This window comes from Klebsiella sp. K5-204, from assembly GCF_030128585.1.
GTDB classification, from domain to species: Bacteria; Pseudomonadota; Gammaproteobacteria; order Enterobacterales; family Enterobacteriaceae; genus Klebsiella; species Klebsiella quasipneumoniae.
Window position 1 is genome coordinate 56,494 of the sequence record NZ_JAKUZS010000006.1, and the last position, 114,026, is coordinate 170,519.

101 protein-coding genes, 6 tRNA genes, 1 other RNA gene and 2 pseudogenes (2 of these 110 only partly in view) are annotated in these 114,026 nt (G+C 58.5%); 62 read left to right on the top strand and 48 right to left on the bottom strand.

The window, feature by feature from the left end; genetic code table 11:
* The 5 genes from hscA to sseB form a co-directional block, all read left to right on the top strand.
* A protein-coding gene (gene hscA, locus MKR05_RS16360) for a Fe-S protein assembly chaperone HscA (RefSeq protein WP_023290643.1) crosses the window boundary here: on the top strand, positions 1-545 show its 3' end. Its footprint begins 1,306 nt before the window's first position; the window shows 545 of its 1,851 coding nt (coding positions 1,307-1,851); its start codon lies off the left edge, out of view; the stop codon is at positions 543-545.
* Between the two features lies 1 nt (position 546).
* Complete coding sequence (gene fdx, locus MKR05_RS16365) at positions 547-882, top strand: ISC system 2Fe-2S type ferredoxin (protein ID WP_004201872.1); 336 nt, start codon at positions 547-549, stop codon at positions 880-882.
* Between the two features lies 1 nt (position 883).
* Entirely contained in the window at positions 884-1,084 is a 201-nt protein-coding gene (gene iscX, locus MKR05_RS16370) for a Fe-S cluster assembly protein IscX (protein ID WP_002913954.1), read from the top strand.
* Between the two features lie 107 nt (positions 1,085-1,191).
* Positions 1,192-2,478, top strand: a complete 1,287-nt coding sequence (pepB, locus tag MKR05_RS16375) for an aminopeptidase PepB (protein ID WP_023290642.1) — start codon at positions 1,192-1,194, stop codon at positions 2,476-2,478.
* Positions 2,479-2,574: 96 nt separating this feature from the next.
* Positions 2,575-3,351, top strand: a complete 777-nt coding sequence (gene sseB / locus MKR05_RS16380) for an enhanced serine sensitivity protein SseB (protein WP_284118364.1) — start codon at positions 2,575-2,577, stop codon at positions 3,349-3,351.
* Between the two features lie 66 nt (positions 3,352-3,417).
* On the opposite strand, the gene MKR05_RS16385 is transcribed toward sseB, so the two are convergent.
* The 3 genes from MKR05_RS16385 to sseA all read right to left on the bottom strand — a co-directional run bounded on the left by MKR05_RS16385 (position 3,418) and on the right by sseA (position 5,599).
* Positions 3,418-3,825 (bottom strand): hypothetical protein, encoded by a 408-nt coding sequence (locus MKR05_RS16385; RefSeq protein WP_284118366.1) that lies wholly within the window; start codon positions 3,823-3,825, stop codon positions 3,418-3,420.
* 101 nt (positions 3,826-3,926) lie between these two features.
* On the bottom strand, positions 3,927-4,577 hold the full coding sequence (locus tag MKR05_RS16390; protein ID WP_023290639.1) for a DUF5066 family protein: 651 nt from the start codon (positions 4,575-4,577) through the stop codon (positions 3,927-3,929).
* 164 nt (positions 4,578-4,741) lie between these two features.
* Positions 4,742-5,599 carry a 3-mercaptopyruvate sulfurtransferase gene (gene sseA / locus MKR05_RS16395; RefSeq protein WP_023290638.1) on the bottom strand — a complete coding sequence of 286 codons (858 nt, stop codon included), beginning with the start codon at positions 5,597-5,599 and terminating at the stop codon, positions 4,742-4,744.
* 206 nt (positions 5,600-5,805) lie between these two features.
* On the opposite strand from sseA, the gene MKR05_RS16400 reads away from it, so the two are divergent.
* From MKR05_RS16400 to MKR05_RS16455, 12 genes are all read left to right on the top strand, one after another.
* Entirely contained in the window at positions 5,806-10,755 is a 4,950-nt protein-coding gene (locus tag MKR05_RS16400) for an alpha-2-macroglobulin (protein ID WP_284118368.1), read from the top strand.
* Entirely contained in the window at positions 10,756-13,080 is a 2,325-nt protein-coding gene (gene pbpC, locus MKR05_RS16405; RefSeq protein WP_177335891.1) for a peptidoglycan glycosyltransferase PbpC, read from the top strand. It begins immediately after the preceding gene.
* Positions 13,081-13,240: 160 nt separating this feature from the next.
* A complete protein-coding gene (gene ndk, locus MKR05_RS16410) occupies positions 13,241-13,672 on the top strand; it encodes a nucleoside-diphosphate kinase (protein ID WP_004144312.1) in 432 nt (143 codons plus the stop codon).
* A 289-nt stretch (positions 13,673-13,961) separates the two neighbouring features.
* Complete coding sequence (locus MKR05_RS16415) at positions 13,962-15,128, top strand: bifunctional tRNA (adenosine(37)-C2)-methyltransferase TrmG/ribosomal RNA large subunit methyltransferase RlmN (protein WP_002913894.1); 1,167 nt, start codon at positions 13,962-13,964, stop codon at positions 15,126-15,128.
* Between the two features lie 276 nt (positions 15,129-15,404).
* The gene (rodZ, locus tag MKR05_RS16420) at positions 15,405-16,394 is read left to right on the top strand and encodes a cytoskeleton protein RodZ (RefSeq protein ID WP_049013894.1); all 990 of its coding nucleotides are present in this window, start codon (positions 15,405-15,407) and stop codon (positions 16,392-16,394) included.
* A 26-nt stretch (positions 16,395-16,420) separates the two neighbouring features.
* On the top strand, positions 16,421-17,542 hold the full coding sequence (gene ispG / locus MKR05_RS16425; protein ID WP_048336296.1) for a flavodoxin-dependent (E)-4-hydroxy-3-methylbut-2-enyl-diphosphate synthase: 1,122 nt from the start codon (positions 16,421-16,423) through the stop codon (positions 17,540-17,542).
* Between the two features lie 91 nt (positions 17,543-17,633).
* Complete coding sequence (hisS, locus tag MKR05_RS16430) at positions 17,634-18,908, top strand: histidine--tRNA ligase (protein ID WP_012540880.1); 1,275 nt, start codon at positions 17,634-17,636, stop codon at positions 18,906-18,908.
* A gap of 34 nt (positions 18,909-18,942) precedes the next feature.
* On the top strand, positions 18,943-19,563 hold the full coding sequence (locus tag MKR05_RS16435) for a YfgM family protein (protein ID WP_023290633.1): 621 nt from the start codon (positions 18,943-18,945) through the stop codon (positions 19,561-19,563).
* A 10-nt stretch (positions 19,564-19,573) separates the two neighbouring features.
* Positions 19,574-20,752: an outer membrane protein assembly factor BamB gene (gene bamB / locus MKR05_RS16440; protein WP_023290632.1), complete on the top strand. Its 1,179-nt coding sequence runs from the start codon at positions 19,574-19,576 to the stop codon at positions 20,750-20,752.
* 113 nt (positions 20,753-20,865) lie between these two features.
* A complete protein-coding gene (gene der / locus MKR05_RS16445) occupies positions 20,866-22,344 on the top strand; it encodes a ribosome biogenesis GTPase Der (protein ID WP_004144309.1) in 1,479 nt (492 codons plus the stop codon).
* 118 nt (positions 22,345-22,462) lie between these two features.
* Positions 22,463-23,542, top strand: a complete 1,080-nt coding sequence (locus tag MKR05_RS16450; RefSeq protein ID WP_112201306.1) for a Gfo/Idh/MocA family oxidoreductase — start codon at positions 22,463-22,465, stop codon at positions 23,540-23,542.
* 49 nt (positions 23,543-23,591) lie between these two features.
* Positions 23,592-23,810 (top strand): zinc ribbon domain-containing protein, encoded by a 219-nt coding sequence (locus MKR05_RS16455; RefSeq protein ID WP_004201901.1) that lies wholly within the window; start codon positions 23,592-23,594, stop codon positions 23,808-23,810.
* Here the strand turns inward: MKR05_RS16455 and xseA are convergent.
* The gene (xseA, locus tag MKR05_RS16460; RefSeq protein WP_284118378.1) at positions 23,794-25,185 is read right to left on the bottom strand and encodes an exodeoxyribonuclease VII large subunit; all 1,392 of its coding nucleotides are present in this window, start codon (positions 25,183-25,185) and stop codon (positions 23,794-23,796) included. The genes MKR05_RS16455 and xseA overlap by 17 nt on opposite strands.
* A 158-nt stretch (positions 25,186-25,343) precedes the next feature.
* On the opposite strand from xseA, the gene guaB reads away from it, so the two are divergent.
* Entirely contained in the window at positions 25,344-26,810 is a 1,467-nt protein-coding gene (gene guaB / locus MKR05_RS16465; RefSeq protein ID WP_004151980.1) for an IMP dehydrogenase, read from the top strand.
* 67 nt (positions 26,811-26,877) lie between these two features.
* The gene (gene guaA, locus MKR05_RS16470) at positions 26,878-28,455 is read left to right on the top strand and encodes a glutamine-hydrolyzing GMP synthase (protein ID WP_008803811.1); all 1,578 of its coding nucleotides are present in this window, start codon (positions 26,878-26,880) and stop codon (positions 28,453-28,455) included.
* A gap of 61 nt (positions 28,456-28,516) precedes the next feature.
* On the opposite strand, the gene MKR05_RS16475 is transcribed toward guaA, so the two are convergent.
* Genes MKR05_RS16475 through MKR05_RS16485 form a run of 3 tightly spaced genes read right to left on the bottom strand, consistent with a single transcriptional unit; the run spans position 28,517 to position 30,027 of the window.
* On the bottom strand, positions 28,517-29,266 hold the full coding sequence (locus tag MKR05_RS16475; RefSeq protein ID WP_032453711.1) for an alpha/beta fold hydrolase: 750 nt from the start codon (positions 29,264-29,266) through the stop codon (positions 28,517-28,519).
* A 9-nt stretch (positions 29,267-29,275) separates the two neighbouring features.
* Complete coding sequence (locus tag MKR05_RS16480) at positions 29,276-29,530, bottom strand: YdgH/BhsA/McbA-like domain containing protein (RefSeq protein ID WP_044524334.1); 255 nt, start codon at positions 29,528-29,530, stop codon at positions 29,276-29,278.
* A gap of 35 nt (positions 29,531-29,565) precedes the next feature.
* Complete coding sequence (locus MKR05_RS16485) at positions 29,566-30,027, bottom strand: DUF6130 family protein (protein ID WP_032453709.1); 462 nt, start codon at positions 30,025-30,027, stop codon at positions 29,566-29,568.
* Positions 30,028-30,247: 220 nt separating this feature from the next.
* Here MKR05_RS16485 and MKR05_RS16490 point away from each other — a divergent pair, with 220 nt between their 5' ends.
* Positions 30,248-30,928, top strand: a complete 681-nt coding sequence (locus MKR05_RS16490; protein ID WP_284118383.1) for an SDR family oxidoreductase — start codon at positions 30,248-30,250, stop codon at positions 30,926-30,928.
* Between the two features lie 41 nt (positions 30,929-30,969).
* Here MKR05_RS16490 and MKR05_RS16495 read toward each other — a convergent pair whose 3' ends face one another.
* The gene (locus MKR05_RS16495; protein WP_044524332.1) at positions 30,970-32,151 is read right to left on the bottom strand and encodes an MFS transporter; all 1,182 of its coding nucleotides are present in this window, start codon (positions 32,149-32,151) and stop codon (positions 30,970-30,972) included.
* A gap of 73 nt (positions 32,152-32,224) precedes the next feature.
* Between MKR05_RS16495 and MKR05_RS16500 the strand changes: the two are divergent.
* Positions 32,225-33,137: pseudogene (locus MKR05_RS16500) on the top strand (LysR family transcriptional regulator).
* Positions 33,138-33,234: 97 nt separating this feature from the next.
* Here MKR05_RS16500 and MKR05_RS16505 read toward each other — a convergent pair.
* Positions 33,235-33,408 carry a YfgG family protein gene (locus MKR05_RS16505; protein ID WP_017900441.1) on the bottom strand — a complete coding sequence of 58 codons (174 nt, stop codon included), beginning with the start codon at positions 33,406-33,408 and terminating at the stop codon, positions 33,235-33,237.
* Positions 33,409-33,778: 370 nt separating this feature from the next.
* Here MKR05_RS16505 and MKR05_RS16510 point away from each other — a divergent pair, with 370 nt between their 5' ends.
* Positions 33,779-36,007 carry an EAL domain-containing protein gene (locus MKR05_RS16510; protein ID WP_060590150.1) on the top strand — a complete coding sequence of 743 codons (2,229 nt, stop codon included), beginning with the start codon at positions 33,779-33,781 and terminating at the stop codon, positions 36,005-36,007.
* Between the two features lie 54 nt (positions 36,008-36,061).
* Here MKR05_RS16510 and ppx read toward each other — a convergent pair whose 3' ends face one another.
* The 4 genes from ppx to purM all read right to left on the bottom strand — a co-directional run bounded on the left by ppx (position 36,062) and on the right by purM (position 41,514).
* The gene (ppx, locus tag MKR05_RS16515; protein WP_004201914.1) at positions 36,062-37,594 is read right to left on the bottom strand and encodes an exopolyphosphatase; all 1,533 of its coding nucleotides are present in this window, start codon (positions 37,592-37,594) and stop codon (positions 36,062-36,064) included.
* A gap of 3 nt (positions 37,595-37,597) precedes the next feature.
* The gene (gene ppk1, locus MKR05_RS16520) at positions 37,598-39,658 is read right to left on the bottom strand and encodes a polyphosphate kinase 1 (protein WP_002913838.1); all 2,061 of its coding nucleotides are present in this window, start codon (positions 39,656-39,658) and stop codon (positions 37,598-37,600) included.
* 180 nt (positions 39,659-39,838) lie between these two features.
* Positions 39,839-40,480, bottom strand: coding sequence for a phosphoribosylglycinamide formyltransferase (gene purN, locus MKR05_RS16525; protein ID WP_023290625.1), 642 nt, complete (start codon positions 40,478-40,480; stop codon positions 39,839-39,841).
* The gene (gene purM, locus MKR05_RS16530; protein WP_004201922.1) at positions 40,477-41,514 is read right to left on the bottom strand and encodes a phosphoribosylformylglycinamidine cyclo-ligase; all 1,038 of its coding nucleotides are present in this window, start codon (positions 41,512-41,514) and stop codon (positions 40,477-40,479) included. Before purM ends, purN begins: the two co-directional genes overlap by 4 nt.
* 263 nt (positions 41,515-41,777) lie before the next feature.
* Between purM and bglK the strand changes: the two genes are divergently transcribed.
* The 5 genes from bglK to MKR05_RS16555 all read left to right on the top strand — a co-directional run bounded on the left by bglK (position 41,778) and on the right by MKR05_RS16555 (position 47,137).
* Complete coding sequence (gene bglK, locus MKR05_RS16535) at positions 41,778-42,671, top strand: beta-glucoside kinase BglK (RefSeq protein ID WP_023290623.1); 894 nt, start codon at positions 41,778-41,780, stop codon at positions 42,669-42,671.
* A gap of 9 nt (positions 42,672-42,680) precedes the next feature.
* Positions 42,681-44,111 (top strand): 6-phospho-beta-glucosidase, encoded by a 1,431-nt coding sequence (locus tag MKR05_RS16540; protein WP_101989159.1) that lies wholly within the window; start codon positions 42,681-42,683, stop codon positions 44,109-44,111.
* Positions 44,112-44,337: 226 nt separating this feature from the next.
* Complete coding sequence (upp, locus tag MKR05_RS16545) at positions 44,338-44,964, top strand: uracil phosphoribosyltransferase (RefSeq protein WP_004201927.1); 627 nt, start codon at positions 44,338-44,340, stop codon at positions 44,962-44,964.
* 86 nt (positions 44,965-45,050) lie between these two features.
* Positions 45,051-46,337, top strand: a complete 1,287-nt coding sequence (gene uraA, locus MKR05_RS16550) for a uracil permease (RefSeq protein ID WP_065812237.1) — start codon at positions 45,051-45,053, stop codon at positions 46,335-46,337.
* A gap of 98 nt (positions 46,338-46,435) precedes the next feature.
* Positions 46,436-47,137, top strand: coding sequence for a DnaA inactivator Hda (locus MKR05_RS16555; RefSeq protein WP_020947395.1), 702 nt, complete (start codon positions 46,436-46,438; stop codon positions 47,135-47,137).
* On the opposite strand, the gene MKR05_RS16560 is transcribed toward MKR05_RS16555, so the two are convergent.
* The 3 genes from MKR05_RS16560 to bepA form a co-directional block, all read right to left on the bottom strand.
* Entirely contained in the window at positions 47,134-48,057 is a 924-nt protein-coding gene (locus MKR05_RS16560; protein WP_072422354.1) for an Rpn family recombination-promoting nuclease/putative transposase, read from the bottom strand. The genes MKR05_RS16555 and MKR05_RS16560 overlap by 4 nt on opposite strands.
* A gap of 127 nt (positions 48,058-48,184) precedes the next feature.
* Positions 48,185-48,544 carry an arsenate reductase (glutaredoxin) gene (gene arsC / locus MKR05_RS16565; protein WP_048297992.1) on the bottom strand — a complete coding sequence of 120 codons (360 nt, stop codon included), beginning with the start codon at positions 48,542-48,544 and terminating at the stop codon, positions 48,185-48,187.
* Between the two features lie 9 nt (positions 48,545-48,553).
* Positions 48,554-50,017, bottom strand: a complete 1,464-nt coding sequence (gene bepA, locus MKR05_RS16570) for a beta-barrel assembly-enhancing protease (protein WP_004201932.1) — start codon at positions 50,015-50,017, stop codon at positions 48,554-48,556.
* Positions 50,018-50,068: 51 nt separating this feature from the next.
* Between bepA and MKR05_RS16575 the strand changes: the two genes are divergently transcribed.
* Together MKR05_RS16575 and MKR05_RS16580 are read left to right on the top strand one after the other, a co-directional pair.
* Positions 50,069-50,185, top strand: a complete 117-nt coding sequence (locus MKR05_RS16575; RefSeq protein ID WP_032429201.1) for a hypothetical protein — start codon at positions 50,069-50,071, stop codon at positions 50,183-50,185.
* Positions 50,186-50,239: 54 nt separating this feature from the next.
* A complete protein-coding gene (locus MKR05_RS16580; RefSeq protein ID WP_004201933.1) occupies positions 50,240-51,304 on the top strand; it encodes an AI-2E family transporter in 1,065 nt (354 codons plus the stop codon).
* Between the two features lie 60 nt (positions 51,305-51,364).
* Here the strand turns inward: MKR05_RS16580 and bcp are convergent, their stop codons facing one another.
* The gene (bcp, locus tag MKR05_RS16585) at positions 51,365-51,835 is read right to left on the bottom strand and encodes a thioredoxin-dependent thiol peroxidase (protein WP_004201935.1); all 471 of its coding nucleotides are present in this window, start codon (positions 51,833-51,835) and stop codon (positions 51,365-51,367) included.
* Between the two features lie 3 nt (positions 51,836-51,838).
* Positions 51,839-52,405, bottom strand: coding sequence for a glycine cleavage system transcriptional repressor (locus MKR05_RS16590; RefSeq protein WP_002913804.1), 567 nt, complete (start codon positions 52,403-52,405; stop codon positions 51,839-51,841).
* A gap of 153 nt (positions 52,406-52,558) precedes the next feature.
* Here MKR05_RS16590 and dapA point away from each other — a divergent pair, with 153 nt between their 5' ends.
* The 6 genes from dapA to ypfH all read left to right on the top strand — a co-directional run bounded on the left by dapA (position 52,559) and on the right by ypfH (position 59,207).
* Positions 52,559-53,437: a 4-hydroxy-tetrahydrodipicolinate synthase gene (dapA, locus tag MKR05_RS16595; protein ID WP_023290616.1), complete on the top strand. Its 879-nt coding sequence runs from the start codon at positions 52,559-52,561 to the stop codon at positions 53,435-53,437.
* A gap of 16 nt (positions 53,438-53,453) precedes the next feature.
* Positions 53,454-54,488: an outer membrane protein assembly factor BamC gene (bamC, locus tag MKR05_RS16600; protein WP_023290615.1), complete on the top strand. Its 1,035-nt coding sequence runs from the start codon at positions 53,454-53,456 to the stop codon at positions 54,486-54,488.
* Positions 54,489-54,716: 228 nt separating this feature from the next.
* Positions 54,717-55,430 (top strand): phosphoribosylaminoimidazolesuccinocarboxamide synthase, encoded by a 714-nt coding sequence (gene purC / locus MKR05_RS16605; RefSeq protein WP_238874894.1) that lies wholly within the window; start codon positions 54,717-54,719, stop codon positions 55,428-55,430.
* 119 nt (positions 55,431-55,549) lie between these two features.
* Positions 55,550-56,422: a neutral zinc metallopeptidase gene (locus MKR05_RS16610; RefSeq protein ID WP_023290614.1), complete on the top strand. Its 873-nt coding sequence runs from the start codon at positions 55,550-55,552 to the stop codon at positions 56,420-56,422.
* 9 nt (positions 56,423-56,431) lie between these two features.
* Positions 56,432-58,435 (top strand): tRNA(Met) cytidine acetyltransferase TmcA, encoded by a 2,004-nt coding sequence (locus MKR05_RS16615; protein ID WP_238874896.1) that lies wholly within the window; start codon positions 56,432-56,434, stop codon positions 58,433-58,435.
* A 76-nt stretch (positions 58,436-58,511) separates the two neighbouring features.
* Positions 58,512-59,207, top strand: a complete 696-nt coding sequence (ypfH, locus tag MKR05_RS16620; protein WP_023290612.1) for an esterase — start codon at positions 58,512-58,514, stop codon at positions 59,205-59,207.
* Between the two features lie 48 nt (positions 59,208-59,255).
* On the opposite strand, the gene MKR05_RS16625 is transcribed toward ypfH, so the two are convergent.
* The 3 genes from MKR05_RS16625 to MKR05_RS16635 are packed head-to-tail and all read right to left on the bottom strand — an operon-like array spanning position 59,256 to position 60,970.
* Positions 59,256-59,459 carry a YpfN family protein gene (locus MKR05_RS16625; protein ID WP_002913768.1) on the bottom strand — a complete coding sequence of 68 codons (204 nt, stop codon included), beginning with the start codon at positions 59,457-59,459 and terminating at the stop codon, positions 59,256-59,258.
* Between the two features lie 26 nt (positions 59,460-59,485).
* A complete protein-coding gene (dapE, locus tag MKR05_RS16630) occupies positions 59,486-60,613 on the bottom strand; it encodes a succinyl-diaminopimelate desuccinylase (protein ID WP_023290611.1) in 1,128 nt (375 codons plus the stop codon).
* Positions 60,614-60,616: 3 nt separating this feature from the next.
* Positions 60,617-60,970: an ArsC family reductase gene (locus MKR05_RS16635; RefSeq protein ID WP_023290610.1), complete on the bottom strand. Its 354-nt coding sequence runs from the start codon at positions 60,968-60,970 to the stop codon at positions 60,617-60,619.
* A 366-nt stretch (positions 60,971-61,336) separates the two neighbouring features.
* Between MKR05_RS16635 and ypfM the strand changes: the two genes are divergently transcribed.
* Complete coding sequence (gene ypfM / locus MKR05_RS16640) at positions 61,337-61,396, top strand: protein YpfM (protein WP_100181659.1); 60 nt, start codon at positions 61,337-61,339, stop codon at positions 61,394-61,396.
* 127 nt (positions 61,397-61,523) lie between these two features.
* Here ypfM and acrD read toward each other — a convergent pair whose 3' ends face one another.
* Positions 61,524-64,637, bottom strand: a complete 3,114-nt coding sequence (gene acrD / locus MKR05_RS16645; RefSeq protein WP_032453700.1) for a multidrug efflux RND transporter permease AcrD — start codon at positions 64,635-64,637, stop codon at positions 61,524-61,526.
* 376 nt (positions 64,638-65,013) lie between these two features.
* Between acrD and aegA the strand changes: the two genes are divergently transcribed.
* From aegA to MKR05_RS16660, 3 genes are all read left to right on the top strand, one after another.
* Entirely contained in the window at positions 65,014-66,996 is a 1,983-nt protein-coding gene (aegA, locus tag MKR05_RS16650; RefSeq protein ID WP_101989157.1) for a formate-dependent uric acid utilization protein AegA, read from the top strand.
* 58 nt (positions 66,997-67,054) lie between these two features.
* Complete coding sequence (gene nudK, locus MKR05_RS16655; protein ID WP_002913754.1) at positions 67,055-67,651, top strand: GDP-mannose pyrophosphatase NudK; 597 nt, start codon at positions 67,055-67,057, stop codon at positions 67,649-67,651.
* 63 nt (positions 67,652-67,714) lie between these two features.
* Positions 67,715-68,761: a DUF1176 domain-containing protein gene (locus MKR05_RS16660; RefSeq protein ID WP_101989156.1), complete on the top strand. Its 1,047-nt coding sequence runs from the start codon at positions 67,715-67,717 to the stop codon at positions 68,759-68,761.
* On the opposite strand, the gene tkt is transcribed toward MKR05_RS16660, so the two are convergent.
* Together tkt and tal are read right to left on the bottom strand one after the other, a co-directional pair.
* Positions 68,751-70,745, bottom strand: coding sequence for a transketolase (gene tkt / locus MKR05_RS16665; protein WP_101989155.1), 1,995 nt, complete (start codon positions 70,743-70,745; stop codon positions 68,751-68,753). The two genes, MKR05_RS16660 and tkt, sit on opposite strands and share 11 nt — an antisense overlap.
* A gap of 16 nt (positions 70,746-70,761) precedes the next feature.
* A complete protein-coding gene (tal, locus tag MKR05_RS16670) occupies positions 70,762-71,718 on the bottom strand; it encodes a transaldolase (protein ID WP_101989154.1) in 957 nt (318 codons plus the stop codon).
* A 294-nt stretch (positions 71,719-72,012) separates the two neighbouring features.
* Here tal and maeB point away from each other — a divergent pair, with 294 nt between their 5' ends.
* Entirely contained in the window at positions 72,013-74,292 is a 2,280-nt protein-coding gene (maeB, locus tag MKR05_RS16675) for an NADP-dependent oxaloacetate-decarboxylating malate dehydrogenase (protein ID WP_023290604.1), read from the top strand.
* 54 nt (positions 74,293-74,346) lie between these two features.
* On the opposite strand, the gene hemF is transcribed toward maeB, so the two are convergent.
* Together hemF and amiA are read right to left on the bottom strand one after the other, a co-directional pair.
* Entirely contained in the window at positions 74,347-75,246 is a 900-nt protein-coding gene (gene hemF, locus MKR05_RS16680; RefSeq protein ID WP_101989153.1) for an oxygen-dependent coproporphyrinogen oxidase, read from the bottom strand.
* Positions 75,246-76,118 carry an N-acetylmuramoyl-L-alanine amidase AmiA gene (gene amiA, locus MKR05_RS16685; RefSeq protein WP_004201984.1) on the bottom strand — a complete coding sequence of 291 codons (873 nt, stop codon included), beginning with the start codon at positions 76,116-76,118 and terminating at the stop codon, positions 75,246-75,248. Before amiA ends, hemF begins: the two co-directional genes overlap by 1 nt.
* 211 nt (positions 76,119-76,329) lie before the next feature.
* On the opposite strand from amiA, the gene MKR05_RS16690 reads away from it, so the two are divergent.
* From MKR05_RS16690 to MKR05_RS16705, 4 genes are all read left to right on the top strand, one after another.
* Positions 76,330-76,755, top strand: a complete 426-nt coding sequence (locus MKR05_RS16690) for a GNAT family acetyltransferase (RefSeq protein ID WP_002913637.1) — start codon at positions 76,330-76,332, stop codon at positions 76,753-76,755.
* Positions 76,742-77,191: a DUF2919 domain-containing protein gene (locus MKR05_RS16695; protein ID WP_032453690.1), complete on the top strand. Its 450-nt coding sequence runs from the start codon at positions 76,742-76,744 to the stop codon at positions 77,189-77,191. Before MKR05_RS16690 ends, MKR05_RS16695 begins: the two co-directional genes overlap by 14 nt.
* A gap of 61 nt (positions 77,192-77,252) precedes the next feature.
* Positions 77,253-77,828 (top strand): RpoE-regulated lipoprotein, encoded by a 576-nt coding sequence (locus MKR05_RS16700; RefSeq protein ID WP_101989152.1) that lies wholly within the window; start codon positions 77,253-77,255, stop codon positions 77,826-77,828.
* Between the two features lie 94 nt (positions 77,829-77,922).
* On the top strand, positions 77,923-78,822 hold the full coding sequence (locus MKR05_RS16705; protein ID WP_284118387.1) for a Dyp-type peroxidase: 900 nt from the start codon (positions 77,923-77,925) through the stop codon (positions 78,820-78,822).
* A gap of 10 nt (positions 78,823-78,832) precedes the next feature.
* Here the strand turns inward: MKR05_RS16705 and MKR05_RS16710 are convergent.
* Positions 78,833-79,197, bottom strand: a pseudogene (locus MKR05_RS16710) (DUF559 domain-containing protein).
* 200 nt (positions 79,198-79,397) lie between these two features.
* On the opposite strand from MKR05_RS16710, the gene cysP reads away from it, so the two are divergent.
* The 5 genes from cysP to cysM all read left to right on the top strand — a co-directional run bounded on the left by cysP (position 79,398) and on the right by cysM (position 84,236).
* Positions 79,398-80,414 carry a thiosulfate/sulfate ABC transporter substrate-binding protein CysP gene (gene cysP / locus MKR05_RS16715; RefSeq protein WP_064155264.1) on the top strand — a complete coding sequence of 339 codons (1,017 nt, stop codon included), beginning with the start codon at positions 79,398-79,400 and terminating at the stop codon, positions 80,412-80,414.
* Positions 80,414-81,247 carry a sulfate/thiosulfate ABC transporter permease CysT gene (gene cysT / locus MKR05_RS16720; RefSeq protein ID WP_002913626.1) on the top strand — a complete coding sequence of 278 codons (834 nt, stop codon included), beginning with the start codon at positions 80,414-80,416 and terminating at the stop codon, positions 81,245-81,247. Before cysP ends, cysT begins: the two co-directional genes overlap by 1 nt.
* Positions 81,247-82,122, top strand: coding sequence for a sulfate/thiosulfate ABC transporter permease CysW (gene cysW / locus MKR05_RS16725; protein ID WP_004201990.1), 876 nt, complete (start codon positions 81,247-81,249; stop codon positions 82,120-82,122). Before cysT ends, cysW begins: the two co-directional genes overlap by 1 nt.
* Complete coding sequence (gene cysA / locus MKR05_RS16730; RefSeq protein ID WP_004201991.1) at positions 82,112-83,206, top strand: sulfate/thiosulfate ABC transporter ATP-binding protein CysA; 1,095 nt, start codon at positions 82,112-82,114, stop codon at positions 83,204-83,206. The genes cysW and cysA overlap by 11 nt, the downstream gene beginning before the upstream one ends.
* A gap of 118 nt (positions 83,207-83,324) precedes the next feature.
* The gene (gene cysM, locus MKR05_RS16735) at positions 83,325-84,236 is read left to right on the top strand and encodes a cysteine synthase CysM (RefSeq protein ID WP_044524311.1); all 912 of its coding nucleotides are present in this window, start codon (positions 83,325-83,327) and stop codon (positions 84,234-84,236) included.
* On the opposite strand, the gene MKR05_RS16740 is transcribed toward cysM, so the two are convergent.
* Positions 84,233-84,628: a nuclear transport factor 2 family protein gene (locus MKR05_RS16740; protein WP_049013912.1), complete on the bottom strand. Its 396-nt coding sequence runs from the start codon at positions 84,626-84,628 to the stop codon at positions 84,233-84,235. The two genes, cysM and MKR05_RS16740, sit on opposite strands and share 4 nt — an antisense overlap.
* Before the next feature lie 163 nt (positions 84,629-84,791).
* The gene (ptsJ, locus tag MKR05_RS16745; RefSeq protein WP_238875362.1) at positions 84,792-86,090 is read right to left on the bottom strand and encodes a transcriptional regulator PtsJ; all 1,299 of its coding nucleotides are present in this window, start codon (positions 86,088-86,090) and stop codon (positions 84,792-84,794) included.
* 82 nt (positions 86,091-86,172) lie between these two features.
* On the opposite strand from ptsJ, the gene pdxK reads away from it, so the two are divergent.
* Both pdxK and MKR05_RS16755 read left to right on the top strand, forming a co-directional pair.
* Positions 86,173-87,039: a pyridoxine/pyridoxal/pyridoxamine kinase gene (gene pdxK / locus MKR05_RS16750; protein WP_087824344.1), complete on the top strand. Its 867-nt coding sequence runs from the start codon at positions 86,173-86,175 to the stop codon at positions 87,037-87,039.
* The gene (locus MKR05_RS16755; protein ID WP_044524307.1) at positions 87,036-87,275 is read left to right on the top strand and encodes a hypothetical protein; all 240 of its coding nucleotides are present in this window, start codon (positions 87,036-87,038) and stop codon (positions 87,273-87,275) included. Before pdxK ends, MKR05_RS16755 begins: the two co-directional genes overlap by 4 nt.
* A gap of 40 nt (positions 87,276-87,315) precedes the next feature.
* On the opposite strand, the gene crr is transcribed toward MKR05_RS16755, so the two are convergent.
* The 5 genes from crr to cysZ all read right to left on the bottom strand — a co-directional run bounded on the left by crr (position 87,316) and on the right by cysZ (position 92,184).
* Positions 87,316-87,825: a PTS glucose transporter subunit IIA gene (crr, locus tag MKR05_RS16760; protein WP_000522253.1), complete on the bottom strand. Its 510-nt coding sequence runs from the start codon at positions 87,823-87,825 to the stop codon at positions 87,316-87,318.
* Positions 87,826-87,867: 42 nt separating this feature from the next.
* A complete protein-coding gene (ptsI, locus tag MKR05_RS16765; protein WP_004201998.1) occupies positions 87,868-89,595 on the bottom strand; it encodes a phosphoenolpyruvate-protein phosphotransferase PtsI in 1,728 nt (575 codons plus the stop codon).
* 44 nt (positions 89,596-89,639) lie between these two features.
* Complete coding sequence (ptsH, locus tag MKR05_RS16770; RefSeq protein WP_002913505.1) at positions 89,640-89,897, bottom strand: phosphocarrier protein Hpr; 258 nt, start codon at positions 89,895-89,897, stop codon at positions 89,640-89,642.
* A gap of 380 nt (positions 89,898-90,277) precedes the next feature.
* Positions 90,278-91,249: a cysteine synthase A gene (cysK, locus tag MKR05_RS16775; protein ID WP_023290592.1), complete on the bottom strand. Its 972-nt coding sequence runs from the start codon at positions 91,247-91,249 to the stop codon at positions 90,278-90,280.
* Positions 91,250-91,422: 173 nt separating this feature from the next.
* A complete protein-coding gene (gene cysZ / locus MKR05_RS16780; RefSeq protein ID WP_101989149.1) occupies positions 91,423-92,184 on the bottom strand; it encodes a sulfate transporter CysZ in 762 nt (253 codons plus the stop codon).
* 230 nt (positions 92,185-92,414) lie between these two features.
* Between cysZ and zipA the strand changes: the two genes are divergently transcribed.
* The 3 genes from zipA to MKR05_RS16795 all read left to right on the top strand — a co-directional run bounded on the left by zipA (position 92,415) and on the right by MKR05_RS16795 (position 95,766).
* Positions 92,415-93,461, top strand: a complete 1,047-nt coding sequence (gene zipA, locus MKR05_RS16785) for a cell division protein ZipA (protein ID WP_023290590.1) — start codon at positions 92,415-92,417, stop codon at positions 93,459-93,461.
* Positions 93,462-93,530: 69 nt separating this feature from the next.
* Positions 93,531-95,546, top strand: a complete 2,016-nt coding sequence (gene ligA, locus MKR05_RS16790) for an NAD-dependent DNA ligase LigA (RefSeq protein WP_101989148.1) — start codon at positions 93,531-93,533, stop codon at positions 95,544-95,546.
* 1 nt (position 95,547) lies between these two features.
* The gene (locus MKR05_RS16795) at positions 95,548-95,766 is read left to right on the top strand and encodes a DUF3820 family protein (RefSeq protein ID WP_004202007.1); all 219 of its coding nucleotides are present in this window, start codon (positions 95,548-95,550) and stop codon (positions 95,764-95,766) included.
* On the opposite strand, the gene MKR05_RS16800 is transcribed toward MKR05_RS16795, so the two are convergent.
* The gene (locus tag MKR05_RS16800; RefSeq protein ID WP_023290588.1) at positions 95,763-96,761 is read right to left on the bottom strand and encodes a bile acid:sodium symporter family protein; all 999 of its coding nucleotides are present in this window, start codon (positions 96,759-96,761) and stop codon (positions 95,763-95,765) included. The genes MKR05_RS16795 and MKR05_RS16800 overlap by 4 nt on opposite strands.
* Positions 96,762-96,849: 88 nt before the next feature.
* Here MKR05_RS16800 and MKR05_RS16805 point away from each other — a divergent pair, with 88 nt between their 5' ends.
* Positions 96,850-97,776 (top strand): LysR family transcriptional regulator, encoded by a 927-nt coding sequence (locus tag MKR05_RS16805; RefSeq protein ID WP_101989147.1) that lies wholly within the window; start codon positions 96,850-96,852, stop codon positions 97,774-97,776.
* Between the two features lie 86 nt (positions 97,777-97,862).
* Here the strand turns inward: MKR05_RS16805 and MKR05_RS16810 are convergent.
* From MKR05_RS16810 to MKR05_RS16830, 5 genes are all read right to left on the bottom strand, one after another.
* A non-coding RNA gene (locus MKR05_RS16810) (RtT sRNA) lies at positions 97,863-97,998 on the bottom strand.
* Between the two features lie 22 nt (positions 97,999-98,020).
* Positions 98,021-98,096: transfer RNA gene (locus tag MKR05_RS16815), tRNA-Lys, on the bottom strand.
* A 4-nt stretch (positions 98,097-98,100) separates the two neighbouring features.
* Positions 98,101-98,176, bottom strand: a tRNA-Val gene (locus MKR05_RS16820).
* A 46-nt stretch (positions 98,177-98,222) separates the two neighbouring features.
* A tRNA-Val gene (locus MKR05_RS16825) sits at positions 98,223-98,298 on the bottom strand.
* Between the two features lie 45 nt (positions 98,299-98,343).
* Positions 98,344-98,419 (bottom strand) — tRNA-Val (locus MKR05_RS16830).
* Positions 98,420-98,678: 259 nt separating this feature from the next.
* Here MKR05_RS16830 and gltX point away from each other — a divergent pair.
* Positions 98,679-100,097: a glutamate--tRNA ligase gene (gene gltX, locus MKR05_RS16835; protein ID WP_004202014.1), complete on the top strand. Its 1,419-nt coding sequence runs from the start codon at positions 98,679-98,681 to the stop codon at positions 100,095-100,097.
* Between the two features lie 52 nt (positions 100,098-100,149).
* On the opposite strand, the gene MKR05_RS16840 is transcribed toward gltX, so the two are convergent.
* Positions 100,150-100,542, bottom strand: a complete 393-nt coding sequence (locus MKR05_RS16840; RefSeq protein ID WP_048297981.1) for a YfeC-like transcriptional regulator — start codon at positions 100,540-100,542, stop codon at positions 100,150-100,152.
* A gap of 3 nt (positions 100,543-100,545) precedes the next feature.
* On the bottom strand, positions 100,546-100,899 hold the full coding sequence (locus tag MKR05_RS16845; RefSeq protein ID WP_004202017.1) for a YfeC-like transcriptional regulator: 354 nt from the start codon (positions 100,897-100,899) through the stop codon (positions 100,546-100,548).
* Positions 100,900-101,118: 219 nt separating this feature from the next.
* On the opposite strand from MKR05_RS16845, the gene MKR05_RS16850 reads away from it, so the two are divergent.
* The 3 genes from MKR05_RS16850 to MKR05_RS16860 all read left to right on the top strand — a co-directional run bounded on the left by MKR05_RS16850 (position 101,119) and on the right by MKR05_RS16860 (position 103,689).
* Positions 101,119-101,194, top strand: a tRNA-Ala gene (locus tag MKR05_RS16850).
* Positions 101,195-101,235: 41 nt separating this feature from the next.
* Positions 101,236-101,311: transfer RNA gene (locus MKR05_RS16855), tRNA-Ala, on the top strand.
* 206 nt (positions 101,312-101,517) lie between these two features.
* Entirely contained in the window at positions 101,518-103,689 is a 2,172-nt protein-coding gene (locus tag MKR05_RS16860; protein ID WP_238875211.1) for an EAL domain-containing protein, read from the top strand.
* A 48-nt stretch (positions 103,690-103,737) separates the two neighbouring features.
* On the opposite strand, the gene nupC is transcribed toward MKR05_RS16860, so the two are convergent.
* Positions 103,738-104,940 (bottom strand): nucleoside permease NupC, encoded by a 1,203-nt coding sequence (gene nupC / locus MKR05_RS16865; RefSeq protein ID WP_012540950.1) that lies wholly within the window; start codon positions 104,938-104,940, stop codon positions 103,738-103,740.
* 346 nt (positions 104,941-105,286) lie between these two features.
* Here nupC and MKR05_RS16870 point away from each other — a divergent pair, with 346 nt between their 5' ends.
* Entirely contained in the window at positions 105,287-106,528 is a 1,242-nt protein-coding gene (locus MKR05_RS16870; RefSeq protein ID WP_004202021.1) for an Nramp family divalent metal transporter, read from the top strand.
* Between the two features lie 56 nt (positions 106,529-106,584).
* Here MKR05_RS16870 and MKR05_RS16875 read toward each other — a convergent pair whose 3' ends face one another.
* Both MKR05_RS16875 and mgrA read right to left on the bottom strand, forming a co-directional pair.
* Positions 106,585-106,944 carry a DUF2502 domain-containing protein gene (locus MKR05_RS16875; RefSeq protein WP_023290584.1) on the bottom strand — a complete coding sequence of 120 codons (360 nt, stop codon included), beginning with the start codon at positions 106,942-106,944 and terminating at the stop codon, positions 106,585-106,587.
* Positions 106,945-107,074: 130 nt separating this feature from the next.
* A complete protein-coding gene (gene mgrA, locus MKR05_RS16880; protein WP_023290583.1) occupies positions 107,075-108,067 on the bottom strand; it encodes an L-glyceraldehyde 3-phosphate reductase in 993 nt (330 codons plus the stop codon).
* Positions 108,068-108,247: 180 nt separating this feature from the next.
* Here mgrA and MKR05_RS16885 point away from each other — a divergent pair, with 180 nt between their 5' ends.
* Complete coding sequence (locus tag MKR05_RS16885) at positions 108,248-109,909, top strand: alpha-keto acid decarboxylase family protein (protein ID WP_044524300.1); 1,662 nt, start codon at positions 108,248-108,250, stop codon at positions 109,907-109,909.
* Here MKR05_RS16885 and MKR05_RS16890 read toward each other — a convergent pair.
* On the bottom strand, positions 109,906-111,141 hold the full coding sequence (locus MKR05_RS16890) for an ion channel protein (RefSeq protein WP_023290581.1): 1,236 nt from the start codon (positions 111,139-111,141) through the stop codon (positions 109,906-109,908). The two genes, MKR05_RS16885 and MKR05_RS16890, sit on opposite strands and share 4 nt — an antisense overlap.
* Positions 111,142-111,404: 263 nt before the next feature.
* Here MKR05_RS16890 and glk point away from each other — a divergent pair, with 263 nt between their 5' ends.
* Positions 111,405-112,370 (top strand): glucokinase, encoded by a 966-nt coding sequence (gene glk, locus MKR05_RS16895; protein ID WP_004202027.1) that lies wholly within the window; start codon positions 111,405-111,407, stop codon positions 112,368-112,370.
* 37 nt (positions 112,371-112,407) lie between these two features.
* Here the strand turns inward: glk and MKR05_RS16900 are convergent, their stop codons facing one another.
* Positions 112,408-113,145 (bottom strand): LytTR family DNA-binding domain-containing protein, encoded by a 738-nt coding sequence (locus tag MKR05_RS16900; protein WP_023290580.1) that lies wholly within the window; start codon positions 113,143-113,145, stop codon positions 112,408-112,410.
* A gap of 11 nt (positions 113,146-113,156) precedes the next feature.
* On the bottom strand, positions 113,157-114,026 hold the 3' portion of the coding sequence (locus MKR05_RS16905; RefSeq protein WP_023290579.1) for a sensor histidine kinase. It continues 828 nt past the right edge of the window; only the last 870 of its 1,698 coding nucleotides appear in the window; the start codon falls outside the window, past its right edge; the stop codon is at positions 113,157-113,159.

Genomic DNA, 114,026 nt, shown 5'->3' on the forward strand with positions numbered 1-114,026 from the left:
ATGTGATGCAGGGCGAGCGTGAGCTGGTGCAGGATTGCCGCTCCCTGGCGCGCTTTGCGCTGCGCGGTATCCCGGCGCTGCCGGCGGGCGGGGCGCATATTCGCGTCACCTTCCAGGTGGACGCCGATGGCCTGCTGAGCGTCACGGCGATGGAAAAGTCGACCGGCGTGGAAGCCTCTATTCAGGTGAAACCGTCTTACGGTCTGACCGATGGCGAAATCGCCACCATGATTAAAGATTCGATGAGCTACGCCGAACAGGATATCCAGGCGCGCATGCTGGCTGAACAGAAAGTGGAAGCCGCACGCGTACTGGAGAGCCTGACAAGCGCGCTGGCCGCCGACGCCGCGCTGTTAAGCGCCGCGGAGCGTCAGGCTATCGATGCCGCTGCGGAGCAGGTACGCGCCGCCGCGGCAGGCGACGACGCCGACGCCATTAAAGAAGCGATTAAAAATATCGACACACAAACCCAGGAATTCGCCGCCCGCCGTATGGATCAGTCGGTCCGTATCGCGCTGAAAGGCCAATCCGTGGACGAGGTTTAAAATGCCAAAAATTGTATTTCTGCCCCACCAGGACCTGTGTCCGGATGGCATCGTTGTGGAAGCTGAGACCGGTGAAACTATTCTGGATGCGGCGCTGCGTAGCGGCATCGAGATTGAACACGCCTGCGAAAAATCCTGTGCCTGCACCACCTGCCACTGCATCGTGCGTGAAGGCTTTGACTCGCTGGCGGAAAGTACCGAAGATGAAGACGATATGCTGGATAAAGCCTGGGGACTGGAGCCTGACAGCCGCCTGAGCTGCCAGGCGCGCGTCACCGACGAAGATCTGGTCGTTGAGATCCCGCGTTACACCATCAACCACGCACGCGAGCACTAATATGGCACTGAAATGGACCGACAGTCGTGAAATCGGCGAAGCGCTGTATGACGCTTACCCTGACCTCGACCCAAAAACCGTTCGCTTTACCGACATGCATCAATGGATTTGCGATCTGGAAGAGTTTGATGATGACCCGAACGCATCCAATGAAAAAATTCTCGAGGCGATTCTGTTAGTCTGGTTAGACGAAGCCGAATAATTTTCGCATCATGATTTATGCGGCGGTATAAAGTCGGATGAATCATTGAGCGAGAGAACGTTACGGGCTGCCATACGGTGGCCCGTTTGCTAAGAAGGATAATGATAATGACCGAAGCCATGAAGATTACGCTTTCCACTCAGCCAGCCGATGCGCGCTGGGGAGAAAAGGCGTCTTACAGCATTAATCATGACGGCATCGCCCTGCATCTCAACGGCAAAGACGACCTGGGCTTGATTCAGCGCGCGGCGCGTAAAATTGACGGCATGGGGATCAAGCATGTCGCGTTAAGCGGCGAAGGCTGGAACACCGACCGCGCGTGGGCGTTCTGGGCGGGTTATAAAGGCCCGAAAGGCACCCGTAAAGTTGAATGGCCGACGCTGGACGATGCGCAGAAAAGCGAGCTGGATAACCGTCTGACCATTATTGACTGGGTGCGCGACACCATCAATGCGCCGGCGGAAGAGCTGGGCCCGGAACAGCTGGCGCAGCGCGCCGTCGACCTGCTGTGCAGCGTGGCGGGCGAGAAGATGAGCTATCGCATCACCAAAGGCGAAGATCTGCGTGAGCAGGGCTATCTCGGCCTGCACACGGTGGGCCGCGGCTCCGAGCGCCCGCCGGTTTTGCTGGCGCTGGACTATAACCCGACCGGCGATAAAGAAGCCCCGGTATATGCCTGTCTGGTAGGTAAAGGCATCACCTTTGATTCCGGCGGCTACAGCATCAAACAGAGCGCCTTTATGGATTCAATGAAATCCGATATGGGCGGCGCGGCGACTATCACCGGCGCCCTGGCCTTCGCTATTACCCGCGGGCTGAACAAGCGCGTGAAGCTCTATCTGTGCTGCGCCGACAACCTGATCAGCGGCAACGCTTTCAAACTGGGCGATATTATTCATTATCGCAACGGCAAAACCGTCGAAGTCATGAACACCGACGCCGAAGGTCGTCTGGTGCTGGCGGATGGCCTGATTGACGCTTCGGCGCAGAAGCCGGAGCTGATCATCGATGCCGCCACCCTGACCGGCGCGGCGAAAACCGCGCTCGGCAACGACTACCACGCGCTGTTCAGCTTTGACGATGCGCTGGCGAATCGCCTGCTGGCGAGCGCTCAGGCGGAAAATGAAGCGTTCTGGCGTCTGCCGCTGGCCGAATTCCACCGTCATCAGCTGCCGTCTAATTTCGCGGAACTGAACAATACCGGCAGCGCCGCCTATCCGGCCGGCGCCAGCACCGCGGCGGGCTTCCTGTCCCATTTCGTGGAAAACTACCACCAGGGCTGGCTGCATATCGACTGTTCGGCAACCTACCGCAAATCTGCCGTTGAGCAGTGGTCGGCGGGCGCGACGGGGCTTGGCGTACGTACTATCGCCAATCTGCTGACGGCTGAGTAATGGCCTTGCCGGGTGGCGCGACGCTTACCCGGCCTGGAAAATCCGCAGGCCCGTGCGGACGTAGCGCCGCCGGGCGATTTTTGAAGTAGCCAAACTATGTCCGAAACCAAAAACGAATTAGAAACCCTGCTGGAAAAAGCGGCTACCGAGCCCGCTCATCGTCCGGCATTTTTCAGCGCGCTGCTTGAGGCCACCGTCTGGGTACCAGGCCGCGCAGCCGATGGCGAGCAGATTGTCGAAGATAGCGCGCTGGATCTGCAGCACTGGGAAAAAGATGACGGTACGTCGGTCATTCCGTTCTTCACTTCGCTTGAGGCCCTGCAGCAGGCGGTGGAAGACGAACAGGCTTTCGTGATGATGCCGGCCCGCACGCTGATGGCGATGACTCTCGGTGAATCGCTGTTCCTCAACCCGAAGCTGCCGAACGGTAAAGCGTTTACCCCGCGCGAAATCAGCCATCTGCTCGGGGAAGAGGGCCGCCCGCTCAGCACCCAGACGGTGCTGGAAGGGGGGGAAGCGCTGCTGCTGTCTGAAGTCGCCGAGCCGCCGGCGCAGATGGTGGATTCGCTGACCACGCTGTTCAAAACGCTGAAAACCGTCAAGCGGGCGTTCCTGTGCTCGATCAAAGAGCACGCCGACGCGCCCGCTAATCTGCTGATCGGCATTGAAGCGGAAGGGGATATCGAGTCCATCATTCAGACCACCGGCAGCGTGGCCACCGATACCCTGCCCGGCGATGAGCCGATCGATATTTGCCAGGTGGTGGAAGGCGAGAAGGGCATCAGCCACTTTATGATTGCCCATATCACGCCGTTCTATGAAAAGCGCTGGGGCAGCTTCCTGCGCGATTTCAAACAAAACCGCATTATCTGACAGCGGGGGCGGTTGCCCCCGGTTTCGGTATGCTTTCAGCTCGATGCAAAAGCGGGGTTGCAAAGGTTAATGCAGGGCGGCAACGATCCGCGGATAGGCTGACGCCATGTTATAGAGCAGAAATCCCGTCACGCACAGCGTGACGACGCCGTTGAAGAGCGCCATATCCCCGCGCAAGGCACGGCACCTTTCCTCTCCCAGCAGATAGCGTAGCGCTGCTACCAGCCCGGCGACCAGCACCATCAGAAAACCCAGCAGCGCTTGATGACCATAGGTGATCAGCGGGACGTCTTCCAAAGTGACGCCGAGAAAGCGGGTATAAACGGAAACGGGCGCAGGAACCAGGCTTAACCATGTCCGGTTCAATTGCGGCCAAAAATAGAGGATTGCGCCGCCGACCAGCAGGCCAGCGATGCCTCCCAGCCAGGGAAGGCGCGGGGAATAAGCAAAATCTGGGTTGGAGACTAATGCCATTTTCACGCCTTGTGGTGCCATCAGGTTATGGATTAAACGCTCAATCCTGGCGCTGGCCCCGACGGCGCGCGTTAATCGCGCTATCGGTGGGAGATGGTGAATTAGTCAGGACAACCTTCGAGCCTGGCGTAAAGATCCTCATGAATATATTCCAGCTCCAGCAAGGCGCCATCGCGTGACTCGTTGAGGGCTTGTTGATGCTGCCATTCGTCGTGGCTCTCCTTTCCACCGGTAAAAATCCCCTGCAAATATTCAATCAGCGACGATTCTGCCAGCCAAAGCTCATTCTCTTTACCCTCGAAGCGGACGACAGGATATTCACCCTGTTCATCACGCTCGGTGACGTAGATAAATACCTGCTGATCCCCGGGATGGCAGAGGCGAATCAGGGCAGGAAGACGCGGATCGTCGTTCCAGACGGGCATTAGCTCTTCAAAATCCAGCCCGATCATATCAAGGCCATTCATATAATAAGCCTCTTCATCCAGTGAGTCGGAAAGCAGGACGCCATGTTCATCAATGGCGTTCAGAACCGATTCCAGCACCCGTTGACCGTAGGGGCTTGTCAGCTGGCAATCGTAGGCCAGCAGCGCTTTCAGACTCTCCGGAAGCGCCACGGTTTCGCTATTTTGCGGATCACGGTATTTCCGGACGCGCAGGCGATCCACTTCGTCTACGGGCATCGGTTTCGGGGTGGGATTGCGGTTGTGCTTGTGTACGACATCCATGAGATCCGCTAATGAAAAAGCCATCATTCAATTTCCTTATATAGTGGGCGGCAATAAAGCCAACACGGCAGGCGCAAGCCCTGCGGCCGCACAGAGTAGCTGGTTTAGCGACTGGCAGGAGAATGAGGCGGAGAAAATCAGAAATTATTTAGTGGCCGCGGGACGGGACGTCCGCGGCCATGCGGCGTTTACTGAGCGGCAGGAGCCGGTTCAATCGGCAGATCGCTGCGCGCCCCCCATTCGCTCCATGAGCCGTCGTACAGGCAGACGCCGTTCACGCCAAGCGTGGTGAGCGCCAGCACGACCACCGCCGCCGTCACGCCGGACCCACAGCTGGCGATAATGGGCCGATCAAAATCGACGCCCTGACGCAAAAAGATGTCGTTCAGCTCGTCGACGGTCTTCAGCTCGCCGTTAATCACCAGCTCCGTCCACGGGACGTTCAGCGCGCCGGGGATATGCCCGCGCCGCAGGCCGGGGCGCGGTTCGTCAGCCTGGCCGTTAAACCGGGCCGCCGGACGCGCATCGACAATCTGCGCCGATCCTTCATGGCTGACCAGCAGCACGTCGGTCAGGCGCTTAATTTGCTGAGGATCGAACCGCACGTCGAATTCTCCTTCGGCCACCTCCGGCACCCCTTGTTCCAGCGGCAGCTCGTCGCGACGCCAGCCCTCCAGCCCACCGGCCAGAATCGACACTTTCTCCACGCCAAAGGCGCGCAGCATCCACCAGGCGCGCGGGGCGGAAAACAGATTGCCTTCGTCATAGACGACCAGGTGCTTATCGCTGCAGACGCCCAGTTCGCGCATGGCCACGGCAAACGCCTCGGCGCGCGGCATCATATGCGGCAGCGGGCTGGTGTGATCGGACAGCGCCTCGATATCGAAAAACAGCGCGTTCGGCACGTGGCCGGCGCGGTACTCCGCGGCCATATCGCGCAGGGCCTCCTGCCCGGCGGGCGCCATGCGGGCGTCGATAATCTGGATCTCCGGGTCATCAATATGTTCCGCCAGCCAGTCGGCGGCGACAAAAAACGAGGTGGACATAGGTGCCTCCGTTTGACTATTCATGACTGAATTGTCGGCGTTTTATCGGGTGCTGACAAGTTAAGGACGCCAGAGTGGGGACGACGTCACGGCACTTTTCTGATTAATCGGCAGAAACCCGCGTCATCACTGTTGAGAAGCGCCGCCTTAACGCATAATAAAAAGTGATAATTTGCATCAGGCCCACCGGCCGAGGGGTTAGAAGGATGAAACCATTTCGTTTAGCGGCGCTGTCACTGGCGCTCCTTACCGCATTTTCATTAACCGGGTGTGATGACAGCGGTACACCGCAGGCTACGGCCCCGACGCCGGCCGCCGATAGCGGCCCTGGCGCGGCGGCAAAACCGGACAGCGCCCAGCTGGCGGCGCTGGCGGAAAAAAGCCAGGGCAAAGCGCTGACGCTGCTCGACGCCTCGGAGGTGCAGCTGGATGGCGCCGCGACCCTGGTGCTGACCTTTTCCGTACCGCTGCAGCCGGACCAAGATTTCTCCCGCAGCGTGCACCTGGTGGATAAGAAGAGCGGTAAGGTAGATGGCGCGTGGGAGCTGGCGCCGAACCTGAAAGAGCTGCGTCTGCGTCACCTTGAGCCAAAGCGCGAGCTGATTGTCTCGGTCGACCCGACGCTGACCGCCCTGAACAAGGCGACGCTCGATAAACCGTTCGAGAAGACCCTGACTACCCGCGATATCGCGCCAAGCGTCGGATTTGCCAGCCGCGGCTCGCTGCTGCCGGGCAACGTGATCGCCGGGCTGCCGGTGATGGCGCTGAACGTCGATAACGTCGACGTGAACTTCTTCCGCATTAAGCCGGAATCGCTCTCGGCCTTCGTCAGCCAGTGGGAATACCGCAATTCATTAAGCAACTGGGAATCCGACGAGCTGCTGAAGATGGCCGATCTGGTATACAGCGGCCGCTTTGACCTCAATCCGGCGCGCAATACCCGCGAAAAGCTGCTGCTGCCGCTGAGCGACATCAAGCCGCTCCAGCAGCCTGGCGTCTACGTGGCGGTCATGAACCCGGCGGGTCATTATAGCTACAGCAACGCGGCGACGCTGTTTACCCTTAGCGACATCGGCGTGTCGGCGCATCGCTACCACAACCGGCTGGACGTCTTTACCCAGAGCCTGGAAAACGGCGCCGCCCAGTCTGGTATCGATGTCCAGCTGCTCAACGCCAAAGGGCAGACCCTGGCGCAGGCGAAAAGCGATAGCCAGGGCCACGTCACCCTGCAAACCGATAAAGAAGCCGCGCTGCTGCTGGCGCGCAAAGAGGGACAAACCACGCTGCTCGACCTCAAACTGCCGGCGCTGGATCTGGCGGAGTTCTCCATTGCCGGCGCGCCAGGCTTCAGCAAACAGTTCTTTATGTTTGGCCCACGGGATCTCTATCGTCCGGGCGAAACGGTGATCCTCAATGCGCTGCTGCGCGATAGCGATGGCAAACCGCTGGCGGAACAGCCGGTGAAGCTGGAGGTGGTCCAGCCGGATGGCCAGGTGATCCGCTCGGTGATGAGCAAACCGGTTAACGGCCTGTACCAGTTTACTTATCCGCTCGACAGCGGCGCGGCCACCGGCATGTGGCACATTCGCGCCAGCACCGGCGACAACCAGCCCCGCGAGTGGGATTTCCACGTCGAAGACTTTATGCCGGAACGCATGGCGCTGAAGCTGACGCCGCAGGCGGCGCCTGTCGCGCCGAATGCCGATGTCGCCTTTGATGTCAGCGGCGCTTATCTCTACGGCGCGCCGGCCAGCGGCAACACGCTGCAGGGCAAACTGTTCCTGCGCCCGCTTCGCGACGCCGTCGCCGCGCTGCCGGGCTTTGAGTTCGGCGATATCGCAGAAGAAAATCTCTCCCGCAGCCTTGATGAAGTCCAGCTGACGCTGGATGAAAAAGGCCATGGCGAAGTGACCACCTCCAGCCAGTGGCAGGATAGCCATTCGCCGCTGCAGGTGGTGTTGCAGGCGAGCCTGCTGGAGTCCGGTGGGCGTCCGGTCACCCGTACGGTTAAGCAGCCGATCTGGCCTGCCGAGGCGCTGCCGGGGATCCGCCCGCAATTTACCCTGAAGGACGTTTACGACTACCGCACCGACACCACGGTGAAGCAGCCGGTGGTGGATGAAAACAGCAACGCCGCGTTCGATATCGTCTATGCCGACGCCAAAGGCGAGAAAAAAGCCGTTTCCGGCCTGCAGGTGCGACTGATCCGCGAGCGCCGGGATTATTACTGGAACTGGTCCGATAGCGAAGGCTGGCAGTCGCAGTTCGATCAAAAAGATCTGCAGGAGGGCGAGGAGTCGCTGGATCTGCAGGCCGGCCAGATCGGTAAAGTGAGCTTTCCGGTAGAGTGGGGCTCCTATCGCCTGGAGGTGAAAGGACCGGACGATGTCGTCAGCAGCGTGCGCTTCTGGGCGGGCTACAGCTGGCAGGATAACAGCGAAGGCACCGGCGCAGCGCGCCCGGACCGGGTCACCATGAAGCTGGATAAACCGAGCTATAAGCCGGGCGACACCATCAGGCTGCACATCGCCGCCCCGGCGGCGGGTAAAGGCTACGCGATGGTGGAATCCAGCGAAGGGCCGCTGTGGTGGCAGGAGATTGACGTACCCGCCGAGGGGATGGACCTGTCGATCCCGGTGGATAACGCCTGGAATCGCCACGACCTCTACCTCAGCACGCTGGTGGTTCGCCCCGGCGATAAATCCCGCTCGGCGACGCCGAAACGCGCGGTGGGCCTGCTGCATCTGCCGCTGGGCGATGAAAACCGTCGCCTGACGCTGGCGCTGGAGGCCCCGGATAAAATGCGCCCCAACCAGCCGCTGACGGTGAAAGTGAAAGCCAGCGTCAAAGAGGGAGAGGCGCCGAAGCAGGTTAACGTTCTGCTCTCGGCTGTCGATAGCGGGGTGCTGAATATTACCGATTACGCCACCCCGGATCCGTGGAACGCCTTCTTTGGCCAGAAACGTTATGGGGCGGATATTTATGATATTTACGGCCAGGTGATTGAAGGGCAGGGGCGTGTGGCCAGTCTGCGCTTCGGCGGCGATGGCGACGAGTTAAAACGTGGCGGTAAACCGCCGGTTAACCATGTGACCATCATCGCCCAGCAGGCGCAGCCGGTGGTGCTGAACGATCAGGGCGAAGGGACGGTGACGCTGCCGATCGGTGATTTTAACGGCGAGCTGCGGGTGATGGCTCAGGCCTGGACGGCGGATGACTTCGGCAGCAGCGAAGATAAAGTGGTGGTGGCCGCCCCGGTCATCGCCGAGCTGAATACCCCGCGCTTCCTCGCCAGCGGCGACACCACCCGTCTGGCGCTGGATCTCAGCAACCTGACCGATAAACCGCAAACTCTGCAGGTACATCTTGCCGCCAGCGGACTGGTGACCTTGACCGAGGGTCAACTAACGTCGGTGCAGCTGGCGCCGGGGGCGCGCAGCACGCTGTTTGTGCCGGTGAGCGCGCTGCCGGGCTTTGGCGATGGCCAGGTGAGCGCTACTATCAGCGGCCTGAGCCTGCCGGGGGAAACCTTCGCCCCGCTGCAGAAGCAGTGGAAAATCGGCGTTCGTCCGGCGTTCCCGGCGCAGACCGTCAACAGCGGCGCCGTGCTGCAGCCCGGCGAAAGCTGGCAGGCGCCGGCGGCGCAATCGGCAGGTTTCGCCCCGCAGACGCTGCAGGGCCAGCTGCTGCTCAGCGGCAAGCCGCCGTTGAATCTTGCGCGCTATATCCGCGACCTGAAAGCCTATCCTTACGGCTGCCTTGAGCAGACCGCCAGCGGCCTGTTCCCGTCCCTGTATACCAGCGCGGCGCAGCTAAAAGCGCTGGGCATCAGCGGGGACAGCGACGAAAAACGTCGCGCGGCAATCGATGTCGGGATCTCGCGCCTGCTGCAGATGCAACTGGAAAACGGCGGCTTTGCGCTATGGGATAAAGAGGGGCCGGAAGAGTACTGGCTGACCGCTTACGCCATGGATTTCCTTGTTCGCGCGGGCGAGCAGGGCTATAGCGTACCGGTCAACGCCATTAATAAAGGTAACGAACGCCTGCTGCGCTATCTTCAGGAGCCGGGGCTGATGACCGTGCGCTACAGCGACGACGCCCAGGCCAGCCGCTTTGCCGCCCAGGCATACGCCGCACTGGTGCTGGCGCGTCAGCAAAAAGCCCCGCTCGGCGCATTGCGTGAAATCTGGAGCCGTCACGACCAGGCGCGATCCGGCCTGCCGCTGCTGCAGCTCGGCATTGCGCTGAAAACCATGGGCGATGCGCCGCGCGGCGATGAGGCCATGAAGCTGGCGGTTGCCACGCCGCGCCATGATGAGAATCGCTGGCTGGGCGATTACGGCAGCTCGCTTCGCGATGACGCGCTGAAGCTGGCGCTGCTGGAAGAGAACAAGCTGCTGCCGGAGGTGCAAAACACGCTGTTGAGCACGCTGTCGGAAGAGGCCTACGGCCAGCGCTGGCTGTCGACCCAGGAAACCAACGCCCTGTTCCTTGCCGGACGTACGCTTGCCGACCTGCCGGGCAACTGGCAGGCGCAAACCTCGCTGCAGGCTGAGCCGCTGGCCGGCGATAAAGCGCAAACCCGTAACCTCGACGGCGATCGGCTGGCGACGTTGCAGGTGAGCAACACCGGCAGTCAACCGCTGTGGCTGCGTCTGGACAGCAGCGGCTATCCGCAAAGCGCGCCGCAGCCGGGCGGCAACGTCCTGGGGATTGAACGCGTCGTTTTCGATACCCAGGGGCGGCAGAAGTCGCTGTCGTCGCTGCGCAGCGGCGAACTGGTGCTGGTCAAGCTGGAGGTGACCGCCAGACGCAACGTGCCTGACGCGCTGGTGGTTGACCTGCTGCCGGCGGGACTCGAGCTGGAAAACCAGAATCTGGCCAACAGCAGCGCCAGCCTGCAGGAGAATGGCGAAGCGGTGCAAAACCTCCTTAACCAGATGCAGCAGGCCGATATTCAGCATATCGAGTTCCGCGACGACCGCTTCGTCGCCGCTGTCGCGGTCAATGAAGGTCAGCCGGTGACGCTGGTCTACCTGGCGCGGGCGGTCACGCCGGGCACCTACCAGGTCCCGCAGCCGCAGGTGGAATCGATGTATGTGCCGCAGTGGCGGGCGACCGGGACCGCCAGCGGTCCGCTCACCGTGACGCCGTAAATGCGCGTAGTGCATCGGGTAAAACGCCGCTGGCGCTGGCTGGCGGCGTTTATTTTTCTGCTGTGGCTGGCGGTTATGACCGCCGATCGCCTGTGGCCGCTGCCGCTGCATGACGTCACGCCTGCCCGGGTGGTCGTGGCGGAGGACGGGACCCCCCTGTGGCGGTTTGCCGACGCGCAGGGCGTCTGGCGTTATCCGGTGACTCTCGCCGACGTGTCGCCGCGCTATCTGCAGGCGCTTATTCAGTATGAGGACCGCTGGTTCTGGCGCCATCCGGGGGTCAATCCCTTCGCTGTAGTGCGCGCCGCCTGGCAGGATCTCACCTCCGGGCGGGTCATTTCCGGCGGCAGTACCCTCACCATGCAGGTGGCGCGCCTGCTCGATCCCCACCCCCGCACTTTCGGCGGCAAGCTGCGCCAGCTGTGGCGGGCGCTGCAGCTGGAGTGGCATCTGTCAAAGAGCGAAATCCTGACCCTGTATCTGAATCGTGCGCCCTTTGGCGGCACCCTGCAAGGGATCGGCGCGGCCAGTTGGGCTTATCTCGGCAAGCCGCCCGCGCAGCTCAGCTACGGCGAGGCGGCGCTGCTGGCGGTGCTGCCCCAGGCGCCCAGCCGTTTACGTCCGGACCGCTGGCCGCAGCGGGCCCAGGCGGCGCGGGATAAAGTCCTTGCGCGCATGGTCAGCCAGGGCGTCTGGCCGAGGCTGGTGGTAAAGGAGGCGATGGAGGAGCCGGTGTGGCTGTTTCCGCGGCAGATGCCGCAGCTGGCGCCGCTCTTCGCCCGCCGGGCGCTGGCGACCAGTCGTGAGGAAAAAGTGGTGACGACCCTCGATGCCGGACTGCAGCGGCAGCTCGAGGATCTGGCGCTGAACTGGAAGTCGCGCCTGCCGCCGCGCAGTTCGCTGGCGATGGTTGTCGTCGACCACACGGATATGAAAGTCCGCGGCTGGGTGGGGTCGGCGGATATTACGGACGACAGTCGCTTTGGCCACATTGATATGGCGTCGGCGGTCCGTTCGCCTGGGTCGGTGCTGAAACCCTTTATTTATGCGCTGGCGATGGATGAAGGGCTGATCCATCCGGCGTCGTTATTGCAGGATGTGCCGCGGCGCTTTAGCGATTATCGCCCCGGTAACTTTGACAGCGGCTTTCACGGCCCGGTGAGCGCCAGCGACGCGCTGGTGCGCTCCCTGAATCTGCCGGCGGTCCAGGTGCTCGAAGCCTACGGGCCCAAACGTTTCGCGGCGAATTTGCGCAATGCCGGGTTGCCCCTGATGCTGCCCGCCGGCGCCGAGCCGAATCTGTCGTTGATCCTCGGCGGCGCCGGAGCGAGGCTGGAAGATATCGTCGCGGCGTACAGCGCCTTTGCCCGCCACGGGAAGGCGGCGCGGCTGCGCATGACGCCCGGAGACCCGCTGGTGGAAAGGGCGCTGATATCCCCGGGGGCGGCGTGGATCGTCCGGCGCATCCTGGCCGGCGAAGCGCAGCCGGTTCCCGATGCCTCACTCCCGCAAGTGGTGCCGCTGGCCTGGAAGACCGGCACCAGCTACGGGTATCGCGATGCGTGGGCGGTGGGCCTCAATGCGCGTTATCTGATTGGCATCTGGACCGGGCGTCCGGACGGTACGCCGGTGGTGGGGCAGTTTGGCTTCGCCAGCGCGGTGCCGTTGCTCAATCAGGTCAATAATCTGCTGCTCGCCCGCCCGGCGATGAGCCGCGGCGGCCTGCCGGTCGATCCGCGACCGGCAACGGTTAGCCGCGGAACGCTCTGCTGGCCCGGCGGCCAGGCGCTGCCGGCGGGCGACAGCAACTGCCGTCGTCGCCTGGCCAGCTGGCTGCTGGAAGACAGCCAGCCGCCGACCCTGCTGCTGCCGGGGCAGGAGGGCGTGCGCGGGATCCGCTTCCCGGTGTGGCGCAATGAACACGGCGAACGGGTGGCGGCGGATTGTCCCGGGGCGCGCGAAAGTGTGGTGGAGGTCTGGCCGCTGCCGCTGGATCCCTGGCTACCGCCGGGGGAACGTCGCTCCGCGCGTCTGGGGCCGGCATCGAAGGCATGCCCGCCGTTGCAAACTCAGGATGCCGCGCCGCTGGTGCTCTCCGGGGTTCGCGAGGGGGCGGTGATTAAACGTCTGCCGGGGGAGGCGCGGGTGATGTTGCCCCTGCAAACCAGCGGTGGTGAAGGGCGGCGCTGGTGGTTTATCAACGGCCAGCCGATAGATGCCGCCGGCGCGAGAACCACGCTAACTCTGGATAAGCCCGGCGAGTGGCAGCTGGTGGTGATGGATGAGGCAGGACAAACGGCGGCCGCGCGTTTTACCCTGCAATAACCAGGGTAAATTTGTTGTTGGCGGTTTGTGTTTTCAATACTCATCTTATTTTAACAAAATGTTACCTTCAGCCGTAGGCAGGGGCGGGGATGCTCATTATAATGCGCGCCAGGCCATACGATCGTATGCGCAACAACAGAACATTTAATTAGAGGTAATCATGGCTATTGAACGTACTTTTTCCATCATCAAACCAAACGCGGTGGCAAAAAACGTTATTGGCAGCATCTTTTCCCGCTTTGAAGCTGCAGGGTTCAAAATCGTCGGCACCAAAATGCTGCACCTGACCGTAGAGCAGGCTCGTGGTTTCTATGCTGAGCACGAAGGTCGCCCGTTCTTCGACGGTCTGGTTGAGTTCATGACCTCCGGCCCGATCGTGGTTTCCGTCCTGGAAGGCGAAAACGCCGTTCAGCGTCACCGTGACCTGCTGGGCGCCACCAACCCGGCAAACGCCCTGGCGGGTACCCTGCGCGCTGACTACGCTGACAGCTTCACCGAGAACGGCACCCACGGTTCCGACTCTGTAGAATCCGCTGCACGCGAAATCGCGTTCTTCTTTGCTGAAGGCGAGGTTTGCCCGCGCACTCGCTAATCCTCGTCGTCTTTTCGACCGTCGCGGCGTTGGCTACGCGCGTTCACCCCGGTCACATAGTTATCTATGCTCCCGGGGATTCACTTGCTTGCCGCCTTGCGACAATCGAAAAGCCATAGAGGATTATGTACGCAGTAACAGATTTTTTATCATTGCTTTGTGCAAACGTGGCAATGATCCGCCAGAATTTGTAGAATATAGCGCCCCTGGACGAGCTGTCGCTCTCCGGGGCGTTTCTTTTTCAACCCACCTGGGGCCATAACGTGTAATAACGAGGCCGGAAAACATTATGTCTGAACAAATTGTCACGCCTGATACCGCCGCTCTGACGGTGCCGAACAAAGATGCCAAAATCAACCTGCTGGATTTAAACCGTCAGCAGATGCGCGAGTTTTTCAAAAACATGGGCGAGAAGCCTTTCCGCGCCGATCAGGTGATGAAATGGATGTATCACTACTGCTGCGACGACTTTGATGAGATGACTGACATCAACAAAGTCCTGCGCAGTAAACTGAAAGAAGTGGCGGAGATCCGCGCCCCGGAAGTGGTTGAAGAGCAACGCTCAACCGACGGGACCATTAAATGGGCGATTGCCGTTGGCGATCAGCGCGTCGAGACCGTCTATATCCCGGAAGAAGACCGCGCCACCCTGTGCGTCTCCTCCCAGGTAGGCTGCGCGCTGGAGTGTAAATTCTGCTCCACCGCCCAGCAGGGCTTTAACCGCAACCTGCGGGTTTCCGAAATTATCGGCCAGGTCTGGCGCGCGGCGAAAATCGTCGGCGCGGTGAAGACCACCGGCGTACGTCCGATCACCAACGTGGTGATGATGGGCATGGGCGAGCCGCTGCTGAACCTCAACAATGTCGTTCCGGCAATGGAAATCATGCTCGACGATTTCGGCTTTGGCCTCTCCAAACGTCGCGTCACCCTGTCGACTTCCGGCGTGGTGCCGGCGCTGGATAAACTCGGCGATATGATCGACGTCGCGCTGGCCATCTCCCTGCACGCGCCGAACGACACCATTCGTGACGAAATCGTCCCGATCAACAAAAAGTACAACATCGAGACCTTCCTCAACTCGGTGCGCGGCTATATTTCGAAGTCCAACGCCAACCAGGGCCGGGTGACCATCGAGTACGTGATGCTGGATCATGTCAACGACGGCACCGAGCACGCCCACGAACTGGCGGCGCTGCTGAAAGATACGCCGTGCAAGATCAACCTGATCCCATGGAACCCGTTCCCGGGCGCGCCGTATGGCCGCAGCTCCAACAGCCGCATCGACCGTTTCTCCAAAGTTCTGATGGAGTACGGCTTTACGACCATCGTGCGTAAAACGCGCGGCGACGATATCGATGCCGCCTGCGGTCAGCTGGCGGGCGACGTCATCGACCGTACCAAGCGCACGCTGCGTAAGCGGATGCAGGGCGAAGCGATTGACGTAAAAGCGGTCTGACAAATGATGGCCCGTGCAGCGCAGGCGGCACGGGTCATATTTATGACCAATAGCCAGGCGAAATACGCTGATTCGGTTAATAATTACGGTGCGTTTTTGTCGACTTTGAGGCAGTATGTAGCGGCACAACAACCGCTTAGCATTCAATTTTGATTCGTCTCTGTGATCGCGCGGCTGACAGTCCTATACTGTGAGGCTGACGTACCACAGATGTCTCGCGGCGCCGGCTTTTTCCCGCGCTGAACTTTAAATTTCACGTACCAGTAGTTGTAGCGAATGAATACTGAAGCCACTCAAGATCATCAAGAAGCAAACACCACGGGCGCGCGTCTGCGTCACGCCCGCGAACAACTCGGACTTAGCCAGCAAGCGGTGGCAGAACGCTTATGCCTGAAGGTGTCCACGGTTCGTGATATTGAAGACGATAAGGCGCCTGCCGACCTCGCTTCCACCTTCCTGCGAGGGTACATCCGCTCCTATGCTCGCCTCGTACATATCCCGGAAGACGAGCTGCTGCCGATGATGGCTAAGCAAGCGCCCATCCGCGCGGCGAAAGTCGCGCCAATGCAGAGCTTCTCTTTAGGTAAACGTCGCAAAAAACGCGACGGTTGGCTGATGAGCTTCACCTGGCTGGTGCTGTTTGTGGTTATCGGCCTGAGCGGCGCCTGGTGGTGGCAAGACCATAAGGCGCAGCAGGAAGAGATCTCCACCATGGCCGATCAGTCTTCCGCTGAGCTGAACAGCGGCGACACCAGCAGCCAGAGCGTGCCGCTGGATACCAGCGCCCCGGCAGCCCCGACCGCCGATAGCGCTGCGAACAGCGCGCCAACCGATACCGCCAGCGCCCCGACCACCAGCGCCCCGGCCCAGACGCCGGCGGACAATAACGCCGTTGTCGCGCCTTCCCAGGCCAATGTCGATACCGCAGGCGCGGCGCCGACGGCGCCGGCTACCCCGGCCTCGCCATTGCCGACCGATCAGGCGAACGTGACGAACCCGGCGGCGGCGCAGGATCTGGTGATGAACTTTTCCGCCGATTGCTGGCTGGAAGTGAGCGATGCCACCGGCAAAAAACTGTTCAGCGGCCTGCAGCGTAAAGGCGGCAACCTGAACCTGAGCGGTCAGGCGCCGTATAAGCTGAAAATTGGCGCCCCGGCTGCGGTAGAGATCCAGTATCTGGGCAAGCCTGTCGATTTAAGTCGTTTTATCAGAACTAACCAGGTTGCGCGTCTGACCCTTAATGCCGAATCATCACCGGCGCAGTAACAGACGGGTAACGCGGGAGATTTTTCATGCATAACCAGGCTCCGATTCAACGTAGAAAATCTAAACGTATTTACGTTGGTAATGTGCCAATTGGCGATGGGGCTCCCATCGCCGTTCAGTCAATGACTAATACGCGCACCACTGATGTGGCGGCAACCGTAAATCAAATCAAAGCGTTAGAGCGCGTGGGCGCGGATATTGTCCGCGTTTCTGTTCCGACGATGGACGCCGCCGAGGCGTTCAAAATAATCAAACAGCAGGTCAACGTCCCGCTGGTCGCCGATATCCACTTTGACTACCGTATTGCGCTGAAAGTCGCGGAATACGGCGTCGACTGCCTGCGTATCAACCCGGGCAACATCGGCAACGAAGAGCGCATCCGCATGGTCGTAGATTGCGCGCGCGATAAAAATATCCCGATCCGCATCGGCGTTAACGCCGGCTCGCTGGAAAAAGATCTGCAGGAAAAATATGGCGAGCCGACGCCGCAGGCGCTGCTCGAATCCGCCATGCGCCACGTCGATCATCTCGATCGCCTCAATTTCGATCAGTTTAAAGTCAGCGTTAAAGCCTCCGACGTCTTCCTGGCGGTAGAGTCTTATCGCCTGCTGGCGAAACAGATCGATCAACCGCTGCACCTCGGGATCACCGAAGCGGGCGGCGCGCGCAGCGGCGCGGTGAAATCGGCGATCGGTCTTGGGCTGCTGTTGTCCGAAGGGATCGGCGATACGCTGCGCGTCTCGCTGGCGGCGGATCCGGTGGAGGAGATCAAGGTCGGCTTCGATATCCTCAAATCGCTGCGTATTCGTTCCCGCGGTATTAATTTCATCGCCTGCCCGACCTGTTCGCGTCAGGAGTTTGACGTTATCGGGACGGTGAACGCCCTGGAGCAACGTCTGGAAGATATCATCACTCCGATGGATGTTTCGATCATCGGCTGCGTGGTGAACGGCCCAGGCGAAGCGCTGGTTTCCACCCTCGGCGTGACCGGCGGCAACAAGAAAAGCGGCCTGTATGAAGACGGCGTGCGTAAAGATCGCCTGGACAACAACGACATGATCGACCAGCTGGAAGCGCGGATCCGCGCCAAAGCCTCGATGCTCGATGAAGCCCGTCGGATTGACGTTCAACAGCTTGAAGCAAAATAACGTGTTGGGAAGCGATACGCTTCCCGTGTATGATTGAACCTGCGGGCGCGAGGCGCCGGGGTTCATTTTTGTATATATAAAGAGAATAAACGTGGCAAAGAACATTCAAGCCATCCGTGGCATGAACGATTATCTGCCGGGCGAAACCGCTCTCTGGCAGCGCATTGAAGGCTCACTGAAGCAGGTGCTCGGTAGCTACGGTTACAGCGAAATCCGTTTGCCGATTGTAGAGCAGACCCCGTTATTCAAACGCGCGATCGGCGAAGTGACCGACGTGGTTGAAAAAGAGATGTACACCTTTGAGGACCGCAACGGCGACAGCCTGACGCTGCGTCCGGAAGGGACGGCGGGCTGCGTACGAGCCGGCATCGAACATGGTCTGCTGTACAATCAAGAACAGCGCCTGTGGTACGTCGGGCCGATGTTCCGCCACGAGCGTCCGCAGAAAGGCCGTTACCGCCAGTTCCATCAGATCGGCGCCGAAGTTTTTGGCCTGCAGGGGCCGGACATCGATGCGGAGCTGATCATGCTGACCGCGCGCTGGTGGCGTGAGCTGGGCATCTCCGATCATGTCAGCCTTGAGCTGAATTCCATCGGTTCTCTGGAAGCCCGCGCCAACTACCGCGACGCGCTGGTGGCTTATCTCGAGCAGTTTACCGATAAGCTTGATGAAGACAGCAAACGCCGGATGTATACCAATCCGCTGCGGGTGCTGGACTCCAAAAACCCGGACGTGCAGGCGCTGCTGAACGACGCGCCGGCGCTCGGCGATTATCTCGACGAAGAGTCGAAAGCCCACTTTGCCGGCCTGTGCGCGTTACTTGACGATGCCGGGATCCGCTATACCGTCAACCAGCGCCTGGTGCGCGGCCTCGACTACTATAACCGCACCGTGTTTGAGTGGGTGACCACCAGTCTCGGTTCTCAGGGCACCGTCTGCGCCGGCGGCCGTTACGACGGTCTGGTTGAGCAGCTTGGCGGTCGTGCCACCCCGGGCGTGGGCTTCGCCATGGGTCTGGAACGTCTTGTTTTACTGGTCCAGGCAGTGAATCCGGAATTTAAAGCCGATCCTGTTGTCGATATATACCTGGTAGCCTCCGGGACCGATACTCAGTCCGCCGCCATGCGTCTGGCTGAGCAGGTTCGCGATGCGCTGCCCGGCGTGAAACTGATGACCAACCACGGCGGCGGCAACTTTAAGAAGCAGTTCGCCCGTGCCGATAAATGGGGCGCACGTATCGCCCTGGTGGTGGGTGAGTCAGAGATCGCTGACGGAAACGTGGTAGTGAAGGATTTACGCTCAGGTGAGCAAACTACCGTAACGCAGGAGAGCGTTGCCGCGCATTTGCGCACACTTCTGGGTTAATCTCCCGGGAATTATTAGTCAGGAGAAGGACTGCGTGGAAACTTTTAACAACGAGAACGATCAGGTCGATGCGCTGAAGCGCTTCTTTGCCGAAAACGGCAAAGCGCTGGCGGTCGGGGTGATTTTAGGGATTGGCGCGCTGGTTGGCTGGCGCTACTGGACCTCCCATCAGCAGGATACCGCCAGAGACGCGTCGCTGGCTTACGAAAAGGCGACTTCCGCGCTGAAATCAAATACGCCAGACGTGCTGTCAGGGGCGGAGAAGTTCGCGGCTGACAATAAAAATACCTACGGCGCCTTCGCCTCTCTCGAGCTGGCACAGCATTTTGTTGAACAGAACGATCTGCCGAACGCCGAAAAGCAGCTTCAGCAGGGGCTGGCGGCCGCGTCTGATGATAACCTGAAATCGGTTATCAGTATGCGTCTTGCCCGCGTTCAGCTGCAGATGAAGCAGGCTGATGCGGCGCTGAAAACCCTCGACAGCATTAAAGGCGAAGGTTGGACCGCGATTGTGGCTGATTTGCGCGGCGAAATTCTGTTGAGCAAAGGCGATAAGCAAGGGGCCCGTGCGGCGTGGGAAGCTGGCGTGAAAAGCGATGCTTCTCCTGCGCTCAGCGAAATGATGCGTATGAAAATGAATAATTTGTCCATCTGAGAGGGACTCGATGCAATTGCGTAAATTACTTTTGCCAGGGCTGCTTTCCGTTACCTTGCTGAGCGGGTGTTCGCTGTTTAATAGCGAAGAAGATGTGGTGAAAATGTCACCGCTGCCGACGGTAGAAAACCAGTTTACGCCGTCCACGTCCTGGAGCACCTCGGTTGGCGATGGTATCGGCGAATTTTACTCTAACCTTCATCCGGCCTTCGCCGACGGCGTGGTCTATGCCGCTGACCGTAAAGGCACCGTCAAAGCGCTGAGCGCTGACGACGGCAAAGAGGTGTGGTCGGTGAATCTGGCGGAGAAAGATGGCTGGTTCTCGCGCACCCCGGCGCTGCTTTCCGGCGGGGTGACCGTCTCGGGCGGCCATGTTTATATCGGCAGTGAGAAAGCGCAGCTGTATGCGCTGAATACCAGCGATGGTACCGTTGCCTGGCAAACCCGCGTCGCCGGCGAAGCGCTGTCGCGCCCGGTGGTGAGCGATGGCATGGTGCTGGTCCACACCAGTAACGGCCAGCTGCAGGCGCTGAATGAGACCGATGGCGCCGTGAAGTGGACGGTTAACCTGGATATGCCTGCGCTCTCCCTGCGCGGCGAATCCGCTCCGGCCACCGCCTACGGCGCGGCGATCGTGGGCGGCGACAATGGCCGCGTCAGCGCGGTATTGATGCAGCAGGGGCAGATGATTTGGCAGCAGCGTATTTCCACGGCCACCGGGCCGACGGAAATCGACCGTCTGAGCGACGTCGACACCACGCCGATTATCGTCAACGGCGTTGTCTATGCGCTGGCTTACAACGGTAACCTGACCGCGCTGGATCTGCGCAGCGGCCAGATTATGTGGAAGCGCGAGCTGGGTTCGGTGAATGATTTCATCGTCGATGGCAACCGTATCTATCTGGTTGACCAGAATGACCGCCTGCTGGCGCTGACTACCGATGGCGGCGTGACCCTGTGGACACAAAGCGATCTGCTGCACCGTTTGCTGACCGCGCCGGTGTTGTATAATGGCAATCTGGTGGTCGGCGATAGCGAAGGCTATATGCACTGGGTGAACCCGGAAGATGGCCATTTTGTGGCGCAGCAGAAAGTGGACAGCTCCGGTTTCCTGACCGACCCGGTTGTGGCCGATGGTCGACTGCTGATCCAGGCGAAAGACGGTACGCTGTACGCGATTACGCGTTAATTACCGCTGTCGTGAGTGATTAAGAAACGGCCCCTGGCAGACAGGGGCCGTTTTGACTTTTTTAAAAACGTCGTTATGACGATGTTGCTTAGTGATTGTATGAGGCATTTAACATGATACCTGTGGTCGCGCTTGTCGGGCGCCCTAACGTTGGAAAATCCACGCTCTTTAACCGCCTGACGCGCACTCGTGATGCGCTGGTTGCGGATTTCCCGGGGCTGACTCGTGACCGTAAGTACGGTCGGGCCGAAGTCGAAGGCCGCGAATTCATCTGTATCGATACCGGTGGTATTGATGGTACGGAAGAGGGCGTGGAAACCCGGATGGCGGAGCAGTCGCTGCTGGCAATCGAAGAGGCCGATGTGGTGCTGTTTATGGTCGATGCGCGCGCGGGCCTGATGCCGGCGGACATCGCGATCGCTAAACACCTGCGCTCTCGTGAAAAGCCCACCTTCCTGGTGGCTAACAAAACCGACGGCATCGACGTCGACCAGGCGATGGCGGACTTCTGGTCGCTCGGCCTGGGCGATATCTATCCTATTGCCGCTTCGCACGGCCGCGGCGTGACCAGCCTGCTTGAGCAGGCCCTGCTGCCATGGGTCGATGAGGTAAATCCTCAGGAAGAAGTGGATGAAGACGCCGAATACTGGGCAAAATTCGAAGCTGAGCAGAATGGTGAAGCGGAAGAAGAGCCGGAAGACGATTTCAATCCGCAGGATCTGCCGATCAAGCTGGCGATTGTCGGACGTCCTAACGTCGGTAAATCGACGCTCACCAACCGCATCCTCGGCGAAGATCGTGTGGTGGTCTACGATATGCCGGGCACCACCCGCGACAGCATTTACATCCCGATGCAGCGTGACGAGCGCGAATACGTGCTCATCGATACCGCCGGGGTGCGCAAGCGCGGCAAAATTACTGACGTGGTGGAGAAATTCTCGGTCATCAAGACGCTGCAGGCGATTGAAGACGCCAACGTCGTGCTGCTGGTGATTGATGCCCGCGAAGGCATCTCCGATCAGGATCTGTCGCTGCTGGGCTTTATCCTCAACAGCGGCCGCTCCCTGGTGATCGTCGTCAACAAATGGGACGGCCTGAGCCAGGAAGTGAAGGAGCAGGTGAAAGAGACCCTCGACTATCGTCTGGGCTTTATCGACTTTGCCCGGGTGCACTTCATCTCCGCCCTGCACGGCAGCGGCGTCGGCAACCTGTTTGAATCGGTACGTGAAGCCTACGATAGCGCAACCCGCCGCGTAAGCACCGCGATGCTCACCCGGATCATGAACATGGCGGCGGAAGATCATCAGCCACCGCTGGTTCGCGGCCGTCGCGTGAAGCTGAAATATGCCCACGCCGGGGGCTACAACCCGCCTATCGTGGTGATCCACGGTAACCAGGTGAAGGATCTGCCGGATTCCTACAAGCGCTATCTGATGAACTATTTCCGTAAATCCCTGGACGTGATGGGTACGCCAATCCGTATCCAGTTCAAGGAAGGGGAAAACCCGTTCGCCAACAAGCGCAACACCCTGACGCCGAACCAGATGCGGAAACGTAAGCGCCTGATCAAGCACATCAAGAAAAGCAAATAATCATTAAACCCGCTTCGGCGGGTTTTTTTGTGGCCGCCATGCCGGTAAATGTCAAAACCATCCGCCATAATCCCGCGATACTTCGCCGGGAACAGATCGGCTCAGGGGTGGACTAAACATGCAAATTGGATTTATCGGCCTCGGCGCGGTGGTGGAAACCGCCTATTTACCCGCGCTGCGTCGCCTCGGATACCGTATTGACAGCTGCCAGGGCTATGACCTGGACAGCAGCAGAGCGCTGCCGGGGATCCAGCGCTGCAGTTCGCTGTCGGCGTTGCTGGCCAAACCCCTGGATACGCTCTTCATCACCACGTCATCCCTCCAGCACCTGCCCGTGCTGGAGAGGGCGTTAGCCAGCGCCATTCCCCGCATCGTGGTGGAGAAACCGATAGTGGCCAACCTTGAGCAGGCCGCGCGGCTGCGGGCGCTGCTGGCGCCGGCGGGGGAGGCCGGTCGGGTGCTGGCCCTCGACCACTGGATGGCGCGTGGGTTAGCCCTGAACGCTCTTGCTCCGCCGTGGCAGGCGGAAGAGGAGGGCAGCGGCCTGCCGCCGCCGCACCTTTCAGCGCAGGATATCGCCTGGATAGAAGGCTATTTGCAGGAGCCAAGCGGCTTTAACGCTGCCGGAGAACCGGTCGCGCTTAACTTTGCCACCGGCGAGCTGGATAGCCGGCGGCTGCGTCATCCTGACGGCGTGATCCTCGATATCGGTACCCATGTCCTGGCGATGCTGCGGGAAACGCTGCTCGACTGCGGGGGCGATGTGACGCTGGACCTCGCCGTTCGGGCGGCGAAAGACCGTCTCGGCCGAGATATTGCTCATGGGGATACGGTCACTGCCGAGGGAGAGGCGCATCTGGAGGGACGCCTGGGCGATATCCCGCTGAATATCTGGCTTAACAAATATGCCGGTCCCGCGGGCGGGCAAAAGGGAATGCGGATAGGGCTGCGGGACGGGCGACTGCTTGCCCTCGATCGCGCCCCTGATGGCGAGGTGGCGACGCTACAGGACGGCGAGCGGATCCAGCGCTGGACCCGGCCCGGAGCGATCTATGCGCACTGTCTCGATGAGCAGATCCTTGGCGCGGAGAATGTGTTTACCCGGGCGCCCGAAAGCGTGGCCGGGCTGACGCGGCGTCGGCTTGAGGAAGTGGAATGGCTGCTCAGGTTGCAGCAGCAATTACGCGGCCCTCATTAAACCCGGAACATGATAAAATAGGTGCAGATAAACGTTGAAAGGAATGGTTATGGAACTTGATTGCCCTCTGTGCCACGCGCCGTTAGATGTCAAAGGCAGCAGCGCGCATTGCGCTCAGTGCGAAAGGGTATTTGCCCTTGAGGCGCGCTGCCCGGAATGCCACCAGCCGCTGGAGGTGCTGAAGGCGTGCGGCGCGGTGGATTACTTTTGCCAGCACGGGCACGGCCTGATCTCGAAAAAACGGGTGGAGTTTATTCCGCTGGTTTAGGCGGCGATGGCTTTCTGGCCCGCGTTTTTTTCACCGGCGCAATCTGCCTCACTTCACTTTCGACCCAGCCGTCTTTCAGGCGGGTGGTGAGCAGATCGCCGGTTTTGACCTGTTTTGTCTGCTTCAACACCGTGCCGTCGCTCACCGAAGTGACGCTATAGCCGCGCGCCAGGGTGGCTAAGGGACTCACCGCCTCCAGATGGGTCACCGCGTGACCAAACCGTTCACGCCGCTCGCTGAGGCGGCTACGCATCGTTTCCGCCAGCCGGTATACCAGCTGCTGGACGCGCGATTGCGCCCGGTGGATACGCGGCTGCGGGTTATAGTGATTCAGGCGCTGAACAGTGCGTTTTTGCCGCTGCTCGGCGCGTTTAAGCTGCGATTCCACGGCGATGCGCATCCGCTGGCGCAGGCGTTCCAGTGCGGTCTGCTGGCGGGCCAGCCGCAGCTGCGGGTGCTGCTGCTGCAGACGATGGAACAACTGGGTAAAACGGCGCTGGCGACTGGCGAGGAAATAGTCCATCGCCATCTCCAGCCGCTGCTGCCCGGCCTGTAGCTGGCGCAGCAGCTCCTGCTGATTACGGCTGACGATCTCCGCGGCGGCAGAAGGGGTCGGCGCTCGCAGGTCGGCAACAAAATCAGCGATAGTGACGTCGGTTTCATGGCCGACGGCGCTGACGATAGGGATCTGGCTGGCGAAGATAGCGCGCGCCACCCGCTCATCGTTAAAACTCCACAGATCCTCCAGCGAACCGCCGCCGCGTCCGACAATCAGCACGTCACACTCCTGACGCGCGTTCGCCAGCGCGATGGCGCGCACAATCTGCCCGGGGGCATCGTCACCCTGAACTGCGGTCGGGTAGACGATCACCGGCAGCCCGGGGTCGCGGCGTCTGAGGACATGAAGAATATCGTGCAGCGCGGCGCCGGTTTTCGAGGTGATGACCCCGACGCAGCGGGCGGGGGAGGGGAGCGCCTGCTTATGTTTTTGATCGAACAGCCCTTCCGCGGTTAACTGCGCTTTCAGCTGCTCATACTTCTGCTGCAGCAACCCTTCGCCGGCGGGCTGCATGCTTTCGACGATAATCTGGTAGTCGCCGCGCGGCTCATACAGGGTGATGTTGGCGCGAACCAGCACCTGCTGCCCATGCTGTGGGCGAAACGTGACCCGGCGGTTGCTGTTGCGGAACATCGCGCAGCGCACCTGGGCGTTATCGTCTTTTAAGGTGAAGTACCAGTGGCCGGAAGAAGGCTGGCTGAAGTTAGAGATCTCGCCGCTGATCCAGACCTGGCCCATTTCGCGCTCAAGCAGCAGACGCACCGTCTGATTGAGGCGGCTAACGGTAAAAATTGCGGGGGATTGAGAGGGTAACATGTGAGCAAGATCAAACTTTAAATCAGCAGGTTATTCAGTCGATAGTAACGCGCTCAGAGGGGATGGCAAGTATTATTTGCAAAAAAGGGTAGATGCAATCGGTTACGCTCTGTATAATGCCACGGCAATATTTATCCACCCTGGTCGAGATATTGCCCATGCTACGTATCGCTAAAGAAGCCCTGACGTTTGACGACGTCCTCCTCGTTCCCGCTCATTCTACCGTTCTGCCGAATACAGCCGATCTCAGCACTCAGCTGACGAAAACCATTCGTCTGAATATTCCTATGCTCTCCGCAGCCATGGATACCGTAACGGAAGCGCGTCTGGCTATTGCCCTGGCACAGGAAGGCGGCATCGGCTTTATTCACAAAAACATGTCCATCGAGCGCCAGGCGGAAGAAGTTCGCCGCGTGAAGAAACATGAGTCCGGCGTGGTCACCGACCCGCAGACCGTTCTGCCGACCACCACCCTGCGTGAAGTGAAAGAGCTGACCGAGCGTAACGGCTTCGCCGGCTACCCGGTGGTTACCGAAGAGAACGAGCTGGTCGGTATCATCACTGGCCGCGACGTGCGTTTCGTCACCGATCTGAACCAGCCGGTCAGCGTCTACATGACCCCGAAAGAGCGTCTGGTTACCGTTCGTGAAGGCGAAAGCCGTGAAGTGGTCTTTGCGAAGATGCACGAAAAACGCGTTGAGAAGGCGCTGGTTGTGGATGAGAGCTTCCACCTGCGCGGGATGATCACCGTAAAAGACTTCCAGAAAGCGGAACGTAAACCGAATGCCTGTAAAGATGAGCAGGGCCGTCTGCGCGTAGGCGCTGCGGTCGGCGCCGGCGCGGGCAACGAAGAGCGTGTTGATGCGCTGGTGGCTGCGGGCGTTGACGTCCTGCTGATCGACTCCTCTCATGGCCACTCCGAAGGCGTTCTGCAACGTATTCGTGAAACGCGCGCGAAATACCCGGACCTGCAGATCATCGGCGGCAACGTCGCCACTGGCGCAGGCGCGCGTGCGCTGGCGGAAGCCGGCTGCAGCGCGGTGAAAGTGGGCATCGGCCCGGGCTCCATCTGTACTACCCGTATCGTGACCGGCGTAGGTGTGCCGCAGATCACCGCCGTTTCCGACGCGGTGGAAGCGCTGGAAGGCACCGGTATTCCGGTTATCGCCGACGGCGGTATCCGTTTCTCCGGCGACATCGCTAAAGCGATCGCGGCCGGTGCGGCGGCAGTGATGGTCGGCTCCATGCTGGCCGGTACCGAAGAATCCCCGGGCGAAATCGAACTCTACCAGGGGCGCTCTTACAAATCCTATCGCGGGATGGGCTCCCTCGGCGCGATGTCGAAAGGCTCCTCTGACCGCTACTTCCAGAGCGATAACGCCGCTGACAAACTGGTGCCGGAAGGTATCGAAGGCCGCGTGGCCTATAAAGGCCGCCTGAAAGAGATCATTCACCAGCAGATGGGCGGCCTGCGCTCCTGTATGGGTCTGACCGGCTGTGGTACCATTGACCTGCTGCGTACCAAAGCTGAATTCGTACGCATCAGCGGTGCGGGCATTCAGGAAAGCCACGTTCACGACGTGACCATCACCAAAGAGTCCCCGAACTACCGTCTGGGCTCCTGATTTCTTCGCCCGACCTTGCGTCGGGCGATTTATTTACTCTGTTTCACTTGCCTCGGAATTAGCGTCAATGACGGAAAACATTCATAAACATCGCATTCTCATTCTCGACTTCGGGTCACAGTATACTCAGCTGGTGGCGCGTCGCGTGCGTGAGCTGGGCGTCTACTGTGAGCTGTGGGCATGGGATGTCACGGAAGCACAGATCCGCGAATTTAATCCAAGCGGCATCATTCTTTCCGGCGGCCCGGAAAGCACCACCGAAGAGAACAGCCCGCGCGCGCCGCAGTATGTGTTCGAAGCCGGCGTGCCGGTATTTGGCGTCTGCTACGGTATGCAGACCATGGCGATGCAGTTGGGCGGCCATGTAGAAGGCTCTAACGAGCGTGAGTTTGGCTACGCGCAGGTTGAAGTGGTTAACGACAGCGCGCTGGTGCGCGGTATCGAAGACTCTCTGACCGCGGACGGCAAACCGTTGCTGGACGTGTGGATGAGCCACGGCGACAAAGTCACCGCCATCCCGTCTGACTTCGTCACCGTCGCCAGCACCGACAACTGCCCGTTCGCCATTATGGCTAACGAAGAAAAACGCTTCTACGGCGTGCAGTTCCACCCGGAAGTGACCCATACCCGTCAGGGGATGCGTATGCTGGAGCGCTTCGTGCGCGACATCTGCCAGTGCGAAGCCCTGTGGACCCCGGCGAAAATCATCGACGACGCCGTTGAGCGTATCCGCCAGCAGGTTGGCGATGACAAAGTGATCCTCGGCCTCTCCGGCGGCGTGGACTCTTCGGTGACCGCGATGCTGCTGCACCGCGCCATCGGCAAAAACCTGACCTGCGTATTCGTGGATAACGGTCTCCTGCGTCTGAACGAAGCCCAGCAGGTGATGGACATGTTCGGCGACCACTTTGGCCTGAACATTGTTCACGTCGAAGGCGAGCAGCGCTTCCTCGACGCGCTGAAAGGCGAGAACGATCCAGAAGCGAAACGTAAGATTATCGGCCGCGTCTTCGTGGAAGTGTTCGACGAAGAAGCGCTGAAGCTGGACGACGTCAAATGGCTGGCGCAGGGCACCATCTACCCTGACGTTATCGAATCTGCCGCTTCCGCTACCGGTAAAGCGCACGTCATCAAATCTCACCACAACGTGGGCGGCCTGCCGAAAGAGATGAAGATGGGGCTGGTTGAGCCGCTGCGCGAGCTGTTCAAAGACGAAGTGCGTAAGATCGGTCTGGAGCTGGGTCTGCCGTACGATATGCTCTACCGTCATCCGTTCCCGGGTCCGGGCCTCGGCGTGCGCGTGCTGGGCGAAGTGAAGAAAGAGTACTGCGACCTGCTGCGTCGCGCGGACGCTATCTTCATCGAAGAGCTGCACAAAGCTGACCTGTACAACAAAGTGAGCCAGGCGTTCACCGTGTTCCTGCCGGTTCGCTCCGTCGGCGTGATGGGCGATGGCCGTAAATACGACTGGGTGGTTTCCCTGCGTGCGGTGGAAACCATCGACTTCATGACCGCGCACTGGGCGCACCTGCCGTATGATTTCCTCGGCCGCGTCTCTAACCGCATTATCAATGAAGTGAACGGTATCTCCCGCGTGGTGTATGACATCAGCGGTAAGCCGCCAGCAACGATCGAGTGGGAATAACGCCCGCCCGTTAATCGTTTTTGATTTAAGCCCGCATCCTGCGGGCTTTTTATTGCCTGTCTCATTTCACCGCTTGCTCAATCACCCGGGCAATCTCCTCCGGTTGGCTCACCATCGACACATGGCTTGCCGCCACCTCAGTGGTTTTCGCATCAATCGCCTTCGCCATCGAACGCTCCAGATCCGGATTGATCATCCGGTCATTCTTGCTGACCACATACCAGCTCGGCTTATCATGCCAGGCCGCATGCGTGACCTTTTCGGTAAAGGCCTCCGCGCGGATCGGGCCCTGGGTGGCGATCAGCCTGTTTTGCTCAGCAGCCTTAATATCTGGCGCAAAGTCCTGGCGTACCGATTTTTCAGGTAACCAGAGAAAACCCTCTGCGGTTTTAGCAATACCTGCGCTGCCCGGTGGGGCAGGGTAGCTCCCCGCCAGATCCGCAGTCGACTGGCCCGAGTCCGGGGCAAACGCCGCCACGTAAACCAGCGATTTGACCCGCGCAGCGTTACCCGCCTCGCTGATCACCGTCCCGCCCCAGGAGTGGCCTACCAGCACCACATCCCCGTGGGCCCGGGCGATGGCGCGCTGGGTTGCGGCGACATCCTCTTTCAGCGAGTTGAGCGGCAGCTGAACGGCAATGACCTCGGTATGCTGGCGTTGCAGTCTGTCGATCACCTGGTTCCAGCTGCTGCCGTCGGCAAAAGCGCCGTGCACCAGCACCACGGTTTTATTGCTACTCGCCAGTGCGGTACCGCTGGCGGCGGCCAGCAGCAGGCCCACCGCGAAGGTATGAAGAGACTGTTTTTTCATGGTGACGCCTCAACGGTAAATATCTGCGGTGCCCGACAGGGTGTTGTTCCCCCCGGCGGAGGTAATGCGAAACGCACCGGCGCCCGCTTTAACGGCTTTGGCCTGCAGTTTCGCCTCCAGATCCGCCAGCGACGTTGCGCCGCTGCTGTCGGAAACGGTGCCAATTTTTTGCAGCCCCTGAGGCTGGTTAATTTCCCGGGCAGCGAAAGCGGAAGACGCCATTGCGGCGGAGAAGGTCAGAACAGCAATCAGTAATGCTTTCATGGTTAAGATCCTCAAAAATAAGTGACTGGTGGCGTTCAGTGCATAACCGCAGCATGCGGCGGTACGATGAATTCGACGGTCTTGCGATCAACAGGTTTATGGGTTGGATCGGCGAGAATAAGGGTCACCTTGTGATGACCGGCAGGCAGGCCCACCAGAATAACCGGCTCGCCGCTGGCGTCGGCCCAGTGCCAGGGGTTGTCATCCACGATGACGTGGATATGGCCGATGCGCGGCGCCACTTTCAGCGCCTCGGGCCCGAACACCGGTTCAATACGCATGTTCTCGGCGCGGTATTGAATAAAGACCGCACCTTTACTCAGCGGGCCCGCCAGCGGCGGATCCACAATCAGTGTTGCCGGTGGCTGGGGCTGTTCGGGCGGTGCAACGGCGGCGGGGCCGTTAACATCCGCGGCGCTGAGTCCGCTAAGCGGTGCAGCCCAGGCGCAGCCTGATGTCAGCGCGAACAGCGTGAAGAGTAAATGTGGACGTATCATCGGGGTATCTCCTCATCGGGTCATCAATGGCGACAGCCTCATAAAACCATTTTTATGTATCGGGTCTGTTTGCTGTGGGCGGCTTTTTTGTATGGCTGCGTAAGCAGGGCGGCGTGGATACAGTGCGATACATTCCGCGCATGCGAAGGGCTGTATCTGCTGGCATGGTGTCTGCAGAGGCACCCGGGTGGGTGCTACAGCAAACAGGAGAATGACCATCATGAATCACGAAAAGGTAGCGTTGATTTTCGGCGGCGCGCGCGGTATCGGGGCGGCCATTGCGGCGCGACTGGCGCACGAGGGCTATCGGGTTGCCATCACCTGGGTATCACGCCCGGATCGGGCGCAGGCGCTGGTCTCAACGATTGAGCAACGGGGCGGTCAGGCGATAGCCATTGAAGCCGACAGCGCAGACCCCAGTGCTATCCAGGCCGCGGTGGATAAGACATTACGGCACTACGGCAGGCTGGATGTCGCGGTGGTAAATGCGGGCGTGCTGCGTCTCGGTACCCTTGAGGCCTATTCGCTGGACGATCTGGATACCACCCTGGCCGTCAACGTGCGTGGTGTCTTCCTTGCCATTCAGGCGGCGGTTAAGCCGATGGCGGAAGGGGGGCGTGTGATCACCATCGGCAGTAATACCGCGGTGCGTACCGGCCATGTGGGCAGTAGCGTGTATGCCATGAGTAAAGCGGCTGTCGCCTCAATGGTGCAGAACCTTGCGCTGGATCTGGCGCCACGGCGCATCACGATTAACAACATCCAGCCGGGGCCCATCGCCACCGATATGACTGCCGGAATGGCGGAGCAGATCGTCGGGCGCATTCCCTTGCAGCGTATGGGCGAACCGGACGAAATCGCCTCGCTGGCGGCCTGGCTTGCCGGTGAATCGTCCGGCTAAATGACGGGTACAAGCCTGACCATCGACGGCGGCTTTGTGCTCTAGTCGCTAAGGGCAGGGATACCCTCAGCCTGGTGCGATGCCTGCCCCTTGACGATAGCCACCGCCAGTACGGCAATCAGCAGCGTTAACCCCCACGACAGCCACATCGCCCCGATCGTCCCTAAAGCCCGGTTCAGCCACGCATAGGCCAGCGGGGAGGCCGCCGCCATCAGCTGGGCCGGGATCAGCAGCACCCCGGTGCGTCTGGCGTACGCTTCAGGGGCAAACAACTGCAGCGGCAGCGTGGCTTTGACGATGGTCACCAGCCCGTTAATCGCCCCGTAGCCCAGCACAAAACCGGCGGCTGACCAGAGAAAAAGCGAGCTACTCAGGCCGAGCATAAAGCACACCGGCATAGCCAGCGCGGTAAGCAGCGTCAGGCGAAGCGGGGTGAGCCCCGCCCCGGCCACCACCTCCAGAAACCGTGCACCAGTCTGTCCAACGCCCCATAACATGCCGACGGCAACCGGCAGACCGACGCTTATGATAAATTCCGGCAGATGGGTGGAAGTGCCATTAGAGACAAAGGTGATCAGCGCGATAAACGCGGCGTACAGCCAGCCGTTTCGCCGATCCCGTACCGCGGCAGGGGCGGCGGGTTTATTGACGATAAAGCCTGTTTTATTGGGTAGCGACAGGGTTAACGCGGCGCTTAGCAAGCCGAACAGGGCATAGATCAGCAGTGCTTCCCGCCAGCTCATGGCCGCGAGCAGAGCCTCCCCCAGCGGCCAGAACACCACCGAGGCCAGCCCACCCGTCAGGGTTATGCGGGAGATCGTCCGTCGCGCCTGCTTGCCGTAGAGATTAACCAGCGCGGCAAACAGCGCGTCATACAGCGACAAACGCATGCCGATGCCGGTCAACAGCCAGGCGCTGTACCAGGCGACAAGCGAGTGTGCGTCAGCCATAAGCAGACAACCGACGGCGAGCAGCAGGGAGCCTGCCATCACCACGCGTTGCCCGCCAGCACGCGACAGCAGCCGGGCGACAAACGGCGAGAGGGTGGCCATCACCAGCATGGCGAGCGTCAGGCCTGAGTAGATTTGTGGGGATGACCAGCCGGTATCTGCCGACATCGCCCCGGCAAAGGTGCCGGGCATATAAAAAGAGATACCCCAGTTGATCAGTTGCTGAGCGCCCGCCGTGAAGGCGAGGCGTCGGGGAATAGCCGGTGTTTCCATGGTTTTTCATTCCGTTAAGACAGTTGTCCTGAGCATACCCGGCAGGCTATTGTTCTGGCAGAGCGGCCACCTTATGCGCGGTATAAGAGAAACTTTGCATGACAACACTGAACCTGGGAAACCTGGCGACCTTCCGGCTGGTCGTACAGCGCGGCAGCTTCTCCGCCGCCGCCGACGCGCTGGGGATCTCCCAGCCTGCCGTTAGCCTGCAGGTGCGTCAGCTGGAGCAATTTTTACAGACTCGGCTGCTGGAGCGCACCGGGCGTGGGATCAAGGCGACGGCGGCGGGAATGGCGCTACTGGCCCACAGCGAGCAGATCGATCGGGCGGTGAATAGCGCGGTGCAGTCGATCAGCGCATTTAGCCAGGAAGTTAATGGCTCGTTGACGCTGGGGACCGGCGCGACGGCTTGCATTCATCTTCTTCCGCCGCTTCTGCAGCATCTTCGTCAGCAGCACCCGCTGCTGACGGTGGGGGTAACCACCGGCAACACGCTGGATATCGTCCGGGCGGTGGAGGAAAACCGGCTCGATCTTGGACTGGTTACCCTGCCCGTGCAGGGGCGCAGTCTGGCAGTGACCGCAGTGGTTGACGAGGAGTTCGTGGTCATTCATCCCAGCCACGAGGCGGGGATCCCGGCGGTGTGCACCCCTGAAGCGCTGCAGGCGCTGCCGCTCATTGCCTTCGAGGCGGGCAGCGGCACGCGGGATCTGATTGATCGCTGGTTCCGTTCGGCGGGCCTGGCGGTCACGCCGGTGATGCAGCTGGGAAGCATCGAGGCGATCAAACGCATGGTGCGGGCCGGGCTGGGCTACAGTATTGTGCCCCGCATGGCGGTGGAGCAGGCGGAGGATCGCTGTGGCTTAACGGTACATTCTCTGGCCCCGTCGCTGTACCGTCAGCTGGCGGTTGTCATGCGTCAGGATAAAGTGATTACCAAAGGAATGGCGGAAATGCTGCGTCTGCTACAGGCCGTGCGCTTATAAATCGCCAGCGGCAACACATGCCTCGTCAGGGATAGAGTCTCGAAAACGGGCGTCTCTGACAGCGGTTGGGGGCGCACCCGGCATCGGGCTCAACGGGTTACTCGCGGGCGGAAGGCTCGACGGTGAGCGTTGACTCCTGCGACGCTTTTTTATCCTGGTGATGGTACCAGGCGCCAATGGAGGAGTAGACAAAGCGTCCAAAGAAGAAGAGAAAGCTGATAAGCAGTACGATACGGGTCATGCGACGGTTAAATCGATGTCGTTTACGCATACTGGGTGCCTGACTCACAAAAGGTTCCTTGAAGTATACCCGAAGATGGGCGATGGGGGTATTAAGGCACAGGAACGAGGTGGGGTCAATTGATGCAGATGTAAAAGTGCGGCAGTGAAAACATTAATTAATGTTATATAAGATAATCGGCGTATTTACATGCTCACTTTATTAGCCAGGGAATGGTGAAAAAATAAGTTTTATTAATGTTGGTGTCAGCATTTGTTGATTTATATCAACAGCCTCATTCTCTTGGCCACTAAAATCAGCGGACGTTACCGTATCGTTATTACTTATGCGGTCAGCATGGGGTGGTTGGATGCCTGCCTGAATATGCCTCGCAGGAGCAGAGGCTCTCTGTAGAGCACCTATGAATTTATTAAAATACTATCAACAATATCGCGACAAATGGTGGGCCTTACCGCTTCTCCTGCCTGTGCTGTTATTACCCCTTGCCAGAGGGATGAATACATATACCGTGCTGAATGGTCACATGGTTTATCTTTATTATCTTCCCCTGGCGCTGGTGCTCAGCCTGATGATGTTTTTCGGCTGGGCGGCGATCCCCGGTATTATCGTTGGCCTGCTGCTTACGCTGGCCCGGGGCATGACGCCGGAACAGGCCTTTGGCGTACTGTTCCATTTTCTGATCCCCTGCGTACTCTGCTGGGGCGGATACCGCATCTTTGTTCCCCAACGGCAGCAGGTATCGCATGGTAACGTCAGACTGATGCCGCATCGTTTGTTCTGGCAAATGCTGCTCCCTTCGGTCATTTTTCTGATTCTGTCGCAGATCGCCGAGTTTCTGGGGCTGCATCCGCGCACAACGGAGATGACCGGCATCTCGCCGTTTAGTTTACGGTCGTTAATCACCTTTCAGGCGCTGATGGTAGGGTGCCTGACCGGCGTGCCCTTATGTTATTTACTGCTGCGGGTAATTCGTAACCCTTTTTATTTGCGCGGATTTATTTCTCAGGTTCGCTTACAAATTGATCCAAAAATAAAAAAAATTGAAATCATCAGCTGGGTGGCGATATTAATCCTGCTGCTGGGGCTATTATTGATGCCGCTTAATGATAGCAGCACTATATTTAGTACAAATTATACATTATCCTTACTGATGCCGGTGATGCTGTGGGGGGCGATGCGTTTTGGCTATCGCTTTATCTCGCTGATCTGGACGCCGGTACTGATCGCCGTGATCCATTTTCATTACCGTTATTTACCCATTTATCCAAGTTATAACACTCAGCTGGCGATCACCTCGTCAAGCTATCTGGTGTTCTCGTTTATTGTCGCCTATACGGCGATGCTGGCGACACAGCAGCGGCTGATCTACGCCCGCGTCCGACAGATGGCCTTCCTCGACCCGGTGGTACATATGCCGAATCTGCGGGCGCTGAGCCGGGCGCTGAACGGCGCGAGCTGGTCGACGCTCTGTTTTTTGCGTATTCCTGAGCTTGAGCTGCTGGGCCGCCACTACGGGGTGCTGTTGCGCATTCAGTATAAGCAAATGCTGGCGAATCACCTGCGTGTGCTGCTGCAGCCGAACGAAGCGGTATATCATCTTGCCGGTCACGATTTAGTGTTTCGTCTCAACAGCGAAGGGCACCAGGCGCGCATTCACTTAATTGAGCGCTCCCTGCGACAGTTCCGTTTTCACTGGGACGGGGTCCCCCTGCAGCCGCGGATCGGCATGAGCTATTGCAACGTCCGCTCGCCGGTGAAGCATCTGTATTTGCTGCTTGGCGAGCTGAACACGATTGCCGACATGTCGCTGGCCAGCGGCCATCCGGAGAATTTGCAGCGCCGCGGCGCCGGGCATGTCCAGCAGGATCTGAAAGACAAAGTGGCGATGATGAACCGCATCCTCAAGGCGCTGGAGCAAGACCATTTTGTCCTGATGGCGCAGCCTATCCAGGGTATTCGCGGCGACAACTACCATGAAGTGTTGTTGAGGATGAAAGGGGAGTCGGGGGAGCTGACAGGGCCAAACGAGTTCCTGCCGGTGGCGCACGAGTTTGGGCTGTCCACGCGCGTGGATCAGTGGGTCATTGAGCACACCCTGGCCTTTATGGATGCCAACCGGCGGGCGCTGCCCGGTCTGCGGCTGGCGATCAACCTCTCTCCGGTCTCGCTGAGCCGCAGTCAGTTTCCCGAGGAGGTGGAAAACCTGCTGCAGGCCTATAACATTGAGCCATGGCAGATTATCTTCGAGCTGACCGAAAACTATGCGCTCAGCAACCCCGAGCTGGTTTGCCAGACATTAGAGCGTCTGCGGGCGCTGGGCTGCCGGGTGGCGATCGATGATTTTGGTACCGGCTACGCCAGCTATGCGCGGTTAAAAACGATGAACGTCGATATTCTTAAGATCGACGGCAGCTTTATTCGCAATCTGCTCGCCAGCAGTCTTGATTACCAGGTGGTAGACTCTATCTGTCGTCTGGCGCGGATGAAGAGCATGCAGGTGGTGGCCGAATATGTCGAGTCGCCGGAGATACGCCAGGCGGTCATCGCGCTGGGGATCGATTATATGCAGGGCTATGATATTGGCGTCCCGGTACCTCTGGCGCAGCTGGCGGAGGGAATGAGCGCCTGAAGCGGTAAAAAGCCGGGCGCGATGGCCCGGCTCGAATGCTATCCACAGAGGCGATCAGGCGTCTGGCTCTTCTTCCGCAATCTTCAGCAGCCACTCCGGCACACCTTCCCAGTACTGCTGCTCTTTTTCCAGATCCAGCAGCACCAGCGCATTCTGGCTAAACCAGTTGTGCGGGAAGGTCAGCGTCCAGTGGTGAGCTTCCGTCTGCAGCCGTAGCGTCGGCGGCGTGGTGGTGGCCTGACGCTGGTTATTCAGCAGCACGCCGAGGCGCAGCAGTTGGATCAGCGGCAGAAACTGCTTTTTCCTGAATAGCGTAAAGCGCGGCAGGTCGTCGAGTTTTATCGCTTTGCGATGATAGCGCACCAGCGTGGCCATCAGCATCTGCTGCTCCTGGTTGAAGCCCGGCAGGTCGCTGTTCTGCAGAATGTAGGCCGAGTGGCGGTGCATGCCGCTGTGGTTAATATTCAGGCCCACCTCATGGAGCATCACCGCCCACTTCAACAGCGCCGCGAGGTGTGGATTGGCCAGCTTCGGATTCTGCTCCTGCCACTGCTCCAGCATAAGGGTGGTGGTTTCCAGTACCCGGCGCGCCTGTTCGCGATCGATGTTGTACTGATTCGCCAGACTCTGCGCCGTGCGGCTACGAATATCCTGGTGGCGGAAACGGCCTTCCATTTCGTACAGCACGCCTTCACGCAGCGCGCCATCAGACAGACGAAGCTCTTTAATGGCTAACGCGTCAAACACGCCGCACAAGATCGCCAGCCCCGGGGCAAAGACCGCTTTACGGTCTTCCGAGAGGCCGGGCAGGCTGAGCGCGTCGAAGTTTTTATGCTTCAGCAGCTCACTGACCAGCATTTCGAGGCGTTCCGGCGTAATAAACCCGTCCTTCTCGCCCATAGCCACCAGCACTTCCTGGGCGGCTTTAATGGTGCCGGAGGCGCCCAGCGCCACGGTCCAGCCCTGAATACGGAACTGCCAGGCCAGGGTTTCCAGCTTTTGTACCGCCGCCAGGCGAGCGCGCTGGAAATTTTCCTTATTGATCGTCCCGCCCGGGAAGTAGGCCTGGGAGAAACTCACGCACCCCATGCGGCGGCTTTCCACCAGGCGGGGCTCAAAATCTTCACCGATGACCAGCTCAGTCGAACCGCCGCCGATATCAATCACCAGCTTACGGCCGCGCTCCGGCTGCGTGTGCTCCACGCCCATAAATATCAGGCGCGCTTCTTCATTACCGGAGATGATCTCGATCGGGTAGGGGATCACTTTTTCCGCGCGTTTAAGAAACTCCGCCGCATTGGTCGCCTGACGCAGCGTATGCGTCCCGACGATGCATACGCTGGAGGGAGAAAATCCCTGCAGGCGTTCGGCAAACAGCGACAGGCAGTTCAGCCCGCGGGTCATGGCTTCTTCGCTCAACACCGAGTTTTCATCGAGGCCATCGGCCAGATGTACGCGCTGTTTCAGGCGTCCGATAATCTGCATGGCGCCGTCAACGACACGGGCGATCACCATATGAAAACTGTTCGAACCAAGGTCAACCGCAGCGAACTCCTGCGGTCGAGGGGTTTTTTCGTTTATTGGCATAGGTTAGTCGGGTTGTTCGAGTGATTTGAGATAATCGTAAATCGCCATCTGAGCGCGCACTTTACGGCGATTGCCGCGCGGCACATAGCGATTACTCAGTTCTTTATCAAGATAGCGCGCTTTTACCGTATCGTTGAACAGGATATCAAAAATATCCAGCACCCGCTGTTTCAGGCGCGGGTCGAGCAGCGGGGCGGCAACTTCGATACGATAATCGATATTACGCGTCATCCAGTCGGCAGAGGAGAGCCAGACCTGCTTATCGCCACCGTTTTCAAAACAGTAGACCCGGTCGTGCTCGAGGAAACGGTCCACAATGCTGATGACGCGAATATTTTCGCTGATGCCTTCCAGACCGGGGATCAGCGAGCACATGCCGCGGATCAACAGGTTGACCGGCACGCCGGAGCTGGAGGCGGCATACAGTCTGTCCACCAGCCCTTTGTCCACCAGGTTGTTCAGCTTCAGGGTAATACCGGACGGCTGCCCGTTCTGCGCATTAGCGATCTCGCGGTCGATCATCTCATACAGCAGACGACGCGAGTTCTGCGGCGACACCAGCAGGTAATCGAAGCTAACCGGGCGGTAGGGGTTTTCAATAAAGTTAAACACCCGGCGGACTTCATTGGTAATGCGCGCATCGGCGGTTAACAGCGAATAGTCGGTATAGATCCGCGCGGTCTTCTCGTTGAAGTTACCGGTGCCGATGTGGGCGTAGCGCACCACCTCATCGCCTTCTTTACGCGAGATAAGGAACAGCTTTGCGTGGATCTTCAGGCCCGGCGCGGAGAAGATCACGTGAACGCCCGCTTCCGTCAGGCGCTTCGCCCAGTGAATGTTGGCCTCTTCGTCAAAACGCGCCTGCAGCTCCACCACCACGGTGACTTTTTTACCGTTGTGGGCGGCGTGGATCATCGCGTCGATGATGCGCGAATCCTTGGCCACGCGGTAGATGTTGATTTTGATCGCCAGTACGCTGGGGTCGAACGAGGCCTGGCGAAGCAGCTCCAGCACATGCTCAAAAGTATGATAGGGGTAGTAGAGCAGCACATCGCGTTCGCGAATGGCGTCGAAGCCGTTGCGGAATTTATCAAACCACAGATGACGCAGGCGCGGCATAGGTTTATTGACCAGATTGGCCTTACCCACGTTCGGGAAGCCGATAAAGTCTTTAAAGTTGTGATAGCGGCCGCCCGGCAGCATTGAGTCATAGTTGGAGATGGAGAGCTTATCGCGCAGCATTTCGACCATCGCGTCCGGCATATCGCGCTGGTAGACGAAGCGAACCGGCTCGGCGGTCAGGCGCTGTTTCAGGCTGGAGGACATCAGCTCCATCAGGCTCGACTCCATCTCATGCACCAGATCGTACTCGGCGTCACGGGTCATTTTCATCGAGTAGGCGTTCAGCGCATCGTAATCAAAGAAGCCTTTAAAGATGTCGTCCAGGCAATAGCGCAGAATGTTATCCAACAGGATCATTGGCTTACGGCGACGAGGCGCTTCCGGCGGCAGGTTTACGAAGCGCGGGACCTTATCCGACGGAATTTCCAGCAGGGCATAGTTGATGTTTTCCCCGCGGATAATCTCCACCGCCAGATAGGTGTAATCATCTTTCAGAAACTGCACGAGGTCCGTTTCGCGGTTAATCAGGATCGGCGAGATATGCTGGCGCAAATACTGTTTAAAGTAGTTGCGCAGCCAGGCCTGCTGATTGACGGACAGCTGACGCTCATTGATCAGGAAGATCTGGTTGCGCGCCATCTCCAGCAGCAGTTCGTTATACAGACTATCGAATTCCTGATCGGCCTTCAGAACGCGGGCCTGGATTTTGCCTAACAGGTGGCGAGAATGGGCGGTACTGCCTTGTTCTTCACTGATAATAATCCGGCGCTTAAGCTCAGCGAAGCGCACTTTGTAAAACTCATCAAGGTTGTTGGAGTAGATCCCTAAGAAGCGCATGCGCTCAATCAGCGGGTTACTCTTGTCCGCCGCTTCCTGCAGCACGCGCTCGTTAAAAGACAACCAGCTGAGTTCTTTTTCGATGTATAGCTTTTCCTGGCCCATTACCGCTCACACTCCGTTTTACTCACAGGACGTAGACTATTATGACGAATTTTTCTGCATAGCGATTTACTGTGTCACAACTATATGACAGTAAGAAGAATTATTTCTGTGAGATGTTTGATTAATAAACAATTTTAATTAAAAAAAAAGCCCCGCGATGGCGAAAGGCGGGGCTGTTGTTCATTCTTCAGCGGCATAGCCCTGGGGGGGAAGCTGTCGTTCATCCAGCCAGGCGTGGTTGCCCTCCATGCGCAGACGTCCCTCAACGAACCAGCTTATCACCAGCGGATAAATGGCATGTTCCTGGGTCTGAACCCGCGCCGTGACCTCTTCCTCGCTGTCGCCAGCAAAGACCGGCACTTTGGCCTGCAGGATAACCGGACCGCCGTCCAGCTCGTCGGTGACGAAGTGCACCGAGGTCCCATGCTCCTCGTCACCGTTTTCCAGCACCTGGCGATGGGTATGCAGGCCAGGATACTTCGGCAGTAACGAAGGGTGGATGTTCAGCAGACGTCCCTGATAGTGGCTGACGAAGGCGGGGCTAAGGATACGCATATAGCCCGCCAGCACCACCAGATCCGGGGCGTAGGCGTCAATTTCATGCATCAGCTGACGATCGAACGCTTCCCGGTCGGCAAACTGACTTTGCGCTAGCGCGTGGGCCGGGATCCCGGCCGCGCGCGCGCGCTCAAGGCCGAACGCATCGGCCTTGTTACTGAATACCGCACGCAGGGTGCCGTTGATCTGTTTCCGGCCGCAGGCGTCGATGATCGCCTGCAAATTACTGCCGCTACCGGAAATCAGCACCACAATGTTTTTCATGCAATGACCACACGCTGTTCGGAATCGGAGGCTTTGATATACCCGATTTTCCACGCGTTTTCACCTTTCTCGTTCAGCAGGGCAATGGCCTTGTCTGCTTCTGCAGCCGGCAGGGCGATAACCATCCCCACGCCGCAGTTAAAGGTACGGTACATCTCATGCTGGCTGACGTTACCGGCGGTTTGCAGCCAGTTGAAGACGGACGGCCACTGCCAGGAAGACTCATCAATCACCGCCTGGGTGTTGTCCGGCAGCACGCGCGGAATATTTTCCCAGAAGCCGCCGCCGGTCAGATGGGCGATGGCGTGGACGTCAACGCTGGCAATCAGGTCGAGAACCGATTTCACATAGATGCGGGTCGGCGCCAGCAGATGGTCGGCCAGCGGTTTGCCGTCAAGGTCGGTGGTCTGCGGGTCAACGCCGCTAACTTCAATAATCTTACGCACCAGCGAATAGCCGTTAGAGTGCGGGCCACTGGAGGCCAGCGCCACCAGCACGTCGCCGTCAGCGACTTTGCTGCCGTCGATGATTTCTGATTTTTCCACCACCCCGACGCAAAAACCCGCCACGTCGTAATCTTCGCCGTGGTACATCCCCGGCATCTCTGCGGTCTCACCGCCCACCAGCGCGCAACCGGACTGCAGGCAGCCTTCGGCGATGCCGTTGATGACGCTGGCTGCGGTATCGACGTCCAGTTTACCGGTGGCGTAATAATCAAGGAAAAACAGCGGCTCAGCGCCCTGAACCACCAGGTCGTTCACGCACATGGCGACAAGGTCGATGCCGATGGTGTCGTGACGCTTCAGATCCATTGCCAGACGCAGCTTGGTACCGACGCCGTCGGTGCCGGAGACCAGTACCGGCTCGCGGTATTTCTGCGGCAGTGCGCACAGCGCGCCGAATCCGCCCAGTCCACCCATCACTTCCGGGCGACGGGTTTTCTTCACCACGCCCTTAATACGGTCGACGAGAGCGTTGCCTGCATCAATATCCACGCCGGCATCTTTATAGCTGAGAGAGGTTTTGTCGGTCACTGCGAAGTCTCCACGCGTTTGCGGTAAGCAAGAAAAATCGGCGCAATTCTAACAGGGAAAGCAAACGTTTGCGAGCCTGCTTTACAGTCGGCGTAAAACCGTTGGCGGATGGTCAAATTTGATACTGCTCACGAAAATGAAACCGGGTACAGCCTTGTGCTTGCCTCAGTGCCAGGGAATCCTCATCATACGACTGAAACCGGTTTCTGTGGTTGGCCGCCGTGTGGATCACCGGTGCATTATGCTCGACAGGGGAGGGATGAATGAAGATTGCGGCATTTGATATCGGCGGCACCGCGCTAAAGATGGGCGTCATGACCCGCGACGGCAGGCTGCTGGAAACCGCGAAGCAGTCTATCAATGACAGCGATGGCGATCATATCTTACAGACCATCCTGTCGTGGCTGGCGGCCCACCCGTCGTGCGAAGGTATAGCCATCAGCGCGCCGGGCTATGTCGATCCGCACAGCGGCTTTATCACCATGGGCGGCGCTATCCGTCGATTTGACAACTTCGCCATGAAATCGTGGCTCGAGACGCGAACCGGGCTGCCGGTCTCGGTGGAAAACGACGCCAACTGTGTGCTGCTGGCTGAGCGCTGGCAGGGCAAAGCGGCGGAAATGGCCAATTTTCTGGTGCTCACTATCGGCACTGGCATCGGTGGAGCGATTTTTTGCCAACATCAGCTGATCCACGGGGCGCGTTTTCGCGCCGGTGAGTTCGGCTATATGCTAACCGATCGTCCCGGCGGACGCGATCCCCGTCGCTACTCGATGAATGAAAACTGCACCCTGCGGGTGCTGCGCCATCGCTATGCGGAACATATTGGCGCGCCGCTGGATAGCGTCACTGGCGAAATGATTTTTGACCGCTACGACGCCGGCGACCCGGTTTGCCAGCGTTTGGTCGCCGAGTTCTTCAATGGCCTGGGCCATGGCCTTTATAACCTCGTCAATATCTTCGATCCGCAGACTATTTTTATCGGCGGCGGCATTGTGGAACGCCCTGGATTTCTGACGCTGCTGCGCCAGCATCTGGCCTGGTTCGGCATTGCCGACTATCTCGATACCGTCAGTCACGGCAATGATGCCGGCCTGATTGGCGCGGTTTACCATTTCAATCAGCACTATCGTTCGCCTGGCGACGATCGACCTTAGGGAGAGATTATGTCCGGATTTAAAGAAGGTTTTCTGTGGGGCGGCGCGGTGGCGGCGCATCAGTTAGAGGGCGGCTGGCAGGAGGGGGGCAAGGGGGTCAGCGTGGCGGATGTCATGACCGCCGGCGCCCACGGGGTGCCGCGGGAAATCACCGATGGCGTGGTAGCGGGGAAAAACTACCCGAACCATGAGGCGATCGATTTTTATCATTGCTACCCGCAGGACCTGGCGCTGTTTGCCGAAATGGGCTTTAAATGTTTCCGCACCTCGATTGCCTGGACGCGTATTTTCCCGCAGGGCGATGAACAGGAGCCGAACGAGGCTGGCCTGCAGTTTTATGACGATCTGTTCGACGAATGTCTGAAACACGGTATTGAACCGGTCATTACGCTGTCGCATTTTGAAATGCCCTATCACCTGGTCACCGAGTACGGCGGCTGGCGTAACCGCAAGCTGATCGACTTTTTCGTGCGCTTCGCCAGGGTCGTCTTCACCCGCTACCAGCATAAAGTGAAGTACTGGATGACCTTCAACGAGATCAACAACCAGACCAACTACCATGAGGACTTTGCCCCCTTCACCAACTCCGGTCTGAAGTATGTGCCGGGTGAAGATCGGGAACCGGTGATGTACCAGGCCGCACATTATGAGCTGGTGGCCAGCGCCCTGGCGGTGAAAGCGGCGCGCGAGATCAACCCTGCTCTGCAGATAGGCTGCATGATCGCCATGTGTCCCATCTATCCGCTGACCTGCGCGCCGGACGATATGATGATGGCGATGAACGCCATGCACCGCCGGTACTGGTTCACCGACGTCCACGTGCGCGGCCGCTATCCGCAGCATCTGCTCAACTATTTTGCCCGCCGCGGCTTTAGCCTGGACATGACCGAAGCCGATCGTCAGGCGTTAACCGAAGGCTGTGTCGACTACATCGGCTTTAGCTACTATATGTCCTTCGCCACCAAAGCCACCGAAGATAACCCATTGCTCGATTATGATGAAACCACCAGCCTGGTCTCCAACCCGTACGTGAAAAAGTCGGACTGGGGCTGGCAGATAGATCCGGTCGGCCTGCGCTATTCGCTGAACTGGTTCTGGGATCACTATCAGCTACCGCTGTTTATTGTCGAAAACGGTTTTGGCGCGATCGATGTTCGTGAAGCGGACGGCAGCGTGGATGACCAGTACCGTATCGATTATCTCTCCGCCCATATCGCGGAGATGAAAAAGGCGGTGGTCGAAGATGGCGTTGACCTGATGGGCTATACCCCGTGGGGCTGTATCGATCTGGTTTCCGCCGGAACGGGGGAGATGAAAAAACGCTACGGCTTTATCTACGTGGATAAAGATAATGAAGGCAACGGCACGCTGGACCGCAGTAAGAAGAAGTCGTTCGACTGGTATAAGAAGGTGATTGCCAGCAACGGGGAGCAGCTATAATTTCCCGATGGCGCTGCGCTTATCGGGCCTGCGTGGTTTCCAGTCCGGGTAAGCGTTAGCGCCGCCCGGCAGAACCCCGCGCTAAAACCGGAGCCTCGTCTCCGGTTTTTTTGTCTCTAAATCACTTTGCTTGATATACGTCAAGCAAGATGGGTATGGCCTAATCCGAAAAAAGCGGTATAATCCCGCGATTTTTTTTGTGGCTGCCCCTCAGAGGAGAAAGAGAATGAAGATTGTGGAAGTCAAACACCCACTCGTCAAACACAAGCTGGGCCTGATGCGCGAGCACGACATCAGCACCAAACGCTTCCGTGAACTCGCCTCAGAAGTGGGCAGCTTACTGACTTATGAAGCCACCGCCGATCTGGCAACCGAGAAAGTGACCATCGAAGGCTGGAACGGCCCGGTGGAAGTTGAGCAGATCAAGGGCAAGAAAATTACCGTCGTGCCTATCCTGCGCGCAGGCCTCGGCATGATGGAAGGGGTGCTTGAGCACGTGCCAAGCGCGCGTATCAGCGTGGTGGGTATTTATCGCAATGAAGAAACCCTTGAGCCGGTACCTTACTTCCAGAAGCTGGTGTCCAACATCGATGAGCGTATGGCGCTGGTGGTTGACCCGATGCTGGCCACCGGTGGGTCGATGATCGCCACTATCGATCTGCTGAAAAACGCCGGCTGCACCAGCATCAAGGTGCTGGTGCTGGTGGCGGCGCCGGAAGGGATTGCCGCGCTGGAGAAAGCGCACCCGGACGTTGAGCTGTATACCGCCTCTGTCGATAAGGGACTGAACGAACACGGGTACATCATTCCCGGTCTCGGCGATGCCGGCGACAAGATCTTTGGTACGAAATAATCGAATAACGATAAATAAGCCGACTTTGAGAGTCGGCTTTTTTTTGAATAAAACACACATAACTAACCATCTCAGAGGAAAACACTATGACGCGCCGTGCTATCGGGGTGAGTGAAAGACCGCCGCTTTTACAGACTATCCCGCTTAGTTTGCAGCACCTGTTTGCCATGTTCGGCGCAACGGTGCTGGTGCCAATCCTGTTCCACATCAACCCGGCCACCGTGCTGCTATTCAACGGTATTGGTACGCTGCTGTACCTCTTTATCTGTAAAGGCAAAATCCCGGCGTATCTGGGATCGAGTTTCGCCTTTATCTCTCCGGTGCTGCTCCTGCTGCCGCTGGGCTATGAAGTGGCGCTGGGCGGTTTCATTATGTGCGGCGTGCTGTTCTGCCTCGTCTCCTTTATTGTCAAAAAAGCCGGTACCGGCTGGCTGGATGTGATGTTCCCCCCGGCGGCGATGGGGGCCATCGTGGCGGTTATCGGTCTGGAGCTGGCAGGCGTGGCGGCCAATATGGCCGGGCTGCTGCCAGCCGACGGCCAGTCACCGGACAGCAAAACCATTATTATCTCGATGGTAACCCTGGCGGTGACGGTGTTTGGTTCGGTCCTGTTCCGCGGCTTCCTGGCGATTATCCCGATCCTGATTGGCGTTCTGGTGGGCTATGCGCTGTCGTTTGTGATGGGAGTGGTTGATACCACCCCGATCGCCGAAGCGCACTGGTTCGCGCTGCCAACCTTCTACACGCCGCGTTTTGAATGGTTCGCCATCTTCACCATTCTGCCCGCTGCGCTGGTGGTGATTGCCGAGCACGTCGGTCACCTGGTGGTGACGGCCAATATCGTCAAACGCGATCTGATCCGCGACCCGGGCCTGCATCGTTCGATGTTTGCCAATGGCCTGTCGACGATCATTTCCGGCTTTTTCGGCTCGACGCCTAACACCACCTACGGGGAAAATATCGGCGTGATGGCGATTACCCGCGTCTACAGCACCTGGGTTATCGGCGGCGCGGCGATCATTGCGATTCTGCTCTCCTGCGTCGGCAAACTGGCGGCGGCGATCCAGATCATCCCGGTGCCGGTGATGGGCGGCGTGTCGCTGCTGCTGTACGGGGTGATCGGCGCCTCGGGGATCCGCGTACTGATTGAATCGAAGGTGGATTACAGCAAAGCGCAGAATCTGATCCTCACCTCCGTGATCCTGATCATCGGCGTCAGCGGTGCCAAAGTGCACATCGGTGCCGCTGAGCTGAAAGGGATGGCGCTGGCCACCATCGTCGGTATCGCACTCAGCCTGATTTTCAAGCTTATCAGCGTCCTGCGTCCGGAAGAGGTGGTTCTCGACGCCGCGGATAGCGAAGAGGTTAAATAACGATCGTCTGACCGGGCGGCGATCCCGCCCGGTTCTCTCCGGACCTAAATCTGTGATAAACTCTTCGCGTTTTTCTGTAAGCCTATGTTGAGGTCCATCTGAACGCACCGGCACAGCTCTCTTTGCCACTGTATCTTCCTGACGACGAAACCTTCGCGAGTTTCTGGCCGGGTGATAATCCTTCCCTACTTGCTGCCCTCCAGAACGTACTGCGCCAGGAACACAGCGGGTATATTTATATCTGGTCACGTGAAGGGGCGGGTCGCAGCCACCTGTTACACGCCGCCTGCGCCGAGCTTTCCCAGCGCGGGGATGCCGTGGGCTACGTGCCGCTGGATAAACGCACCTGGTTTGTGCCGGAGGTGCTGGAGGGGATGGAACAGCTGGCCCTGGTCTGCATCGATAACATCGAGTGCGTCGCCGGGGATGAGCCCTGGGAAATGGCCATCTTTAATCTCTACAACCGGATCCTGGAATCAGGTAAAACCCGGCTGCTGATCACCGGCGACCGGCCGCCGCGGCAACTGAATCTTGGTCTGCCGGATCTTGCCTCGCGGCTTGACTGGGGGCAGATCTATAAGCTGCAGCCGCTGTCGGATGAAGACAAACTGCAGGCCCTGCAGCTGCGCGCCAGACTGCGCGGCTTTGAGATGCCGGAGGACGTGTGCCGCTTCCTGCTGAAGCGGCTGGATCGCGAGATGCGCTCGCTATTTATGACCCTCGATCAGCTGGATCATGCCTCGATTACCGCTCAGCGCAAGCTGACGATCCCCTTCGTGAAAGAGATCCTTAAACTCTAGTCCGCCTGCGGAGTCAGTTCCTCCTCCGTCAGCCCGGTCAACCGGGCGACCAGGTCGCGCGCCAGGCCACTGTGTAGCATAGCGGCGGCGATACGCTGCGCCTCTTCTTTCCGGCCTTCCTGACGGCCCTGCGCCAGTCCCTGCGCCAGGCCCCGCTCCAGACCCTGCTGTTCCAGATATTCCGCAATTGTCATCAACGTCTCCTTGTGCTGCGGCGTACGTAACGCCAGCTCGCGAATGAACTTGATCGGCTCTCGCGCGTTGCCTGCCTGCACCAGATAGTGCATCAGGGCTTGTACCTGCGATTCCGTCGCCAGACCAGTCAATAATAATTCGCTCAGTTTGTCGAGGAGCTGCGCCAGATCGCGTTGTCGAATATGTTTTTGCAGTAACTCCAGCGTCGCCATGCGCTGGTGGGTGGCAATGTCGTCATCCGGAATGACGGTAATGTCCGCCAGCGGAAACGCCCTGTGATAAAGGTGGCCGGCCAGCTCCGGAGCGACGAATTCATCGAGCCAGCGCAGTGAGAACGGGTAGGGGCTTACCAGACCGTGGTAGAAGAGAACAGGGATCACCAGCGGCAGCCGATCGTGGCCGGCATCAAGGTGGCGCTGCATGGCGGCGATGGCGTAGCGCATCAGACGAAAGGCCATATGCCGGTCGGGCGTGCTCTGGTGTTCGATAAGCGCATAAATATAGCCGTCTCCCGCCGTGGTTTTCAGGGAATACAGAATGTCGGCGTAAAAGAGACGCAGATCGTCTTCGACAAAATGCCCGGACTCGAGATGCAGCGTACGCAGATCGCACACTTTAAGCAGCGTCTCGGGCAGGTACAGCCGCAGAAAATCGCGGGCGGTATCAGGGTGGGAGAGATAGGTCTTAAATACGGCATCGTGAGGCGTTGAGGTTGGTTTTTTCATGTTCATCCGTCCAGTGGATTGAGCGTTAGATGAACAGTAGCACTGCAAAACGGGCGGGAGGGATTGGCGTGGAAGATCTGGAATCAGCTACGTAAAAAAAGCGCCGCGTAAGCGCGGCGCGGGTGGCTTAGCTCACGATCTCAAGGACCTGCTCCGGCGGTCGGCCAATACGCGCCTGGCCGCGGCTGACGACAATTGGGCGTTCGATGAGCTTAGGGTTGTCGACCATCGCCTGTATCAGCGCGGCGTCGCTGAGCGCCGGGTCGGCAAGATTGAGCGATTTATACAGATCCTCTTTCTGGCGCATGAGCTCGCGGGGGCTCTCCATACCCAGCAGCTGCAGCAGTTGACGCAGCGTCCCGGCATCCGGTGGCGTCTCAAGATAAAGCACCACCTCAGGATCGATGCCGTGGCTCTTCAACAGGCTCAGCGTTTCGCGACTCTTCGAGCAGCGTGGGTTATGGTAAATTTTTACCGCGTCGGTCATGGGGTCTCCTTACATTTTTTGGTAGGGGCGGAAGCGGGCCTGTAGCTCACGTAGCTGGTCGATGCGGGCATCGTAGCGGGCCTGCTGCAGACTACCGAGTTTCACTTGCGAGCTGGCGCTGCTGAGCAGGGAAATCGCCTGTTCCAGCTGGCCGACCAGCGCCATGCTTTCTGCCCGCGCCGCCAGCTCCTGGTCGCGATTACCCAGGGCGCCTTCCGCCTGCGCCAGCAGGTCCCAGCCGTTGCCATCCTCTTTATAGGTAAAGGTATAACGATTCAGGATGGTCGCCGCTTCCCCGGGCTGTCCGCCCTGCAGGAGGGCGTTGGCCAGGTTCAACTGCAGCACCGGATTGGTGCGCAGTTCACGAGCGTTTTTAAGGCGGTTGATGGCGTCGCCGGTTTTCTTCTGTCCGAGGTCGATATCGGTGGCCAGATCGAGATACCAGGGATTTTGCGGATCGGCGCTGAGCAGCGGCTGCAGCGTTTTGCGCGCCTGGTCAAAGTTGTTGCTTTCCATCGCCAGCAGGGCGCGGCCATACTGCGCGGCATGCTGCTGGCGGATATTGCCTTTATCCCAGGCGTTGAGCAGATCGGTGCCTAGCTTATTGTCGCCGTTGGTGTACATTCCGAGGGTACGCGCCTTCGCCAGATAGAAGTCCGCTGAGGACTGCACGACAACCGGGCGCATCTGGTTGGCGCGGTTACGGGCATCGGCAAGCCGGCTTTCCGGCAGGGGGTGGGTGAGCAGCATTTCCGGCGGCCGCGTTGAGTAGCGCGACTCATCAAGCAGTTTACCCATAAACATCGGCATGGCCTGCGGGTCGAATCCCGAGCGTTGCAGAACCTGAATACCGATCCGGTCGGCCTCTTCTTCGTTCTGACGGGTGAAGCTGATCATGCCCTGTTGGGTGCCAGCCAGCGTCCCGGTCAGCGCCGCCATCCCGGCCTGCGGGCTGGCCATCGCCAGCAGAATTGAACCCAGCGCGCCGACCCAGGTCAGCGGCGCATTGCGTTTCTGATCTTCCATTGCGCGGGCGAGATGCCGCTGCGTAACGTGGGAAATTTCGTGCGCCATGACAGAGGCCAGTTCGCTCTCGTTATCGGAGTAGCGGAACAGGGCGGAGTGGAGGACCACATTGCCGCCGAAGAAGGCGAAGGCGTTAATTTGGTCGTTATTAATCAAATAGAAGTGGAACGGGGTGCGCACCGAATTCGCATGCGAGACCAGACGCATGCCCAGCCCGTTGATATATTGCACCAGCAGAGGGTCGTTGATCAGCGGCGCGCTGCCGCGCAGCTGGCGGACGTAGTAATCCCCCATCTGCATTTCCTGACCAATCGACAACGTGCTTCCTGCGGAGGTCCCCATGTCCGGCAGGGTATCTGCGGAGTCAGCAAAAGCAGGGCCTAACGAACCCAGCGTCAGCGACGCGATCACGGTCGCCACCAGCGTTTTCTTCAACTGCCTGAACATAACCTCTGTCCTGTAATGTGGGTGTGCCAGTTTGACCGATTGTGCGACGCAATGTTCCCTGGCCGCATCCCAGCGAGTTTAGCTGGCGTTAGACGCATTGAAAATAGGTTCTTCACGGCGGAGACGGGTTTGTCTGCTGCGCATCAAAAAGCGAAGTCTTTTTTGTGACATTTCGATACAATTCCCCCGTTTGTCGCCGCGTTGCGCTTCAGGGAAGGTTTTATGCTCGAGATGTTAATGCAGTGGTACCGCCGTCGATTCAGCGACCCTGAGGCGATAGCGCTGCTGGTTATTTTGCTTGCCGGTTTCGGCATCATGTTCTTTTTCAGCGGCCTGCTGGCCCCGTTACTGGTGGCTATCGTGCTGGCCTATCTGCTGGAGTGGCCGACCGTTCGCCTGGAGCGCATCGGCCTGTCGCGCACCTGGGCGACCTCGCTGGTGCTAATCCTCTTTGTGGGTATTCTGCTCTTGCTGGCCTTTGTGGTGCTGCCGGTGGCCTGGCAGCAGGGGATCTACCTTATCCGCGATATGCCGGGCATGCTTAACAAGCTCTCTGATTTCGCCGCCACGCTGCCGCGGCGCTATCCGGCGTTGATGGATGCCGGCATCATCGATGCGATGGCGGAAAATATGCGCACCCGGATGCTGACGGTGGGCGACTCGGTGGTCAAGTATTCTCTCGCCTCGCTGGTGGGGCTGCTCACGCTGGCGGTCTATCTGGTGCTGGTGCCGCTGATGGTCTTCTTCCTGCTGAAGGATAAAGAGCAGATGCTCAACGCGGTACGCCGCGTGCTGCCGCGAAACCGCGGTCTGGCCGGGCAGGTATGGAAGGAGATGAACCAGCAAATCACCAACTACATTCGCGGTAAGGTGCTGGAGATGATTGTCGTCAGCGTCGCCACCTGGATAGGCTTTATCCTTTTCGGCCTTAACTACTCGCTGCTGTTGGCGGTGCTGGTGGGCTTCTCGGTGCTGATCCCCTATATCGGCGCGTTTGTGGTGACCATTCCGGTGGTAGGGGTGGCGCTGTTTCAGTTTGGCGCTGGCACCGAGTTCTGGAGTCTGTTCGCGGTCTATCTGATTATTCAGGGACTGGACGGTAACCTGCTGGTACCGGTGCTGTTCTCGGAAGCGGTGAATCTGCACCCGCTGGTGATTATCCTGTCGGTGGTGATCTTTGGCGGTTTGTGGGGATTCTGGGGCGTCTTCTTCGCCATTCCGCTGGCCACGTTAATTAAAGCGGTGGTGCATGCCTGGCCGGATGGTCTGGTCGTCGACGACGACTAAGGCATTGAGGATAAAAAAAGACGCCGGGCGAGGTTTTCTCCCCCGGCGTCTTGCTTTGCATCAGGCGTTTTCTTTCAGCCAGTTCAACACCACGTCGTGGTGATTGCTGGTTTTGAAGTCATCAAAGACGTGTTCGATTTTGCCATCGGCATCAACGAGGAAGCTGATACGGTGGATCCCGTCGTAGGTTTTCCCCATAAAGGATTTTTCGCCCCAGACGCCAAACTGCTCGCAAACCTGATGGTTTTCATCAGACAGCAGCGTAAAGTTCAGCAGCTCTTTTTCGGCGAAACGGGAGAGCTTTTCCGGTTTATCGGTGCTGATGCCCAGCACTTCCACACCGGCTTTTTTCAGGTCGTCCATATTATCGCGCAAGCCGCACGCCTGGACGGTGCAGCCCGGGGTCATGGCTTTCGGGTAAAAATAAACCAGGACACGCTGTCCCTGGAAGTCGGTTAAATTTACTTCCTCGCCGTCCTGGTCCGGTAAGCTAAATTTCGGTGCAAGATCACCGGCTTTCAGTGGGGTCATGGGTTAAACTCCATCCTGTTCATCATGCTGTGAATAATTAACGATGTTAATACTGCCTTGTGCGTTGAGTTCTGTACATAGGGCTTTGAACGCTTGTTCGATATTTGCTGCATTTTGCGTCGCAGGGCTGTGAGCCGTTATCTGGATAAAAAGCTGCGCGGAATCGCCGTCTCCCGGCTGCGTGCGGGACACCAGTTCCGCGATATTCATATTCCATGTATCGCACAGGGCAGTGAAGCGCTCGATGATATGCGGTGAGTCCGGCACCTCAACCTGGACCCAGACGGTGTTTGGCATGGCCTGCGGCGGGCGCGCGGTGGTGCGTTTCATCACGATCAACAGCTCCAGCTCCGCGCCTTTCAGCGGCAGGGTTGATTCGATCAGGTTAATCGCATTCCACGAACCGGAAAGCAGCATGATAAACGTAAACTCATCACCGAGCATGGCCAGCCGGCTGTCTTCGATATTACAACCGCAGCTGCTGACGTGGCGAGTGATCGTATTCACGATGCCGGGACGGTCAGCCCCCAGGGCGGTAATAACCAGATAGTGTTGTAATGAGGCTGTCAAACCTGTTCTTCCTTTAAAAAGGTGAGGTAACATTAGGAAAGCATAAAAAAAACCGCCATACAACATCCCTGATGGCGTCGGGTCTCTTGCTTTTATTGCAGCTCCAAACGTAACATTGAGAATCTTGTCGCACTTCTGCTCTGAGGATGGCCCATGTTCACGGGAAGTATTGTAGCGCTTGTCACGCCGATGGATGAAAACGGTAATGTCTGCCGGACAAGCCTGAAAAAACTGATTGATTACCATGTCGCCAACGGAACCTCGGCGATCGTTTCGGTAGGGACTACCGGTGAATCCGCAACGCTGAGCCATGAAGAGCATGGCGACGTGGTGATGATGACGCTGGAACTGGCTGACGGGCGTATCCCGGTTATCGCGGGAACGGGAGCCAATGCAACCGCAGAGGCGATTAGCCTGACCAAACGTTTTAACGACAGCGGCGTAGTCGGCTGCCTGACGGTCACTCCTTATTATAACCGTCCGACCCAGGAAGGCCTGTTCCAGCACTTTAAAGCTATCGCCGAACATACTGACCTGCCGCAAATTCTGTATAATGTGCCGTCCCGTACCGGTTGCGATATGCTGCCGGAAACCGTTGGCCGTCTGGCGCAAATTAAAAATATTGTCGGTATTAAGGAAGCAACAGGGAACTTAAGTCGTGTTCACCAGATCAAAGAGCTGGTTTCAGACGACTTTATTCTGCTGAGCGGTGACGATGCGACCGGTATGGACTTTATGCAGCTCGGCGGCGTGGGCGTGATTTCCGTTACCGCCAACGTGGCGGCGCGCGAAATGGCCGACATGTGCCGTCTGGCGCTGGCGGGTCAATTTGCCGAAGCCCGGGCGATTAACCAGCGTCTGATGCCATTGCATACAAAATTATTTGTCGAACCCAATCCTATCCCGGTGAAATGGGGATGCAAGGCGTTGGGTCTTGTGGCGACCGATACGCTGCGCTTGCCGATGACGCCTATCACCGACCAGGGTCGTGAAGCCGTTACCGCCGCGCTGAAGCATGCCGGTTTGCTGTAAAGTTTAGGGAGATTTGATGGCTTACTCAGTACAGAAGTCGCGCCTGGCGAAGGTTGCGGGTGTTTCGCTGGTTCTACTCCTCGCGGCCTGTAGTTCCGACTCGCGCTATAAGCGTCAGGTGAGCGGTGATGAGGCCTATTTACAGGCGTCACCGTTGAGCGAACTTCACGCGCCGGCGGGGATGATCCTGCCGATTCAGGTGGGTGATTACAACATTCCGGTGGCCAACAGCACCGGCGCGGTCGGCAAGGCGCTGGACATTCGCCCGCCGGCGCAGCCGCTGGCATTGGTTAGCGGCGCCCGCACCCAGTTCAACGGCGATACCGCGACGCTGATGGTCGAAAACGGCCGCAGTGGTTCGCTGTGGGCGCAGGTTACCAGCATTCTTCAGTCGAAGAACTACGTTATCGCCAAGCGCGATGATGCGAGCCAGACGCTGAACACCGACTGGGTTGAGTGGAACCGTCTTGATGAAGATCAGCAGTATCGCGGTCGTTATCAAATCTCCGTCAAACCGCAGGGCTATCAGCAAGCGGTTGTGGTCAAGCTGGTGAATCTGGAGCAGGCGGGTAAACCGGTTGCCGATCCGGCGTCACTGCAGCGCTACAGCACCGCCATGCTGAACGTCATTTCGGAAGGCCTGGACATGAACGCCACCAGCGCCCAGAACGCCGCTCAGCGCAGCGCGGGCGCCACCTTCGACGTGCAGAGCGCTGCCGACGATACTGGCCTGCCAATGCTCGTCGTTCGCGCGCCGTTTAACATGGTGTGGCAGCGTCTGCCGGGCGCCCTCGAGAAAGTGGGAATGAAAGTGACCGACAGCACGCGCTCTCAGGGCAGCATGGCGCTGACCTACAAGCCGCTGTCTGACAGCAGCTGGCAGGAGCTGGGCGCACGCGACCCGCAGCTGGTCTCCGGTGACTACAAACTTCAGGTCGGCGACCTCGATAACCGCAGTAGCCTGCAGTTCATCGACCCGAAAGGCCATACCCTGACGCAGTCGCAAAATGACGCTCTGGTAGCCGTATTCCAGGCCGCATTTAACAAGTAATCAAAAGGGCTGGAGCAATCCGGCCCTTTTAATATATAGTGACGCAAACGTGTGCGTATACACATCATCCTTCAAATTGCCTCTTTGTTGGCCGCCTTCGTTCAACCCAGTCACTTACTTTTGTAAGCTCCTGGGGATTCGCTCAGTTGCCGCCTCGATGCACTTTGAATGATTTTGTGTATAGGTGGAAACGTATTTTTAGGCTCAATATCACTGGAGTAGTGAAAGATGAAAAAGCAAGCTGAGTTGTATCGTGGTAAGGCGAAGACAGTATACAGCACCGATAATCCGGACCTGCTGGTACTGGAATTCCGTAACGATACGTCAGCAGGTGATGGCGCGCGCATCGAGCAGTTCGATCGTAAAGGCATGGTGAATAACAAGTTCAACCACTTCATTATGAGCAAACTGGCAGAAGCGGGCATCCCTACCCAGATGGAAGCGCTGCTCTCCGATACCGAATGCCTGGTGAAAAAACTGGATATGGTGCCGGTGGAGTGCGTGGTGCGTAACCGTGCGGCAGGCTCGCTGGTAAAACGTTTAGGCATTGAAGAAGGTATCGAGCTGAATCCGCCGCTGTTCGATCTGTTCCTGAAAAACGATGCCATGCACGATCCGATGGTCAACGACTCCTACTGCGAAACCTTCGGCTGGGTGAGTAAAGAGAATCTGGCGCGGATGCGCGAGATGACCTACAAAGCCAACGACGTGCTGAAAAAATTGTTCGATGACGCCGGTCTGATTCTGGTGGACTTTAAGCTGGAGTTTGGTCTGTTCAAAGGCGAAGTGGTGCTGGGCGATGAGTTTTCGCCGGACGGCAGCCGCCTGTGGGACAAAAACACCCTTGATAAAATGGACAAAGACCGCTTCCGCCAGAGCCTTGGCGGCCTGATCGAAGCCTACGAAGAAGTGGCTCACCGCCTGGGCGTTAAGCTCGACTAACTCGCCCGCCGCCAGAAGATGGTCTCATCTTCTGGCGTCTCTTGCTGTTTCCTGTGGTAATCCTGCGCTGAACCGCCTACGATCTCTGCTATTGATACATAACAGGGAATGAGGTGCTTATGCGCTGGCAAGGGCGTCGCGAAAGCGACAATGTTGAAGATCGACGCGGTCAATCGGGCTCGCCGTTTGGCGGCGGGGGCGGCGGCTTCCGGCTGCCGAGCGGGAAGGGCGGCATTGTGCTGCTGATTATTGTGCTGGTGGCAGGCTATTACGGCGTGGATTTGACCGGCATGCTGACCGGCGAACCGATGCCGCAGCAGCAGACCTCCACGCAGCGCTCCATCAGTCCGAAAGACGATGAAGCGGCGAAGTTTACTTCGGTGATCCTGGCCACCACCGAAGATACCTGGGGACCGATCTTTGAAAAGATGGGCCGCCAGTACCCCCAGCCAAAGCTGGTGCTCTACCGCGGCGCGACCCGTACCGGCTGCGGTACCGGCCAGTCGGTGATGGGGCCGTTCTACTGTCCTGCCGACAGCACGGTCTATATCGACCTGTCATTCTACGATGAGATGAAAAATAAACTGGGCGCCGACGGCGACTTTGCCCAGGGGTACGTCATTGCCCATGAAGTGGGTCATCACGTACAAAAACTGCTGGGCATTGAGCCGAAAGTCCGCCAGCAACAGCAGCATGCCACCGAGGCCGAAGCCAACCGGCTGTCGGTTAAGATGGAGCTGCAGGCAGACTGCTTCGCCGGCGTCTGGGGCCATAATATGCAGCAGCAGGATATTCTGGAAACCGGCGATCTGCAGGAGGCGCTGAACGCCGCCGAGGCGATCGGCGATGACCGTCTGCAGCAGCAGAGCCAGGGGCGGGTGGTACCGGACAGCTTTACCCACGGCACGTCAAAACAGCGCTACACCTGGTTCAAACGCGGTTTCGACAGCGGCGACCCGGCGCAGTGCAACACCTTCGGCAGCGCCCTGTAATCGCCACCGATGATGGACGCGCTGCTTGACCTCACCGCGCAGATGGCGCGGGAGGGAATTCGCCGCCTGCTGGTACTCAGCGGCGACGAGGCCTGGACGCTGCAGCAGGCGCAGGCGCTGCGGGAGAGGCTCGCCGGCGATGGCCTGTGGGTGGGCCCCGAGCCGGTTTTCGCGCCCGGGGTGGCGCCTGGCGCCCTGAAGACGCTGCTGGGGCGGGAAGTCATGCACGCCTTTTTCGATGCCCGGCGCGGATTTGATGTAGCCGCCCTGGCGGCCCTGAGCGGTACCCTGCGGGCGGGAAGCTGGCTGGTGCTGCTGACGCCCCCCTTCGCCGACTGGCCGTCCCGGGTGGATGAGGACTCCCTGCGCTGGAGCGATACGCCCGACCCGATCTCTACCCCCCACTTTGTTCTCCGCTGCTGTCGGCAGTTTATCGCCGACCCCGATGTGCTGCTCTGGCGGCAGTCGGACTCGCCGCGGCTCCCGCTGGCCGTCCCGCGCCCTGACTGGCATCCCGCCGAGGGTCACCCGCTGGCCGAACAGGCGGCGATCCTTGCGCAATTGTTGCGTCTACCGCCCGGTATCGCGGCGGTGACGGCTGAACGAGGGCGAGGCAAATCCGCCCTCGCTGGCATGTTGCTGCGCCAGCTCGCGGGCGAGGCCATCGTTACCGCCCCGACCCGCAGCGCCGTCGATGTGCTAGCGAGCTTTGCCGGCGAGGCGTTTCGCTTTATGGCGCCTGATGCGCTGCTGTCGTCGAAAGAAACGGCGTCCTGGCTGATTGTCGATGAGGCCGCGGCCATTCCGGCTCCGCTTCTCCGGCAGCTGGTAAGCCGTTTTCCCCGCACGCTACTCACCACGACGGTGCAGGGTTATGAGGGCACCGGGCGCGGGTTCCTGCTGAAATTTTGCGCCAGCCTGCCCCATCTGCAGTCGTTCAGCCTGAGCGCGCCGATCCGCTGGGCAGTGGGCTGCCCGCTGGAGTCAGCCATCAGTCAGCTGCTGATCTTCAGCGATGAGGCATTTCGCGATGCGCCGACGGGGGAGGTTGCCGTGGAAGAGGTCGATCAGTCCAGCTGGCAAACGCGGCCGGCGCTGCCGGAGGCGATGTACCAGCTGTTGTCCGGGGCGCATTACCGCACTTCTCCTCTCGATCTGCGGCGCATGATGGACGCGCCGGGCCAGGCTTTCCGCTGTGCACGCGCCGGCGGCGCGGTGGCGGGCGCGCTGTGGCTGGTGGCAGAGGGGGGACTTTCTCCTGAACTCAGCCGGGCGGTGTGGGCGGGTTTTCGCCGGCCGCGAGGGAACCTGGTCGCCCAGTCGCTGGCGGCGCATGGCGGCAGTCCCCTCGCGGCGACGCTGCGCGGGCTGCGGGTCAGTCGGATCGCCGTCCACCCCGCCCGCCAGCGCGAAGGGCTGGGGCAGCAGATGATCGCGGATATCGCCGCCGATGCCGCAGGTTATGACTATCTCTCCGTCAGCTTTGGCTATACCCCTGAGCTGTGGCGCTTCTGGCAACGCTGCGGGTTTATCCTCGTGCGGCTGGGCACTCATCGCGAGGCCAGCAGCGGATGCTATACCGCGATGGCTCTGTTCCCGCTGAGTGCAGCGGGGCATCAGCTCGCGCAGCGGGAGGCGCAGCGGCTACAACGCGATGAATACTGGCTGCGCCCGTGGCGGGACGCGCCCGCGCCGCTGCCGGCCGTTTCAGGGGCTATGCTTAGTGATGAGGACTGGCTGGAAGCGGCCAGCTTTGCCTTCGCCCATCGCCCGCTGGCCGCGGCGCTGGGTTGCCTCAATCGTCTGCTGATGCAGGTCGACATGCCGTTGCCGGCGCTGCGCGGGCGCCTGCAGGGGGAAGAAGAGGCCGAACTCTGCGCCGCGCTGCAGCTAACAGGGCGTAAAGCGCTGCTGGCGAGATGGCGTCAGGAGGCCGCTGACGCTTTGCGCTTCCTCGATGCAGCGCGCGCTGAGGCGCTGCGTCTGCAGGTAGCGCACCTGCAATTTTTTTAACTAACTCATTCAGTTAAATGGCATGGTCATATCTGGCGAGCGGCGTACACTGCCCGCATACACAAAGGAGACAGCCATGAAACACGATCATTTTATTGTTCAAAGCCCTGCGACGCCTGCGCAACAGCTGTTGCTGCTGTTTCATGGCGTGGGGGATAACCCGGTCTCCATGGGGCAAATTGGCAGCTGGTTCGCGCCGCAGTTTCCTGATGCGCTGATCGTTAGCATTGGCGGGGTGGAGCCTTGCGGTCCCAACGGCCGGCAGTGGTTTTCGGTGCAGGGAGTGACGGAAGAGAATCGTCAGCAGCGTATCGACGCCATTATGCCGACCTTTATTGACATTGTGCGCTACTGGCAGGAAAAGAGCGGCGTCAGCCCGCTGGCCACCGCGCTGATCGGCTTCTCTCAGGGGGCGATCATGTCGCTGGAGAGCATCAAAGCAGCGCCGGATCTGGCTTCGCGGGTGATCGCCTTTAATGGCCGCTACGCGACGCTGCCGGTCACTGCAACGACGGCCACCACTATTCACCTGATCCACGGTGGTGACGATCGGGTTATCGATCTGGCGTGGGCGGTGTCGGCTCAGGAGGCGTTGTTGCAGGCGGGGGGCGACGTGACTTTAGATATTGTTGACGATCTGGGGCATGCCATCGACGATCGCAGCATGCAGTTCGCGATTGAGCGACTGCGCTATACCGTGCCGAAGCACTATTTTGATGAGGCGCTGAGCGGCAGTACGCCGAAAGGGGACGATATCATCGAAATGCTGTAACCCCGGCGGCCGGGGTTACAGGCGGGCGGTACCGCGATAAAGGCAAACTTACGGTTTCTTCGACTGGTCGTGCTTCGGCCAGTCGTCGTCATCGTCCCATTTATCGTTAAAATCACGGTGCGGCGGCAGATCGGGTTTGTTGTTGAGGAATTTTTTGTGGTCAACGCGGTTCAGATCTTTAATCACGTTGATAATTACCCCCACCAAAAAGACCAGCACCAGAATCCACCAGTGTTTAATAAGCCATTCCATGCGCGCTTCCTCTTTACGTCAGTACGTCAGGCGACCAGCTGTTCCATTACGCGTTGATACATCCGCGCCAGCAGCTGCAGGTCGGCGGCGTTCACACATTCATTAATTTTGTGAATCGTGGCGTTCACCGGGCCCAGCTCTACCACCTGCGCCCCCATGCGCGCGATAAACCGTCCGTCTGAGGTGCCGCCGTTGGTTAACAGCTGCGGTTTGATCTCATTATAGTGCTCAATCGCGTTGACGACCGCATCCACCAGCTTGCCCCGTCCGGTGAGGAACGGCTGGCCGGAGAGCCACCACTCCACGCTGTAACGCAGCTGGTATTTTTCCAGCAGGGCGACCACCCGGGCTTTGATCATCTCGTCCGTCAGTTCCGTACTGAAGCGGAAGTTGAACTGGACGAACATATCGCCAGGGATCACGTTGTTGCTGCCGGTGCCGGACTGCACGTTGGCAATCTGCATGCTGGTCGGCGGGAAGTATTCATTGCCTTTATCCCACTCGATAGTGACCAGCTCCGCCAGCATCGGCGCCGCGCGATGGACGGGGTTATCGGCAAGGTGCGGATAGGCGACATGGCCCTGTACCCCGTGAATGGTCAGATTGCAGGTCAGCGAGCCGCGGCGGCCGTTTTTCACCACATCGCCGACCACTTCGGTACTGGAGGGTTCGCCGACCAGACAGTAGTCCAGACGCTCGTTACGCGCCATCAGCGTCTCCACCACTTTGACGGTGCCGTTTTTGGCGCTGGCCTCTTCATCAGAGGTAATCAAAAACGCCAGCCGGCCCCGGTGGTTCGGGTACTGCGCGACAAAACGCTCAGCGGCAACCACCATCGCCGCCAGCGAGCCTTTCATATCTGCCGCCCCGCGGCCAAACAGCATCCCGTCGCGGATGGTGGGTTCGAACGGCGGATTGATCCAGCGGTCGGCGTCGCCTGCCGGGACCACGTCGGTGTGGCCGGCGAAGGCCAGCGTCTCGCCGTGGCCGCGCCAGGCCCAGAAGTTCTGCGTATCGCCGAAATCCATCGGTTCAACGGTAAAGCCGATCGCACGCAGGCGTTCAATCATTAACGCCTGGCATCCCGCATCATCGGGGCTAAGGGAAGGGCGGCGAATAAGCTGCTGAGCCAGCTCAATGACCGGGCAAGACATAGACTATACCTCGTTAAACTGCTGATAACTTGCTTCACTAAAACCCAGCAGCATAGGACGACCGGGCGCGCAGAGCAATGGGCGTTTGATAATCGCCGGCATTTCCAGCATCAATGCGGCGGCGGCATCGGCATTATCGATGCTGTTGCGCAGCGATTCGTCCAGCTTGCGCCAGGTGGTGCCGCGGGTGTTCAGCAGCGCCTGCCAGCCCAGTTCGGCAATAAAGGTATCCAGTTGCGCGCGGTCGAGGCCATCGGCGCGGTAGTCATGGAAGCGATAGTCAATCTGATGCGCTTCCAGCCAGCGGCGGGCTTTTTTAATGGTATCGCAGTTTTTAATTCCGTACATGGTGAGCATAGATAAACCTTTAACATTCAATTAAGCGGTTAACTCAGATATTTCCGAATATATAAGCCTTATTGAAATAATACGTGATTCAGATGAATAAATATAACTTTTTACCGGGTATCTTATGCCATGTTTTCGGGTGATTAAAATTCGCCCAGTCGCGGGCATGATGTGAGGGCACTAACAATATTACGAAAATGTTGCCTGATGGTGCTATGCGTCACATAATTTTTACATACGAGACGGCATAGTGGCGGCAACCAGAGGTTTTATCTCTGTCAGCGGTCCACAAGACAATCAGAGCAATAGGGGAGCTCAACTTCCCATCAGCAATGAAGTTATATAGAATCGACCATAATAATAAGAGAGGCTATTATGATTGAACATGAACTGGGGAACTGGAAAGATTTTATTGAAGGCATGCTTCGTAAATAAATTTCCGCAATGTGAGCAGGGGAATAACGCGACGTAAATAAGCGCGTCATGGTTCTGAACGCATAAAGAAGGCGACCATCCAGGTCGCCTTTTCTGTTATTCCGGCTCGCCGCCGACGCCCGACGGTTTATTGCGGACGCTCCTTCAGCGGAAAGCGGCGGCGCACCAGCACAAAGAACAGCGGTACGAAAAAGATGGCCAGCACGGTGGCGGAGATCATCCCGCCCATCACCCCGGTACCGACCGCATGCTGGCTGCCGGAGCCGGCTCCGGTGCTGGTGGCCATCGGCAGGACGCCGAAGATAAACGCCAGCGAGGTCATCAGAATGGGGCGCAGGCGCTGACGGCAGGCCGACAGCGTGGCGCTGAGCAGATCCTGGCCTTTCTCGTTGAGCTCATTGGCGAACTCGACGATCAGAATGGCGTTTTTCGCCGACAGGCCGATCACCGTCAACAGGCCCACCTGGAAGTAAACGTCATTCTCCAGGCCGCGCATCCAGGTCGCCAGCAGGGCGCCAATCACCCCGAGCGGGACCACCAGCATCACCGAGAACGGCACCGACCAGCTCTCGTACAGCGCCGCCAGGCACAGGAACACCACCAGCAGAGAAATCGCGTACAGGGCCGGCGCCTGAGCGCCGGAGAGGCGTTCCTGATAGGACATGGCGGTCCATTCGAGGCCAAAGCCGGTTGGCAGCTGCGCGGCCAGTTTCTCCATCATGTCCATCGCGGTACCGGTACTGATGCCCGGCGCCGCCTCACCGACGATCTCCACCGCCGAATAGCCATTGTAGCGCTCCAGACGCGGCGAGCCGGTCTCCCAGCGCGAGGTGGCGAAGGCCGAGAACGGCACCATCGTGCCGCTGCTGTTGCGGACGTACCAGAGATTGATATCGTCAGGCAGCATTCGATATTTCGCCGCCGCCTGGACGTAGACTTTCTTCACTCTCCCGCGATCCATAAAGTCGTTGACGTAGCTCGACCCCCACGCGGTTTGCAGCGTATCGTTGATGTCGTCAATGGAGACGCCCAGCGCCTGAGCTTTACGCTGATCGATATCGACCTGCAGCTGCGGGCTGTCGTCGAGCCCGTTATGCCGGACCCGGGTCAACAGCGGGTTTTTACCCGCCAGCTCAAGCAGCGTATCGCGCGCCGCCATCAGCGCATCGTGCCCCTTACCGGCGTGATCTTCCAGCTCCATATCGAAGCCTGCCGAACTGCCGAGGCCGCTGATCGCCGGCGGGCTGCTGGCGATGACCCGGGCTTCGTTGATCTGATTAAACGCTTTGGTGGCGCGTTCAATAATGGCAAAGGAGGAGCCGGTTTGCGGATCGCGCTGGTCCCAGTCTTTGAGGCGCACGAACATACGGGCTACGTTCTGCCCGTTGCCGCCGGGGCCGGAGCCAACGGTAGCGAACACCGACTCCACGTTTTGCTTCTCGTTATTGAGGAAGTAATCTTCCGCTTTCTGCACCACTTTCAGCGTCTGCTGTTGGGTGCTGCCGCTCGGCAACTGTACCGAGGTGGTGAACATTCCCCGATCCTCCAGCGGCAGGAATGAGGTGGGCAGATGCAGGAACAGGAACACCATCCCGCCGAGCAGAACGACGTAGATCAGCATCCAGCGCAGCGAGCGATGAAGAATTTTGCCGACGAAGGTTTCATAGCGGCTGGCGCTGCGGTTAAAGGTGCGGTTGAACCAGCCGAAGAAGCCTTTTCTCTCATGAGATTCACCTGGCTTAACCGGTTTGAGCAGGGTGGCGCAAAGGGCCGGGGTGAGGATCATGGCCACCAGCACCGAGAGGACCATCGCCGCGACGATAGTAATTGAGAACTGGCGATAGATAGCGCCGGTGGTGCCGCCGAAGAAGGCCATCGGCACAAACACCGCCGACAGCACCATCGCGATCCCCACCAGCGCGCCCTGAATTTGTCCCATCGATTTGCGGGTGGCTTCCCGCGGCGACAGGCCTTCCTCGCTCATGATGCGCTCAACGTTTTCCACCACCACGATGGCGTCATCCACCAGCAGGCCGATAGCCAGCACCATCGCGAACATCGTCAGGGTGTTGATGCTGTAGCCACAGGCATAAAGCACCGCGAAGGTGCCCATCAGCACCACCGGCACGGCGATGGTCGGGATCAGGGTGGCGCGGAAGTTCTGCAGGAACAGATACATCACGAGGAAAACCAGCAGGATCGCCTCCAGCAGGGTTTTCACCACGTCGGTAATGGAAGCCTTCACGAAGGAGGTGGTCTCGTAGGCGACTTTATATTCCAGCCCGTGCGGGAAATACTGCGACAGCTCATTGAGGCGAGCGATCACGCGCTCCGCGGTGGCCATTTCGTTGGCGCCGGAGGCGAGCTTAATTCCCAGGCCAGAGGCGGCCTGGCGGTTATAGCGGCTAAGATAGTCGTACTTCTCCGCCCCCATCTCCACGGTAGCGACATCGCCGAGGGTCACCTCTGAACCATCCTGATTGACGCGCAGGGTGATATTGCGAAACTGCTCCGGGGTTTGCAGCAGAGATTGCGAGTTGATGGTGGCGTTCAGCGCCTGCTTATCGACGGAAGGCGTGCCGCCGAGCTGGCCGACGGCAATCTGGGCGTTCTGCGAACTGATGGCGTCGGTAACATCCTTGGTGGTCAGCTGGAAGCTATTGAGCTTTGCCGGATCGAGCCAGATGCGCATTGAGTATTGCGAGCCGTAGGCGTCGATATCCCCTACGCCGTTGACGCGGCTGAGCGGGTCCTGAATGTTACTGGCGACGTAGTCGGCGATATCCTGTTTATCCATACTGCCGTCGGTGGAGACGAAGGCGAGGGTCAGGATATTGGTATCGCCAGTCTTGCGCACCGTTACCCCCTGGTTTTGCACCGCCTGCGGCAGCTTACGCATCGCCGACTGCAGCTGGTTTTGCACCTGCTGTACGGCTTCATCCGGGTCGGTACCGGCGGTAAAACTGAGGGTGATGGTCGCCTGGCCGGTGGCGCTGCTCTGGGATGACATATACATCAGGTTATCGAGGCCGGTCATATTCTGTTCGATAACCTGGGTGACGGTATTCTCCAGGGTTTGCGCGGAAGCGCCGGGATAGTTGGCCGTGACCCGCACATTCGGCGGGGCCAGATCGGGATACTGTTCAACCGGTAGCGACAAAATGGCAAGGGTGCCCGTCAGGCATAACAGGATTGCCAGCACCCACGCAAAAATGGGGCGATCGATAAAGAAATTCGCCATCAGAATAAAAACCTCATATGCACATGTTCTTGTTATTGCACAGCCTGTGCCACTTTAGCCCCAGCGCCTCCGGCAATCGTGGAGAAATTAAGGAGATAGTGTAATTTATCATGTTGCTTTTGCCGTATCGTAAAGAAACATCGAACTTTCCTGCCGCCGGGTCGGCCACTCCGCTTCGCCCGCAGCACCCGGGGACGCATTATTCCTTGCCGGTGTGAAACCTGATTTCATTTAAGTCAAAAAAATTGATCCAAAACGGATTCTTTCCAGAAAAAGGGTATCCTGGGCAAATGAACATTGTTCCGGCCTCGTCTTGTCGGGTAATAAATAGGCATGCGAATTAAGGGGTTATTCACCAATAAGACAAAAGGAAGCCATGAACCACTTTATATTGAGCGATAGCCGAAAATGTATCGGTTGCCAGGCCTGCGAAGTGGCCTGCGTAATGGCGCATAACGAGGAGCAACATGCGCTGACCCCGCAGCGCTTTTTGCCCCGTATCACCGTGATTAAAGCAGAAGGGCAGCGTAACGCCATCACCTGCCGCCACTGCGAAGACGCCCCCTGCCTCCGCAGCTGCCCCAACGGCGCCATCGCCCAGGCTGGCGACAGCGTTCAGGTCTGTCAGGAGAAATGCATTGGCTGTAAATCCTGCATGGTGGCCTGCCCGTTCGGGGTGATGCAGGTCGTGGTCACGCCGCAAGCCGCAGGCCAGGTGAAAGCCAGCGCGCAAAAATGCGATCTGTGCGCGGGCCGCGAGGCGGGACCGGCCTGTGTGGAAAACTGTCCGGCGCAGGCGCTGAGCCTCGCCGACGATGAGACATTGACCACGCTGGCCAGGCAGCGGCGTCTGCGGTCGGCCTGCCAGGAGGCGCAGCCGTGGCAGCGCGGCGCGGCCCCCGCCAGGCAGCCCGACGCCGGCGAGAAGGCCAGGCAAATGGCGATGACGCCGCCGCGCGGAGAGCCGGATAAGCTGGCGGCGGAGGCGCGTAAGAGCCACTTTGAGGAGATCTATCAGCCGTTCACCCCGACGCAGGCCAGGCAGCAGGCCGCCCGCTGCCTGAAATGTGGAGAACACAGCATCTGTGAATGGACCTGTCCACTGCATAACCACATTCCGCAGTGGGTCGAGCTGGTGAAGGCAGGGGATATCGCCGCCGCGGTCGCCCTGTCCCATCAGACCAACTGTCTGCCGGAGATCACCGGCCGCGTCTGCCCTCAGGACCGGCTGTGTGAGGGCGCCTGCACCCTGCGCGATGAAAGCGGCGCGGTCACCATCGGCAATATTGAGCGATTTATATCCGACCAGGCGCTGGCCAGCGGCTGGCGTCCGGACCTCTCGCAGGTTAAGCCGAGCGGCAAACGGGTGGCGATTATCGGCGCCGGACCGGCCGGGCTGGCCTGCGCCGATGTGCTGGTGCGCCACGGCGTACAGCCGGTGGTCTTTGACCGTCATCCGGAGATCGGCGGCCTGCTGACCTTCGGCATTCCGGCGTTCAAGCTGGATAAGTCACTGCTGGCCCGGCGGCGGGCGATTTTCTGCGAGATGGGCGTCCACTTTGAGCTCAACTGCGAGGTGGGGAAAGATATCCCCCTGGCGACGCTGCTGGCTGAGTATGACGCGGTGTTCGTCGGCGCCGGAACCTATCGCTCCATGAAGGCCGGCCTGCCGAATGAAGAGGCGCCCGGGGTCTACGATGCGCTGCCGTTTCTTGTCGCCAACACCAAACAGGTGATGGGGCTGGCGGAATCGACGCAGGAGCCTTATGTCAACACCGCCGGGCTGAACGTGGTGGTGCTGGGGGGCGGCGATACGGCGATGGACTGCGTGCGCACCGCGCTGCGCCATGGCGCCCGCCAGGTGACTTGCGCCTATCGGCGGGATGAAGCCAACATGCCGGGCTCGAAAAAAGAGGTCAAAAACGCCCGCGAAGAGGGGGCGCTCTTTGAGTTTAACGTCCAGCCGGTGACGCTTGAGCTGGACGAGAACGGACGGGTGAACGGGGTTCGCTTTTTGCGCACCGAGCTTGGCGCGCCGGACGCCGGCGGAAGACGCCGCCCGACGCCGATCCCCGGCAGCGAGTTTGTTATGCCGGCAGAGGCGGTGATCATGGCCTTTGGCTTCCACCCGCACCGCATGCCCTGGCTGGAAGCGGCCGGGGTGGCGCTGGACAGCCAGGGGCGGATTAAAGCCGGAGTGGAGAGCCGTTACCGTTATCAGACCAGTCAGGAGAAGATCTTCGCCGGCGGCGATGCCGTGCGCGGCGCCGACCTGGTGGTAACGGCGATGGCGGAAGGCCGTCATGCGGCGCAGGGGATCCTTGACTATCTGGGGCTGAAAACGACGCCGCTTCACTGACGACAAACCCGGCTCCGCAGCGTAGTATGAGGGCGTCCTTTTACGCTGTGGGGTCGGTATGTCACTCAATATTCACGTCATTAAAGATAAAATCCTCTCTGAGAACTGGTTCGTACTACGCAACATGACCTATGAGCTGACGCGGGCGGACGGCAGCGTCGTGCGCCACAAACGCGAGGTCTACGATCGCGGCAATGGCGCCACCGTGCTGCTGTATAACCGCCATAAGCAGACGGTGGTCCTGGTGCGTCAGTTCCGGGTCGCCACCTGGGTCAATGGCAATCATGACGGCATGCTGATTGAAACCTGCGCCGGGCTGCTGGACAACGACGAGCCGGAGGCCTGCATTCGGAAAGAGGCGGTGGAAGAGACCGGCTATGAAGTGGGCGAGGTGCGAAAGCTGTTTGAGCTGTTTATGTCGCCAGGCGGCGTCACCGAAGTGGTGCATTTCTTTATCGCCGAGTACAGCGACGCCCAGCGAACCACCAGCGGCGGCGGGGTGGATGACGAAGCCATCGAGGTGCTGGAGCTGCCCTTTAGCCAGGCGCTACAGATGGTCGCTGATGGGGAGATCCGCGACGGGAAAGCGGTCATTCTGCTGCAGTATCTGCAAACCTCCGGCCTGATGTCGGGGAACTCTGACAAATCCGATTGAGTCAGCGGCTGCCGTTGTCCAGGATAGGCGCCGTGGTCGGGTTTATCTGGGGTCGGGCGGTTCATGCTTTTTCGCATCATTTTTTTCCTCTTTCTGGCGGTGCTGCCTTGCTCACAGGCATGGTCGGCACCGGCGCAGCAGCGCTTCAACGACTGGCAGGTCACCTGTAATAACCAAAATTTCTGCGTCACCCGCAACGTGGGGCTGCATTATGGTCTGGTGATGACCCTCAGCCGCAGCGCCGGGGCGGCTACTGACGCCAGCCTGCGTATCGAACTGGGCGGCACCGGCAATCCGGTGGCGACGCTCGCGCCGATAGCGCCGCGCCTGCTGCTGGATGGTAAACCGCTGTCCCTGACCGACAAGCGCTGGCACATTGAAGATAAACTCATTAAAACCGACGACAGCGTGACGATCGATGCCTTCCTTCAGCGGGTCCAGGAGGGAAAAACCCTCTCGCTGGCCAACGGCCTGCAGACCATCTCCCTGCAGGGGCTGAAAGCGGCCCTGTTATTTATCGACGCCCGGCAAAAGCGGGTGGGCAGCGAAACGGCCTGGGTCGGCAAAGGGGAGGAGCCGCCGCTCAGCGTACCGCCGGCGCCGGCGCTGCGCGCGGTGGCGAGCGCGGTCACGGCGCAGTCGCCGCTGGGACGTGATGAACTCAACGATCTGATGGACTACGGCAATGAGCGGATGAGCAACAGCAACTGCTCCCTCGATCCGTTCCGCCGCGAAATTCGCGTCACTGCGCTGACGGATGACAAAGTGCTGCTGATGACCAGCTGTGAATCCGGGGCGTACAACACCGTCTGGCTGGCCTGGCTGGTCTCCCGCCAGCGCCCGTATGTCGCCCGTCAGGTGCGGCTGACGCTGCCGTTTCAGCCGCCCGGCGAGGCGCCGCGGGAGATTGAGCTGATTAACGCCAGCTATGATGACCGTCGTCATGAGCTGGTGACCCTGGACAAGGGTCGCGCGTCTGGCGATTGCGGGATCCAGACCCGCTGGCGTTTTGACGGCCAGCGGTTCAGCCTCTCCCGTTACGCACAGCAGCCGACGTGCGACAACTGGCAGGGGCCAGATGCCTGGCCCACGCTGTGGATCACCCGTTAAGCACCTGTTCGGCGGTGGCGACGATATGGTCGACCGTAAAGCCAAAGAACGGGAACAGCTGCTCCGCCGGGGCGGATTCACCGTAGCCGGTCATGCCGACGATCTTGCCTTTTAAGCCGACATATTTATACCAGTAGTCCGCTATCCCGGCCTCGACGGCCACCCGGGCGCTGACGTCCGACGGCAGCACCGACTCGCGCCAGGCCTCGTCCTGAGCGTCAAACACGTCGGTGGAGGGGAGCGAAACCACCCGCACATTCACTCCGTTGGCCAACAGTTTTTCCGCCGCCAGGACGGTGATTTCCACTTCCGAGCCGGTGGCGATGAGGATCAGGTCGGGTTTGCCGCCGGCATCCTTCAGCACGTAGCCGCCCCGGGCGATATCCTGAACCTGTTGCGGGGTACGCGGCATCTGCGCCAGGTTTTGTCGCGACAGGATCAGCGCCGTCGGTCCGCCCTGACGCGCGATGGCCGACTGCCAGGCGACGGCGGTCTCCACCTGGTCGCAAGGACGCCAGGTGCTGAAGTTGGGCGTCAGCCGCAGACTGGCCAGCTGTTCCACCGCCTGGTGGGTCGGACCGTCTTCCCCAAGACCAATGGAGTCATGGGTATAGACCATGATCTGCCGGGCCTTCATCAGGGCCGCCATGCGCGCGGCGTTGCGGGCGTATTCCACAAACATCAGGAAGGTCGAGGTATAGGGAATGAAGCCCCCGTGCAGGGCGATGCCGTTGGCCGCCGCGGTCATGCCGAATTCGCGCACGCCGTAGTGAATATAGTTGCCGGCGGCATCCTCTTTAATCGATGTCGAGCCAGACCAGATGGTCAGGTTACTCGGCGCGAGATCCGCCGAACCGCCCAGCAGCTCCGGGAGGTGGGGGCCGTACGCGTTCAGCGCATTCTGCGAGGCTTTACGGCTGGCGATCTTCGCCGGCTCGGCCTGCAGCTTCGCCACGTAGTCACGCGCCGTCGCGGCAAAATCCTCCGGCAGGGCGCCTGCCATGCGACGGGTTAGCTCAGCGGCCAGTTCCGGGAACTGCTGCTGGTAGGCGGCGAATTTCTCGTTCCAGGCGTGCTCGGCTTTTTCGCCGCGTGGCCGCGCATCCCAGCCCTGATAGATCTCTTTCGGGATCTCAAAGGGCGGATATTTCCAGCCCAGCTGCTGGCGGGCCAGGGCCACCTCTTTTTCACCCAGCGCCGCGCCGTGCGACTCCTCTGAGCCGGCTTTGTTGGGCGAACCGAAGCCGATGATGGTCCGACAGATGATCAGCGACGGCTTATCTTTCACCGCCTGCGCTTCCGTAATGGCTTGTTTGATGGCCTGCGGATCGTGGCCGTCGATATCGCCGATCACATGCCAGTGGTAGGCGCGGAAGCGTTCCGCTGTATCGTCGGAAAACCAGCCTTCGGTTTTGCCGTCAATGGAGATGCCGTTGTGATCGTAAAAACCGATCAGCTTGCCCAGTCCGAGCGTGCCTGCCAGCGAACAGGCTTCATGGGAGATCCCCTCCATCAGACAGCCATCGCCCATGAAAACCCAGGTGTGATGGTCGATAATCTCATGACCGGGGCGGTTAAACTGCGCCGCCAGGGTGCGTTCGGCAATGGCCATACCGACGGCGTTCGCCAGCCCCTGGCCCAGCGGGCCTGTGGTGGTCTCCACCCCGGGGGTATAGCCATGCTCCGGGTGACCCGGCGTTTTAGAGTGCAGCTGGCGGAACTGCTTCAGCTCTGACAGCGGCAGATCGTAGCCGGTCAGGTGCAGCAGACTGTAGAGCAGCATCGACGCGTGGCCGTTGGACAGAATAAAGCGGTCGCGGTCCACCCAGCCAGGGTTCTGCGGATTGTGCTTAAGAAAATCGTTCCACAGCACTTCGGCAATATCTGCCATCCCCATTGGCGCACCGGGGTGGCCGGAATTGGCTTTCTGCACCGCGTCCATACTCAGGGCGCGGATGGCGTTGGCAAGCTCTCTTCGGGACATAGTTTTCTCCGTGAGACTAAAGTGACAGTTTGGCGGCAAGCAGATCTTCCAGTTTGCGTTGATCGACGGCGAACAGGCGGATACCCTCCGCCAGCTTTTCGACCGCCATAGGATCCTGATTATGTTCCCAGCGGAACTCCGCCTCGCTGAGCGGCACCGGGCGCGGCAGGATCTGGCTGGCAGGGATCAGTTTGCGCACCACCGGGGCGTCGCTGGCCTGCAGCTCTTTTAATAAAGGCGGGGCGATGGTCAGGCGGTCGCAGCCGACCAGGGCGAGGATCTGCTCGGTGCGGCGGAAGCTGGCGCCCATCACGATGGTGTTGTATTTATGCTGTTTGAAGTAGTCATAGATATTGCGCACGGATTTCACTCCTGGATCTTCCTCAACCACGTAAGGATCCAGCGGTTTGCGCGCCTGATACCAGTCATAAATACGCCCGACGAAAGGGGAGATCAGATAGACCCCGGCTTCGGCGCAGGCCCGGGCCTGGGAGAAGGAAAACAGCAGCGTCAGGTTGCAGTGGATCCCCTCTTTTTCCAGCGTTTCGGCGGCGCGGATCCCCTCCCAGGTGGAGGCCAGCTTGATCAGGATCCGTGACTTATCAATGCCCATCTCCTGATACAGCGCCACCAGATGGCGTGCCTTCTCGATACTCTTCTCCCGGTTGAAGGAGAGCCGGGCGTCCACCTCGGTGGAGACACGGCCAGGAATGCTTTTGAGGATCTCCGCGCCAAAATTGACCGCCAGCTTATCGCAGGCGTGAGTTACCTGCGCTTCGCGGCTGCCTCCTTGCTTTTTGGCCCAGGCGATCGCGTCGTCGATGAGTCCGCTATAGGATGCCAGCCCGGCGGCTTTCAGCAGCAGGGAGGGGTTGGTGGTGGCATCTTCCGGATGGTAGTGGCGGATAGATTCGATGTCGCCGCTGTCGGCGACCACGGTGGTGAACTGCTTAATACTGTCTAGCTGATTCATGGATAAGTCCTCCTGGAACAAGGTGTTACATGAGTGCTTGCCGGTATGCGGTATAAATATTGATGAGGTACATAACCAAAAAGCATAGCAGACGGGGCTATTATTGGCGGCGAATCCGGGTAACATAACCGCTATAAATTGATAACAACCAGATCATAGCGATGGCCAGAGTTTGGCGGTGTTCAAAGTTTATCGCCCCGCCAGGAGGGATACTGTCTGCCACTGAAAGGTGAACGACAGGATGGTCATCACGCTTTTTCCCTACGAACGATACGTGAAAGAAAGGAATATAAAATGGATGAGCAGTTAAAACAGAGCGCCCTCGACTTCCACGAATTTCCGGTTCCCGGAAAAATCCAGGTCTCGCCGACCAAACCTCTCGCCACCCAGCGCGATCTGGCGCTGGCCTACTCGCCGGGCGTCGCGGCCCCCTGTCTGGAAATCGAAAAAGATCCGCTGGCGGCTTACAAATATACCGCCCGCGGCAACCTGGTGGCGGTCGTCTCCAACGGCACCGCGGTGCTGGGGCTTGGCAACATCGGCGCCCTGGCCGGCAAACCGGTAATGGAGGGCAAAGGCGTCCTGTTTAAGAAATTTGCCGGCATCGATGTGTTTGATATCGAAGTCGATGAGCTGGACCCGGACAAATTCATTAACGTCGTCGCCGCCCTCGAGCCGACCTTCGGCGGCATCAACCTCGAAGATATTAAAGCGCCGGAGTGTTTCTACATTGAGCAGCAGCTGCGCGAGCGGATGAATATTCCGGTGTTCCATGACGATCAGCACGGCACGGCGATCATCAGCACCGCGGCGATCCTCAACGGCCTGCGCGTCGTTGAGAAGAATCTGTCCGACGTGCGGATGGTGGTCTCCGGCGCGGGGGCGGCGGCTATCGCCTGCATGAACCTGCTGGTGGCGCTGGGGATGCAAAAGCACAACATCGTGGTCTGCGATTCGAAAGGCGTTATCTATAAGGATCGTGAGCCGAACATGGCGGAAACCAAAGCGGCCTACGCGGTGGAAGACGACGGCAAACGCACCCTCGATGACGTGATCGACGGCGCGGACATTTTCCTCGGCTGCTCCGGTCCGAAAGTGCTGACCCCGGAGATGGTGAAGAAGATGGCGCGCGCGCCGCTGATCCTCGCCCTGGCCAACCCGGAGCCGGAAATTCTGCCGCCGCTGGCGAAGCAGGTCCGCGATGACGCCATCATCTGCACCGGCCGCTCCGACTACCCTAACCAGGTCAACAACGTGCTCTGCTTCCCGTTCATCTTCCGCGGCGCGCTGGACGTCGGCGCGACGGCGATCAACGAAGAGATGAAGCTGGCGGCGGTGCATGCCATTGCCGAGCTGGCCCATGCCGAGCAGAGCGAAGTGGTCGCCTCCGCCTACGGCGATCAGGATTTAAGCTTTGGCCCGGACTACATTATTCCGAAACCGTTCGATCCGCGGCTGATCGTCAAGATCGCCCCCGCGGTGGCGAAGGCGGCGATGGACTCCGGCGTGGCGACGCGCCCGATCGCCGATTTTGACGCCTATATCGAGAAGCTGAGCGAGTTCGTCTATAAGACCAACCTGTTTATGAAGCCTATCTTCTCTCAGGCGCGCAAAGAGCCGAAGCGCGTGGTGCTGGCGGAAGGGGAGGAGACCCGGGTGCTGCACGCCACCCAGGAGCTGGTGTCGCTGGGGCTGGCCAAACCGATTCTGGTGGGGCGCCCGAGCGTGATTGAAATGCGCATCCAGAAGCTGGGCCTGCAGATCAAGGCCGGCGTTGACTTCGAGATCGTCAATAATGAATCCGACCCGCGGTTTAAAGAGTACTGGAGCGAGTACTACCAGCTGATGAAACGCCGCGGCATTACCCAGGAGCAGGCGCAGCGGGCGGTGATTAGCAACACCACGGTGATTGGCGCCATCATGGTTCACCGTGGCGAAGCGGATGCGATGATCTGCGGCACCATTGGCGAGTACCACGACCACTACCGCGTGGTGCAGCCGCTGTTCGGCTATCGCGACGGCGTCAGCACCGCCGGGGCGATGAACGCGCTGCTGCTGCCGAGCGGCAACACCTTTATCGCCGACACCTATGTCAATCACGATCCATCGCCGGAAGAGCTGGCGGAGATCACCCTGATGGCGGCGGAAAGCGTGCGTCGCTTTGGTATCGAACCGCGGGTGGCGTTGCTGTCGCATTCCAACTTTGGCTCTGCCGACTGCCCGTCCGCCAGCAAGATGCGCAGAACCCTTGAGCTGGTGAAGGCGCGCGCGCCGGAGCTGATGATCGATGGCGAAATGCATGGCGACGCCGCGCTGGTGGAAAGCATTCGCAACGATCGCATGCCGGACAGCCCGCTGAAGGGGTCGGCCAATATTCTGGTGATGCCGAATATGGAAGCCGCCCGGATCAGCTATAACCTGCTGCGCGTCTCCAGTTCGGAAGGGGTCACCGTCGGGCCGGTGCTGATGGGGGTAGCGAAGCCGGTGCATATCCTGACGCCGATCGCCTCTGTGCGTCGCATCGTGAATATGGTGGCGCTGGCGGTTGTCGAAGCGCAAACCGAACCGCTGTAAACGTCATAAAAAAGCCCCGGTACTCCGGGGCTTTTTGGTCTGATTTGGCGTCGCTCAGATCCAGGCTTTCACTTTAATAAACTCGTTCAGCGCCGCCTCAGGGCTGCCGGCCTCCGGCTGGTAATCATATTCCCAGCGTACCAGCGGCGGCATCGACATCAGAATAGATTCCGTCCTACCGCCGGTCTGCAGACCGAACAGGGTGCCACGGTCCCAGACCAGATTGAATTCGACGTAGCGGCCGCGGCGATAGAGCTGAAAATGGCGCTCACGCTCGCCGTACGGCGTGGCTTTTCGGCGTTCGACGATGGGTAAATAGGCGTCAGCGTAACCGTTACCCACTGCCTGCATAAAGGCGAAGCAGTGGTCAAAATCCGGGGTGTTCAGGTCGTCAAAGAACAGACCGCCTATCCCGCGCTGTTCCTGGCGGTGCTTCAGATAGAAATAATCATCGCACCATTTTTTATAGCGCGGATAGACGGCTTCGCCGAACGGCAGACACAGATCGCGGGCGGTACGATGCCAGTGGACGGCATCCTCTTCAAAGCCGTAGTAAGGGGTTAAATCAAAGCCGCCGCCGAACCACCACACCGGCTCGGCGCCAGGCTTTTCGGCAATAAAGAACCGCACGTTGGCGTGGCTGGTGGACACATAGGGGTTCAGCGGATGGACCACCAGCGAGACGCCCATGGCTTCAAAGCTGCGTCCGGCCAGCTCCGGGCGGTGGGCGGTGGCGGAGGCTGGCATGGCGTCGCCATGGACATGGGAAAAGTTGACCCCCGCCTGCTCGAACACATTGCCGTCGCGCAGCACCCGGCTGCGTCCGCCGCCGCCGCCTTCCCGCTGCCAGGCGTCTTCAATAAACGGCGCGCCATCCACGGCGCTTAGCTGCTGACAGAGGCTGTCCTGCAGCTGGAGCAGAAAAGTTTTAACCTGCGCGGCATCGGGTTTCATTAACGTCTCTTCGAATGGGCTTTCTGGTTATCGAACCAGTGGAAATAGCTGATAATGCCGTTGGCAATCGCGGTGGCGATTTTCTGCCGGAAGGCGGTGGTGCCGAGCAGTTTTTCCTCGTTCGGGTTCGTAATGAACGAGGTTTCCACCAGCACGGACGGTATGGACGGCGACTTCAGCACCACGAACGCCGCCTGTTCGGTATTGCGGCTGTGCAGCTTATGCACCGGCTTGATCTTTTTCAGGATATGCGAGCCCAGCGTCAGGCTGTTTTTAATGGTGTCGGTCTGTACCAGATCGAACAGCACCTGCTGCAGCAGATGGTCTTTATCCGTCGCTTTCTTACCGGCGACCTCGTCGGCGCGGTTTTCGCGATCGGAGAGGTATTTCGCCATGGCGCTACTGGCGCCGCGGTTTGACAGAGCGAACACCGAGGCGCCGGCAGCGCTCGGGTTGGTGAAGCCATCGGCGTGGATCGACATAAACAGATCGGCGCCGTGCTGATGGGCAATCTCCACGCGGTCATACAGCGGGATAAAGGTATCGCCGGTGCGGGTCAGGCGGGCGTCAATGCCGTTGCTGCGCAAGATGCTGCGCACGTTCTTAGCGATCGCCAGCACCACATGCTTCTCTTTCGAGCCATTATGGCCGATAGCCCCGGTGTCGATGCCGCCGTGGCCCGGGTCGAGCATCACAATGCGGCGTGCGCCGGCCTTTTTGGCGGCGGGTTTGCTGTGTCCATTTGATGTTTTCAGTGGCTGCTCTTTTGCGCTGACCTGTGCAGTGACGCCGCTCAGCGTCATGGCAGCCAGCCCGGCTTTCAGCACCTGACGGCGCGAAGCAAGTATTTTTAAGGGTTTAAAAGTGCTCATTCGGCCTGAATTGTAAACAAGTGATGTCCAATGTTATATCGTATCGCGTTTGCCGTTACGACCATTCAAAATAAGAATTGTTTTACTTTTCATTTCAATACATGACAAAGTCATATTATGCCATTTTTTGTCGCTGATTTCGCCTGATATTGGCTATCAGTCATATTCGCGCCATAATCACTGTTTTTAACCGTCAATGGTGGGGAATACCATGGAGATTCGCGTTTTTCGCCAGCAGGATTTCGAAGAGGTTGTGACGCTGTGGGAGCGTTGCGATCTGCTGCGTCCCTGGAACGATCCGGAGATGGATATTGAGCGCAAGCTGAATCACGATGTCAGCCTGTTCCTGGTGGCGGAAGTGAACGGCGAAGTCGTCGGTACGGTGATGGGCGGATATGACGGCCATCGCGGGTCGGCCTACTATCTGGGCGTCCATCCTGAATATCGCGGTCGGGGGATCGCGAACGCGCTGCTCAACCGTCTGGAGAAAAAGCTGATTGCTCGCGGCTGCCCGAAAATCAATATTATGGTCCGCGAGGACAACGACGTGGTGCAGGGGATGTACGAGCGGCTGGGCTATGAGTACGCCGATGTCCTGACCCTGGGCAAACGCCTGATTGAAGATGAAGAATACTGAGTTTATCCCCGCCGATTTTGATGCCCATGGCCGTCTGCGTCTGCCTTTCCTTTTCTGGTGCGTGCTGTTGTTACAGGCCCGCACCTGGGTGCTGTTCTTGATGGCCGGCGCGTCGCGTCAGCAGGGCGACGCGATTCTAAATCTGTTCTATCCCGATCACGACCGCTTCTGGCTCGGTCTACTCCCCGGCGTGCCGGCGGTGCTGGCCTTTCTGCTTAGCGGCTATCGTCAGCGCCTGCCGCGCCTGTGGCGGGCGATGCGCTGGCTGCTGGTGTTATCGCAAGTGCTGCTGTTGCTGTGGCAGCCGATGCTATGGCTGAGCGGCGAATCTCCCTCCTCGCTGACCATCGGACTGCTGGCGGCGGATGGTTATGCCCTGTGGTGGCTGGCGACCAGCCGTCGCCTCGGCGCCTGTTTTCGCCAGACCACCTTTTAATGGCACTTTTTGCCGATCGTGAACTCCAACATGCGTTGAATGACTCAGAAAGGATTGTGATATGAAATCGCTACGTGTAATGCTCTGCGCGCTTCCGCTGGCGCTGACCGGCTGCTCAACGATGAGCGCGGTCAACTGGTCGGCGGCCTATCCGTGGAACTGGTTTGGTTCTTCCACCGAGGTGACCGAGCAGGGGGTGGGGAAACTGACGGCGTCCACGCCGCTCAACGAACAGGCCATTAGCGATGCGCTGGGGAGCGACTACCGTTTGCGCAGCGGAATGAAGACCGATAAGGGGAATATCGTCCACTACTTTGAAGCGCTGAAAGACAACAGCGTGGCGCTGACCATCAATGGCGACAACGGCGCCATCAGCCGGATTGACGTGCGCGATGCCGAAATCAAAACCGCCAGCGGCGTGAAAATCGGCACACCGTTCAGCGACCTGTACAGCAAAGCCTTCGGCAACTGCCAGAAAGCCAGCAATGACAATGGCGCGGTCGTCGAGTGTCAGGCCGAGGGGAGCCAGCATATCAGTTACGCCTTCACCGGTCACTGGAGCGGCCCGGAGGAGCTGATGCCCTCCGACGATACGCTGAAAAACTGGAAGGTCAGCAAAATTATCTGGCGTCGCTAAATTGATCTGAAGAGACACGACGGCCCTGAAAAACGGTTACAATGGCGCGTTAGCAACGCGACAGCGTTGTAGTTGCATCATTTCAGGAGGAGCGATGTCTCAGGTTCAGAGCGGCATTTTGCCGGAACATTGCCGCGCGGCGATTTGGATTGAAGCCAATATCAAAGGGGACGTTAACGCCCTGCGCGAAGCGAGCAAAAATTTTGTCGATAACGTGGCCACCTTCCAGGCTAAATTCCCCGACGTTAAACTCGGTGCGGTGGTGGCGTTCGGCAATACCGTCTGGCGTCAGCTGAGCGGCGGCGAAGGGGCGGAGGAGTTAAAAGATTTTCCGGTCTACGGCAAAGGGCTGGCGCCATCCACCCAGTATGACCTGCTGATTCATATTTTATCCGCCCGCCATGAAGTGAACTTCTCGGTGGCGCAGGCCGCGCTGGCCGCCTTTGGCGACGCTATCGAGGTGAAAGAAGAGATCCACGGCTTCCGCTGGGTGGAAGAGCGTGACCTCAGCGGCTTCGTCGACGGCACCGAAAACCCGGCGGGGGAAGAAACCCGTCGTGAAGTGGCGGTGATCAAAGACGGCGTGGATGCGGGCGGCAGCTACGTATTCGTCCAGCGCTGGGAGCATAATCTCAAACAGCTGAACCGCATGAGCGTGCCGGATCAGGAGATGATGATTGGCCGCACCAAGGAAGCCAACGAAGAGATCGATGGCGACGCACGTCCGGTCACGTCTCACCTGAGCCGCGTTGACTTAAAAGAAGATGGCAAAGGGCTGAAAATCGTCCGCCAGAGCCTGCCGTATGGCACCGCCAGCGGTACCCATGGCCTCTATTTTTGCGCCTACTGCGCGCGTCTGTACAACATCGAGCAGCAGCTGCTGAGCATGTTCGGCGATACCGACGGCAAACGCGACGCGATGCTGCGCTTCACCAAACCGGTGACCGGCGGCTATTACTTCGCGCCGTCCCTGGAGCGTATTCAGGCGCTGTAATGCTTTCCCCTCACCCTAACCCTCTCCCTGAGGGAGAGGGCCGGGGTGAGGGGGAGAGTTCCTCGTGCGTGCGCAGGATCACCTGCAGCACGCCGGTTTCGTTCCGGTCATACTCGATATTCCAGAAGCGTAAAACGGTCCAGCCCTGCTGCTTAAGCCATGTTGTGCGCCGGGCATCGTATTCAGTCCGGCTGTCATGCTGGCCGCCGGTGAACTCAATCACCAGGCGAAATCTTGAATATAGGGTCCAGCGGGATGCTGGCGGTGAAACTTGTAGCTGGCAAAACGGCGATCGCGCAGCTGGTGCCACAGGCGGCGCTCCTGCGGCGTCAGGTGGCGGCGCAACTGCCGGGCGTCATTTGTGCTGTTTTCCATTAACAAAGTGTGCCACGCTGTTCGCCCCTCGTCCGATTTCATCACCTTATTTGCCAGCCGCTTTCAGCTAAGCTTTGCCAGGTGCTTATTCCCTTTTCGACTTCCAAATCGCCAAACGGTATATAAAACCGTTACTCCTTTCGTACCCGTTATAAATATGATGATCATCAGTAAATGATCATTTTTGATAAGGGTGCGCAATGGCCGTTAAATCACTGAAAAAAGGATATCTGGCGCTGGCGGTTTCCATGCTGCTGGTGGCGCAGGCGCAGGCGACGGAGCTGCTGAACAGCTCCTATGATGTCTCCCGCGAGCTGTTTGCCGCCCTTAACCCGCCTTTTGAGCAGCAGTGGGCGAAGGACAATGGCGGGGACAAGCTGACCATCAAGCAGTCGCACGCCGGCTCGTCCAAGCAGGCGCTGGCGATCCTGCAGGGCCTGAAGGCGGACGTGGTGACCTACAACCAGGTGACGGACGTGCAGATCCTGCATGACAAAGGCAACCTGATCCCGGCCGACTGGCAAAGCCGCCTGCCGAACAACAGCTCGCCGTTCTATTCGACGATGGGCTTCCTGGTGCGCAAAGGCAACCCGAAAAACATTCATGACTGGAATGACCTGGTCCGCTCTGACGTTAAGCTGATCTTCCCGAACCCGAAAACCTCGGGTAACGCGCGGTACACCTACCTGGCGGCCTGGGGCGCGGCGGATAAAGCCGACGGCGGCGATAAAGCCAAAACCGAACAGTTTATGACCCAGTTCCTGAAGAACGTCGAAGTCTTCGACACCGGCGGACGCGGGGCGACCACCACCTTCGCCGAGCGCGGCCTGGGCGATGTGCTGATCAGCTTCGAGTCGGAAGTGAACAATATTCGCAAGCAGTATGAGGCGCAGGGATTTGAAGTGGTGATCCCGAAAACCAACATTCTGGCGGAGTTCCCGGTGGCCTGGGTGGATAAAAACGTCAAAGCCAACGGCACGGAAAAGGCGGCGAAAGCCTATCTGAACTGGCTCTACAGCCCGCAGGCGCAGACCATCATTACCGACTACTACTATCGGGTAAACAACCCGAAAGTGATGGATTCGCTGAAGGATAAATTCCCGCAGACCGAACTGTTCCGCGTGGAGGACAAGTTTGGCTCCTGGCCTGAAGTGATGAAAACCCACTTCGCCAGCGGCGGCGAACTGGACAAACTGCTGGCGGCGGGGCGTAAGTAATGTTTGCTGTGTCGTCCAAGCGCGTGCTGCCGGGCTTTACCCTGAGCCTCGGCACCAGCCTGCTGTTTGTCTGTCTGATTCTGTTATTACCGCTCAGCGCGCTGGTGATGCAGCTGGCGCAGATGAGCTGGGCGCAGTACTGGGATGTGATCACCAACCCGCAGGTGGTGGCGGCCTATAAGGTGACGCTGCTGTCGGCGTTCGTGGCCTCGATTTTTAACGGCGTCTTCGGCCTGCTGATGGCGTGGATCCTTACCCGCTATCGTTTTCCGGGCCGCACGCTGCTGGATGCCTTAATGGATCTGCCGTTTGCGCTGCCGACGGCGGTGGCCGGCCTGACCCTGGCTTCGCTGTTTTCGGTTAACGGCATTTACGGGGAATGGCTGGCGAAGTTCGATATTAAAGTGACCTATACCTGGCTCGGTATCGCCGTGGCGATGGCGTTCACCAGCATCCCCTTCGTGGTACGTACCGTGCAGCCGGTGCTGGAAGAGCTGGGACCGGAATATGAAGAAGCAGCGGAAACGCTGGGCGCTACGCGCTGGCAGAGCTTCCGCAAGGTGGTGCTGCCGGAGCTGTCGCCAGCGCTGCTGGCGGGCATTGCCCTGTCGTTTACCCGCAGCCTCGGCGAATTTGGCGCGGTGATTTTTATCGCCGGCAACATCGCGTGGAAGACGGAAGTGACGTCGCTGATGATCTTTATTCGACTGCAGGAGTTTGACTATCCGGCGGCGAGCGCCATCGCCTCGGTGATCCTGGCCGCCTCACTGCTGCTGCTGTTTTCCATCAATACCCTGCAGAGTCGCTTTGGTCGACGCGTGGTAGGTCACTAATGGCGGAAGTTACTCAATTGAAACGCTACGACGCGCCCCGCATCAACTGGGGAAAATGGTTTCTGATTGGCGTCGGGATGCTGGTCTCCGCCTTCATCCTCGTGGTGCCGATGCTTTACATCTTTATCCAGGCCTTCAGCAAAGGGTTAATGCCGGTGCTGGAAAACCTGGCCAATCCGGACATGCTCCACGCCATCTGGCTGACGGTGATGATCGCCTTGATTACCGTGCCGGTGAACCTGGTGTTCGGGACCTTGCTGGCCTGGCTGGTCACGCGCTTTACGTTCCCGGGACGCCAGCTTCTATTGACGATGCTGGATATCCCGTTCGCTGTCTCGCCGGTGGTAGCCGGTCTGGTTTATCTGCTGTTCTACGGCTCTAACGGTCCGCTGGGCGGCTGGCTTGATGCGCATAACCTGCAAATCATGTTCGCCTGGCCGGGCATGGTGCTGGCGACGATCTTTGTCACCTGTCCGTTTGTGGTGCGTGAGCTGGTGCCGGTGATGATGAGTCAGGGCAGTCATGAAGATGAGGCGGCGGTCTTGCTGGGCGCTTCCGGCTGGCAGATGTTCCGCCGGGTGACGCTGCCCAATATTCGCTGGGCGCTGCTGTACGGCGTGGTGTTGACCAACGCCCGCGCCATCGGCGAATTCGGCGCGGTGTCGGTGGTCTCCGGTTCGATCCGCGGAGAAACGCTGTCGCTGCCGCTGCAAATTGAATTACTGGAGCAGGATTACAACACCGTCGGCTCGTTTACCGCCGCGGCCCTGCTGACGTTAATGGCTATTCTGACCCTGTTTTTAAAGAGTATGTTGCAATGGCGTCTGGCCAATCAGGAAAAACGCGCGCAACAGGAGGGAAATCATGAGCATTGAGATTGCCAATATTAAGAAATCGTTTGGTCGCACCCAGGTGCTGAATGATATCTCGCTGGATATCCCTTCCGGACAAATGGTTGCGCTGCTGGGGCCTTCCGGCTCCGGGAAAACGACCCTGCTGCGGATTATCGCCGGGCTGGAGCATCAGACCAGCGGTCATATCCGCTTCCACGGTACCGACGTCAGCCGGATGCACGCCCGCGACCGTAAAGTGGGCTTCGTCTTCCAGCACTATGCGCTGTTCCGCCATATGACCGTGTTCGATAACATCGCTTTTGGCCTGACCGTGCTGCCGCGCCGCGAACGACCCAACGCCGCGGCGATTAAAGCCAAAGTGACCAAACTGCTGGAGATGGTGCAACTGGCTCACCTGGCGGATCGCTATCCGGCGCAGCTGTCCGGTGGTCAGAAACAGCGCGTGGCGCTGGCGCGCGCCCTGGCGGTAGAGCCGCAAATTCTGCTGCTGGATGAACCTTTCGGCGCGCTGGATGCGCAGGTGCGTAAAGAGCTGCGCCGCTGGCTGCGTCAGCTGCATGAAGAGCTGAAATTTACCAGCGTGTTCGTCACCCACGATCAGGAAGAGGCGATGGAAGTTGCCGACCGGGTGGTGGTGATGAGCCAGGGCAACATCGAACAGGCCGATGCGCCTGAACGCGTGTGGCGTGAGCCGTCGACCCGCTTCGTGCTGGAGTTCATGGGGGAAGTGAATCGCCTGCAGGGGGTTATCCGCGGCGGACAGTTCCACGTTGGCGCTCACCGCTGGCCGTTAGGCTATACCCCGGCATACCAGGGGCCGGTGGATCTGTTCCTGCGTCCGTGGGAAGTGGACATCAGCCGCCGAACCAGCCTGGATTCGCCGCTGCCGGTGCAGGTCCTGGAGGCCAGCCCGAAAGGTCACTACACCCAATTAGTCGTCCAGCCTCTGGGGTGGTATGACGAACCGCTGAGCGTGGTGTTAACGGGCGATGAGGCGCCGTCCCGCGGCGAACGGCTGTTCGTCGGGCTGCAAAACGCGCGCCTGTACAACGGTACCGAGCGTATCGAGCCGCGCGGCGAGCTTGCTCTGGCGCAGTCGGCCTGATAGCTTAAATCCATGTGCTTTTGCCGGGTGACGCTGTGCTTACCCGGTCTGGAATTATCACGCGTCTGGTAGGCCGGGTAAGCGAAGCGCCGCCCGGCTTTTTTATTGAGTAAAAATCGTGAATACACTCGAACACACCATCGGCAATACCCCTCTGGTCAGGCTTCAGCGTCTGGGGCCGGACAATGGCAGCGAAATCTGGGTCAAACTTGAAGGCAATAATCCAGCCGGTTCGGTGAAAGATCGCGCTGCGCTGTCGATGATCGTTGAAGCGGAAAAGCGGGGCGAAATTCAGCCCGGCGACGTGCTAATTGAAGCGACCAGCGGCAACACCGGTATCGCGCTGGCGATGATCGCCGCGCTGAAAGGCTACCGGATGAAGCTGCTGATGCCCGACAACATGAGCCAGGAGCGCCGGGCCGCGATGCGCGCCTATGGCGCCGAGCTGATCCTGGTCACCAAAGAGCAGGGGATGGAGGGGGCCCGCGACCTGGCCCTGGAGATGGCTCAGCGCGGGGAGGGCAAACTGCTCGATCAGTTCAACAACCCGGACAACCCCTACGCCCACTACACTACCACCGGGCCGGAAATCTGGCAGCAGACCGCGGGGCGTATCACCCACTTTGTCTCCAGTATGGGGACCACCGGCACCATTACCGGCGTGTCACGTTTTCTGCGCGAACAGAGTAAACCGGTGACCATTGTCGGCCTGCAGCCGGAGGAGGGCAGCAGTATTCCCGGGATACGCCGCTGGCCGGCAGAGTATATGCCGGGGATCTTTAACGCTTCGCTGGTGGATGCGGTGCTGGATATTCATCAGCAGGATGCCGAGAACACCATGCGTCAGCTGGCGGTACAGGAAGGCATTTTCTGCGGCGTCAGCTCTGGCGGCGCGGTAGCCGGGGCGTTACGTATCGCTCGCGAAAATCCAGGCGCGGTGGTGGTGGCGATCGTCTGCGATCGCGGCGATCGCTACCTCTCCACCGGCGTGTTCGGCGAGGAACACTTTAGCCAGGGAGCGGGTATTTAATCATCGAGCAGGTCGGTGCCGTAGGAGTTATCGACGGTGCACAGCCAGCGCTCGCCCTGCTTCTGAAAGACATAGGTTGCGCGTCGCGTAACCTGTGTTATCCCCTGTGCCGTCGGGATATCCAGCCGGGTCTCCATAATCACCAGCGCATTGCCGCCGCCCTCGATGATCTCCATTTTCCCCTGAGTCACGATCAGCCGGTGCTGGAAATAGTCGGCAATGGCGATAAACGCTTTGCGGATATTCTCTTTCCCTCTGACCACCATGCCCGGTTTGACGACCAGCGCGGCGTCTTCCGCGTAATAGCCCATCAGGGTATCGTAATCTTCCTGCGAGATGGCGCGGTCGCAGGCCTCAATGACTGTTTTTAGCGTCAGGTCAATGTGATGCATCTCTGGTGCTCCTTATTGTGAGCGATTTATCAGCCACCGAGAGCGTTGTATCCGTCTCGACGTTCCGGTCATGCAGGTAAGACTACGCCAGTTTTCGTTTAATTTTTCAGTAACTTGTCGACAGCTGCCATCCCTCCCCGATGCGTTCGGCGCACTGCCTGCGTCAGGGGGCGTTTAACACCTGGGCTATATCGGCCGCCAGGCGGGCAATCTCAGCGTCGCTCAGGCGGCCCAGCGACAGGCGTAGCCCGTGGGAGGGCGTACGGATGCCAAACACCTCCCCCTCACGGACCAGCCAGCCGGCCCGGGCCAGGCGTAAGGCGTAGGGTTGGCTCGCCGTTGGCAGCGGCAGCCAGAAATTGAGGCCATCGCCAGGCGCAGCATGACTGTCGCCGTGCCGGGCCAGCGCTGCCGCCAGTTTCTCATTCTGTTGCCGATAGTGACGGCGGGTCTCCGTCATCGAGGCGATAAACGCCTTATCGGTGAGACAGGCCAGCGTCAGATCCTGCAGCAGATGGCTGACCCACTGGCTGCCGGCGTTAAGCCGCAGACGCAGCGCGGAGGAGGTGTCGACATCGCTGGCGATAAAAGCCAGCCGCAGGTCTGGCCCGAGGGTTTTTGACATCGAACGCACCACCGCCCAGCGTTGGGTGCTCGCCGGCAGAGGAGAAAACCAGGGCGTGGCCGACAGCAGGGCAAAATGGTCATCGACGATCGGCAGCACCTGCGGATAGCGGGCCAGCACCTCCCGCAGGGCATGCGCCCGGGTTTCCGTCAGGCTACAGCCGGTAGGATTGTGCGCGCGCGGGGTCAAGATCACCGCCCGCGCGCCGTTGCGTAACGCCTCCTCCAGCCCGTCTGGATCCATCCCCTCGGCATCCACCGCCACCGGGCAGGGGGTAAAGCCAGCGTAACGCACCATATTGATGCTACTGAGAAAACAGGGATCTTCAACCACCACGCCGTCGCCGGGGAGCAGCAAGGCGCACAGCAGACGCTCCAGCGCATCAATCGCCCCGCTGGCGAGATTCAGGGCAAAGGGAACGGTTATCTCCCTGGCAAACCATGCCTCAGCCCATTCTCCTAGCCGCGGCTCGATGGGGGCATCGCCATACAGGCGGGGCGTGCGGGCAATTTGGCCCAGATAGCGTGGTAAATCAGGCAGCCTGGCGGGGTCCGGATTGCCGCTGGAAAGATCGTTCAGCGGCGTCGTGGGGTCACCGCCTTCCAGCGCCGGCAGCGGATCCCGGGCTTTGATAGCTGTGCCGTTTCGTCCCTGGCTGACGGCCAGCCCGGAGGTGACCAGCCGTTTATAGGCGGCGGCGACGGTATTGCGATTCACCGCAAGCTGGCTGGCGAGCTCGCGGACCGGCGGCAGAACCTCTCCGGGCTGCAAGCCACCGCTCTGCACCAGATGGCGGATATGATCGAAGATATCGCTGGCGGTTTTTCCGGCAAACATTATTGACCTATGACAAAATGAAATTTAGCATAGGACGAATCATAATCAGTGCGTGACCCGCTGTCCAGCGGGGGGAGAAAAGATGGGCCAGCAAGATGACATACAATCAGTGCTCTTTCACGACAAAAGCCGGGCGTCGGAAGTCGATATCGTCGCCGTGCAGTCGCAGGTAGTCTACGGCAGCGTCGGCAACAGCATCGCGGTACCGGCGATTAAACAGCACGGTCTGCGCGTGCTGGCGGTGCCGACGGTGCTGTTCAGCAATACGCCCCATTATGAGACGTTCTATGGCGGCATTATCCCGGAGGAGTGGTTTGTCGGGTACCTGCAGGCGCTGGAGGAGCGCGACGCTTTGCGCGAACTGCGTGCGGTGACCACCGGTTATATGGGCAACGCCGTGCAAATTGAACGTCTGGCGCAGTGGCTGACGCGGGTCCGCGACCGCCATCCCGATCTCTGTATTCTGGTGGATCCGGTGATTGGCGATGTCGACAGCGGTATCTACGTCAAGGCCGAGATCCCGGACGCCTATCGTCAGCACCTGCTGCCGCTGGCGCAAGGGATCACCCCTAATCTGTTTGAGCTGGAGACGCTGAGCGGCCAGCGCTGTCGCAATCAGCCGGAGGCGGTCGCCGCGGCGCGTAGCCTGCTGTCGGACACCCTCAAATGGGTGGTGATCACCAGCGCGCCGGGAGAGGCTGATTCGACGATCAATGTGCTGGTGGTGACGGCCGATGCGGTGGAGGTGGTGGTTCACCCGCGGGTGGAGACGGATTTAAAGGGTACCGGCGATCTGTTCTGCGCCGAGCTGGTGAGCGGGTTGCTTTCCGGCCTGGCACTGGGGGCTGCGACGGAGGCAGCCGCCCAGCGCGTGCTGGAGGTGATGAACTGGACTGCCGCGCAGGGATGTGACGAACTGATCCTGCCGCCGCTGGAGAAACAGAGATGAAAAGCTATCGATTAGTGATCCGTCAGCAGGGACGCATTGTTGGTCATTTTGATACTTCAGGGGAGGCGGCGCTGGAGGATGCCTGCGTGGCGCGGTCGCTGTTCGGCCTGGCCGGTGGATATCAGTGTGAACTGCTGGTCTCTGACAGCGAGCGGCGAATTCTGGAGAGCACTCCGGAAGGATTGCGTATCTTATCCCGCGAAAAATGCTATCAGCCGGTGACCCACGCGATATAAAAAAATGGCGCCTTTCGGCGCCATTTTTATGCAGCAGATATTACTTCTTGATGCGGATTACCGGGGTTTCACCCACGGTCACGCTACCGGACAGTTTGATCAGCTCTTTGATCTCGTCCATGTTGGAGATAACCACCGGAGTCAGGGTCGACTTGGCTTTCTCTTCCAGCAGCGGCAGATCGAATTCGATAACCGGGTCGCCGACTTTCACGCGCTGGCCTTCTTCAGCGATACGCTTGAAGCCTTCGCCTTTCAGTTCAACGGTATCAATACCGAAGTGAACGAACAGCTCGATGCCGCTATCAGATTCAATAGAGAACGCATGGTTGGTTTCGAAAATTTTACCAATGGTACCGTCTACCGGCGCGACCATTTTGTTGCCGGTCGGTTTGATGGCAATCCCATCGCCCACAATTTTTTCCGCAAAAACCACATCCGGCACGTCTTCAATGTTGACGATCTCACCGGAGAGGGGAGCAACAATCTCAATAGTTCCGGTGTCTTTCTTGTCATCAGAAACCAGAGATTTCAATTTATCAAACAAACCCATGATCTTCTCCTAAGCAGTAATTTGGGCCGCGCATCTCGTGGATTAGCAGATTGTTTTTTCTTCAATGAACTTGTTAACCAGCGTCATTAACTCGTCCGTTGTCGGTTGAGCAAGAGCCTGCTCTGCTAATACTTTCGCATCTTCGAAGTTCGTGTTACGAATAATCTTCTTGATGCGCGGGATGGAAATGGCGCTCATAGAGAATTCGTCCAGCCCCATACCCAGCAACAGAAGTGTAGCACGTTCATCGCCCGCAAGCTCACCGCACATGCCAGTCCATTTACCTTCAGCGTGAGAAGCATCAATAACTTGCTTAATCAGATTCAGTACAGACGGTGACATCGGCTGGTAAAGATGTGAAATCATATCATTACCACGGTCAACTGCCAGAGTATATTGCGTTAAATCATTGGTGCCGATACTAAAGAAATCAACTTCTTTGGCCAGATGACGAGCAATGGTCGCCGCAGCCGGTGTTTCCACCATCACGCCGATCTCAATGGATTCGTCAAATGCTTTACCTTCGTCACGCAGTTCCTGTTTGTAGATTTCGATCTCTTTCTTCAGCGCACGCACTTCTTCAACAGAGATGATCATCGGGAACATAATGCGCAGCTTACCGAAAGCGGAGGCACGCAGGATGGCGCGAACCTGATCGCGGAGGATCTCTTTACGATCCATCGCGATACGCACTGCACGCCAGCCGAGGAACGGGTTCTCTTCTTTCGGGAAGTTCATGTACGGCAGCTCTTTGTCGCCGCCGATGTCCATGGTACGCACGATAACGGCCTGAGAGCCACAGGCTTCAGCCACCGCTTTATAAGCCGCAAACTGCTCTTCTTCGGTTGGCAGCGCGTCGCGATCCATGAACAGGAATTCAGTACGATACAGGCCTACGCCTTCGGCGCCGTTGCGCTCAGCACCTTCGACGTCGCGAACGGTACCAATGTTGGCGCACACTTCAACCTGATGGCCGTCGAGAGTAATCGCCGGCAGATCTTTCAGTTTCGCCAGTTCGGCTTTTTCTTCCGCAACCTGAGCCTGCAGATTACGCAGCGCTTCAATTTGCTCGTTGGACGGGTTGATCAGAACCTGGTTGTTCACCGCGTCGAGAATCAGATAGTCGCCGTTTTTCACCTGCGCCGTGATGCTGCCGGTGCCCACGATGGCCGGCAGTTCGAGGGAACGCGCCATGATGGAGGTGTGGGAGGTACGGCCGCCCGCGTCGGTGATGAAACCCAGCACTTTTTTCAGGTTCAGCTGTGCGGTTTCTGACGGGGTCAGATCGGCGGCGACGAGGATGACTTCATCCTGAATCGCGCTCAGATCGATGATGGCCAGACCAAGGATGTTGCGCAGCAGGCGCTTACCGATATCACGTACGTCAGCCGCACGTTCTTTCAGGTATTCATCGTCCAGCTCTTCCAGGGCAGTGGCCTGACCGTCGATAACTTCATTGGCTGCCGCGTCGGCAGTCATATGCTTATCTTTAATCAGGGCTATGATTTCCTGCTCAAGCTCCTCATCTTCCAGCAGCATAATATGCCCTTCGAAGATGGCTTCTTTTTCTTCACCGAAAGTTTCACCAGCTTTGGTTTTGATGACCTCCAGCTGGGCGGAGGCCTTGGCGCGGCCGCTCAGGAAACGTTCGACTTCCTGATCAACCTTATCGGCAGAAATTTTCTTCCGGTCGATGACAATTTCATCTTCCTTCAGCAGCAGTGCTTTGCCGAAGGCGATACCCGGGGATGCTAAAATGCCTGAAATCATAACCCTACCTTACTTGTGACTGATATGAAAAAGAACCCGTGAACTTACTCGAGTTCAGCCATCAGTTTAACCAGATGCTCAACCGCTTTCTGTTCATCTTCGCCTTCCGCGGAGAGGGTTACTACGGTGCCCTGGGTCAGGCCCAGAGTCTGCAGTTTGAACAGGCTTTTGGCGCTGGCGCTTTTGCCGTTGGAGGTTACAGTGATCTCAGAAGTGAAGCCTTTAGCTTCTTTAACAAACTGAGCAGCAGGGCGGGTGTGCAGACCGTTCGGAGCGGTAATGGTAACTTCTTGCTGGAACATTATATTTCCCCAACTTATAGGTTTAGTGTTGTGGACCTAAAGTCTAGTCTAACGACTCGACTTTAGCCTGTATTGTTAGCGCCGGCGTTACGTTTCCGGCCTTGGCGTCGGCAGCGCCTGGCGCTGCGAAGACCTGCGGGCCATTGACGTCTAGCACGTCATTAAACATTATGCCGCGAAAGGAAGACTTGAACCAAATCATAAAATCGATTCAGCTGGCGGAAATCCTCTTCTGAATAATTTCGCGCATCAAAATAAATGTGCTGGTTAAATACCAGACCCTACGAGGTGAATCAATGCCAGGAGGGGTAAAACTTTGACGTATGCCACAAAAAAGCACCTGAAAAGGTGCTTTTTTACACATTATTTACAAGCTGGCACTACTGTTGCAGTTCTTTCTCGGTGAAGAGATCGGCAAACAGCGCGGTGCTTAAATAACGCTCACCCGAGGAAGGCAGGATAACCACAATATTCTTATTGGTAAAGGCTTCATCTTCCTGCAGCTTCAGCGCCGCGGCAACGGCGGCCCCGGAAGATATACCCGCGAGGATGCCTTCTTCTTCCATCAGGCGGCGTGCCGTGGAGATCGCTTCATCATTGGTAATGCCGATCACTTTGTCCACCAGCTTCAGATCCAGGTTACCAGGAATGAAGCCGGCGCCGATGCCCTGAATTTTGTGCGGGCCCGGCTTGAGCTCTTCACCCGCCAGCGCCTGGGAGATAACCGGCGAATCGGTCGGTTCAACCGCGACGGTGAACAGATCTTTTTTGCCCTTGGTGTTTTTAATGTAGCGGCTGACGCCGGTCAGCGTACCGCCGGTACCTACGCCGGAGATGAAGACATCCACCTGACCGTCGGTGTCTTCCCAGATTTCCGGACCGGTGGTCTTTTCGTGGATTTCCGGGTTAGCCGGGTTGCTGAACTGCTGCAGCAACAGGAATTTTTCCGGGTTGCTGGCGACAATCTCTTCCGCTTTCTGAATGGCGCCTTTCATGCCTTTGGCGCCTTCGGTCAGCACCAGGTTGGCGCCCAGCGCTTTCAGAAGCTTACGACGCTCGATGCTCATGGTTTCCGGCATGGTTAGCGTTAGCTTGTAGCCGCGAGCCGCCGCCACGTAGGCGAGGGCGATACCGGTGTTGCCGCTGGTCGGTTCGACCAGTTCCACGCCCGGTTTCAGCACGCCGCGCTTTTCAGCATCCCAGATCATATTGGCGCCGATACGGCATTTTACGCTAAAGCTCGGGTTACGAGATTCTACCTTTGCCAGGATACGGCCGTTACCAATGCGGTTCAGTCGTACCAGCGGCGTATGACCGATAGTCAGGGAGTTGTCTTCAAAAATCTTACTCATGGCCCGTCCTTAACTGTATGAAATTTGGGGGTACGGCATCAGCATACCCGCTTAAAGAATATGCGGAAGTAAGGATTTAGCATATCTATATGCGGAAGGGAAATAATGATGATCAAGAAGGAATAAGTGAGATATAAGGAGCGGCTCTCGCCGCTCCAGGGGAGGTGCTGCTGTTACTTCCAGCTGGCGTGTCTGTCGCGATAGCAATCGACCCACATGGCGGTGGCGCCGCAGATAGCCACCGGGAGGATCACCAGGTTTAACACCGGGATCATGGTGAACAGGCTGGTGAGCGCGCCAAACTGCAAATTCATCACCTTGCGGCTGCGCAGCGCTTCGCGCATGGTCCTGAAGGGGACCTTGTGGTTATCGAAGGGGTAATCGCAGTATTGAATCGCCAGCATCCATGCGCTGAACAGGAACCAGAGTACCGGGGCCACCGTCTGGCCAACGCCGGGTATAAAGTAGAGCAGCAACAGTACGATGGCGCGGGGCAGGTACCAGGCCAGCTTCTGCCACTCACGCTTCATGATGCGCGGAATATCCTTCATGATGCCAAAGACGCCGACGTCCGGCGGGGTGGCGCCAGTCAGACGCGCTTCCAGCTGTTCCGCCAGCAGGCCGCTGAACGGGGCGGCAATCCAGTTGGCAATAGTAGAAAAAAAATAGCCAAACACCAGCAGGATCGACAGCACCACCACCGGCCACAGCAGGTAATTTAGCCACTGCAGCCAGTCAGGCACATGGCTCATCAGCGAAGGGATCCAGCTGTCGAGACGGGTAAACAGCCACCAGAAAGCACCGCCCATCAGCAGCACGTTAACCAGTAAAGGCAGGAAGACATAACGACGTATGCCCGGCAGCCTGATGAGTTTCCAGCCCTGCGAAAAGTAGTATACGCCGCTACGCGGGGTCGGTGCGGATGATGAAACCATAGCCAGGCATTGCTCCTTTTTGAACATCCAGTGTGAATGCTCGCTTATTTTATCGGGTCGTCAGACAATAACCAGTTAGGAAATGTTCGAAAAAACAGCAAAAAGCACGATTTAGTTCATCTTTATGTGGTGAAAGCGACCGACGCACTTGCACTTGAGGTAATCGGCAAATACTCTTAGTGAGTAAATGTTTGCCGTGGTGGCAAGGTGTTAGAACAACAGAGAATATAATGATGCAGGATTTGCGTCTGATATTAATCATTGTTGGCGCGATCGCCATAATCGCTTTACTGGTACATGGTTTCTGGACCAGCCGTAAAGAACGTTCTTCGATGTTTCGCGATCGCCCACTGAAACGTATGAAGTCGCGCGACGATGAGTCGGAAAACGACGACTTTGATGATAATGTTGAAGGCGTAGGTGAAGTCCGCGTTCATCCGGTGACTCACGCTCCGCACGGCGCGCATGGGGAGCATGAAGCCCCTCGTCAGGCGCCGCAGCACCAGTACCAGCCGCCTTACGAGCGCCAGATGCAGCAGCCTGTGCGTCCTGAGGAACCGGTTCGTCAGGCGCCGCCGCGCCAGGCCCCGGCACAACCGCAGGGACAACCGTCTGCGCCGCATGCGGCTCCGCAGCCTGGCTGGCAACAGCCGCAACCCGCGCAGCCGCAACACCAGCCGCAACCTGCTGTGCAACAGCCTGTCGCGCCGCAGCCGGTGACCCCGACCGTCGCCCAGCCGCAGCCGGCCGCTCCGCAGCAGCCTGCGCCCCAGCCTGTTGCCGCGCCGCAGCCCGCGGTTGCTGAACCGCAGCCGACAGAGCCGCAGCAGCCTGCAGCGCCCCAGCCGAAAGAGCGTAAAGAGACGGTCATCGTGATGAACGTTGCCGCGCACCATGGCGCGCAGCTTAACGGCGAGGTGCTTATCAATAGCATCCAGCAGGCCGGGTTCAAATTTGGTGAAATGAATATTTTCCACCGCCATCTGAGCCCGGACGGCAGCGGCCCGGTACTGTTCAGCCTGGCCAACATGGTGAAGCCGGGGACCTTCAATCCGGACAGCATGGCGGATATGATGACCCCTGGGGTGACTATCTTTATGCAGGTCCCTTCCTACGGTGATGAACTGCAGAACTTCAAGCTGATGCTGCAGTCTGCGCAGTATATCGCCGATGAAGTGGGCGGCGTGGTGCTTGACGATCAGCGTCGCATGATGACGCCGCAAAAACTGCGTGAATACCAGGATCGTATTCGCGAAGTGAAAGACGCGAACGCCTGACGTCGCGCGTTATCTCAACTCCTTCTCAACCCCCGCCTGTCGGGGGTTTTTTATCATTGATGGTGTGATATGGAACCGATCGAACAACAACTGACTGAACTGCGAACCACGCTTCGCCATCATGAATACCTGTACCACGTTATGGACGCACCGGAAGTGCCCGATGCGGAGTATGACCGGCTGATGCGCGAGCTGCGCGAGCTGGAGAGCCAGCATCCGGAGCTGATTACCCCGGATTCACCGACTCAGCGCGTGGGGGCGGCGCCGCTGACCGCCTTCAGCCAGATCCGCCATGAAGTGCCGATGCTGTCGCTGGACAACGTGTTTGACGAAGAGAGCTTTCTGGCCTTCAACAAGCGGGTGCAGGATCGCCTGAAAAGCACTGACCCCCTCATCTACTGCTGCGAGCTGAAGCTCGACGGCCTCGCGGTGAGCATTCTCTACGAAAACGGCGTGCTGGTGCAGGCGGCGACCCGCGGCGACGGCACCACCGGCGAGGACATTACCTCTAACGTGCGAACCATCCGCACCATCCCGCTCAGGCTGCATGGCGATAATATTCCCGCACGCCTGGAAGTGCGCGGGGAAGTGTTCCTCCCGCAGGCCGGGTTCGAAAAAATCAATGAAGTAGCTCGACGCACCGGCGGAAAAGTGTTTGCTAACCCGCGCAATGCGGCGGCGGGCTCGTTGCGCCAGCTGGACCCGCGCATCACCGCGAAGCGACCGCTTACTTTCTTCTGCTACGGCGTTGGGGTGCTGGAGGGCGGTGAGCTGCCGGCCAGCCACTCGGCCCGTTTACAGCAGTTTAAAGCATGGGGATTACCGGTGAGCGATCGCGTCACCCTATGTCATACCCCCGAGGAAGTGCTCACTTACTATCGTAAAGTCGAGGAAGATCGTCCCCATCTGGGCTTTGACATTGATGGCGTGGTGATCAAAGTCGATTCGCTGGCGCTGCAGGAGCAGTTAGGTTTCGTGGCCCGCGCGCCGCGCTGGGCCGTGGCCTTTAAGTTCCCCGCCCAGGAGCAGATGACTTTCGTCCGGGACGTGGAGTTCCAGGTGGGCCGCACCGGGGCGATTACGCCGGTGGCGCGCCTGGAGCCGGTCCATGTCGCCGGCGTGCTGGTGAGTAATGCCACGTTGCATAATGCCGATGAGATCGAACGCTTAGGCTTGAAAATCGGCGACAAGGTGGTGATTCGCCGGGCAGGCGACGTGATCCCTCAGGTGGTCAACGTGGTGCTTTCCGAACGCCCGGCAGATGCCCGGGATGTTGAATTCCCGACCCACTGCCCGGTCTGTCAGTCCGACGTTGAGCGAGTGGAAGGCGAGGCGGTAGCCCGCTGTACCGGCGGCCTTATCTGCGGCGCGCAGCGTAAAGAGTCGCTCAAGCACTTTGTCTCCCGTCGCGCGCTGGACGTTGATGGCATGGGCGACAAGATCATCGACCAGCTGGTGGAGAAAGAGTACGTCCATACCCCGGCGGATCTGTTCCGGCTGACCGCAGGGAAACTGACCGGGCTGGATCGGATGGGGCCGAAGTCCGCGCAAAACGTGGTCAACGCTCTCGAGAAAGCCAAAGAGACAACCTTTGCGCGTTTCCTCTACGCCTTAGGCATTCGCGAGGTAGGAGAAGCGACGGCGGCGGGCCTGGCGGCGCATTTCGGCACCCTCGAGGCCCTGGAGCAGGCTTCTATTGAGGAGCTGCAGAAGGTCCCTGATGTCGGCATTGTGGTCGCCACCCATACCTTCAACTTCTTTGCCGAAGAGAGCAACCGCGATGTCATCGCGCAGCTGCTGGCGGAAGGGGTTCACTGGCCGGCGCCGGTGGTGGTGAAGGCGGAAGAGATTGACAGCCCGTTTGCAGGCAAAACCGTCGTCCTGACCGGCAGCCTCAGTCAGCTGTCGCGGGATGACGCCAAAGCGCGTCTGGTGGCGCTGGGGGCGAAGGTGGCGGGCAGCGTATCGAAGAAGACCGATTTGGTGATTGCTGGCGAAGCGGCGGGTTCTAAGCTGGCGAAAGCGCAGGAGCTCGGCATCGAGGTGATTGACGAAGCCGAAATGATGCGTCTGCTGGGAGAATAACGTGGATAAAGCGCAGCTGGTCGAGATCGCCAATACTGAGATGCCGTTCGGTAAATACAAGGGGCGTCGTTTAATCGATGTCCCGGAGGAGTATTTATTGTGGTTCGCGCGCAAGGATCAATTCCCTGCCGGCCATCTCGGCGAGCTGATGGCGCTGACCCTGCTGATTAAAAGCGAGGGGCTGAGCGATCTGGTCCAGCCCCTGAAGAAAGCGCGTTAAGCTTTGGCGGCGTTGGCCTTTTCCTGAGCGAGACGCGCATCAGTTTGCTGTTTATAGCGCCGCGCCAGCACCGCGCAGACCATCAGCTGGATTTGATGGAAGATCATCAGCGGCAGCACCATGATGCCGAGGATAGAGGTCGGAAAGAGAATATTGGCCATCGGGATGCCGTTGGCCAGGCTCTTTTTCGAACCGCAGAAGACGATGGTAATTTCATCGGCTTTGTTAAAGCCGCAGCGGCGGGCGACGAACACATTGACCGCGATGACGATGGCCAGCAGCACTAGGCTGACCACCACGATAAACAGCAGCGATCCCAGACCCACTTTATGCCAGATGCCGTTCACCACCGCCTCGCTAAAGGCGGAGTAAACCACCAGCAGAATCGAGGTCTGGTCGGTCTTACCAATCCACTTCTTATGCTTCGCCACCCAGTTGCCGATCCACGGCCGCGATAAATGGCCGAGCACGAAAGGCAACAGCAGCTGCAGCATGATCTTTCCGACCTGCTCGAGGCTACCGCCTGCGCCATGAAGGTTCATCAGAGCACCCACCAGCAGCGGTGAAACAAAGATGCCCAACAGGCTGGAGGCCGAGGCTGAGCAGACCGCCGCCGCGACGTTGCCTCCGGCCAGCGAGGTGAAGGCGATGGCGGATTGCACGGTGGCCGGCAGAATGCACAAATAAATAAAGCCGCTGTAGAGCATCGGATCGACCTTCACCGGCGCCCACCAGGCAAACAGGACCCCCAGCACCGGGAAGAGAATAAAGGTGCTGCACATCACCCAGAGATGCAAACGCCAGTGGCTGCCGCCGGCGATAATTGCCTCCCGGGAGAGTTTGGCGCCGTGCATAAAGAACAGCAGGGCGATGGCGGCGGTGGTCAGATGTTCAAAGAAGGGGACGAAAGCGCCACGGGCCGGGAAGAATGAGGCCAACAGGACAACGGTGACCAGGGTTGCCGTAAACGGATCGAGAATGCGGAAAAGTTTCATAAACGCTCCTGAAAAGAGATGCGTTATTGTGCTTTTTTTGATTTGAGAAATAAAATTGATTTATTGCATCTATTCATGAATAAAAAAGATGAATTACTCTCTGCGTCAGTTAAAAGTATTTGTTACCGTCGCCCGCGCCAGGAGCTTTAGCCGGGCGGGGGAGATGATTGGCTTAAGCCAGTCGGCCGTCAGCCACAGCGTCAAGGAGCTGGAGCATCAGACCGGGGTCCGTCTCCTCGACCGTACCACCCGGGAGGTGGTCCTCACCGAGGCGGGTCAGCAGCTGGCAGGCAGGCTGGAGCGTTTGCTCGATGAGCTGGCGGTGACGCTGCGCGATGCCGGTCGGGTAGGCCAGCAGCTGAGCGGCACCGTCAAGGTTGCCGCCAGTCAGACGATTTCCGCCCACCTTATTCCCCAGTGTATTGCCCACAGCAATCGTCGCTATCCTGATATCGATTTCGTGCTGCACGACCGGCCTCAGCAGTGGGTGCTGGAGAGTATTCGCCAGGGGGAAGTGGATTTCGGCATTGTGATTGACCCTGGCCCGGCGGCGGACCTGCAATGTGAAGTGGTCCTGGCGGAACCTTTTTTGCTGCTCTGCCGGGAGGATCATCCTTTTGCCAGCCTGACTGAAGTGCCATGGCAGGCGCTACGGGATGAGAGACTGATCCTGCAGGACTATGCCTCCGGCAGCCGTCCGCTGATTGATGCGGCTCTCAGCAGGCTGGCTGTCCGGGCGAACATTGTGCAGGAGATTGGCCATCCGGCAACGCTGTTTCCGATGGTGGAGTCGGGAATTGGCATCAGCGTACTGCCGGCGCTGGCGCTGCCGTTACCGCAGGGAAGCCATCTGGCGGTGAAGCGACTCACTCCGATAATGGAGCGGCAGCTGATGCTGGCATGCCGGAAAAATCGCTCGCTGTCGACCGCCGCCCAGGCGTTATGGGAAATCGTGCGAGAAGAAGGGGGCAATCTCACCGCCGCCAGGGTTGAAGATCCGCTGTATCAGCGTTGATCGCGGTTTATCGCCACGGGGAAGCTCGTGGCCGGGGCTGTGTTCCACGCATAGCAAAAAGGCGCCTTTAGGGCGCCTTTTTACATTGGTGGGTCGTGCAGGATGACTCGGCTTCGCCTCGCCCTTCGGGCCGTCGCCGCAAGCGGCTCCGTTGTCTCACTGCGTTCGACCCGAACCTGCTGCAGGTTCGAATCGTTGAGTTCCGCGCATAGCAAAAAGGCGCCTTTAGGGCGCCTTTTTACATTGGTGGGTCGTGCAGGATTCGAACCTGCGACCAATTGATTAAAAGTCAACTGCTCTACCAACTGAGCTAACGACCCGAAGTGGTGGGTGATGACGGGATCGAACCGCCGACCCCCTCCTTGTAAGGGAGGTGCTCTCCCAGCTGAGCTAATCACCCACTTCGGTACTTCATATTTTGACAGAAAATCCAGCTGGCGAGAAAGTGGTGGGTGATGACGGGATCGAACCGCCGACCCCCTCCTTGTAAGGGAGGTGCTCTCCCAGCTGAGCTAATCACCCACTTCTCAATTTTCTGTTCTACACGGCGGAGACTACGTTAAGTAGTGGTGGGTGATGACGGGATCGAACCGCCGACCCCCTCCTTGTAAGGGAGGTGCTCTCCCAGCTGAGCTAATCACCCCCGCTGTGTGGAGTCGCATTATAGGGAGAGTTGAAAATGAGTCAACGCCTTTTCTAAAGAATTCGTTCGTTCGTCGTAAAATTAAACAAAGCGATCGCAAAAGCGGCGTCATAGCATGATTTATAAACAAAAACGGCAAACCACGACGTTCCGACGGGAACAACATTGAGGAATCAGCCCACGGTGTTAGAATATTGACCCATAATTTCCACCGGACATTGCCGGCTATCGGCATCTTTATTAAACGTAAGGCCAATTCATGAAAATCAAAACTCGCTTCGCGCCAAGCCCAACCGGCTATCTGCACGTTGGCGGTGCGCGTACTGCTCTCTATTCCTGGCTTTTTGCCCGTAACCACGGCGGTGAGTTTGTACTGCGTATTGAAGACACCGATCTCGAACGCTCCACCCCGGAAGCAATTGAAGCCATCATGGATGGCATGAACTGGCTGAATCTGCAATGGGACGAAGGTCCTTATTACCAGACTAAACGTTTCGATCGTTATAACAACGTGATCGATGAGATGCTGGAAGCCGGTACCGCTTATAAATGCTATTGCTCAAAAGAGCGTCTGGAAGCGTTGCGCGAAGAGCAAATGGCGAACGGTGAGAAGCCGCGTTACGATGGACGCTGCCGCCATAGCCACGAGCATCATGCCGACGATGAGCCGTGCGTGGTGCGTTTCGCCAACCCGCAGGAAGGGTCGGTTATTTTTGACGATCAGATCCGCGGACCTATCGAGTTCAGCAACCAGGAGCTGGACGATCTGATCATTCGCCGTACCGATGGTTCCCCGACCTACAACTTCTGCGTCGTAGTGGATGACTGGGACATGGCGATCACCCACGTGATCCGTGGTGAAGATCATATCAACAACACGCCGCGCCAGATCAACATCCTTAAAGCGCTGAATGCGCCGGTGCCGGTATACGCGCACGTATCGATGATCAACGGCGACGATGGCAAGAAACTCTCCAAACGCCACGGGGCGGTCAGCGTGATGCAGTATCGCGACGATGGCTACCTGCCGGAAGCGCTGCTGAACTATCTGGTGCGTCTGGGCTGGTCCCATGGCGATCAGGAGATCTTCACCCGCGAAGAGATGATCGAGTTCTTCTCGCTGGGGGCGGTCAGCAAATCCGCGAGTGCGTTCAACACCGACAAGCTGTTGTGGCTGAACCATCATTACATCAATACGCTGCCGGCGGAGTATGTGGCGACGCATCTGCAGTGGCATATTGAGCAGGAAAATATCGATACCCGCAACGGTCCGCAGCTGGCCGAGTTGGTGAAGCTGCTGGGCGAGCGTTGCAAAACGCTGAAAGAGATTGCCCAGAGCTGCCGCTACTTCTATGAAGAGTTCGCTGAATTCGACGCCGACGCGGCGAAGAAACATCTGCGTCCGGTAGCGCGTCAGCCGCTGGAAGTCGTCCGCGACAAGCTGGCGGCGATTAGCGACTGGACGGCGGAAAACGTCCACCACGCGATTCAGGCGACCGCTGATGAGCTGGAAGTGGGCATGGGTAAAGTCGGTATGCCGCTGCGCGTGGCCGTTACCGGTGCAGGGCAGTCTCCTGCGCTTGACGTTACCGTCCATGCAATCGGCAAGTCCCGTAGCGTAGAGCGTATCAATAAAGCGCTGGCTTTTATCGCTGAACGTGAAGGCCAGGCGTCCTGACGGGGACCTGGATGATATAACGGCAGGATACCCCTGCCGTTTTTTTTGTCTGTTACGCCGGGCTGGCGATGCCGAGGCGGGCAAGAAAACCGCTAATCCCTTCCCGGGCCAGCAGGTCGCGGAGCTGCAGCTGTTCTGCCGGAGTCATCAGTTGCAGGGTTTCTGTGATTTGCCGCCAGATCGCCTCCGCTTCATTGACCAGGTAAGCGCCTGGCGATTCCGCGAGATGATTGTCGCTAAACAGATGGCGTCTGGCGGGAATGTTTGTCAGAAACTCGCGCACCGGTTGGTCGATGACCACCAGCCGCGCTCGGCCTCCTTTGACGCCGGGTATCGTTTCCGTGCGCCATTTCTTCTCACGAACCCAGCGATTGATCGTTTGTCTCGCCAGCCCCAGGCAGTCGGCAAGCTCTGCGGGCGTCATTTTATCTTTTAGTTTCATCATGGTTTACCGATCGCGGATCCCTAACCGAAGCAGCAACCCGGTGATCCCCTCGCGCAATAGCAGCGACATAAGCTGCTTCTGCTCGCTGGGAGTGAGTTCTTTACAGAGGGTCAGCAGCAGCGATTCCAGATCGCTGTCGTGGGGAGAATAGGTGCCGGGCGTCTCCGCCACGCGCTGGGCGCTGCGGATAAACTCCCTGACTTGCTCATTGACATGGACCAGGCGCGCCTTACCGCCCTGGACGCCAGGCCGCGGAGAGGTCTGCCAGCCTTCTTTCCGCACCCACTTATTGATAGTTTGCCGGCTGTAGCCGGTCAGATGGGCGATTTCTTCAGGTGTCATTCGTTCCTTGAGCATACTATTTCCTGAGTAAATGTATGGGAATTAGCTGTCCATGTTATAGCATCCTTTTACTGGAAAAGGTGACCTGTTTAACTTCTGGCTGCGATAAGGCTCGCAATCTCAGCAGGTTGCCTGCTTTTTCAGCGATTGAATCGAGAAGGATAATTTTGCCGTTGACACCTGAGCGAGGAATTCATATTATGCCGCCCGTCAACACGACACGCTTTACGTTACGGGGCTATAGCTCAGCTGGGAGAGCGCTTGCATGGCATGCAAGAGGTCAGCGGTTCGATCCCGCTTAGCTCCACCAAATTCTGCACCCAGCGGATTTGGTTCGTAAAGAGGTCCTGTGGGGCTATAGCTCAGCTGGGAGAGCGCTTGCATGGCATGCAAGAGGTCAGCGGTTCGATCCCGCTTAGCTCCACCAAAATTCAGAACCCTCGCTTCGGCGGGGGTTTTTTTTATCTATTTTCATGTAAAGCACTTTCTGGTTACGTCAGTTAATCTCCAGCTATTAAAATCGAAAGTAATTTCAGACTTTTTCCTGATAATTCACCTTGCTTGCCCTAAATAAGCAACATAACATTTCCCCCATTAAGCGTAATGAGGTTGCCGGAGTTTTAATTAACAATAATGGTTGATAAAATTAACATTAATATCAAAAAAACTCTGTTGGCCTTTATCGTCTGTTTAGTCGCTATTCCGCTGGCTCGTTTTATTTCACCGCAAACGGTTATTGATGGCAATCTTATTTATATTGCCTGGCTGCCAATCAGCGTAATGTTTTCTGTTATTTTTATCTTTGGTCGCTATGCGATTGCGCCATTAATTCTCGCATTTGCCATTACCAATAGCCTGATAATTAAATTAACGCTACCGCAGGCATTTATCTTACTCTTTTGTCAGCTGTTTGCGGTGTTCGTCTCCTGCGCTATTCTAAGACTGTTGGTGGGTAAGCGCTGGCGCTGTGGTCCAACGGCGAAACATATGGGGGCGCGTATCTTCTGGGGCGGGTTCTTCGCGCCGGTGCTGCTGAAAATCACCATGTACCTCGCCGGACAATATTTTGCGTTTCCCCTATCTATTACCAGCTATTTTGGTAGTATGCCGTTGATTTACACCGTAATAGATATTCAAAGTTTAATCAGCGCAGCATTAATTTTTACCACCTTTTTATATTATCCAATGCGGATGATTATCAATCCACGCTACGCTCGACGATTCTGGCGGCAGGAATGTTTACCGTGGCTGGCAACAAAATATCGTTCCTTTACGCTATATTGGTTTATTGCGCTGGCGGTGATATTAACGCTATTGTGTGCGCCGTATCAGTCTGAATTTATTGCCGGTTATTTAGTTCCGGTGATTTTTATCGTCTACTTTATCGGGATTAGCCGGATTGGTCATGCGCTGCTGCGTATTTCATGGTCGGTTTCGGCTTTTTTACTGGTGGTGTATAACAAAAACTTTCTCCAGGGCGTCCAAAGCGAGTATTCATTATCCTTTGTGCTCTCAGTGTTAATCTCCTTTACTATCTGTTTGTTTTATATGGCAGACACCTATGCCCGCAGCGATCGTAATAAACGCCGCTGGCGTAGTCAGGCGGAAGAAGATCCGCTGACTGGCTTGCCTAACCTGCGCGCGCTGGAGAGCCATTTACAAAGCTGTCCGCAGCAGGTTATCTGCAGCCTGCGTATTCATAATCTCGACTTTCTCAGCAGGCATTATGGCCTGATGATGGGGGTGGACTGTAAACGGCAGATTATTCGGGCGCTGCAACCGCTGCTGGGGGCGGCGGATAAAGTTTTCCAGGTGCCGGGCAGCGAACTGATCCTCGTGCTTGACGGACCGGAACCCTCATCCCGTTTGCACCATATGGTCGCGGTTCTCAACCACAAAAAATTCAGCTGGCACAATCAGCCGCTGGATCTGGAGTTTGGCGCGGCCTGGGGCCGCGACGACGGTCAGCGCGAGGGACTTCACCAGATGCTGGGTCAGCTAAGCTGGCTTTCCGAACAGGCGGGCAGCGAACGTCGGGTGCTGGCGCTGGATGAGGAGCAGGAGCTGGTGGTGGATCAAACCACCGAGCAGGTGCGCCTCCTCATGCGCGTCAAGCAGGTGCTCAAAGAGCGGGCGCTCATGCTCTATGCGCAACCGATTCAGAACAGGGAAGGGGAGGGATATCATGAGATCCTCACCCGGATGCGCTGTGGCGATAGCGTCATTATGCCCGATCAGTTTATCCCGTTGATTGTGCAGTTTAACCTCAGCCAACGTTTCGACATGCTGGTGCTGGAGACCTTGTTCAGCGTGCTTCATCAGCACGCTGGCCAGCGATTCTCGGTCAATCTGCTGCCTGCAACCCTGATGCAAAAGGATAGCGCCGCGCAGATTATCGCGCTGTTTCAACGCTATGCGGTCTCACCAGACCTTATCACTATTGAAGTCACTGAAGAGCAGGCCTTTTCCAATGCCGACATCAGCCGGCAAAATCTTGAAGCGCTGCGCGCGTTTGGCTGCGCCATCGCCATTGATGACTTTGGCACCGGATATGCGAACTATGAACGACTGAAGCATCTGCAGGCCGATATCATCAAGATTGACGGCTGCTTCGTCCGCGACATCCTCACTGACCCGCTGGACGCCATTATGGTGAAATCGATTGTCGAGATGGCGCGGGCGAAACGGATGAGCGTGGTGGCGGAATATGTCGAAAGCGAACCGCAAAAAGCGCGCTTGCTGGAGCTGGGGGTGAATTATCTGCAGGGCTACCTGGTGGGCAAGCCCCAGCCGCTGGGCGAATGACGGGTAAAAAAAAGCCGGGCATCGCCCGGCTCAGATGACTGGCGCCTGTTACAGAACCAGAGCCGCAATAGAAGCAGACAGGACGCTGACCAGCGTGGAGCCGTAAACCAGCTTCAGACCGAAGCGAGAAACCACGTTGCCCTGTTCTTCGTTCAGACCTTTGATCGCCCCGGCGATGATGCCGATAGACGAGAAGTTGGCGAAGGAGACCAGGAAGATGGAGATAATGCCTTCCGCGCGCGGGGAGAGCGTCGAGGCGATTTTCTGCAGATCCATCATGGCGACGAATTCATTGGAGACCAGCTTGGTAGCCATAATACTGCCCACCTGCAGCGCTTCGCTTGCCGGCACGCCCATCACCCAGGCGACCGGGTAGAAGATATAGCCAAGGATCCCCTGGAAGGAGATGCTGTAGCCGAACCAGCCGGTCACAGTGGCGAACAGGGCGTTCAGCGCGGAGATCAGCGCGATGAAGCCGATCAGCATCGCCGCCACGATAATCGCGACTTTAAAGCCCGCCAGAATGTACTCGCCCAGCATCTCGAAGAAGCTTTGACCTTCGTGCAGATTCGACATCTGCAGATTTTCTTCACTCTCTTCCACACGGTACGGGTTAATCAACGACAGAACGATAAAGGTGCTGAACATGTTGAGCACCAGCGCCGCGACGACGTACTTCGGCTGCAGCATGGTCATGTATGCGCCGACGATGGACATCGATACGGTGGACATCGCGGTCGCCGCCATGGTGTACATACGGTTGCGCGACATTTTGCCGAGAATATCTTTATAGGCAATAAAGTTTTCCGACTGGCCGAGGATCAGCGAGCTGACGGCGTTGAAGGACTCCAGCTTGCCCATGCCGTTGATTTTCGACAGCACGGTACCGATGGCGCGAATAACAATCGGCAGGATGCGAATATGCTGCAAAATACCGATCAACGCGGAAATGAAGACGATAGGGCACAGAACCTTAAGGAAGAAGAAGGCCAGACCTTTGTCGTTCATGCTGCCGAACACGAAGTTTGTCCCTTCGTTGGCAAAGCCGAGAAGTTTTTCAAACATCTCGGAGAAGCCTTTCACAAAACCCAGACCAATATCGGAGTTCAGGAAGAACCAGGCCAGCAGGACTTCAATGACAAGCAGTTGAACAACATAACGAATACGGATCTTTTTACGGTCATGACTGACCAACAGGGCCAGTATAGCCACCACAACGATCGCGAGGACAAAATGCAAGACGCGGTCCATAGTTGCTCCAAATATGAGGCAGGTTAAATTTCCGTGCACATTCTATGCAACGGCTTTAAAGAAAACGAGATCAATTGCACACTATTGCAAGGAACTGTGACCAATGGCAAAAATAGTGATCAAACATCCACTTTTGTTATGTTACGTAAAGGTTTTAAAAGTTGCATTCTTGTACTACTCTTAATAGCGGGCGCGATCGGGTTTACTGACGCCCGTTTTTCATTTCCGGCCAGCAATTGTTCCCTCCTATCACAGCAATCATTATCTCCATTCTAAATGAACTTGATAATCATTCGCATTTTGATAGCATGAAACATAGCAAAGGCTATATTTCCAGAGGCAGAAGATGACTAGCAGTCGCGTTGAGAATAGCAGTAGTCGCGCCGCGCGCAAGGTGAAGCTCGCCTTAATGGGGCCAGCTTTCGTCGCTGCCATTGGCTATATCGATCCGGGTAATTTCGCCACGAATATTCAGGCTGGCGCCAGCTTTGGCTATCAGCTGCTGTGGGTGGTGGTATGGGCCAACCTGATGGCAATGCTGATCCAGGTGCTCTCTGCCAAACTCGGCATTGCCACCGGTAAAAACCTGGCCGAGCAGATCCGCGACCATTACCCGCGCCCGGTAGTGTGGTTTTACTGGGTGCAGGCGGAAATCATCGCCATGGCCACCGACCTGGCCGAATTTATCGGCGCTGCGATTGGCTTTAAGCTGGTGCTGGGCGTATCGCTTCTGCAAGGGGCGGTGCTGACCGGGGTGGCGACCTTCCTGATCCTGATGCTGCAGCGGCGCGGACAAAAACCGCTGGAGAAGGTGATTGGCGGCTTGCTGCTGTTTGTAGCCGTCGCCTATGTCGTTGAGTTGATCTTTTCCCAGCCCGCGCTGGCTCCCCTGACCAAAGGGCTGGCGATCCCTACGCTGCCCAACGGCGAGGCGGTATTCTTAGCCGCCGGGGTGCTGGGGGCCACCATTATGCCGCACGTGATCTACTTACACTCCTCGCTTACCCAGCACCTGCACGGCGGGACGCGAAAAGAGCGCTATAACGCGACCCGCTGGGATGTGGCGATCGCCATGACCATTGCCGGGTTCGTCAACCTGGCGATGATGGCGACCGCCGCGGCGGCATTCCATTTCAATGGCCATACCGGCGTCGCCGATCTTGATCAGGCTTACAGAACGCTGGAGCCGCTGCTGAGCCATGCGGCGGCGACCATCTTTGGCCTCAGCCTGGTCGCTGCAGGTTTATCATCGACGGTGGTGGGGACTCTCGCAGGTCAGGTGGTCATGCAGGGCTTCATTCGCTTTCATATTCCGCTGTGGTTTCGCCGGGCGGTCACCATGCTGCCGTCGTTTGTCGTTATTCTGCTGGGGCTGGATCCAACGCGCATCCTGGTGATGAGTCAGGTGTTGCTGAGCTTTGGTATTGCGCTTGCCCTAGTACCGCTGCTGATATTTACCAGCAATGCAAAGCTAATGGGAGACTTGGTGAATACCCGCTGGGTGAGAGGCATCGGCTGGGCGATAGTCGCGATTGTGGTGAGCCTGAACGGCTGGTTAATTGTGGGATCGTTGCTCGGGGTGGATTAATGGCCTCCTGATGCGGAATAAAGCGAAGGGGAGCCGATGGGCTCCCCTTTCGTCTGTTAGTGATGGCCATGTCCATGACCGTGACCGCGCCCGCCGGGACCACGTCCCCAGCCGCCGCGGCGATCGTCGCGGTCGCTCCAGCCCGCGCGATAGCCGCGCTCCCAGGCTTTATCTCTGCCTTTGTACCAGCCTTTGTGCCAGCCGTTGTCATGACGATGCCAACGGTTATCACGCCATTCATAGTGACGACGCCAGTAATCACGGTCGCGCCAGCTGCCACCGTCCCAGTAGTTACCGTAATTGTCACGATCGCCAATTTGTAATTTTATCGATGGCAACAGGGTGATTTCACCAGCGTTAGCGACTAATGGCGCTGCGGCCAGCAGTACTGCTGCCAGAATCAGTGACCTGAACATACTCTTCTCCTTCACGATCGGGGCCCTAAGCGGCCTGTTAACGTGATATTACGGGCCGGTAAAGACCTATCGCATCGGACGAACTCCGAAAGCACAGAAAAGAGCACTTTTTGCTAAAGTAACATTTGCTTTACAGCGCCAGGATGGCATCAATCGCGGCGCACTCTTCGGCGCTGAAATGACGATGTTTCAGCATTCCGACAGCGTCATCCAGCTGGGCGGTTTTGCTGGCGCCGATCAGTACGGAGGTGACTTTCTCCTCACGCAGCACCCAGGCCAGCGCCATCTGCGACAGCTTCTGCCCGCGTGCTTCCGCCAGCGTATTCAGCTGACGAATTTTTTCTAATCTGGCGCTGGTCAGCTGCTCCGGCTGCAGAAAACGACTGCTGCTGGCGGCACGTGAGTCTGCCGGAATGCCGTTGAGATAGCGGTCGGTGAGCTGTCCGCCGGCCAGCGGTGAAAACGCTATACTTCCCACCCCTTCCGTCTGCAAAAAATCCAGCAGCCCCTCTTCCACGCCGCGTTCAAACATGGAGTAGCGGGGCTGGTGAATGACGCAGGGGGTGCCGAGATCGTTAAGGATCTTCACCGCCTCCCGCGCCTGGGCCAGCGGATAGTTGGAGATGCCGACGTACAGCGCTTTACCCTGGCGGACAAGGTGATCAAGCGCGCGCATCGTTTCCGTCAGCGGTGTTTCCGGGTCCGGGCGGTGATGATAAAAAATATCGACATATTCCAGCCCCATGCGCTGCAGGCTCTGGTTAAGGCTGGCCACCAGATATTTGCGTGAACCCCAGTCGCCGTAAGGGCCGTCCCACATTGTGTAGCCCGCCTTGGTGGAGATGATCAACTCATCGCGATAGGGCAGGAGCGCCTCTTTGAGGATGCGGCCAAAATTGCTCTCCGCCGAGCCCGGCGGCGGCCCATAGTTGTTGGCCAGGTCGAAATGGGTAATGCCGAGGTCAAATGCGTGCTGGAGCATCTGCCGGCTGGTTTCCACCCGCGTTTCATCGCCAAAATTATGCCACAGACCGAGAGAAATTGCCGGCAGCTGAAGGCCGCTGCGGCCGCAGCGACGATAGGCCATCGTTTGATATCGCGTGGTACTTGCCTGGTAAACCATTCTTCCTCCGCAGATAAAACAGGGTGTGTATACGTTTACACTAATCAATGTTCTGCGTGGAGTACATCGCTTTTTCGGCGTAATTATTGCTTTACACCGCCTTTATCACCCCCTTTCTGGACAGGCGGATCGCTTATTCAATACTCAAATTACACCTGCGCCAAAATGAGGAAAATGGATATGCAACCGACTTACACTATTGGGGATTATCTGCTGGATCGCCTCGTCGACTGCGGTATTGACCGCTTGTTCGGCGTGCCGGGAGATTACAACTTACAGTTTCTCGACCGGGTCATTGCGCACAATGCGTTGGGGTGGGTCGGCTGCGCCAACGAGCTCAATGCGGCCTATGCTGCTGACGGTTATGCACGCATTAAGGGAGCCGGTGCGTTACTAACAACCTACGGCGTCGGCGAACTGAGCGCCCTGAACGGCGTGGCGGGCAGCTATGCGGAGCATATTCCGGTATTACATATCGTCGGCGCGCCCTCCACTGGCGCTCAGCAGCGCGGCGAACTGCTGCATCACACCCTGGGCGACGGCGATTTCCGCCATTTTGCGCGGATGAGCGAGCAGATCACCTGTAGCCAGGCGCTGCTGACCGCCGGCAACGCCTGCCATGAGATCGACCGTGTTCTGCGCGATATGCTGACGCATCATCGGCCTGGCTATCTGATGCTGCCGGCCGATGTCGCCAGAGCGGCAGCGATTGCCCCAGCGCAGCGCTTGCTGGTGGAGGCCGCTCCGGCGGATGAAAACCAGCTCGCCGGATTCTGCGAGCATGCCAGCCGCCTGCTGCGGGGCAGTCGACGCATCTCCCTGCTGGCGGACTTCCTCGCGCAACGCTATGGCCTGCAAAACACGCTCCGGGAATGGGTAGCGAAAACCCCCGTCGCCCACGCCACCATGCTAATGGGCAAGGGGCTGTTCGATGAGCAGCAGAGAGGTTTTGTCGGCACCTACAGCGGTATCGCCAGCGCGCCGCAGACCCGGGAGGCCATCGAAAACGCCGACACCATCATCTGCATCGGCACGCGCTTCACCGACACCATCACCGCGGGATTCACCCAGCATCTGGCGCGGGATAAGACGATAGAGATCCAGCCCTTCGCGGTCAGGGTGGGCGATCACTGGTTCAGCGGCGTGCCGATGGATCAGGCACTGGCTGCGCTGATGACCCTTTCCGCACCGCTGGCGGCGGAGTGGGCTGCGCCTCAGGTCGTGGCGCCGGAAGTGGAGGAGGGGGCCGACGGCGAACTCACGCAGAAAAATTTCTGGGCGACGGTGCAGGGGGGGCTGCGTCCCGGCGATATTATTCTCGCCGACCAGGGGACGGCCGCCTTCGGCATTGCCGCGCTGAAGCTGCCGTCAGAGGCGTCGCTGATCGTCCAGCCGCTGTGGGGCTCGATTGGTTTTACCCTCCCGGCCGCCTATGGCGCGCAAACCGCGGCGGCAGAGCGGCGGGTGGTGCTGATCGTCGGCGATGGCGCCGCCCAGCTGACGATTCAGGAGATGGGCTCTATGCTGCGCGATAAGCAAAAGCCGCTTATTCTGCTGCTGAATAACGAAGGGTATACCGTGGAGCGGGCGATTCACGGCCCGGAGCAGCGCTACAATGACATTGCCCTGTGGGACTGGCGACGCCTGCCGGAAGCCTTCGCCCCGGACGTTGCCTCGCGCTGCTGGCGGGTTACGCACACCGATGAGCTACGGGAGGCGATGGCGGAGAGCATCACCTCCGATACGCTCACCCTGGTGGAAGTGATGCTGCCGAAAATGGATATCCCCGATTTCCTGCGCGCGGTGACGCAGGCGCTGGAGGAACGAAACAGCCGCGTTTAGTCGGTATGGTGTCTGGCAATCATCAAGGGCCTCCCGGCCAGCAGCAGCCAGGCCGGGAGCATCACAATGCACAGCAGCGGCAGCAGCGTGGTGTCCGGCACCACCACGGCGGCCATAAACAGGCTCAGCCAGCCGTCGCGGGTGACGACCAGCACCATGCCGAGGATCGCGCAGGAGACGGTGATCGCCGCCGGCACGGCGTCCACGTGGGCATGCAGCATCAGCCCCAGCGCCACGCCGACGAAGACCGCGGGGAAAATCCGCCCGCCGCGAAAGCCGCAGGCCGAGGCGAGAACCAGCGCAGCCAGTTTAACCAGCGCGATGAGCAGATAATCCGAGGCTGTCAGCGTCTGGCTGAAGGCCAGCTGCTGCATCTCATCCAGCCCCTTAAACAACGTTAAATGTCCGCCAATGGTCCCGAGGATCCCTAACAGCAAGCCGCCGAGGCCCAGCGTCAGGATCGGGTTTTTCAGGCGGTGCATCAGCGTGTGCAGGCGCGGCAGACACCAGACGGCGACCATACCGACGGCGATAGCGATCAGGGCGACGATCATGCCGCTGATAATATCGACGAAGTGCATCTGGCTATAGTGTGGGAGCGGCAGCGTGAAGTGGGGGTGGAAAAACAGCCCGGTCGTCAGCGCGCCCGCGGCGGCGGCAAGCATCGGGGCAAACAGACGATCCCATAGCGGCGACTCGTTGCTGCTGTTGAGGGTTTGCGAAAAAATCAGCGCGGCGGCCACCGGGGTGCCGAAGAGGGCGCCGATGGTGCCTGAGGCCGCGAGAATGGTCCAGTCAAGAGAGCTGACCCGCGGGAACAGTCGGGAGCCGACGGCGACGGCCAGCGCAATATTCACCACCATAATCGGATGCTCCGGGCCGAGGCTGACGCCGCCGGCGAGGCCAAGGATCAGCGCCGCCAGCAGCCCGGGCAGCGCGCCGGTGGCAATGGGCGCGCCGATTAACGACTCGGTCGCCGGGTCCGGCCCGGCATGCCCCGGGCTGTAACGGACGACCAGGCCCACCGCGATCCCCGTCGCCGTGAGAATGGCGATGATCCACAGCGGGTTCTCGGCGCTTACTCCAAACTGCACAGGCAGATTGCTCCACAGGATGCGCTGCAGCAACGCGGCAATCTTCATCGCGCCGATCAGGATCAGACTGGAGGCGATGCCAATCAGGATTGCCGGCACCGACAGGATCAGCATTGTTCTGGCGCGAGGATGGAGCATGACAATGTCCTTGTTAAAGTTCAGGAGCACTACTTTGCCTTTGTCGGCGGGGACCGTCGATGCAAATGGTGCTGAAACGATAAAGTTAAGGCGGCGTCTGATACCCGTGGCCTCGTTAATAGGCTACTTTGCATTGATTACAAACTAAATGTGACCTGTGTCGCTAAACAAGGGGCGTCCGCGAGTTGGACGTTGTTGTTAAGCCGCCATGAATTTACAGTGTGCCAAAAGATTTATTTTGACTTTAGCGGAGCCGTAACGGAATGACAAAATTTGCTTTAGTAGGAGATGTCGGGGGGACCAACGCCCGCCTGGCGCTGTGTGATCTGGCGAGCGGAGAGATCTCTCGTGCAAAGACCTATTCCGGGCTCGATTACCCCAGTCTGGAGGCGGTGGTGCGCGTCTATCTCGAGGAGCATCAGGTGACGGTCAGCGAAGGCTGTATCGCTATCGCCTGCCCGATCACCGGCGACTGGGTGGCGATGACCAACCATACCTGGGCCTTCTCCATCGCCGAGATGAAGCGCAACCTTGGCTTTGCGCACCTGGAGATTATCAACGATTTCACCGCCGTTTCAATGGCCATCCCGATGCTGAAAGCCGAGCACCTGATTCAGTTCGGCGGCAGCGCGCCGGTAGCCGGCAAACCGATCGCCGTTTATGGCGCCGGAACCGGGCTGGGCGTAGCCCATCTGGTACACGTTGATAAGCGCTGGGTCAGCCTGCCGGGCGAAGGCGGCCATGTCGATTTTGCGCCGAACAGCGAAGAAGAGGGCATTATTCTGGAAGAGCTGCGCGCTGAGCTGGGGCATGTCTCCGCAGAACGCGTCCTCTCCGGTCCTGGTCTGGTCAACCTTTATCGCGCGATAGTCAAATCGGATGGTCGACTGCCGGAGAACCTGCAGCCGCGTGAGGTCACCGAGCGGGCGCTGGCGGATAGCTGCACCGACTGTCGCCGGGCGCTGTCGCTGTTCTGCGTCATTATGGGGCGCTTCGGTGGAAACCTGGCGCTGACCCTGGGGACGTTTGGCGGCGTCTATATCGCTGGCGGCATCGTGCCGCGCTTCCTGGAGTTCTTTAAAGCCTCCGGCTTCCGCGGCGGTTTTGAGGACAAAGGCCGTTTTAAAGCCTATGTCCAGGATATCCCGGTTTACCTGATCGTGCATGACAACCCAGGCCTGCTGGGCTCCGGCGCGCATCTGCGTCAGACGCTGGGTCAGGTGCTGTAAGCGCATTCCTCCCGGGCTACTGTCGTAGCCCCGCCGTCTACAGATTCATCAGCTGGCGAAACTCTTTCACTTTACTGCGACTGACCGGAACCTGAAACTCCAGGTCGCGCAGGCGTAGCACATAGGTATTGTTAAACCACGGCTCAATTTCCCGAATTTTGCTGAGATTCACACAGTACGAGCGGTGACAGCGAAAGAAATGTGCGGTGGGCAGTTTGCTGCAGAATTCAGTAATGTTCATCGGCATGACGAATGACTCCCGGCGAGTGTAGACGAAGGTCATCTTCTCGTGCGCCTCGGCATAATAGATATCATGAATGCTGGTGACGATGATCCGCTCATCTTTTATCAGATTGATGGTGTCGTTTTCCCGAGGCGCCACGCTGGTTAACCCGGAAGCGGCGTTATTCTGCTGCTGCCAGGCGGCGGTCAGCTTCTGCAGCATATTGATGATGCGCGACTCCTGGTAGGGCTTCAGAATGTAGTCAAACGCCTCCAGCTCAAAGGCTTCCACGGCGTGTTCTTTCCACGCGGTGATAAAGACGATAAAAGGCTTATGGGCGAACTGGCTGATGTTCTGCGCCAGCAGAACGCCGTCCAGCGATGGAATATTGATATCGAGAAAGATGGCGTCGACCTTGTTGTGCTGGAGAAATTTCAGCACGTCCAGTCCGTCGTCAAAGCTGCCGACGATCTCCATCTGGCTGTGGGTGTTGATAAGCCAGGAGAGTTCCTGTTGGGCCAGAAACTCATCCTCCACAATGATAACTTTCATCTTTTCTCCGCTCATGACAACAGAGACTCCGTCAGCGCCTGCGGCGTAGAGTGATTGGGGACATAAAAAGCGATCTCCGTTCCTGGCGTCAGGGTGCGGATATGCAGCCCCTCGCCATAGAGAAGTTTCACCCGATGATGAACGTTGAGCAGGCCGATTTTGTTACCCGGCATTTCATCGGCTTCCACGCGGGCGACCACGGCGGGATCGATGCCGTTGCCGGTGTCGCGAACGCTGATGCGAACCCGATTACCGCACTCATTGATGCCGATCGTCACCACGCCTTTCCCTTTACACGGCTGAATGCCGTGCACAATGGCATTTTCCACCAGAGGCTGGATAAGCAGGCTTGGGATCACGCAGCTGACGTCGTCGTCAATATCATAGATAACCGTCAGTTTGTCGCCGAATCGCGCCTGTTCAATGGCGATGTAATCTTTGATCTGATACAGCTCTCGTTTGATATCAATCTGCTCATCGTCTTTTAATTCGATGTTATAGCGCAGATAGCGCGACAGATTAAAAATGAGCTGGCGCGCGGTGTCCGGATTAAGGCGAATCGAGGAGGAGATCGCGTTCAGGGCATTGAATAAAAAGTGCGGGTTAATCTTGCTTTGCAGAGCGCGCAGCTCCGCTTTGTTGGCCATCTCCCGCAGCTGTTCGGCGCGGGAAACCTCCAGCTGGGTGGAGATGATTTGTGACAGGCCTATCGCCATCTCCTGCAGCGTCGAGGTGATGCGATGGGCGTGGCAGTAATAGATTTTTAGCGTACCGGTGACCACCCCTTTTTCCCACAGCGGAATGACCATCAAGGAGTGGATCTCCGGCGTGCGGTGGGCTTCATCATTGTTTTTAATAATGATTTTTCCATAACGGATGGC

What these genes read in the sequence shown, in the direction of transcription:
- fdx (WP_004201872.1), top strand. Translation starts at nt 547, where the DNA reads ATGCCAAAAATTGTATTTCTGCCCCACCAGGACCTGTGTCCGGATGGC.
- iscX (WP_002913954.1), top strand. Translation starts at nt 884, where the DNA reads ATGGCACTGAAATGGACCGACAGTCGTGAAATCGGCGAAGCGCTGTAT.
- pepB (WP_023290642.1), top strand. Translation starts at nt 1,192, where the DNA reads ATGACCGAAGCCATGAAGATTACGCTTTCCACTCAGCCAGCCGATGCG.
- sseB (WP_284118364.1), top strand. Translation starts at nt 2,575, where the DNA reads ATGTCCGAAACCAAAAACGAATTAGAAACCCTGCTGGAAAAAGCGGCT.
- MKR05_RS16385 (WP_284118366.1), bottom strand. Translation starts at nt 3,825, where the DNA reads ATGGCATTAGTCTCCAACCCAGATTTTGCTTATTCCCCGCGCCTTCCC.
- MKR05_RS16390 (WP_023290639.1), bottom strand. Translation starts at nt 4,577, where the DNA reads ATGGCTTTTTCATTAGCGGATCTCATGGATGTCGTACACAAGCACAAC.
- sseA (WP_023290638.1), bottom strand. Translation starts at nt 5,599, where the DNA reads ATGTCCACCTCGTTTTTTGTCGCCGCCGACTGGCTGGCGGAACATATT.
- MKR05_RS16400 (WP_284118368.1), top strand. Translation starts at nt 5,806, where the DNA reads ATGAAACCATTTCGTTTAGCGGCGCTGTCACTGGCGCTCCTTACCGCA.
- pbpC (WP_177335891.1), top strand. Translation starts at nt 10,756, where the DNA reads ATGCGCGTAGTGCATCGGGTAAAACGCCGCTGGCGCTGGCTGGCGGCG.
- ndk (WP_004144312.1), top strand. Translation starts at nt 13,241, where the DNA reads ATGGCTATTGAACGTACTTTTTCCATCATCAAACCAAACGCGGTGGCA.
- MKR05_RS16415 (WP_002913894.1), top strand. Translation starts at nt 13,962, where the DNA reads ATGTCTGAACAAATTGTCACGCCTGATACCGCCGCTCTGACGGTGCCG.
- rodZ (WP_049013894.1), top strand. Translation starts at nt 15,405, where the DNA reads ATGAATACTGAAGCCACTCAAGATCATCAAGAAGCAAACACCACGGGC.
- ispG (WP_048336296.1), top strand. Translation starts at nt 16,421, where the DNA reads ATGCATAACCAGGCTCCGATTCAACGTAGAAAATCTAAACGTATTTAC.
- bamB (WP_023290632.1), top strand. Translation starts at nt 19,574, where the DNA reads ATGCAATTGCGTAAATTACTTTTGCCAGGGCTGCTTTCCGTTACCTTG.
- der (WP_004144309.1), top strand. Translation starts at nt 20,866, where the DNA reads ATGATACCTGTGGTCGCGCTTGTCGGGCGCCCTAACGTTGGAAAATCC.
- MKR05_RS16450 (WP_112201306.1), top strand. Translation starts at nt 22,463, where the DNA reads ATGCAAATTGGATTTATCGGCCTCGGCGCGGTGGTGGAAACCGCCTAT.
- MKR05_RS16455 (WP_004201901.1), top strand. Translation starts at nt 23,592, where the DNA reads ATGGAACTTGATTGCCCTCTGTGCCACGCGCCGTTAGATGTCAAAGGC.
- xseA (WP_284118378.1), bottom strand. Translation starts at nt 25,185, where the DNA reads ATGTTACCCTCTCAATCCCCCGCAATTTTTACCGTTAGCCGCCTCAAT.
- guaB (WP_004151980.1), top strand. Translation starts at nt 25,344, where the DNA reads ATGCTACGTATCGCTAAAGAAGCCCTGACGTTTGACGACGTCCTCCTC.
- guaA (WP_008803811.1), top strand. Translation starts at nt 26,878, where the DNA reads ATGACGGAAAACATTCATAAACATCGCATTCTCATTCTCGACTTCGGG.
- MKR05_RS16475 (WP_032453711.1), bottom strand. Translation starts at nt 29,266, where the DNA reads ATGAAAAAACAGTCTCTTCATACCTTCGCGGTGGGCCTGCTGCTGGCC.
- MKR05_RS16480 (WP_044524334.1), bottom strand. Translation starts at nt 29,530, where the DNA reads ATGAAAGCATTACTGATTGCTGTTCTGACCTTCTCCGCCGCAATGGCG.
- MKR05_RS16485 (WP_032453709.1), bottom strand. Translation starts at nt 30,027, where the DNA reads ATGATACGTCCACATTTACTCTTCACGCTGTTCGCGCTGACATCAGGC.
- MKR05_RS16490 (WP_284118383.1), top strand. Translation starts at nt 30,248, where the DNA reads ATGAATCACGAAAAGGTAGCGTTGATTTTCGGCGGCGCGCGCGGTATC.
- MKR05_RS16495 (WP_044524332.1), bottom strand. Translation starts at nt 32,151, where the DNA reads ATGGAAACACCGGCTATTCCCCGACGCCTCGCCTTCACGGCGGGCGCT.
- MKR05_RS16505 (WP_017900441.1), bottom strand. Translation starts at nt 33,408, where the DNA reads ATGCGTAAACGACATCGATTTAACCGTCGCATGACCCGTATCGTACTG.
- MKR05_RS16510 (WP_060590150.1), top strand. Translation starts at nt 33,779, where the DNA reads ATGAATTTATTAAAATACTATCAACAATATCGCGACAAATGGTGGGCC.
- ppx (WP_004201914.1), bottom strand. Translation starts at nt 37,594, where the DNA reads ATGCCAATAAACGAAAAAACCCCTCGACCGCAGGAGTTCGCTGCGGTT.
- ppk1 (WP_002913838.1), bottom strand. Translation starts at nt 39,658, where the DNA reads ATGGGCCAGGAAAAGCTATACATCGAAAAAGAACTCAGCTGGTTGTCT.
- purN (WP_023290625.1), bottom strand. Translation starts at nt 40,480, where the DNA reads ATGAAAAACATTGTGGTGCTGATTTCCGGTAGCGGCAGTAATTTGCAG.
- bglK (WP_023290623.1), top strand. Translation starts at nt 41,778, where the DNA reads ATGAAGATTGCGGCATTTGATATCGGCGGCACCGCGCTAAAGATGGGC.
- MKR05_RS16540 (WP_101989159.1), top strand. Translation starts at nt 42,681, where the DNA reads ATGTCCGGATTTAAAGAAGGTTTTCTGTGGGGCGGCGCGGTGGCGGCG.
- upp (WP_004201927.1), top strand. Translation starts at nt 44,338, where the DNA reads ATGAAGATTGTGGAAGTCAAACACCCACTCGTCAAACACAAGCTGGGC.
- uraA (WP_065812237.1), top strand. Translation starts at nt 45,051, where the DNA reads ATGACGCGCCGTGCTATCGGGGTGAGTGAAAGACCGCCGCTTTTACAG.
- MKR05_RS16560 (WP_072422354.1), bottom strand. Translation starts at nt 48,057, where the DNA reads ATGAAAAAACCAACCTCAACGCCTCACGATGCCGTATTTAAGACCTAT.
- arsC (WP_048297992.1), bottom strand. Translation starts at nt 48,544, where the DNA reads ATGACCGACGCGGTAAAAATTTACCATAACCCACGCTGCTCGAAGAGT.
- bepA (WP_004201932.1), bottom strand. Translation starts at nt 50,017, where the DNA reads ATGTTCAGGCAGTTGAAGAAAACGCTGGTGGCGACCGTGATCGCGTCG.
- MKR05_RS16575 (WP_032429201.1), top strand. Translation starts at nt 50,069, where the DNA reads ATGTTCCCTGGCCGCATCCCAGCGAGTTTAGCTGGCGTTAGACGCATT.
- MKR05_RS16580 (WP_004201933.1), top strand. Translation starts at nt 50,240, where the DNA reads ATGCTCGAGATGTTAATGCAGTGGTACCGCCGTCGATTCAGCGACCCT.
- bcp (WP_004201935.1), bottom strand. Translation starts at nt 51,835, where the DNA reads ATGACCCCACTGAAAGCCGGTGATCTTGCACCGAAATTTAGCTTACCG.
- dapA (WP_023290616.1), top strand. Translation starts at nt 52,559, where the DNA reads ATGTTCACGGGAAGTATTGTAGCGCTTGTCACGCCGATGGATGAAAAC.
- bamC (WP_023290615.1), top strand. Translation starts at nt 53,454, where the DNA reads ATGGCTTACTCAGTACAGAAGTCGCGCCTGGCGAAGGTTGCGGGTGTT.
- purC (WP_238874894.1), top strand. Translation starts at nt 54,717, where the DNA reads ATGAAAAAGCAAGCTGAGTTGTATCGTGGTAAGGCGAAGACAGTATAC.
- MKR05_RS16610 (WP_023290614.1), top strand. Translation starts at nt 55,550, where the DNA reads ATGCGCTGGCAAGGGCGTCGCGAAAGCGACAATGTTGAAGATCGACGC.
- MKR05_RS16615 (WP_238874896.1), top strand. Translation starts at nt 56,432, where the DNA reads ATGATGGACGCGCTGCTTGACCTCACCGCGCAGATGGCGCGGGAGGGA.
- ypfH (WP_023290612.1), top strand. Translation starts at nt 58,512, where the DNA reads ATGAAACACGATCATTTTATTGTTCAAAGCCCTGCGACGCCTGCGCAA.
- MKR05_RS16625 (WP_002913768.1), bottom strand. Translation starts at nt 59,459, where the DNA reads ATGGAATGGCTTATTAAACACTGGTGGATTCTGGTGCTGGTCTTTTTG.
- dapE (WP_023290611.1), bottom strand. Translation starts at nt 60,613, where the DNA reads ATGTCTTGCCCGGTCATTGAGCTGGCTCAGCAGCTTATTCGCCGCCCT.
- MKR05_RS16635 (WP_023290610.1), bottom strand. Translation starts at nt 60,970, where the DNA reads ATGCTCACCATGTACGGAATTAAAAACTGCGATACCATTAAAAAAGCC.
- acrD (WP_032453700.1), bottom strand. Translation starts at nt 64,637, where the DNA reads ATGGCGAATTTCTTTATCGATCGCCCCATTTTTGCGTGGGTGCTGGCA.
- aegA (WP_101989157.1), top strand. Translation starts at nt 65,014, where the DNA reads ATGAACCACTTTATATTGAGCGATAGCCGAAAATGTATCGGTTGCCAG.
- nudK (WP_002913754.1), top strand. Translation starts at nt 67,055, where the DNA reads ATGTCACTCAATATTCACGTCATTAAAGATAAAATCCTCTCTGAGAAC.
- MKR05_RS16660 (WP_101989156.1), top strand. Translation starts at nt 67,715, where the DNA reads ATGCTTTTTCGCATCATTTTTTTCCTCTTTCTGGCGGTGCTGCCTTGC.
- tkt (WP_101989155.1), bottom strand. Translation starts at nt 70,745, where the DNA reads ATGTCCCGAAGAGAGCTTGCCAACGCCATCCGCGCCCTGAGTATGGAC.
- tal (WP_101989154.1), bottom strand. Translation starts at nt 71,718, where the DNA reads ATGAATCAGCTAGACAGTATTAAGCAGTTCACCACCGTGGTCGCCGAC.
- maeB (WP_023290604.1), top strand. Translation starts at nt 72,013, where the DNA reads ATGGATGAGCAGTTAAAACAGAGCGCCCTCGACTTCCACGAATTTCCG.
- hemF (WP_101989153.1), bottom strand. Translation starts at nt 75,246, where the DNA reads ATGAAACCCGATGCCGCGCAGGTTAAAACTTTTCTGCTCCAGCTGCAG.
- amiA (WP_004201984.1), bottom strand. Translation starts at nt 76,118, where the DNA reads ATGAGCACTTTTAAACCCTTAAAAATACTTGCTTCGCGCCGTCAGGTG.
- MKR05_RS16690 (WP_002913637.1), top strand. Translation starts at nt 76,330, where the DNA reads ATGGAGATTCGCGTTTTTCGCCAGCAGGATTTCGAAGAGGTTGTGACG.
- MKR05_RS16695 (WP_032453690.1), top strand. Translation starts at nt 76,742, where the DNA reads ATGAAGAATACTGAGTTTATCCCCGCCGATTTTGATGCCCATGGCCGT.
- MKR05_RS16700 (WP_101989152.1), top strand. Translation starts at nt 77,253, where the DNA reads ATGAAATCGCTACGTGTAATGCTCTGCGCGCTTCCGCTGGCGCTGACC.
- MKR05_RS16705 (WP_284118387.1), top strand. Translation starts at nt 77,923, where the DNA reads ATGTCTCAGGTTCAGAGCGGCATTTTGCCGGAACATTGCCGCGCGGCG.
- cysP (WP_064155264.1), top strand. Translation starts at nt 79,398, where the DNA reads ATGGCCGTTAAATCACTGAAAAAAGGATATCTGGCGCTGGCGGTTTCC.
- cysT (WP_002913626.1), top strand. Translation starts at nt 80,414, where the DNA reads ATGTTTGCTGTGTCGTCCAAGCGCGTGCTGCCGGGCTTTACCCTGAGC.
- cysW (WP_004201990.1), top strand. Translation starts at nt 81,247, where the DNA reads ATGGCGGAAGTTACTCAATTGAAACGCTACGACGCGCCCCGCATCAAC.
- cysA (WP_004201991.1), top strand. Translation starts at nt 82,112, where the DNA reads ATGAGCATTGAGATTGCCAATATTAAGAAATCGTTTGGTCGCACCCAG.
- MKR05_RS16740 (WP_049013912.1), bottom strand. Translation starts at nt 84,628, where the DNA reads ATGCATCACATTGACCTGACGCTAAAAACAGTCATTGAGGCCTGCGAC.
- ptsJ (WP_238875362.1), bottom strand. Translation starts at nt 86,090, where the DNA reads ATGTTTGCCGGAAAAACCGCCAGCGATATCTTCGATCATATCCGCCAT.
- pdxK (WP_087824344.1), top strand. Translation starts at nt 86,173, where the DNA reads ATGGGCCAGCAAGATGACATACAATCAGTGCTCTTTCACGACAAAAGC.
- MKR05_RS16755 (WP_044524307.1), top strand. Translation starts at nt 87,036, where the DNA reads ATGAAAAGCTATCGATTAGTGATCCGTCAGCAGGGACGCATTGTTGGT.
- crr (WP_000522253.1), bottom strand. Translation starts at nt 87,825, where the DNA reads ATGGGTTTGTTTGATAAATTGAAATCTCTGGTTTCTGATGACAAGAAA.
- ptsI (WP_004201998.1), bottom strand. Translation starts at nt 89,595, where the DNA reads ATGATTTCAGGCATTTTAGCATCCCCGGGTATCGCCTTCGGCAAAGCA.
- ptsH (WP_002913505.1), bottom strand. Translation starts at nt 89,897, where the DNA reads ATGTTCCAGCAAGAAGTTACCATTACCGCTCCGAACGGTCTGCACACC.
- cysK (WP_023290592.1), bottom strand. Translation starts at nt 91,249, where the DNA reads ATGAGTAAGATTTTTGAAGACAACTCCCTGACTATCGGTCATACGCCG.
- cysZ (WP_101989149.1), bottom strand. Translation starts at nt 92,184, where the DNA reads ATGGTTTCATCATCCGCACCGACCCCGCGTAGCGGCGTATACTACTTT.
- zipA (WP_023290590.1), top strand. Translation starts at nt 92,415, where the DNA reads ATGATGCAGGATTTGCGTCTGATATTAATCATTGTTGGCGCGATCGCC.
- ligA (WP_101989148.1), top strand. Translation starts at nt 93,531, where the DNA reads ATGGAACCGATCGAACAACAACTGACTGAACTGCGAACCACGCTTCGC.
- MKR05_RS16800 (WP_023290588.1), bottom strand. Translation starts at nt 96,761, where the DNA reads ATGAAACTTTTCCGCATTCTCGATCCGTTTACGGCAACCCTGGTCACC.
- MKR05_RS16805 (WP_101989147.1), top strand. Translation starts at nt 96,850, where the DNA reads ATGAATTACTCTCTGCGTCAGTTAAAAGTATTTGTTACCGTCGCCCGC.
- gltX (WP_004202014.1), top strand. Translation starts at nt 98,679, where the DNA reads ATGAAAATCAAAACTCGCTTCGCGCCAAGCCCAACCGGCTATCTGCAC.
- MKR05_RS16840 (WP_048297981.1), bottom strand. Translation starts at nt 100,542, where the DNA reads ATGATGAAACTAAAAGATAAAATGACGCCCGCAGAGCTTGCCGACTGC.
- MKR05_RS16845 (WP_004202017.1), bottom strand. Translation starts at nt 100,899, where the DNA reads ATGCTCAAGGAACGAATGACACCTGAAGAAATCGCCCATCTGACCGGC.
- MKR05_RS16860 (WP_238875211.1), top strand. Translation starts at nt 101,518, where the DNA reads ATGGTTGATAAAATTAACATTAATATCAAAAAAACTCTGTTGGCCTTT.
- nupC (WP_012540950.1), bottom strand. Translation starts at nt 104,940, where the DNA reads ATGGACCGCGTCTTGCATTTTGTCCTCGCGATCGTTGTGGTGGCTATA.
- MKR05_RS16870 (WP_004202021.1), top strand. Translation starts at nt 105,287, where the DNA reads ATGACTAGCAGTCGCGTTGAGAATAGCAGTAGTCGCGCCGCGCGCAAG.
- MKR05_RS16875 (WP_023290584.1), bottom strand. Translation starts at nt 106,944, where the DNA reads ATGTTCAGGTCACTGATTCTGGCAGCAGTACTGCTGGCCGCAGCGCCA.
- mgrA (WP_023290583.1), bottom strand. Translation starts at nt 108,067, where the DNA reads ATGGTTTACCAGGCAAGTACCACGCGATATCAAACGATGGCCTATCGT.
- MKR05_RS16885 (WP_044524300.1), top strand. Translation starts at nt 108,248, where the DNA reads ATGCAACCGACTTACACTATTGGGGATTATCTGCTGGATCGCCTCGTC.
- MKR05_RS16890 (WP_023290581.1), bottom strand. Translation starts at nt 111,141, where the DNA reads ATGCTCCATCCTCGCGCCAGAACAATGCTGATCCTGTCGGTGCCGGCA.
- glk (WP_004202027.1), top strand. Translation starts at nt 111,405, where the DNA reads ATGACAAAATTTGCTTTAGTAGGAGATGTCGGGGGGACCAACGCCCGC.
- MKR05_RS16900 (WP_023290580.1), bottom strand. Translation starts at nt 113,145, where the DNA reads ATGAAAGTTATCATTGTGGAGGATGAGTTTCTGGCCCAACAGGAACTC.